The following is a 114,714-nucleotide window of genomic DNA, read 5'->3' as shown; positions in this document are numbered from 1 at the left end:
GGCCCGTGCCGGCGATCACGCGCTTTGTGGATCACTATGCCGTCGATCTGCCGCGGGATGATGTGGTGCGCGGGCGCATCCGCCACAAGGATGGCGAAGTGGTGGAAGTGCGCAAGCTTAAGCGCAAGAGCGAGGGGGATGAGGCGCTTTTCGAGATCGTGAACAAGCCGGAAGGCGCCAAGGAAAAGCCGAATTACCAGATCGCCTCGCTGGCGCGCGACATGGCCCAGCTTGATTTCGAGCTGGTGCGCAAGGCCAAAACGCGCAAGGAGCCGCCGCTTGTGCAGGCGGAGGTGGAAACCAAGGATGGCCTTGTTGTCGGCTATGACGTCTGGCGCGAGGGCGAGGCGCTCTGGGTGCAGGTGCATGTGCTGAAGGAGGGCAAGGACAAGAAGCGCGCCGAGGAAATCCGCAAGGAAACCGCCGGCTGGGAATATGGCCTCTCCGAATCTCTGGGCAGCTATTTCCTCAAGCGCCTGTCCGATCTCATCGAGGCGGAGGAGAAGACCGTGAACGACCTGCCCGATGCGCCGGCGAAGGAACAATCTTCCGCTGCCGGCGCTGATGCGGGCACGTCCGGCAAGGGCGCTGCCGAAGCAGGCAAGGACGCAACGGCGAATCAGCCCGGTGATACCGACAGGTGACCTTCCGTCAGCCTGTCAAAAATTCGTGACCGGCCGCAAAACTATGTTCATTCCGCCATGACCCGGGCGCCATGGAATGATAAGCTGTATGGCGACCGGGGTAGGAGAGATCGGTTGTGACTTTCATCAAGGCGGCAATTCTGCTGCCTGCGTAATTTCTCCTGCACCGGTAGTGCAGGGGAGTTCAAGACGAATGCGTAACAGGGTCTGCGTGCGTAAGAGAGACAGGGCCGCTTTCGCTGCCGCCGCGCCCGCACGCATGACCACGCGCTTGCTCATACCGCTTCTGGTGAGGCGCAGCACCCCTTTCGCTTCAGCTCAGGCCCATTATCCCATAAATCCTGCGCCCTTTTTCGTAGGCCACGCACACTTTTCATGCCGCAGCAAGAGCGCGTTCCTTGATCCTGATTTACGCATCCCCTCAGGGAAAACGGGTTTCATGCGGGCTGCACGCAGGCTGAAACAGAGTGTGGCAGCCCGCTTTCGAATGCCAGACGGATGACCAAGGCCATATGGCCTGGGTTTTCCGGTCTGGTCGCGCGCCCGGTCACTGCCCCCGCCGGGCGCGCACTTTTTTCGGCTCAACGCTTCTGAAAAATCATTCAGTATTCCACGCCGGGCTGGGCCTTTACGCCGGTGCGGAAGGGGTGTTTCACGAGGGACATTTCGGTGACGAGATCGGCCGCCTCGATCAAGGCCGGCGGTGCGTTGCGCCCTGTGGCCACCACGTGTTGAAGGGCCGGGCGGCGGGCGAGGGTGGCCAGCACGTCCTCGAGATCCAGATAGCCGTATTTGAGCACGACGTTGATTTCATCCAGCACCACAAGCCGGATATCGGGATCGGCAAGGGCCTTGCAGGCCTCTTCCCAGGTGCGCCGGGCCAGCGCCCGGTCCTTTTCCAGATTCTGCGTCTCCCAGGTAAAGCCCTCGCCGCAGGCGAAGAAGGAGACCTGATCGCCAAAGGCGGCAAGCGCCTTGCGCTCGCCGATGTCGCGGGAGCCCTTGATGAACTGGATCACCGCCACCTTGAAACCATGCCCCAGCGCCCGCAGCACCATGCCGAAGGCGGCGGTGGACTTGCCCTTCCCCTTGCCGGTGTTGACAATGAGCAGGCCCTTTTCGATCTGTTTCGTTGCCATGATTTTGGCGCGCGCCGCCGCTTTCTTGCGCATTTTTTCGGCATGGCGCGCGGGATCCTTTCCGGCCTTGGCACGCATGGGGCACCTTTTTGCGGTTCAAAATCAGAAATCGATGAGCAGAACGGACACCGGCGATCCCGCCGGCAGGGCAGGGGCAAAGGGCGGGCGGATGAGCAGCCCGTCGGCCTGTGCCAGCGCCTTCAGCATGGCGCTGTCCTGCCGCGAGAAGGGCAGGGCGAGCGTCTCACCCGTTTTCTCATCCGTTTGCAGGCGCACGCGCAGGTAATCCTGCCGCTCGTCATTTTCCGGCAGATCCGTGGCAAGCTGCGCGCGGATGGTGCGCGGGGTCATCGCCGTGCCCAGGAGTTTCGCCATGAGCGGACGCAAGTAAATGAAGGCACAGACCAGCGCCGAGACCGGATTGCCGGGCAGCCCGAGGATGCGCTGATGATCGCGGCGGGCGAACATGAGCGGCTTGCCGGGGCGCTGCGCCACCTTCCAGAAATCGCGGGCTATGCCCAGGCGCTCGAAGGCATCGCCGATGAAGTCGTAATCGCCGACGGAGGCGCCGCCGATGGTGATGAGCACATCGGCCTCACGGCCCTTCTCAATGGCGGCGGCGATGGCATCCACATCATCCGGCTGCAGGCCGAGGTCCACGGGTATGCCGCCGTGCTGCTCAACAAAGGCGGCCAGCCCGAAGCTGTTGGAGGCGATGATCTGATCATCGCGCGGCTCCTCTCCGGGCAGCACCAGCTCGTCGCCGCAGGCGAGGATGGCCACCTTCGGCTTGCGACGCACCCTCAAGACGGGAGCATTGAGCGAGGCGGCGAGGTTGATCTGGCGCGCACCCAGCTTCTGCCCCGGAGCGAGCAGGATCTCGCCGGCGCGATAGTCCATGCCGCGTTCGCGGATGAAACGGCCCTTCACGGCGGGCTTGAGCACGCGCACGATATCGCCGATGCGTTCGGTATGCTCCTGAATGACGATGGCATCCGCCCCTTCCGGCACGGGCGAGCCGGTATAGATGCGCACCGCCTCACCGGGGCCGACGCTTACCCGCGCTGCATGGCCGGCCGGCGCCTCGGCGATGACGCGCAATTCCACCGGCACCTGCTGCACATCCTCGGCGCGCACGGCATAGCCGTCCATGGAGGAGGCATCAAAGGGGGGCTGATCGCGCATGGCCTTGACCGGTTCGGCCAATATGCGCCCGGTGGCTTCGCGCAAGGACACATCCTCGGCCGGCAAGGGCTCAACCCCCTCCAGCACCCGGCGCAGGGCTTCCTCAACAGGCAGCAGGCTCACGATAACCTCCTCCGCATTTCCCTCACTGCTCCCCCCGGCGGACGCCGGGGGCTTGGGCCACACCCGCATGCGTTCGTTGCACGTGATCCCGGCTTTCGCCGAGATGACAAAACAAAGGATGCGATCTGTCTCATCCTCCCCCTGATAGGGGGAGGTCGGCCCCGCCAGGGGCCGGGAGGGGGTCGGGCCGCAGGCTCATGAGTCCGTTGCCCGACCCCCTCCCTGTCCCTCCCCCTGCCAGGGGGAGGGAATGAAGGCGGCCCGTCATGGGCCATATGATCCTCGCATCATGCAATTCGGTGATGCAGCACGTTGCCGCCTCCTCATTCATCCCTCCGCCACGTAATGGCCGGACTTGCCGCCCGCCTTCTCCAGCAGGCGCACGTTGGTGATCTGCACATCGCGCTGCATGGCTTTCACCATGTCGTAGATGGTCAGGCACGCCACCGAGACAGCCGTGAGCGCCTCCATTTCCACACCGGTCTTGCCGTCCACCTGCACGGTGGCTTCCACGTGAATGCAGGTGTTTTCCTCATCCGGAGTAAAGTCCACCGCCGCCTTGGTGATCATCAAGGGGTGGCACAAGGGAATGAGCTCGGCCGTCTTCTTTGCCGCCATGATGCCGGCGATGCGGGCGGCAGCCAGTACATCGCCCTTTTTCACCGTATTGTCGAGAATGGCGCGCAGGGTTTCGGCATTCATGCGCACGGTGGCGCCGGCGCGCGCGATGCGGCGGGTTATGGCCTTGTCCGACACATCCACCATTCGCGCCGCGCCGGTATCATCGACATGGGTGAGCCTGCTCATGGCCAATCGCTCCCGGTTTTAAGCGTTTGAGGGGATAGTGCGGCCTTCTTCAAGCGTGTCAATGCCATTCAAGCCCGCCTGTCGCAAAAATGACGCGATGGCCTTTGGCCTCAGGGGGGTTGCGGATCAGCGTCCATTGACAGGAAGGCCGGCGCCCCTTCCCGCATGGATCAGATCGCCAAAAGGGCGCGGGTGGCGGCCGCGACGTCCGGCTGGCGCATGAGGGATTCGCCAACGAGAAAGGCCTTTGCGCCGGCATTGGCCAGATAGCGGATATCATCCGGCGTGAAGATGCCGCTTTCGGCCACAAGCAGGCGATCCCCGGGCACCTGTTTTGCGAGCGCAACCGTCGTCTCAAGAGAGACCTCGAAGGTCTTGAGATTTCGGTTGTTTACGCCCATGAGCGGAGTCTTCAGTTTCAGCGCGCGCTCCATCTCCGCCGCATCGTGGCTTTCCACCAGAACACTCATGCCCAGCTCAAGGGCCGCCGCTTCCAGCTCTGCGGCCAGCGCATCATCGATCATGGCCATGATCAGCAGGATGGCATCCGCCCCATGCGCCCGCGCCTCATAGACCTGCCAGACATCCAGCATGAAGTCCTTGCGCAAGACGGGGAGCGCCGTGGCCTTGCGCGCCGCGGCCATGTAGTCCAGCGCGCCCTGGAAATAGGGGGTGTCGGTGAGCACGGAAAGGCAGGTGGCGCCGCCTTCCTCATAGGCGCGGGCCAGCGCGGGCGGATCGAAATCGGCGCGGATGAGGCCCTTGGACGGCGAGGCCTTCTTGATCTCGGCAATCAGCGCCGGGCGGCCGGATTGCGCGGTGCGGGCCAGGGCCTCGGCAAAACCGCGCGGCGGCTCCTGCGCGGCGATCATCTCCTCGAAATCGGCGATGGTATGCCGCTTCTTGCCCTCGGCCACTTCCTCGCGCTTGGTGGCGGCGATTTTTTCAAGAATGTCGGGCATGGGCACCTGTTTTTCGTCTGTTCAGTGAGTGCAATTCTATGTTTGGCAGATGTCGCGCCGTATGAGCCCCCTCCCCCTGGCAGGGGGAGGGACGGGGAGGGGGTCGGGCAACTTAGCTCTGCGCTTGCGGCCCGACCCCCTCCCGGCCCCTTATAAGGGGCCGACCTCCCCCTACCAGGGGGAGGATCTTGAAGAATGCAATCTTATCTTTGCTCCTACAGCTGTCCCAGAGGATAACGCAGGCACAATCCGCCACCTTATGTTTATGGCTCATGTGTTGATGCCCAGGCTCACGGCTTGTACCGCAATGACGGGATCAAGACGCAGCGCCGGACACCTCCACCAGCGTCTCCAGCGCAGCCAAAGCGCGGCCGGAATCGATGGACTCGGCGGCCAGTCTTGCGCCTTCGGCGATGTCGGCGGCCTTGCCCGCAACGACCAGCGCCGCACCGGCGTTGAGCAGCACGGCATCGCGATAGGCGTTCTTCTCGCCCTGAAGCACGGCGCGCAAGGCAGCGGCATTATGTTCAGCATCGCCGCCCCTGATCTCCTCGAAGGCATGGGCGGAAAGCCCCGCATCCTCCGGTGTGATCTCGAAGGTGCGCACCTCGCCATTGCGCAGCTCCGCCACCGCCGTGGGGCCGGACGGCGCAATCTCGTCCAGCCCGCCGTCGCCATGCACCACCCAGGCGGCCTCACAGCCCAGTTCGCCCAGCACATGCGCCAGCGGCTCCACCCATTCACGGGCGAAGACACCGACGAGCTGACGCTTCACACCCGCGGGGTTGGAAAGCGGCCCGAGCAGGTTGAAGATGGTGCGCGTGCCCAGCTGCACCCGCGTGGGGCCCACGTGTTTCATCGCCGCATGGTGCATGGGCGCGAACATGAAGCCCACGCCGGCTTCCTCAATGCAGCGGGTGATCTGTTCGGGCTTGAGATTAAGGTTCACGCCCAGCGCGGCCAGAACGTCCGCCGCGCCGGATTTGGAGGAAAGCGCCCGGTTGCCGTGCTTGGCCACGGGCACGCCGGCGCCGGCGGCGACAAAGGCGGAAGCGGTGGAGATATTATAGGAGCCGGAGGCATCGCCGCCGGTGCCCACGATGTCGATGGCCTCTTCCGGCGCGTTCACGGGCAGCATCTTCTCGCGCATCACCTCCACCGCGCCGGTGATCTCCTCCACCGTCTCGCCGCGCACGCGCATGGCCATCAAAAGGCCGCCGATCTGTGCCTCCGTGGCCTCGCCGGACATCATGACGGTAAAGGCCTGCCGCGCTTCCTCGCGGGAAAGCGGCGCACCTGTGGCAACCTTGGCGATGAAGGGTTTGAGAGCGGTGAACTCGGACATGGGCGGCTCCCTCCTGCCGATCACGTTCTGCCATGTGCGCTCTTGGTGCGGCAGGGCAGGGGCCTTGTCAAGTCGTGGATTTCCTACGGTTTTTACCGTCATAAAGAAGGGACAATTCTCCGTCCTCATCAATGAAATAGAATTTTATCCCATCAACGAGATGACCGTACTTTTCTAGCCAAGTTTCTGGCACGCGCCGGTCGTTACCAAAAACAAGAAATTTTTCTTTTGCAGGTAGTTTCTCAAGCAACCAAACATGTTCAGCAATAACGGAATACTTGGCTGGTGGAGTATTCTTTCCTCTAACCATAGTGAAATATTTTGCATCTCCAATAATTTCTTCATCTTCAGAAACGAAATCAAAAATCTTTGCAGAAAATTTTGGTTTTCCCGGCAGCAAATAAACTCCATATTTGTTTTCAAGAACTCTTCGAGCAAATGCTTCGAATTTACCTGCGCGTTCAAAAATGCCTCCCGAAATGGATGGTTTTGGATGATGTTTTTTATTGATTTTTCTGGGTAAAATTCTTTCATCGTTTAATAACGCCAAGGCATACGAAGCCCCGGGAACACCTCGCTCCCTTGCATGCTTGACGCTTTTGGGCAAGGAAGGGAAAAGAAGCTTTTCAAAATGTGTTTTGTTTATGTAAAAATGTTCTTTAACCATTATTGCATCTTTTTTATGCATTCTATATTTAAATGGTCTTTTTTCTTTAATTGTATAAAATATTTCTCCTTCATGTTTTCTTAAATTTTTAAATATGTGTTCTATTTCTTGCATGGCTAGCTCTTGCTGATATTAATTTTATCCTTTCAATATAACAAAAAAATGAAATGGGTTAAGCCCTTATTTTTGATTATTATCTTACTACTACGTGCGCTATATGGATAACTTCAACGTAACAGCGAGAATTTCTTCGTTAAGTCGTTCAGGGTGCCGTTTTTCTCGAAAAGGGCGACGCAGACGAAGCGGGCATCCTCCACCGTGACCGCCGCGGTATTGGCCAGCTGCTTTTCGGTGTTTTCATCCACCATTTCCATGATAACCGGATTGGCCGGCACGCCGCGCTCCTTCGCCGTCAGATACAGGCGCCTCAACAGGTTCTGCCGGTCGGTCTTGATCACCACCACCGGCCAGCGGGCAATGCGCGCATGCAGGGCCTCATCCTTCGTGCGATAATCCAGAAAGTCTTCCGCGGCCCTGATCAGGTCCGCCGGCACGGCCGCCTCGTCTTCCGCCCCTTTCACGGCGGCGCCGGCACGCAATGCACACAGCCTGTCCATCAACCCGGCCATGGCATGCCCGGCCACATTGAATAGCCGTCCGATATCCACCTTGGACAGGCAGGCAACGATAAAGCGATAGTCATTGTCCTCATAAAGCGCCATGGCCAGCTTCCCCCTCCGTTAGGTTGCCGGAACGGATTGTGCCATTCTGCGTTGCAGAATCAAGCATGGCGGATAAAGGGCTCATGTGGCATGGCACAGCCCCTCGGTCTCTGGCATGGCTTATCAGCCATCCTTTTTCTCACCGGTAACAGCGAGCGAACGCATGGCCTCTTCCTCGGCCTGTGCGCCCCACTCCGGTGCCGCGGGTTTGGTCACATCCACGCCCTTGCGGATGCACAGGCTGCCGCGCAAGAAGCCGTAGAGCGGACGATTTTCTGTGGGGGAGGACGTCAGCTCATGCATTTGTAGCCTTATGTTTCCGTGAGCACGCCGGCCTGGATAAGGAAGTTTTTCAGCAAGGCGTGGCCGTATTCTGTGGCGATGCTTTCGGGGTGGAACTGCACGCCGAAGATGGGCAGCTCGCGGTGTTGCAGGCCCATGATGAGGGCGCCCTTTTCCTTGGCCGTGCGGGCGGTAATCTCCAGCGCGGCGGGCAGGGTATCTTCTTCCACGATGAGGGAGTGATAGCGCGTGGCCGTAAACGGCTGCGGCAGACCGCGGAAAATGCCCTCGGCCATGTGATGAATGTTGTCCGTCTTGCCATGCATCAGCTCCGGCGCGCGGATGATGCGGCCGCCGAAGGCCTGGCCGATGCTCTGATGCCCCAGGCACACGCCCAGAAGCGGGATTTCGTGCTCGGCGGCGGCGCGCACGATATCGACGGAGATGCCCGCCTCGGCGGGCGTGCAGGGGCCGGGGGAGATGACGATGGCCTCTGGTTTCATCGCCAGCGCATCCGTCACCGTGATGGCGTCATTGCGGTGCACGGCGATGTCGAGTTCGCGGCCCATTTGCAGCCCCACCTCGCCAAGGTAGTGCAGCAGGTTGAAGGTGAAGCTGTCGTAATTGTCCAGCAGCAGGATCATGAGCCCTTCCTCCCGCCGGCGAAGCGCGCGGCCTCCTCGGCGGCACGGAACAGCGCGCGCGCCTTGTTCTCGCATTCCTTCTGCTCCAGCCGGGGCACGGAATCGGCGACGATCCCTGCGCCCGCCTGCACATACATGCGCCCGTCCTTGACGATGGCGGTGCGCAGCACGATGGCCGTGTCCATCTCCCCTGCGGCGGAGAAATAGCCCACGCAGCCGGCATAGATGCCGCGGCGGGAAAGCTCCAGCTCGTCGATGATCTCCATGGCCCGCACCTTGGGCGCACCGGAGACGGTGCCGGCGGGGAAACCGGCGATGAGCGCATCCAGCGCATCAGCATCCTTGCGCAGGCGGCCCTGAACATTGGAGACGATGTGCATCACCTGGCTGTAGCGCTCGATGACAAATTTTTCCGTCACCTCCACCGAGCCGATCTCGGCCACGCGGCCGACATCGTTGCGGCCCAGGTCCAGCAGCATCAGGTGCTCGGCCAGTTCCTTCGGGTCGGAGAGCAGCTCCTCCTCCAGCGCCTTGTCCTCTTGCGGTGTGCGGCCGCGGCGGCGGGTGCCGGCGATGGGGCGGATGGTCACCTTGCCGTCGCGCACGCGCACAAGGATCTCCGGGCTGGAGCCGGCGATGGCGAAGTCGCCATAGTCGAGATAATAGAGGTAGGGCGAGGGGTTGGTGCGCCTGAGCGCCCGGTAAAGGGCCAGCGGCGAGAGCGGAAAGTCGGCGGAGAAGCGCTGCGAGAGCACCACCTGGAAAATGTCGCCGGCGCGGATGTATTCCTTGGCCCGCTCCACCATCTGCATGTAGCGCTCCGGCGGGGTGTTGGAGACCGGCTCGGGCAGGGTGATGTCCTCCGTTGTTTCCTGCAGCAGGGCCGGGTCGATGGGGCCGGAGAGCTTGGCGATAATCTCCTTCAGCCGCTCTTGCGCCCGCGTGTAGGCCTCATCGGCGGAGAGGCCGGGCTGCGGCCACACAGGCGTGACAAGAAGCATTTCATCCGCCACCGAATCGAAAATGACCATGACCGTGGGGCGGATCATCAGCGCTTCGGGCAGGCCCAGCTCGTCCGGGTTCTCATCCGGCAGGCGCTCCATGAAACGCACCATGTCATAGCCCATGTAGCCGAAGATGCCGGCGGCCATGGGCGGCAGGCCGGCGGGCAGGTCAATGCGGCTTTCCTCGAGCAACGCCCTTAAGGATTCAAGCGGCGGGCGCGCATCCTCCTCGAAGGGGCCGGTGACATCTTCAAGCGCGCGGCGGTTCAGATACGCCCTGCCGCCTTCCACCTTCCACACCACGTCCGGGTTCAGCCCGATGAGCGAGTAGCGCCCGCGCACCGCCCCGCCTTCCACCGATTCCAGCAGGAAGATGTGCTGCGCGCCGGGCTTGAGCTTCAACAGGGCGGAGACAGGCGTTTCCAGATCGGCCACCAGGCGCGTGGCCAGCACCTGGGGCTTGCCGGCCTCCCAGGTCTGGCGAAAGGCTGCAAAATCCGTATCCAACGCCGTCACCGCCGCACTCCCGTCATCAAGCGCATGCTTTCGGATCCCGCGAGGCCTCACTGCGCCTGCGTGCCCATGATGCGCGCCCATTGCTCATTGTTGAGGTGCATGCCGAAGAGCTTCTGCAACGCGGCGATGAACTCGCCCTGCGTATCCTCGATGAGCGAGCTGCTCAGCACGCTGGTGATGGCCTTTGCCTCGTTGGACTTGGAATCCAGCGGCGGCACCGCCAGCGGAATGGCCCGGATGACAAGCGCGGATGCGCCATCGGCGCCGGGCGCGGTGAAAATGCCCTTTTCCGGGCCGGAGAAGACCGCGCGTGTGGCCGCCACGGGGAAATCCGCGCGGGCATCGTTGCGCTTCAGACCGGTGATGGTGCGCACTTCAGCGCCCACCTCCCTGGCCAGATTGGCAAGATCCTCGCCCTTGCGCGCCCGTTCCGCCAGGGCTTTCGCCTTTTTCATCACCGCCTTGCGCAGCTGTTCCTTCTTCCACAGGGCGGCGACCTTATCCTTCACCTTCTCGAAGGGTTTCACGCTGGCCGGGCGAATGTCACGCACATCGAACCAGACAAAGCCGTCATCGTCAGTGGCGATCACGTCATTGTCCACGCCGATGTCGCTGGCGAAGGCCTCCTTCAGCAGCCGCGCCGCCGCCGGCAGATTGACCGGCTTGTCCTGCTCATTCGTGCCGGCAGCGGAGACGAAGGGCGTGATCACGATCTTTAGCCCCAGCTCCTTGGCGATATCATCCAGCGACTGGCCGGAAGCGCGCCTGTCCTCGATCTGGTCATGAATCTCATAGGCTTTGTCCTTGGCCTTCTCCAGTTTCAGGCGCTTCTCGATCTCATTGCGCGCTTCCTCAAAGGTCTTGATGTGCCCGGGAACGATATCGGTCACCCGCACCAGCGAGATGGAAAGCGTGCCTTTCAGCGGCTGGCTGACCGCGCCTTTCTTGAGGGAGAAAACGGCATCGGCGATTTTCGGATCGGGGAAGGTCTTTTTCGTGAAGGTGCCAAGCTTCACATCCTTCAGCTTGAAACCCTTTTCCTTGACCAGATCCTCCCAGGTTGCCTTGCCGTCCTCCAGCTTCTTGCGCGCCGCCCTGGCCTCATCCTCGCTGGCGTAGGCGATCTGCTCCACCGTGCGCGTTTCGGGCGCGCCGAATTCTTCCTTGTGCCGGTTGTAAAAGTCGCGGATGTCCTCTTCCGGCACGCTCACCTTCTCAAGAAGGTCCTTCGGCAAAACGGCAAGGACCGCCAGCTTGCGCCGCTCGGGCACGGCGAACTGATCCTTGTGGGATTCATAATAGGCCTTCAGCTGCTTCTCCGTGGGTTCGGGCACGGTGATCCCTTCCGGCCGCACGATGAAATACTGCACGTCACGCGCCGCATTGCGGTGTTCGTGCATGACCTTCACCATGCTCTGCGGCGCGGCAAGACCGTCGATGACCGGATCCATCAGGGCCGCGCGCAGGATGCCGCGCTTTTCTTCTGCCACGAATTGCTGCTCGCTCAAGCCTGCCCGCGCCAGCATGGTGCGGAACAGGGCGGGATCAAAGCGTCCATTCGGGCCCTTGAAGATGTCCAGTTTCTTGATGCGCTCGGCCACGAAGGTGTCCGACACATCCAGCTTCAGGCGCTGCATCTCCTGATCGAGCGCGGCGTTCTGCAGCAATTGGCGCAGCACCTGGCGGTCAAGCCCCAGCGTGCGCGCCTCATCGGGTGTTAACGGCTTGTTCAGCTGCTGGGAGAGGCGGTTGAGCGCGTTGCGGAAAGCCTCCTGATACTGAGGCACGGTGATTTCCGTATCGCCGACCGTGGCCAGCACGTCGTTGCGTGTTCCTCTGAACACGTCGGAAATGCCCCAGACGGCGAAGCTGAGGGCCAGCACGCCGATGAAGATCTTGGCAATGATGCCGCCGGTCTTGCTGCGCAGCGCTTCAAGCATGCCCTTAAAAACCTTGTCTGAATGGTTGCATCCTTTGCGCGGGCTTGGGGAGAAAAGCGGATTTCTCATGCGGTAAAGAGCGAAACCGCATGCCGCCCCTTTCGCGCTTTGCGGCGCATCATATGGGCGGGGCCAAATCGGCGCAAGAGATCAGCATCATGCCGCTTAAAAGCCCGGGGCAGGGGGCAAAGGCGAAGGAAAGGTGTCCGGCAATGCTTGCCGGATGCAGGCGCGTCATGTGGGCGCAAGATTTTCACAGCCCCTTCAAACATGCGCAAGGGCCGTGATAAGAACCCGCAGGGATCGTGCTTTCGTCGAGGGCGCGCTGCATGGCTTTTTGGCAAAGGGCGGCCTGGCGGCGAAAGCTAAGGAGTTTTCAGACATCATCCATGACGAGGAGGGGATTTGTATGACCACAACCAATTTTCCGCCGCTGGTGGCCGGCAACTGGAAGATGAATGGCACGCTCGCTTCCCTGGCCGAGGTGGATGCGCTGAAGGAGAAGCTTGCAGGCGTGAATCCTGCCTGTGACGTGATGATCTGTCCGCCCTTCACCCTGCTGTTTCCCATGGGCGAGCGGCTGAATGATTCGTCCATCGCCATGGGCGCGCAGGACTGTCACTGGGAGGAAAAGGGCGCGCACACCGGCGATATCGCCGCGGAGATGATCGCCGAGACCGGGGCCACGGCCGTGATCGTCGGGCATTCCGAACGCCGCACCGATCATCACGAGACCGACGAGATCGTGCAGAAGAAGGCGGCAGCCGCGCATCGCGCCGGGCTGATCGCCATCATCTGCATCGGTGAGACCATTGATGAGCGCAAGGCCGGCAGGACGCTGGATGTGCTCTCCACCCAGATCGCCGGCTCCCTGCCCGAAGGCTGCAATGCCGCGAACACCATCATTGCCTATGAGCCGGTCTGGGCCATTGGCACGGGGCTTACGCCCACGCCGGAAGAAGTGGCCGAGGCCCATGCCCACATCCGCAAGGAACTGGCGGCCAAGGTGAGCGGCGAAGAGGAGGCCGCGCGCGTGCGCATTCTTTATGGCGGCTCGGTAAAGCCCAACAACGCCAAGGAGCTGATGGCGGTGGAGAATGTCAACGGCGCGCTCGTCGGCGGCGCCTCGCTGAAGGCGGATGACTTCTTCGGCATCATCAGCGCCTATCTGTGAACGGCCTGTCAAGCCGTCTGTTTATCGGCTGTAATGCGCCAGACCAGCCGCACGCACCTGTTTTGAAAATCACTGCTGAAAGCGCTGAAAGCGCCGGGGCTTTTCAGCACTGAAAAAATGTGCCGGAGCGGGAGGAAATCCCGTTCCGGCATTTTGTTGTGCCGTTCCGTGTGGCCTTGCTTGAAGGGATATTCCTGAATTCCCATGTTTGTTTGTGAAAGAGGCGCGTAAGTGCAATTCTGATCATGGAGAGCGCGCCATGATCCTTCCGCGTTCCTATATGCGTCCGTTCCTTTTGACAGGAAGAGGAACGACCATCCTCCTCCTCCTCCTCTTCGTCATGATCATGGGTAGTGTGGCGCAGGCCGCAGAGGTCCGCTTGCAATGGACGAGCCTTGCCGGCAATGGCGCGCGCGTTTCTGCCTATACGGAGAATTCCGCAACGTTTCTCTTGCCCGGGCAGGAGCGCAATCCATCCCAAAAGTCTGAGGAGGAGGCTTTTGCCTATCTGCTGTCACAGTCCGTTGCGCTCCCCGCGGACTGGTCGGTGATCCGCTTGAGCGGGCGGTGGTGGCTCGATCCCGGGGAGGATCCGGATGCCGCCGATCTGCACATGGCCATCGGCGTTTTCGGCCGCTATCCGGCCCTGCCACATGGCCTTGAAGGTCATGGCACGCATCTGCGGCGGTTTCTGCAGATTGCGCATTCCGCGGTGGCGATGGGGCCGGTCATCGCTGAGGCAGGAGACGGGCGCATAAGGAGACAGAAGGCGCAAGTTCTCTTAACGGCGCCCATGGCTCCGCGGCCTTTCATCCTCGAGGTGCGACGCAGCGGCCGGCATACGGTCTCGTGGATTTTACATGAAAGAGTGGATGGCCAGTGGAAAGCCGTCGCGCGCGGCAAGGGCCTGCGGCTGTTCTCTCGTGCGGGCAAGAAGACCATCATCATCCGCATCGGTGCCTGGGGCGCTTCAGCCGGTGCGACGGCGCGCAAGGCATTTTTCGACCGGCTCAAGCTGCGTGTTCTCACCGCTTCTGTCACACACGAGCGGCCGCGCACAAGAAAGCAACGCCTCGCAAGGCCGCAACACGTCATCGAAGGCGGGGCCGGGGTCGTGCGCATGTCAGAAAACTTGCGCGTCTGCCTGAAATACATCGCCTTGCCGCCGAGGGCGACCAATGCCGCCGTAGTGCCTGTGGGACCGGGCATGTCCATTCGCAATACGGGACCGTATGGTGTTCAGAACTTCATCGTGCGCATGCGAGAAGATGCCCTGAAGAACTGGTTTCTTCGTCATCCCCCTGAAGGCCATGGCTGGATTGTGGAGATCAAGGACGGACGCATCATCTGGTGGCGGGGTAATACATATATCAACATCCAGTACAGCAGGACGGGGGTAACCAATTATTCCTCCTTCCTCCTCTATTGCGAGGAAGGGGAATGGCGGCCCTGTCGGCCGCGTTTTCTCCGCGCTCTGCCGGTTGAGGTCAATGAGCTTTTGCCTGCGCAGGTGATGGAGCTGGGGCTGAATGTCAATCTCGATTGGCTGCGCAGGCTCACAGGCCTCGGGAAAGAAAAAATTCCGATCGTCGGATATTTCCGGGTGAAGATGAACGTGAAAGGGCTGACCGCCTATTTGACCGGCCACACAACCGCAGGCATCGTGCCGCTTCGTAAGGGAGAGGGCGAGGGCCTGTCCTTCCGGTGGAAGACGGAGGATGACAAAAAACTGGACACGTTGCACCTGATGAGACTGCCGAATGGAGAAACCCTGGCCATCGCGGCCTGCTGGGTTCCGTTGCAGTGAACGCCTGCGCCAAATGGCGTTTTTGTGCAATGTGTTTTTACCCGTTTGTGTCAGGGGGGCTTAGGGCGGCGGATTTTTCAGCGTTCTCCTGGGCACTGAAAAGAGGCATAGGCTGGACGAAAGCCTATGATGTCGCCTCTTTTTCGGAGGGCTCGTCGTTTTCCTTCTCGTCAGAGAGAGCATGTGCATCGGCCGCGCAATCGGCGGGCTGATCACCATAGCGTTCGGCCTTCTTTCCGGATGGCAGCAGTCCGATGACAATGGCCAGCAGCAGGGCAATGGATGGCATGAACGACCACAGGCCTTGTGCTCCGCCATTCATGGAAAAGCTGAAATGGGGCCAGATGCCAAAACCCGCGGTCAAGCGCCCATCAGCGCTTGCATATTCGAAGGAGAGTGCCAGAAGGATCAGAACCCAGATCCCCGAAAGGCCGATGTCGTGAAGGCGCCGGACGATGAGAGCAATGGTGGCGATATTCAGGAGAACGACCACAACAATGCTCAGAGCGAAATAATCCGGAAAGAGCAACATGGAGAAGGCGAGATCGAATATCATGGCCGCGATGAAGGCGAGCAAACTGCCCAGCACATAAGACCAGAATTCCTTGCGGCTGGCGCGGCCGGAATAGTCATCCCAGGCATTCAAGGCATGCAAGAAGCAGTTGAAGATGGATTTCAGCATGATTGGCTATTCTTGGTTTGAAAAAGACGTGAGGCAACCGCAGGTTATATGCATTGCGACAACCAATCAATAGCATATGCGCTTAAAAGTAGAAAATTGCACATGATATCCACACGTGCACAATCTGGCCTTTGTCGATTTTTCCAGGCGTGATTATCATCACGCACGCCGAGAGCGAAACCAGACATCGCTTTCGTGCATGGCGCCAGGGGTGCCGGCGCGCGTGAAGCCTCGCAAGGCGGAGCCTTTGCGCGCAATGGCTGAGAGGGGCAACCCAACCCTTGGAACCTGATCCGGGTAATGCCGGCGAAGGAAGCGCGCCAGATGCACTGTCTGATCACGCCGCGGTGAGCAGGACATGCAACTTTCACCGCGGCAGGGCAGGGGGTACAGGCGGCAGGTCATGGGCCTGATGCCAATCCATGACCAAAGCCGCTGAGCGTATCAGTTATCAAGGTCATTCCCCCGCTCCCCGTTTTCATGTCCCGCGTGCATCCCGCCTTCTTCAGGTTCCCCGAGGCGCCATTTGAGCACCCCGTCCGCCGTCTGACTGCGGCGGGCGGGCAAATGGCAACGTGCAGCGAGGAGGAACCAGAACCATGAACGTCATGGGCCCCATTTTCCCGAACATGCCGGAAAACCGCATCAGCCGGGCCATCATCCGCCGTTTTGCCGCCGACATGGAGCAGGCATTGTGCGCCGATGTCTTCATCATTGGCGCCGGCCCTGCCGGCCTCACGGCCGGACGCAAGCTGACGGAAGCGGGCAAGCGCGTGTTCATCATCGAGCGCAACAACTACCTCGGCGGCGGCTACTGGCTGGGCGGTTATTTCATGAACACCATTACCGTGCGCGTTCCGGCCCAGCGTATTTTCGACGAGATCGGCGTGGAATACGAGCAGGTGGATGATGGCCTCTATGCCACGCCGGGGCCCCTGGCCTGCGCTTCCACCATCGCCGCAGCCGCCCGCGCCGGGGTGAAGTTCCTCCAGCTCACCCATCTCGACGACCTCATCGTGGACGCGGAGGAAGGCCGGGTGAAGGGCGTGGTCATCAACTGGTCGCCGGTTAAGGGCCTGCCCAAGGCCATCACTTGCGTCGATCCCATCGCCATTGAGTGTGACGCGGTCATTGACGCCACCGGGCACGATGCCGTGGCTGTCTCGAAGCTGGCGAAACGCAGGCTTATGGAGGTGAAGGGCATGGGCGCCATGCATGTCTCGGCATCCGAGGATGCGGTGGTAAAGCACACCGGCGAGGTGTATCCGGGCCTGTTCGCCGCCGGCATGGCGGTAGCGGAGGTGCATGGCCTGCCACGCATGGGCCCCACCTTCGGCGGCATGCTGCTGTCCGGCGAGCGCGTTGCCGAACTGGTGCTGGAAAAGCAGGCAGCATTGGCGCCGGCGGAGTGAGCCCGCTACCAGCACACATGATTTGAAACGGGCTGCGCCCCGCCAAGGGAAGCGCGGCCCGTTTTTCGTTGGTTGCGAAAAATGGAAGTAAAGTGCGCCGAAAGAGAATGGCCGTGCGGTGCTTGGGCGCTTAGAGCGCAAAGGGTTCGGACGGGGTGCGCACCAGTTCCAGGAAGCGCACCTGCAGCGACGGATCCTCGCGAAAAGCCCCGAGGAATTCCGTGGTCACGGTGGCCACGTTGCGCTTCTCCACCCCGCGCAGGGACATGCACATGTGCACCGCCTCGATATAGACGGCGACGCCGCGCGGCTTGAGCTGTTCGTTGATGGCATGCGCAATCTGCGCCGTCATCGTCTCCTGTGTCTGCAGGCGCTTGGCGAAGATGTCCAGAACCCGCGCCAGCTTGGAAATGCCCACAACCCGGTCATCGGGCAGATAGGCGATATGACAGCGCCCGATGAAGGGCACCATGTGATGCTCGCAATGGGAGGCGAACTCGATGTCGCGCAGCATGACGATGTCGTCATAGCCGCCGACGTCCTCAAAGGTGCGGGAAAGCGCCTGGCGCGGATCCTCGTCATAACCGGCGAAAAATTCCCGAAAGGCCTTGATCACCCGCTTGGGCGTGTCCTTCAGGCCCTCACGGTCGGGATCGTCGCCGGCCCAGGCGATCAGCGTCCGCACCGCCGCCATGGCCTCCTCTTCGCTCGGGCGCTGAATATCCGGGCCCTTGCCGATGTTCGGAATCGTGGTTTTGGCCTTCTTGTTCATCAGTCCTTCTCGTCATGAAAGAAAGGCCGCGCAGTCCCGCCCCGGGGCCCGCAAGGAACAGCGGCGAAAAGGCAAGCGAGCCATTTTCGCGATCCTTGTAGCACGTATCAGGACGGGCAACGCCAAGACCGTTCTGGTTTCCCCTGCTCGCAATGTGTGCGCCTTCTGTAGAAGGCGGAGGGCCGCCCGGTCAAGAGCCCGCTCTGCCGCATTGTGGCCGGATGGCGAAAATGCCCGTCTGCCGCTATGATCATGCCCATGACCATGAAGCTTGAGGATCTTTACACACCGGACATCCTGGCCCTGACCACGGATATTCGCCATCTCGGGCGTCTGCCACAGGCTGACGCCACCGCCCGCATGCGCGCGCGCCTGTGCGGTTCGCGCATTCATGTCATGCTCGCAGTGAAAGATGGCCGGATCATAAATTTCGCCCAGGAGCTTGCCGCCTGTGCCCTGGCCCAGGCTTCCGCCGCCATTCTCTCCCATCATGTCATTGGCACGGAAGCCAGAACGATGTTCGCCGTGCATGATGCCTTCGAGAACATGATCAGAAATAACGGCCCCGCGCCTGAGGGTATATGGTCGGCGCTTGAGATCCTGCGCCCGGTGCATCACGTGCCGGAGCGGCACGAATCCGTGCTCTTGCCCTTTCGCGCCGTCTGCCGCGCACTGAAGGAGGCAGGTTATGCCCCGGAATGAGATGAGGCGGCCATGAGCGAGCTGAACCAGGGCGGGAAAAAGGCGCCCGGGCAAAAGACCGTTTCCATCCGCACGGGCCCTGTGGCCATCATCCTTCTTGCCCTCATTCGGTTCTATCAGCTGACGCTGTCCGCCTTCATCGGGCGGCACTGCCGGCATTTGCCCACCTGTTCGGATTACGCTATGCAGGCCATCCGCATGCATGGCGCCTGGGCCGGGTTCTGGCTGGGGTTTTTCCGCGTCATGCGCTGTCATCCCCTCGGGACCCACGGCTTCGATCCGGTGCCGGAAGAAGGTGTTGCCCGCTTTGATCCGGCCTTCTGGCGCTATGCCCGCCATGGCCGATGTGTCCGGAGGGCAGGGGCGTCATCCTGTTCGAGAGAAGAGACGAAAGCCGAAAAAGAATGACCGGCCCGCAGGGAGGAACGGGCCGGTCCTTGACAGGGAGAGGGAGGGAGGAAGGAGCTCTCTGTCAAATCTCCTTGGGGAAGCGAACTCACCACTGGGAAATCGGGAAGTTCCAGGTCAGCCCCACGCGGAAGGTGTGGAACTGCTCCATCTTCTTGTGCACGTCCACCGCGATATCGCAGTCCGTGCAGTAACGGCCGTAGGTTTTCTTCTTGAACGAAGAGAACAGATACTCGGCACGCACGTGGAAATTCTCCAGGAAGGCATGCTCGACACCGCCGCCGATGACATAGCCCGGATGGGTCTTGGCGAACTTCGAGCCGGTGTTCACATCCTTCAGCTCACCGCGCAGCCAGGCTGGACCACCGGTGACGTAAAACAGCGTCTTCTCCGTGGAAAGCAGGCCGGCACGCAGGCGCAGCGAGGTCATCCACTTGATGGTGTAACGGTCGCGCTGATGCAGCAGATTGTTGTTGTTGTCGTACATCGGTACGACGTGATCGCCGGTGCGACCGCCCCAGACCCAGTCGCCTTCCAGGCCGATGAGGAAGTTGTCGGCGATCTGATAGTTGAAACCGCCAACGAAACCGCCGGCAAAGCCACAGCCATTCATGTCATGATGCTGAACGGCATTGGGACTGGAATTGCGCTCGCCGGGATCGTACTGACCGTTGCCGTTCCCGTCGGTATAGCCGTAAGGATAGTAGTCGCTCTTCGTCTCCATGCAGACGCCGCCGAGCACACCGCCGACGTAGGGACCGGTCCAGTCGGTCATCGACGGGCGAATCTCCGGCGCCGGGGGAGGCGGCGGAGCCAGATCCGCGGCCCGGGCGGAATTCAGGCCCGCGACGATGGCAATGGCCGCCAGGCTGATCGAGGAAATACGCTTGTACATCGCTTTCATCCTGACCTGTTTTGTTGAACCCTGGCGGCATTTATAGGCTTGTTAAGGTTAATGATTGGTTGCTGAACGCAAAAATTGCAGAAAATATCATAATAATACATAAATTAACCTTATGATAACTTTGTGTTTACTTGCGGTTAATATTTTCGGAAAGTCCGGCTGAAAAATCGAGACCTGGCAATGCACGTCCATCCCGGCAATGCATTCAAACCAATTCAGGGAAACCGAATGTGAAGCGGAGGGTGGAGCGGAGAATGAAAATGAACATGTGCCATGCAGTGATTTCTTGTTTGGAAGTCCGAAAAGAGAAGGGCCATTGCAGCCTCTTCCCCCAAGGCCCTCATCTTCTTCCCTTGACCTGAGCCGGTAACGGGGGCAAAACGCCAGCGCCGGGCATGCCTTTTTCGCCTTGGCAATTTGTATGCCCCGTTTGCATCCCTCATCCGAGAGGGCCGATAACGACGCTTACCTGCGCTCGTGTGCAGAGACTGAGCTGGAGTTCTTGCATCATGATCACCCTGACGTTCCCCGATGGCGCCACCCGGACCTATGAAGAGGGCATTACCGGGCAGGCCGTTGCCGAAAGCATCTCCAAGTCCCTGGCCAAGAAGGCGCTGGCCATAGAGATTGACGGTGAGCTGAAGGACCTGTCCGACCCCATCACCCGGGACGCCAGGGTGCGTATCATCACCCGCGATGATCCGGAAGGGCTGGAGCTGATCCGGCATGACGCCGCGCACGTGATGGCCCAGGCGGTGCAGGAGCTCTATCCCGGCACGCAGGTTACCATCGGCCCCACCATCGAAAACGGCTTTTATTACGACTTCCACCGCAACGAGCCCTTTACGCCGGAAGACCTACCCAAGATCGAGAAGAAGATGCGCGAGATCGTTGCGCGCAATCTGCCCTTCCGCAAGGAGGTGTGGCCGCGCGAAAAGGCGATCGAGGTTTTTCGCGACAAGGGTGAGCATTTCAAGGTGGAGCTCATCGAATCCCTGCCCGAGAATGAGGAAATCCGTATCTACTGGCAGGGGGATGAATGGTTCGACCTCTGCCGCGGCCCGCACATGCCCTCCACCGGCAAGATCGGCGATGCCTTCAAGCTGATGAAGGTGGCCGGCGCCTACTGGCGCGGTGATCCCAACCGGCCCATGCTCACGCGCATCTATGGCACCGCCTGGGCCGACAAGAAGCAGCTCAACGCCTATCTCAAGCGGCTGGAGGAGGCCGAAAGGCGCGATCATCGCCGTCTGGGCCGGGAGATGGACCTGTTTCACTTCCAGGAGGAGGCGCCCGGCTCCGTTTTCTGGCATCCCAAGGGCTGGACCATCTTTCAGGAGCTGGTGAACTACCTGCGCCGGGTGCAGCGTCGTGCCGGCTATGTGGAGGTGAACTCCCCGGACATGATGGACCGGGCGCTGTGGGAGCAGTCCGGTCACTGGGAGAAGTTCCGGGAGAACATGTTCATCACCGAAACCGAGGACGGCCGCATTTTCGCCTGCAAGCCCATGAACTGCCCGGGGCATGTGCAGATCTTCAAGCACGGCCTGAAAAGCTATCGTGATCTGCCCATTCGCATGGCGGAATTCGGCAAGGTGCACCGCTATGAGCCCTCCGGCGCCCTGCATGGTCTGATGCGCGTGCGCTCCTTTACGCAGGATGATGCACACATCTTCTGCACCCATGAGCAAATCAAGCAGGAGTGCGTGCGCCTGCATGAGCTGATCCTGAACATTTACAAGGACTTTGGCTTTGAGGATGTGCGCATCAAGTTCTCCGACCGCCCGGAGAAACGCGTGGGCTCCGATGAGGTGTGGGATGCGGCGGAGAAGGCGCTGAAAGAAGCGGTGGAAGAAGCCGGCGGTGAATACACGCTCAACCCGGGCGAGGGCGCCTTCTATGGTCCGAAACTGGAATATGTCCTGCGTGATGCCATCGGGCGCGACTGGCAGTGCGGCACCGTGCAGCTGGACTTCAACCTGCCCGGCCGCTTCGGCGCTTTTTACATCGGCGCCGATGGCGAGAAGCACACGCCGGTGATGATTCACCGCGCCATGTTCGGTTCGCTGGAGCGCTTCATCGGTATTCTGCTGGAGCATTACGCCGGGCATCTGCCGCTGTGGCTGGCGCCGGTGCAGGTGGTGGTGGCCACCATCATATCTGACGCCGATGATTATGCCAGAGAGGTGGTTGCGCGCCTGAAGGCGGCAGGCTTGCGGGTTGAGGCCGATTTGCGCAACGAGAAGATCAATTACAAGGTGCGTGAGCATTCCCTGGCCAAAGTGCCGGTGATCCTCGTCGTCGGCAAGCGCGAGGTGGAGGAGGGCACGGTCAACGAGCGCCGCCTCGGCTCCAAGGCCCAGCGCACGCTGAAACTGGAGGAAGCTGTTGCCGCGCTGGCGGAGGAGGCCACCCCGCCGGATATCCGCCGCGAGCGCGAGAGCGCGGCCACCTGAGAGCCTGCGGCGCCATGCCTGAGGATGAAACGGACAGGCTGCTGCAACGGATCGATGCGCGGCTGGCCGAAGTGCGCGCCTTGGAGGAGGTCGGCCGTCATGAGAAGGCGCGCGATAGCCTGTTCGCATTCGTGCTTTATGGCTTTTTCAAGGGTGTTGTGAGCGCAATCGCCTTCACCATCGGCCTCATCCTGCTGACGCTGATCATATTGCTGTGCTGCCCGTTCGTCCTCACCCGCTGGCTCCCGGGGTGATTTGCGGCCTGCGTCATTTAGACCGCAAAATACCAAGTTGCACAAAGGCTGACCGGCGAAATCGCCCACACTGCACAACACCCCGTTGCCGTTTTCTCGTCACCCCGTAGATCAGCCCATTGGTGCCCAAGAAAATTCAGGAAGTGTGCTGTTGCCGTCTAATCGACCGAGGAAAAAACTTTCCATACGTTGGGCGCTAGTTGTTTAACTCATTGATAGACAAAAAGAAAACGTCATTGCCGGACTTGTTCCGGCAATCCAGGGTCAGGCATGAGGCGTTTTTGGTGGGCGATGGCGCCCGCCAGCATGTTTGATTTGTGTCGTATGGACATAAAATGCCAGAACGGGATTTTATCCCGTTCCGGAACGTTTTGGCGGGGTATGTTACCCCGCCTGCCATGCCTTAGGCGGGGTTGGAACCCCCGCCGAAAGGTTCCGGAAGGATGTACAACATCCTTCCGGCGATAAGCCTCTAACCTGGAAAAACCGTTCCTGACTGCCATCACCGCATGTGTAAACCGCCCCTAGATACCCGGGACAAGCCCGGGTATGACATTTTCCTATGGTTTTTCAATGAATTAAACAAACACCTGTTGTCAGAAGCTCAATTGGTCCCGGTGCAGCGGGCTGCAGGCAGAAAGAGCGCATGATCCTAACCTCCCCCTGATAGGGGGAGGTCGGCGCGAAGCGCCGGGAGGGGGTCGGGCCGCAAGCGCAGCGCTACGTCGCCCGATCCCCTCCCCGCCCTCCCCCTACCAGGGGGAGGGGGAAAGTGGTGCTTCGTGTATGGAAAGAAATATCAAGGGCAACTGAGTTGATGACGTAAGTAGTTGATATTCAATACAAAAATAATAACCTCCCAACTTTGGGCAAGGGGGAAAGAATGCTTTGATAAAGGCATCTGCGTAGCATGTGATGAATCACGCTTTTCATGGCGAAAACCATTCGCAAAGCACAGAGTAATCTAATTGAACAATGGTGGGCTGATCTACGGGGTGACGGGGAAGATAGGGGCCTTAAATTGTGTGATGTGGTGTGGCATGATTGCATGTCATAATTAAGAACCATTTGAAATTGTTGGGTTTTTAAACATAAATCATTTGTGTGAATGCCGTGGGTTGTTCAGTGCCGCTCGTGTTCGTCGCGGGGTTGGGGCAGGCGGGTATCGTCCGGAGTGTCGATGCGGCCATGCTGGGGCATGGCCAGGGAGGCGCCCGCCAGCTCCAGCGCGAGAAGCAGGCTTGCGCGCGCCTTTTTGGCGTGGCCGGCAAGCTCTTTCAAGGCCTTGATCTGACGCGGCTGGCGCCAGAGGGCCTTCAGGAGCCTGAAGGGGCGCAGACGCCCGTCCTTGTCCACGGCCATGAGAGCGGCGGTGGGCAGGGGAAATTCCGCCGGATCGACCACGGCACGCAATGCAATGAAGGGAAGCCGCGCCCGCCGCGCCACCGCGGCGATGGCCGCACTTTCCATATCCGCCGCGATGGCCTGCATGCGGGCCCAGGCGGCGGCCTTGTCCAGATAGCTCAGCAGGGGCTGTTTCACCGCCGCCAGCGGCGCATCGGAACAGGCGACATGACCGGCCAGCCGCCCCAGCAACCGCTCGCGCCAGAGCAGGTCAGTGGCGATCTCACCGCCGCCATCGGCCACGATGCGCGCCGGCACCACGAGAAGACCGGGCCGCGCCTCCGCCGCCAGACCGGCCGCATAGCCGAAACTGACCAGGCCGGACACCCCGGCGCGCACCAGCTCCTCCGCCGCTTCCCGCGCCCGCTTCGGGCCCATGCCGCGGCAGAGCACGCGCGCGCGCTTGGCAACGCGGGCGATGCGCGCCTCCGTCTGCAATCCGGTTACGATGCCGGCCTGCGCTTCCATCACAGATTGTGTCCGTTGTTTCAGGCCATGCGGCTCACATGCAGGCATCTCTCATGCCGCCCCGCAAGGGGAGCGCCATTGGATGCTATCAGTTTATCCCATGCCAGCGCGGGCGGATCAAGCGGGGCCGGTGCAACGAAACGGCGCGTTTCCTCAGCGCGGCAGAAAGATCCAGACAACCAGGCCGATGATGAGCGTGACTGTCAGCATGCGGCCATAGAGGGACAAGGCGCGTTCGATGTCTTCCGTGATCAGGGTGCTGCGGCCGTCACCGAGATGGGGAAAGGAAACGACCCGCCCCTGATAGCTTCGCGGGCCGCCCAGCGCGATATCGAGCGCGCCGGCCATGGCCGCTTCCGGCCAGCCGGCATTGGGCGAGACGTGCTTGCGCGCATCCCGCCAGGCCACATGCAGGGCGCGCGCGCCTGCCCGCGGCGAAAACAGGGCTGCCGCCGCCACATAGAGCAGGGCGGTCAGCCGCGCCGGCAGGAAATTGGCAAGATCATCGAGCCGCGCCGCCGCCCAGCCGAAATCGCGATAGCGGTCGCTCAAATGACCGATCATGCTGTCGGCGGTGTTGATCACCTTGTAGATGACAATCCCCGGCAGCCCGAACAAGGCAAGCCAGAAGGCCGGCGCAATCACGCCATCGGAGGTATTTTCCGCCAGGCTCTCCACCGCGGCGCGGACGATGCCGCTTTCATCCATTTCGGCCGTATCACGCCCGACGATGCGCGAGACCTGTCGCCTGGCCTCATCCAGTGAATCGGTCATGCGGGCCGCCTGCAGGGCAGTGAGAACATCGTGCACATGCTCCCGCAATGACTTCTGGGCAAGAAAGGGCGCGGCCAGAAGCGCTTCCGCAATTCCGGCATAATCCGCAAGGGCCTTGCGCAGGCTGAGCGAAAGAATGAGCGCCAGCCCGCCCCAGAAGAGGATGACGAAGGCCATGGTGAAAACCCCGGCCAGACGGCGAAAAAGGCGCCCGCGCTGGGGCGTGTTCAGGCGTGCATCCCAGTCCGCGATCATGCGGCCGAACCAGACGACCGGATGGGTTAGACGTGCCTGGATCCACGCCGGCCAGCCCACGATCCGCTCCACCGCCAGCGCCAGCAGGGCAAGCCCAAGCGTCTTTTCCACCGGCAGGGCCATGAGCGCCTGCACCAGATCAGCCAGCAGGTCCTTGAGCGCCTGCCAGAGATGAAGGACTATGGCGAAGAGATCATCCGTCATCTTCAACCGGATCGCCCCTTATCTTGAGCCTTTTGTGGCGGATGATGCAGCCAGACCGCATCAAGCGGCAGGCGCCGCTCCCAGCCGGCCCGTTCAAGCTCCGGCGTGCTGTTTGGCGCAACCGCCGGCCAGCCGATGCACAGCCAGGCGATGAAACGCCAGCTTTCCGGCGCGCTCAATGCCGCTTTCACATCTTCCGGGTAGAGAATGGAGACCCAGCCCAGCCCAATGCCATGGGCGCGCAGGGCCAGCCACAGGGTGTGAATGGCGCAGACCACGGAATAACGCCGGGTTTCCGGCATGGTCCGTGCGCCAAGGCCGTGGCCGATGTCCGTTTCCTCATCACAGAACACGGCCATCTGCACCGGCGCCTCGCGCAGGCCCTCCAGCTTCAGACGGGCATAAAGGCCGCGGCGGCTTTCTTCCGTGGCCGCCAGCGCCTCGGCATTGGCGCGGGAAAAGGAGTCAATGACGCGCGCCATGACCTGAGCGTCCTGCACCTGCACGAAGCGCCAGGGCTGGGAATAGCCCACCGAGGGCGCACGATGGGCAAGGCGCATGCAGCTTTCAAGCACCTCTTGAGGCACCGGATCGGGCCGGAAGGCGCGAATGTCGCGGCGATAGCGCACAAGCCGGGCGAAAGCCTCTCGGAAGGCATCGTCGAAAAGCGCTGCTCCATCCGCTTCCCCGGATGAAAGGGCCGTTGGGCTTTTGTGATCATGCATGCTCATGCCGCAGGCTTTCGGGCGAGGGAGATGAGGGTTTCGATATCAAGATGCTCTTTCAGGGCAGCGGCAAGGGTATTGAGCGCTTCATCCACCCGTTCCTCAAAACCGGAGGCAAAGGATCTGGCGCCAAGCCGGGAGAGGAAGGCGCGCCTGAAGGCATCGGACGTGAAGGCGCCGTGCAGATAGGTGCCCATGATGCGGCCATCTGCGGAAACGGCCCCGTCCGGCTCGCCGGTGTTCAGATGGGCGAAGGGCCGGGCGCAGTCCGCCCCCGTGCTCCGTCCCAAGTGGATTTCATAGGCTAGGATCGGTGTGCCCGTTGCCGCATGAGTGGCTTCAACCCGGCGTGTGGTCTTCTCCTGCGAAAGCACGGTGTGCACCGCCAGAAGCCCAAGCCCTGCGCTTTCTCCGGGCGGCCCTTCCAGACCATGGGGATCGTGGATTGTCTCACCGAGCATCTGATAGCCTCCGCAGACGCCAAGCACATATCCGCCGCGGCGCACATGGGCGAGGATGTCGATATCCCAGCCCTGTTCGCGCAAGAAGGCGAGATCGGCACGCACGGCCTTGCTGCCGGGAATGAATACGAGATCGGTATCCCCGGGCAATGCGTCTCCTGGCTGAAGGATGCGCACATCAACATCCGGCTCGCTCAAGAGCGGATCAAGATCGTCGAAATTGGCGATGCGCTGAAGCCGCGGCACGGCGATGCGCACCGTTTTGCCCGGGCCCGCTTGGCCTGTTTCGTCGGACGCTTCTGATTTTGCAGATCCGGCAGGGTCGAGCGCCAGCGCATCCTCCGCCGGCAGAAGGCGTGCGGCCTTCACATGCGGCAGAATGCCGAGGCAGGGGCGCTGCATGTGCCGCTCCAGAAAGCTGCGCCCTTCGGAAAACAGATCAGGATCGCCATGGAAATTATTGATGATGAAGGCCTTTATGAGATCGGCATCCGCAGGAGGCAAAACGGCAAGCGTGCCGATGAGAGTGGCGATGACACCGCCGCGATGAATATCGGCGACGAGCACGACGGGAATGTCAAATGAGCGGGCAAAGCCCATGTTGGCGATATCGCCTTTGCGCAGGTTGATTTCCGCAGGCGAGCCGGCACCTTCCACAATGACGAGATCGTGCGCGTCAACCAGGCGCAGGAAGCTTTCGCACACCTTTGGCAGGAAATCCTGCCGTCTCCTGAAATAGGCGCGGGCGGAGAGCGTTTCCCTTTTTCGCCCCTGCACGATCACCTGTGCGCCGCGCTCACTTTCGGGCTTGAGCAGGATGGGGTTCATGTCGGCCACGGGTTCGATGCGTGCCGCCCGTGCCTGCAGGGCCTGGGCGCGGCCGATTTCGCCGCCGTCTGCGGTCACGGCTGCGTTGTTGGACATGTTCTGCGGCTTGAACGGCGCAACCTTCAGCCCGGCATCGGCAAAGAGACGGCACAATCCGGCGCAGATGAGGCTCTTGCCCACATTGGAGCCCGTGCCTTGGATCATGATGACGCGCGCGGTCATGGCCGCTTCCCTTCAGGCTCGGCTTTGCCTGACGTTTCAGGTGTTTCTTCAGCGCCTTCTATATCAGCATGGCGGGTGATCACATGCAGGAAAGAGCCGCACACCCGCCCGTTGACCAGCCCCATGGGCTGAAGGTCCGCCCCGCGGCTGTCGCGCACATTGGCAAACAAGGGCGGTGCGGCTTTGGCATCCGTGATCGTGGCATAATGGAATTCATGACCACGCAAGGGCCCATGCCAGGGCAGGGGGGCACTTTCGGCAAGCGTGAAGGCGCGATAGCCCAGATGCAGCTGCCGCCTGGCAAAACTGCTGGTAAAGGGCAGAAGGCCGCACATGGCATGGCCTTTACCGTCGGCATCGATTATGGCCTCACCCAGCACCATGAACCCGCCACACTCGCCATAAATCAGGGCCCCGCGCGCGGCTGCCGTCTTCAGCCCGGCCTTGAAGCGATCCGCCGATGCTAGGGCTTTTGCATGCAGCTCAGGATAGCCGCCGGGCAGAAACACGGCGTCACAATCGGCATCCGGCGCCTCATCGGCCAGCGGCGAGAAGGGGCGGATTTCCGCCCCCTGTTCGTGCCAGTCCTGCAACAGATGCGCGTAAGCAAAGCCAAAGGCGGCATCATCAGCCACGGCAATGCGCTGGCCCAAGGGCGCAAGCCGCCAGAATTCGCCGTCATCGCACGAGTGGATGCGCTTTGCCGCCGGCCCGAGCGGCCGGGTGAGATTGGCCAGCCGGCACAGGGAAACCTGGGCCCCGATATCTTCCGCCGCCTGATTGAGAAACTTCTGCAAGTGCTCATGCTCGCGCGCCTGCACAAGCCCCAGATGCCGCGCCGGCAGGGCAAGATCCGCATGCACGCCAATCGCGCCGACCACAGGCCGCCCTGTTGCCGTTTCGATGGCCTCAGCCAGCATCTCGGCATGCGCGGGCGATGCCGTGCGGTTCAGGATGAAACCGGCCACGGGCACATCCTTGCGAAACGCGGTCAAGCCCCTGGCCACGGCGGCAAGCGTGGGGCCCTGACGCCTGGCATCGAGCACGATCACCACCGGCAGGTCGAACGCGGCGGCAAGATCGGCCGTGGCGCCCCCGCCGCCGGCAGCCCCGTCAAAGAGGCCCATGACCCCTTCGATCAGCACAAGCTCCGCGCTTTCATCCAGCGCACGCAGGCGCTGAACCAGCTCCGCCTTCGACATGGCCCAGGGATCGAGCGTGATGCAGGGCTTTCCGGTGGCCGCGGCATGAAAGGCCGGATCGATATAGTCCGGTCCCACCTTGGCCGCAGCCACCTCAACGCCGCGGGCGCGCATGCGGGCAAGCAGGGCAAGGGTGATCAGCGTCTTGCCCGAGCCGGTGCCTGCCGCCGCGATGATCAGCCCTTCAGCCAAGGGGAAGCTCCTTTGCCTGTTGCGTGAACCAGTCCAGAAGCGCGCGGTGCCGGCCGGCCTCGCCAATGACGACAAGTGCGGGGCGGGCAATGTCGGTCATGGCAAGGCGGGCATGCGCGATCTCTGCAAGCGTCATTTCCCGCACCTGCTGATCGGGCAGGGTCAGGCGCGAAAGGATGAGCACGGGCGTCTCTCCCTTACGTCCGGCCGCGATGAGGGCTTTTGCAATGCGGGCAAGCGGACGCAAGCCCATATAAAGCACGATCACCTCGCCGGCGCGCGCGATGGCCTGCCAGTCCGCCGGGGGCAGTTCGCCGCGCTTATCATGTCCGGTCAGGAACAGCACCGAGCTGTTGATGTCTTTTGCCGTGACCGGCACGCCGGCATAGGCAAGGCCGCCTATGCCGGCGGCAATGCCGGGCACGATGCGAAAGGGAATGCCCGCCTTGGCCAAAGCCAGCGCCTCTTCCACCCCGCGGCCGAACAGATAGGGATCGCCGCCTTTCAGCCGCAGAACGCGCCGTTTTTTCCGCGCAAGATCAATGAGCAGGGCGGTGATTTCCTCTTGTGGCACCGATGCGGCATCGCCCCCGCGCTTGCCCGCGGCGATGCGCTCTGTCTCCTGAGGCGCCAGATCAAGCACGGCAGCGGAGACCAGCGCATCATGCACGATCACATCCGCCTGCTGCAGGGCATGATAGGCCAGAAGCGTCAGCAGCCCCGGCGCGCCGGGTCCGGCACCGGTCAGCCAGACCTCACCTTCGCGAAACGGCGGAAAGGGCAGGGTATCAAGCCTGGCAAAGCCGCGCGCCATGCCCGCGCCGCCTTCTGCCGGGAGTAAGTCGCTGGGCGTGTCTGTGGGATGGGTTTTCGGCATGTGAAGGATTGTCCGCTCTCGCCATTTGCCCGTGGCCGGCCTTGTAATATGCTCACGGGCATGGAGCAAGCCGTGCGAAAACGCTTACGGACGGGATACACCACCGGCGCCTGCGCCACCGCGGCGGCGCGCGCGGCCTTTTTCGCGCTGCGGCACGGGCGTTTTCCCGATCCGGTGACCATCACGCTGCCCGGGGGCGAACAGCCTGCCTTTCCGCTCGTCCTCAAGGCGCATGAGCCCGGCATGGCCCGCGCCGGTGTGATCAAGGATGCCGGCGATGATCCCGACATCACCCATGGCGCCCTGATCATCGCCGAAGTGCGCCCCGCCAGAGCCGGGCAGGGCATCCGTTTTCATGCGGGCGAGGGCGTGGGCATCGTCACCTTGCCCGGCCTGCCGGTGCCGGTGGGGGAGCCGGCCATCAACCCCGGGCCGCGGCTGATGATCCGCGAGGCGCTCACACAGGACAACGACGGCTGCGAACCCGATCTTGACGTGATCCTCTCCATTCCCGGCGGCGAAAAACTGGCACAGCGCACCATGAACCCGCGGCTGGGCATTGTCGGGGGCCTGTCCATTCTCGGCACCACCGGCATCGTGCGGCCCTATTCCTGCGCCGCCTGGATCGCCAGCATCCGCGAAAGCGTTGATGTCGCCCGCGCACTCAAGCTGGCGCATATCGCCGGCTGCACGGGGCGCACCTCGGAAAGGGCGGTGCAGGCCCATTATGGCTTGAGCGATCAGGCGCTCATCGACATGGGCGATTTCGTTGGCGGCCTGCTGAAATATCTGCGCCATCATCCCGTGCCGCGTCTGACCATCGCCGGCGGGCCCGGCAAGCTGGCCAAGCTGGGGCAGGGCGCGCTCAATCTCCATTCCAGGCGCACGCGGCTGAACCGTGCCGCGCTTGCTGAGGCCGCGGCCAAAGCGGGGGCCGATGCGCAAGTGTGCACCATCATTCATGAGGCGCCAACGGTTGCCGCCATGGTGAAGGCGCTTGAAGGATCGGCCTTTGATCTTTCCGCCCTGATTGCCAAATCTGCCTTGAAAACTGTGCGCGCCGTTCTCGGCGATGCGCCGGTACGGGCCGATGTGCTCGTCATTTCGGCCAGGGGTGAGGTGCTGGCCCATGCCGAATGACGCCATTTCTGAACAGCCCCGGTATTCGGAACCGGAGGAGGGCAGAAGCGCGCATATTGCTGAAAGAAAAGGGCTGAAGGGCGAGGTTTTTAGGCCCGTGCTCGTTCTGGGCGGCAGCGAAGGCGCGCGAGATATTTGCGCCATGCTGGCGCAGCACAACATTCCGGTGATCTATTCCCTCGCCGGCGTGACCGAACGGCCGCGCCTGCCCGCTGGCGATATTGCCGTGCGCATCGGCGGCTTTGGGGGAACAAGCGGCCTTAAGCGCTATCTGTCCGAACATGCCGTTGCCGCGGTGATCGATGCCACCCATCCCTTTGCCACAGGCATGCAGGCCAGGGTCGCTAAAGCCTGTGCTGATCTTTCCCTGCCCATCGCCCGGCTGCATCGCCTCCCCTGGCGGCCCAAACGGGGCGATCGCTGGATTGAGGTTGCGCACATTGGTGCGGCGGCGAAAGCCTTGCCGAAATCCGCGCGTGTGTTCGCCGCCCTTGGCGCGAGGGGCTTGCGCGATCTTGTGGCGCGGGGCGATCTTCATCTTACCGCCCGCATGCTCACCCGGCCGGACTGGCCGTTGCCGCCGCGCTGGCGCATCCTGCTCTCAGGGCCAAGAAAAACCGTGGCGGAAGAGGCGGCTCTCCTTTCATCCCTGCGCGCGGAATGGCTCATCTGTCGCAATGCCGGGGGGCAGGCCGGGCGATATCGCCTGAAAGCTGCGCGCCTGCTCAACCTGCCGGTGGTCATGATCAGGCAGCCGCCGCCCGTGGTAGATGTGCCCCGCTTTTTTCACGTACCGGCGCTGCTTGCCTGGGTCCTGCGACGGATCGGGCAGGGCTGATGCGTCACGGGAAAGAACAGCCAGATGAGTGGCACATGGATCATGGATGAATCCTCTAAATCATCACCGACCGGCAAGGAAAGGAGAGGGCTATGGGAGAAATGGCAGGCGGCATGGGCGGTATGGGTGGCATGCATGCCAGCCTTGGCTTTCAGGGCGTGGGGTTTTTCATGGCCATCATCATCGGCGCCCTGGCCGGGTTCATCGCTGAAAAGATCACGCAATCGGATCACGGCCTTGTCACCAACATCCTGCTGGGCATTGCCGGCGCGGTATTCATGAAATTCGCTCTTGGCCTGCTCGGGATCAGGCTGATGTTCGCCGGCTGGTTCATCGGCAACCTGCTCACGGCCACCGCCGGTGCTGTCATCCTCATCCTTTTATGGCGCGCCGTGAAAGGCGAGGGATGATGACCCCGCACGCATCTGTTGTCTGATGATGTTGCAGGCGCACCTGTATCAGGCGGTCTCATCTTCCGCCGACACCGCATTCATGTGCGGAATGTCCAGCTCCTTGGACGAGCTTTTGCGGGAGATCACGATGCGCGGGGTTGTGCGTTTGCTTCGTTTGTTCCGGCTGTCTTCCGTAACAGCCTCTTCGGCCGAGGCGGGGGTGATGAAAATGGTCAGGCGTCCTTCGCCCTTTTCGGAGGCGGTGCGGGTTTCGGCGCCTTTCTCCTCTGTCTGCGCCTCATGTGCGGGTGCGGGCTGAATTGTCGCCTCTAAGGCCGGGTGAGGGGGCTCGACCATGTCCGTTTCCGCATCCGGCGCCATTGAGGAGGCGGCGTTTTCGGACGCGATCATCGCTTTCGCCATGAGCGTGAGCGGCTCTTTCTCATCTGCCGCATCCGGCTCAGAGGTGGAAGTATCGGCAACGGCTGCGGGAGCGGAAGGCTGTTTACCATCACTATCTGAATCCGCCTTGCCCTCATCCTCGCCGTCTTCGGCAAAGAGGCTTTCATGCGCGGCGAACCATTGCAGGGCATCCTCCGGCATGGGCGGTTCCGCCATAGCGACGGGATGCGGCGCGCCGCAGAGCACGGCCACGTCATCCAGCCCGCGGGCGAGGATCTCCGTCTTGCGCGCCAGATCATCAAGCTGCGCGGCGATCTCCTTCAGCGCCGCACCATTTTCCGAGACATCATCTCCTTCCTGCACAAGCGTGGACAGCCGCGCCGCAAGTGCGCGCTGTTCCGCCGCCATGGCCCGCACCGCTTCCGGCAGGGCAGGGGGCAGGCTGCCCGGGCGCGCATGCATGGTGGCAGAGGCGGCGGCGAAGGCGGCCATGATCCTGGGCGCCAGCTGCTGGTTCAGCTCCATGGCGCGTTCCAGCCGCTTAAGCGCGGAAAGCAGGCGCCGCGTTTCCTCGGCCTGATGCCGGCGCAGAAACTCGGCCAGAAACCATCGCCCACGCGGCGTTTCCATCACCGCCTGCTCGATGGCCTCATAATCCTCGTGGATGTCGAGCGAGCCTTCCTTCCGCTTCATGATCCGTGCATCTCCACCCTTGGCAGGCAGGCGCCTGTTTCTTTGTTGCGAAAAGTCCTTATGCGGCTCCGAACAGGATCCGAAGCGCTGGACTTTTGTGGCTGATCGCTGTTCAACGTCCGCCGACAAGTATCGGCGGCAATGGTTAGCGAATCGTTGTCGCAAGCAGACTGGCGCGGGGATATAACGGGGCAGAGGCGAAAAAGGGCATGAATGCACAGTCCCTGAAATGGCGCATGGCGGCCGTTTATGGCGCGCTGTTCCTCGGCATCGGCGTGGCCTTGCCCTATCTGCCGGTGTGGCTGAAGGCAAAGGGGCTATCTGCACAGGACATCGGCCTTGCCCTTGCCCTGCAAAGCGTGATGCGCGTGCTCGTTGCCCCGGCGGTTTCGCACCTGGCCGATCGGCTGGGGCGGCTGCGCCCGGTCATGGCCGCATCGTCGCTGGGGGTGCTCGCCGGTCTTCTCTATCTGGCCACAGTTGCCGAGGGCAGGGGTGCAATCCTGCTCGGCGTGGCTCTGGCCTTTGGCGCGCTTGCGCCCTTGATGCCGCTGTCGGACGCCTACGCCATCACCATGGTGCGCCGTCATGGCCTCGATTATGGCCGCATGCGCCTGTGGGGCTCGCTGTCCTTCATTTTCGCCGCCGTCGGGGCCGGTGCCTTGCAGGATGTGCTGCCCGCCCGCCTGCTCATCTGGCTCATCGTCCTGGCGCAGGTGCTGCTCTTTGCCGCCATTGCCGCCTTGCCGCCACGGGAGCGCGATGCCGGCACGGAGCAGGCGCGTGACACAGCGGGCGAGAAAAAGGGGGAGGGCATCATCGCCATTCTTTCCGTGCCCTTCATCGTTTTCGTCATCATGGCCGGGCTGGTGCAGAGTTCGCACGCCTTCGTCTATGGCTTTTCCGCCATTCACTGGAAAAGCCTCGGCCATTCCGGCACAGTGGTCGGCCTTTTGTGGATGACCGGCGTGATTGCGGAGATCGTGCTGTTCTGGTTTTCCGAAAAGGTCATGGCGCATTTGGGCGCGGTGCGCCTGATGCTTCTGGGCGCGGCGGCCGGACTGCTGCGCTGGCTGGGGTTGTCGCTTAATCCGCCGCTTGTGCTGCTGTTTCTGCTGCAGGCGTTGCATGGCCTAAGCTTCGGGGCCACGCACCTGGGCGCCATTGAATTCGTTCGCACCCGCCTGCCGGCGGCACGCACGGCCACGGCCCAGGCCGCTTATGGCGCGGTTTCCCATGGCGTGTTCATGACCGCGGCCATGTGGCTTTCCGGCCGGCTTTATGCGGATTATGGCGCAAAGGGCTGGTGGGCGATGGCTGTGATGTGCCTCATGGCCCTTCTGCTTGGCCTGTGGCTGCGGCGTCTGGCGCGTCTGCCCTGCCCCACAACGCCGCGGAGGGCGGCGAGATGATGCCGGATTCAATACGCATGCGGGGCTCTTCATCCTCGGCAATCCACAAGGGCCCGTCCAGGTCCACCCACTGCGCAAAGGGCGCAAGCAGGAAGGCCGGCGCCATGGCCAGCGAAGAGGCGAGCATGCAGCCGATCATGACCGAGAGCCCTTCATCCCGGGCCGCCCGCGCCAGGGCAAGAGCGGGGGTGAGACCACCGGCCTTGTCCAGTTTCACGTTCACGCCGTCATAGAGCCCGGCAATATGCGGCAGGTCGTGCACATCGTGCACCGCTTCATCGGCAATCACGGGCACGGGCCTTTTCATCTCGGCTAGCGCGGCATCCTCACCTGCGGGCAGGGGCTGTTCCACCATCTCCACGCCATGATCGGCACAGGCCTCAAGCAGCGGCTTTAAGTCACGGACAGCCCAGCCTTCGTTGGCATCGACAATGAGACGGGCCCTGGGCGCTGCCCTGCGCACCGCAGCCAGCCGCGCCAGGTCCCCCTCGGCACCATCCGGCCCGCCCAGCTTGATTTTCAGAAGCGGCTGGCCTGCCTGTTCCGCCGCCTGTGCCGCCATGGCCTCAGGGGTATCAAGGGAGATGGTGCTCGCGGTCATTGTCGCCTTTGGCCTTGGCAGGCTAAGCCTTTGCCAGACCGCCCGCCCTTCCTGCCGCGCGCGCAGATCATGCAGGGCGCAATCCAGCGCCGTGCGCAACGATTTCAACCGGCTTAAGGCCGCAATGTCGGCAAAATCCAGATCATCGGGCAGCGTCTCGGGAAGCGCGGCAAGCGCAGAGAGGGGATCATCCATGCTCTCGCTGAGGCGGGCATAGGGCACGGCCTCGCCACGGCCGCACCGGCCTGCCGCATCCACAAGCGTCACCACCAGGGTATCGGCATGGGTGCGCACCCCGCGTGAGATGGCAAACGGGCGCGTCAATGCCCGCCGCATGTGCCGAAATTTCAGCCGCAGGCTCAAGGGCGAAAGGCCTCCATACCATTTTTAGAGATGCACACCTCTAAAATCTATCGCGCGCAAGACACCTGGCCAGGCCCAAGCATTGCGTGCCTGATGCATCCATCCGGAACAGGGCAGGGCCAGGCCCCTCGCTTACTGCACGCTCCGCCCCGTGGCCTGCGCAAAGAGGGCATAGAGCTGGCCGGTTTCGGACGCCTTGCAGGAGGCGATGAGTTCATCCGCCTTTGGCGACTGCGAGACGGTATCGAGCAGCGCCTCGAAATGCCGCATGAAGGCATCCACCTGTTCGCGCAGGTCGCTGTCGCGGGCATAGGCGGCGCTGATGTCCTCCTTCAGGCTTTCGCCGCGGGTGAAGAGATGATGGGTGTAAACCGCAGCGTCGCCCTTGTGCCAGCGTTTTTCCAGCGCCTCCGGCAGGGCGCCTTCCATCAGCCGCACAATGGCGCGGCTGGTGGCATTGAGCGCCTGCACGAGCTCCTCCGCCCGCTGTGGCCGCGCCCTTGATGGGGCCTTCGGCGCCAATGCCGCCTGACCGGGGGCAGGGGTGTTTCGTCCGGTTGAAACAGGACGCACGCTTGCGCTTGCGGGCGCACCGGTCGTGGCAGCGCTGCTGTTGGGCGTTGAGCCACGTGTCTGGCTCTTAAGCCCTGCCGGACGTTCAGAGGCCCCTTCCAGAACGGCCCGCACGCTCCGCACATGGGTTTCCCGGGCACCGCGCTCCTGCGGAGCAACGGAGGCGATGCCCTCAGATTTTCCCGGCGAATCCTCCAGAAGATCCGATGCCGGATCCGCCCCGGATTGTCCGGTTCCCGTGCGTGCCGTGCGTCCGGCGGGCAGGGAGAGATCAAGCGAGGCCGCCTGCCGCCGCACAACGTCGGCCAGGGCGTTGAGCGCGGCAATCTGATCGGCCATCACCCGCCGCATGCGTTCGGCATTGCTGCGGGTCTCTTCCGGCAACTCCAGGATTTCGCGCTTCAGCTCGCTGCGCAGGGCATCGAGCTCGCGCATCACCTGCCGTGCCGTGTGTTGCAGGCGCTCGGCGGTGGCAGTGAAGTCCTCCGTGGAGGCGGAGAGCATCTCGCGAATGGCGGCAACGAGCCGTTCATGCTGCTCGCGGATGGTGCGCGCCGCATGGGTGACCTGCTCGTCGGCCACCGCCTCCAGCCGCGAGATGGCCTGCTGCAGGGCCTCGGTGGCCGCCGTGGTCTGGGTGGTCACCAGGCGTGCGATTTCTTCCGCCTTGCGCTCCGCCTGCTCCAGCGAGCCGTCGAGCGTGGCGGCATAGGCCTTGAGCAGGGCGTCCACCTCCGCCACCCGCGCCGAAATCTGCTCCACAAGGCCGGCGAAGAGGTTTTCTCGGGCGGAGAGCAGCTCGCCGATGCGGGTGTCGAAATGCTCGGTGGCCTTCTCCACCACGACGGAGACCTCCTGCAGGCGCCGCGCCATGCGCTTGGATGCGTCTTCGAGGTGTCCGACAAGGCGGGCGGAGGTGCCCTCGAGCTTGCGGTCCATGCCCTCGGCGGCCTCCTCGATGCGCTCGCTGATCAGGCCGCTGACATCCTGCAGGCGCGCCGTGATCTGCTGCGCCGCCTCGTTGAGGTGCCCGGCGGCCAGCTGCGTGGTCTGGGCGAAGTCGCGGTTGACGGAATCGAGCCGCCCGGCCAGCTGTTCCGCCAGCCCCTCGAAGCGGCTGGCAATATCGCCGGTGGCCTCTTCCAGCTCATGCGCCAGGGCCTGCGAGGTGTCCTTGATGCGGCCGATGATGCCGCGGGCAGAGGTCTTGAGCCCCTCGTCGAAGGCCATGGTCGCCTTGCCCAGATCCTCCAGCACGCGGCTGGTGGTGGTATCCAGCGTCTCCACGAAGGTGCGGCCGGTCTCGTCAAGCTGCCGCGAAAGATCGCTGGAAATCTCCGTGAGCAGGTTGCTGGCGGCATCGAAGCGCACGCCAAGCTCCTTGGCCGAGGTCTCGATGCGCTCGAACATGGCGCGCGTCGTCTCGTCGAGATGACGGCGCATGTCGGTGGCGGTGACATCCAGCTTGTTGAGCAGCTCGCCGGAGGTCTCCTCCAGACGGGCGAACATCTGGCCGGAGATGGTCTCCAGGCTGCCATGCAGCTCGCTGGTGGTGCGCTCCAGCCGTTCGGAGACCTCGCGGGTGGCGCTTTCAAGCCGCCGCGAGACCGCATCGGAGGTTTCCACCAGCCGCGTGGTCAGCTGGGTGGAGGTGGCATCCAGTTGCCCGGCGATCTCGCCGGAGGCCTCCTCCAGCCGCCGGGTGAGCTCGGCGGAGGTGGTCTCCAGCCGCTGACTCAAGGATTCGCTTGCCGTGCTCAGCCGCCCGGTCAGCTCCACCGTGGCGTTCTCCAGCCGCCCGGCCAGGCTCTCGGAGGTTTCCGACAGGCGCGAGGCCACATCCAGGGCGGTGGTATCAAGCCGCGTGGCCACGGTCTCTGCCGTTTCGGCCAGGCGGGTGGTGATATCGCCGGAGATGGTCTCCAGCCGGCCGAGCAGGGTGCGGGACGTTTCATCAAGCCGCTCGGTGACCGTGGTGGTGACCGTATCCAGCCGCCCGGTCAGCTCCGCCGAGGCGCTCTCCAGCCGCCCGGCGAGATTACCGGTGGTCTCCTCCAGCCGGTGGGTGAGATCGGCGGAGGCCACCTCGAGCAGTTCGGACATCTTGCCGGTGGCGTTCTCCAGCCGCGTGGCCATGCCGCCCGCCACCGCCTCGATGCGTTCGGCCATGCCGTCGGTGGCCTTTTCCAGATGATCGGTCATCTCCGTGGTGGCGGTGCTGACGCGGCGGAAATAGGTCTCGGCGGACTGCGCCAGCTTTTCGCTCAAGGCATCGCCGCTCTCGTCCAGAATCTCGTTGAGGCGCTGGGCCGTGGTCTGCAGCTGCTGGACGATGCGGGTGGAGGTGCCCTGCAAGGTGTCGGTCACGGTCTGTGCCGAGGCATTCAGCGATTCGGCCATCTCGGCAAGGGTGGCCTTCAGCTCGGCATGCACCTGTGTACCGGCGGAGGTGATCTTCTCGCCGGCTTCCGCCGAGGCGGCACGAATGTGGGTGTCGATGGCGGCGGTGGCCTCCTCCACATGCGTGCCCAGCGCCTGTGTGACCTCGCCAACGCGGCGGGCGAGGGAGGCGGCGCCTTCCTCCACCTGCGCAGCAATGGCGCCGGTGGCGTTCTCCAGCCGCCCGGCCAGCTCCTGCGCGGCACCGCGCAGGCGTTTTTCCGCCGCCTCGGAGGTTTCGCGAATGCGGGTGTCGATAAGGCGGGTGGATTCGTCCAGATATTCGCCGATCTGGCCCGTTGCTTCCGCCATGCGCGAGAACAGCAGCGTGGCCGATTTCTCAAGCCGGCCGGTCAGGTCCTGCGTGGCGCCGTCATAGCGGGCAAGCAGGGTATTGCCGCTCTCTTCCAGCCGCGTGGCCATGGAAGCGGACAGGGTCTCGAAGCGCTCGCCAATGCTTGCCGCAGCCTGCTCCATCTGCGAACGGGCTTCCTCGGCCCGCGCCACGACATGCGCCATGGTCTGTTCAAGCTGGCCGGTAAGATCCTGGGCCGCCTCGCCATATCGGGCGAGCAGGGCATGGCCGCTTTCCTCAAGCCGCGTGGCCATGGAGGCAGAGAGGGTCTCGAAGCGCTCGCCCACGGCCGCCGCCGCCTGTTCCATATGCGCGCGCGTCTCTTCCGCCGCCTTGCTCAGGCGGGAATCGATGAGCGCGGTGGAGCGCGCCACGTGCTCCTCCAGCTGGCCGGTGATGGCCGAGACCTGTTCGGCAAGGCCGGCGCTGGAGGCCTGCAGCTTCTCGGTCATGGCGCCGGTGGCGTTCTCCAGCCGCCCGGCCAGCTCCAAAGCGGCACCGCGCAGGCGCTTCTCCGCCGCTTCGGAGGTCTCGCGAATGCGCGTGTCCAGAAGGCCGGTGGATTCGTCCAGATATTGGCCGATCTGGTTGGTCGCTTCCGCCACGCGCGAGAATAGGGTGCCCGCCGCCTCTTCCACCTTCATGGTCATGGCGCCGGTCACCTCGTCCAGCTGGCCGAACAGCTTGGTTGAGGTTTCGGTGAGGCGCTCGCCCATGGTGCGGGTGGCTTCCTCGGCGCGGGAGAAGAGGGTGGCGGAGGTTTCCTCCAGCCGCTGCGCCAGATCTTCCGTGGCCCCCTGCAGATAGGCATGCAGCTCGTCGCGCGCGGCGCTGACGTTGTGCACGAACTCGCCGGAGACCGACAAAAGCTTGTCGCTCATCAGCGCAGCCGCATCCTCGATGCGGGCGGACACCGCCTGGCCGGCCTCCTCGATGCGTTGGGTAAGGGCCTGGGCGGCTTCCTTCATGTCGATTGTGATGGTTTCGCCAGAAGTCCTTATGACTTCTGTGGTTTCCTGGCGCGTCCGCTCCAGCTCCCCGGCGAGCGTGCGCGTCATGTCCTGCAGGCTTCCCGAGACCTGCTGATGGGTTTCGGCCAGCATGCTGGCGGACTGCTGCAGGCCTTCCAGCAGGGCGTTTTCCATGCCGCGCACATCCTCGCCGAAGCGCGCGGCCTCGTTGCCGAGCGTGGTGGAAATGCTGCCCAGCGTCTGCACCTGTTCCTCAAGATGATCGGTGACGGCCTGCGCCTGATGCAGCACCGTGTCCGAAACCTGCTTAAGCCGCCCGATGCGCTCTTCCAGCGCCTCGGTGGTCTCGCCCGTGGTCTGCGAGACATGGGTGAGGGTGTGTGAAAGGCCCTCGGCGGTCTTCTTCAGCTCGCCGTTGATGCTGCCCAGGGTCTGCGCCGCCTGCTTGACGAGATCCTGCACGCTGCGCGCGGTCTGTTCCAGACCGGTCACCACAGGCGCGGTCTCCTCCTGCAGGGTCTGGCCGATGCGGGATAGCGCCTCGCGCTGGCTTTCCATACCGGCGAGCAGGGCGCGGATGCGCTCCTCGTTGGCGCCAAAGGCGCGCTCCAGCGCCGCCATTTCCTTGTGAACGATCTTTTCAAGCTCCGTGGCGCGCTTTAAGGCATCATGCATGCCGCCGACGAGATGATCCACCTCCGCGCGCACGCGACGGCTGATCTGGGCAAGGCCGTCGGTGGCCACGTCCTGCGGCCGCATCAGCCGCACCGCCACCTGCACCAGTGCCTCGGAGACCTGGCGCATGTGCTGCGCCCGCCACAAAAGATAGGCGGCGGACCACATCAGGAAGATGGGCACGAAGAGGGCGATGACCACCATGGCCAGGGTGGGCAGGTTCTGGTGGCTGAAGGGATCTTTCATGGCCACCAGTGTTGGGGCATAGAGCGCGGCGATGGAAAACACCCACAGAAGGGATGCGACAAAGGCCGCCCAGAAGGGGGCCGTGGACGGCCGCCGCCGCAGCCGCTGGATGATGGCCGCAGCCATGGCATCATTGGCATTCGCTGCGCGCGCCCGTGGCAGACGGCGCGCCGCCGCCCGCTGCTGGGCCGCGGCCTCCTGCGGTGCGGATTCCGGTCGCTTGGCCTGGGAAGCTTCCCGTTCCACTCTGTTGTGAGAAGCCTGCCGGTTACTACGTGCCATGCTCAATGCCCCGTTTCCTGATCGACGCCTTCCTGCCGCCGGTTGAGCAGAAACAGCGCCGTTTACTCACAAACCTTTCTCGCCCCTTTTGTGTCTTCGTGCGATCACAGACCGGCTTTGTGGCGCCACGATGACCGCCCCCATGCACGGGCGCACCACGCAAGACGATCGGATCTTCACCGAATGTTAACGTTTTGCGCGCGCTGGTGGGCGGCTATTTTCATTTTTGGTTAATTTTTTGGCGAAAGCGAGTCGCTTTTGCCTATCTCCGCACGGGCACATCCGGTCTGAGCGCCACAAAGGGCCTAGAGGAAAGATCCTTCTGCCTGCTTGCGGGAATGGCCCGATCACTGCTTTAGATGTTAACCCAGTGTAAGCCATGCCAGGCGATAATGAAAGGCAAGAGCACGTTCCTGAAATGGGCAAGCAGCCTTTTTGAGGGGTGGCTTTCAGGAACGTCTTTCATGTTCTGACATTCGCGCAGTCGCAGCATGTGAGGAGCCGGGGCCATGGCAAGGCCGGCACAAAAGGAAACAGGCAGGCCCGCAAGCGGGCAGGGCCATCATGAGATCAGCCGCGAACCGGTTCTGGCCGATATCGTCGATCTGGGGCATCTTTCCCGCTACACCATGGGCGATGTTGCGCTGGAACGCGAACTTCTGCGCATGTTTGCCGCCCAGCTTGAGGATATAAGCGCAAATTTGCGTTCCGCGCAGGGGCCGCGGCATTTCCGCCTGCTGGCCCATACGCTGAAAGGGGCGGCCCGGGCTGTGGGCGCCTTCGGGCTGGCGCGGCTGGCCGCTGCCCTGGAGGAGACAGGCCCCGGCAAGGATGCGCTTGCCTTGCTTGATGCGCTGGATGGCGAAAGGAAACGCTTCCGCGCGGCCCTGACCGCCTGGGAAGAGGCCCATCGCGACAAGGAATAAACGGGCAGGGCGCAACGCGGCTTGCGATGATCGGACCGGCTTTTCTTGTTCGCTCGGTGTCGAGGGGATGTAGAAGGCGCTTTCCTCTTGCCTTTGTCTGCGGCTTGGCCCACTTTCCCTGATGGAAGGGTGGCCCAGGGGCATGATGGGCCGATCCTTATGCAATTTCTTCTGCGATCAGGTGCGTTCCTGGCCGAAAGAGTTCAGAACCGCGATGAATGAAGCCGCCAGTGTTGAAGCGCCCACCCGGCAGTCTCCCCGCCGTCTCATGCGTCAGTATGAGCTGGTGGAGCGGGTGCTCAGCTACGATCCGGATGCCGATGAGGACCTGCTCAACCGCGCCTATGTCTATGCCATGAAGGCCCATGGCGATCAGAAGCGGGCCTCGGGCGATCCCTATTTCTCCCATCCGCTGGAGGTGGCGGCCATTCTCACCGAGCTGAAGCTGGATGACGCCACCATCGCCACCGCGCTGCTTCATGACGTGGTGGAGGATACCGACGCCACGCTGGAGGAAATCCACCGGCTTTTCGGGGAAGAGATCGCCGCGCTCGTTGAGGGGCTGACCAAGATCCGCCGGCTGGACCTCATCTCGCGCGAGGCGGCGCAGGCGGAGAACCTGCGGCGTTTTCTCGTGGCGGTGTCGAAGGATGTGCGGGTTTTGCTGGTCAAGCTCGCCGATCGCCTGCACAACATGCGCACGCTGGGTTTCATGCCCGAACACAAGCGCCAGCGCATCGCGGAGGAGACCATGGACATCTATGCGCCGCTGGCCGGGCGCATGGGGTTGCAGTCCATCCGCGAGGAGCTGGAGGACCTGGCCTTTCAGGTGCTCAATCCCCACGCCTACACCATGATCCGCGAGCGCTTGAAGGAGCTGGCGGCGGAAAGCGGCGAGGTGCTGGAGGAGATCCGCGGCGAGATCTGCAAGGTGCTTGCCGCCAAGGGCCTCAAGGAGGCCGAGGTCACCGGCCGGCAGAAGAAGCCCTATTCCATCTGGCGCAAGATGCAGCTGAAGCGCCTGTCATTGTCGCAGGTGACCGACATCTTCGGCTTTCGCATCATCGTCGATGAGGTGGATCAGTGCTATCTGGCGCTGGGGGCGGTGCATCAGGCCTGGCGCATCGTGCCCGGCCGCTTCAAGGATTACATCTCGCTGCCCAAGCTCAACGGCTATCAGTCCATTCACACCACGGTGCGCGGCCCCGGCGGGCGGCCGGTGGAGCTTCAGATCCGCACCCATGCCATGCATGAGGTGGCCGAGCGCGGCGTGGCCGCCCATGGATTGTACAAGGATGCCCGCTCCCAGGAGGAGAGTGAGGCGGGCGTGACCGTGCCCAAGCCGGTGGCGGAGGCCTACAAATGGCTGCGCGGGCTGGTGGAGCAGCTGGAGGAAGGCCAGACACCGCGTGATTTCCTTGAACACACGCGCCTTGAGCTGTTTACCGATCAGGTCTTCTGCTTCACGCCCAAGGGCGATCTCATCGTGCTGCCGCGCGGTGCTACTGCCATTGATTTCGCCTATGCCGTGCACACCGATGTCGGCCATGCCGCCGTCGGCTGCCGCATCAATGGCCATCACGCGCCGCTGATCACCCAGCTCAACAACGGTGATGAGGTGGAGATCATCACCTCCTCGGTGCAGAAGGTGCCGCCTGCTGCCTGGGAAAACATCGCCGTCACCGGCAAGGCCAAGGCCGCCATTCGCCGGGCCAATCGCCTGGCCACCCGCGCCGAATACATCGAGCTTGGCGAGGAAATTCTGGAACGGCGCCTGAAAGGTCTGGGCTTGAGCGCGGAGCGGCCGGCGCTGGCCAAGGCCTTTCCCAAGCTTGGCATCATGGATGTGGAAGACGGGCTGGAGGCCTTAGGCCGCGGCGATCTTTCCGTTCGCGAGGTGCTGGAGGCTTTAGGCGTGGATGAGGCGCGCGCGGAAGAGAACGAACAGCCCCCCGCCCGCCGCGCCACCGATGCCAAAGGGCGGCTCCTGCGGCGCGAGGCCATTTTGTTGCCCAAGGGCTTAAGGCGCCTGCCGCTGCGCATTTCCGATCATACCGGCGCGGTGCCGGGCGAGCGCATCGTCGGCATCCGCGAGGAGGATGCCATCATCGTCCATCCCATCTTCTCCCGCGCCCTGGAGGCGCATGAGGATGCCGAGAACTGGATTGATCTGCGCTGGAACATGGCGGAAGTGGAAGGCATGCTGTTTCCGGCGCGCATCCGCGTGACCGTGCATAACGAGGTGGGGGCGCTGGCGGAAGTGGCCAGCATCATCTCGGGCCAGGGCGCCAACATCGAAAACCTCGACATGAGCTACCGCAGCAGCGATTTCTATGATTTCGACATCATGGTCGAGGTGCGCGATGTCACCCATCTCAACGAAATCCTCTTCGGCCTGCGCCATTCCCGCTTCGTCTCCGAGGCCGAGCGCTTCAGCGGCTGAAAGGGCAGGGGAAAGGGATCAGGACGCATCATCCGGCTGATAGGGATTTCCGGGCGTGCGCAGGGTGACCAGTTCCTCCGCCGCGGTGGGATGCACGGCGATGGTGGCATCAAGATCGGCCTTGCGTGCCTTCATGGAGACCAGCGTGCCAAGAAGCTGAATGAGCTCCGGCGCTTCCTCGCCGATGAGATGCGCGCCCAGAATGCGCCCGTTTTCACCGGCGGTGACGAGCTTGAAGAAGGTGCGTGCATCCCGCCCTGAAAGCGTGTGTTTCATCGGGCGGAAATGCGCGCGATAGACCGCAACGTTTTCCGAACCGAAGCGGGCGCGCGCCTCTTCTTCCGAAAGGCCGACGCTGGCCGCCTCCGGCAGGGAGAAAATGGCGGTGGGGATCGTCTCGTAATCGAGAGGCGGCACATCGCGCCCGCCAAAGACGCGATCGGCAAAGGCATGGCCCTCGCGGATGGCCACCGGCGTGAGCTGCGCGCGGTTGGTGACATCGCCCACCGCATAGATGTGCGGCACCGAGGTCTGTCCATAATCGTTCACCTTCACCGCATCATTGGCCAGCACCTCAACGCCAGCCTTTTCCAGATGCAGATCGAAGGTGTTGGGCTGGCGGCCGGTGGCATACATCACTTCCGCCACCTCCAGAGTGAGGCCTTTGCGCGTGTGAACGCGATAGCCGTCGCGGCCGCCATTGAGGCGCTCGATCCGGTCCACCTCCGCATGCACATGAATGTTCACCCCGCGCGCGGTCATGGCCGCGGCCAGACGGTCGCGCAGTTCGCGGTCGAACCCGCGCAGGATCTGCGGTCCGCGATAGAGCAGGTGGGTTTCGCTGCCCAGCGCGTTGAAGATGCTGGCAAATTCCAGCGCAATGTAGCCCCCGCCGATGATGGCGATGGAGGATGGCTGTCGCTTCAGGTCCAGGGCCTCGTTGGAGGTGATGGCAAAGGCCGCGCCCGGAATGTTGTGCGGCACAAAAGGCACCGAGCCGGTGGCGATGAGAATGATGCGGGCGGTGACGATGCGCTCCTCGCTGACGAGGAAAATCTCGTGGGGCCCTGCGAATTCCGCCCGCGTTTCAAGGATCTCCACGCCCGCATTGCGCAAGGTCTTGAGATACAGGCCATTAAGGCGGGCGATTTCCGCATCCTTCGCCGCAATCAGCGCTTCCCAGGAGAATTTCGCGGCCTCCTGCCCGGAAAAGCCAAAACCCCTGGCATCTTCGAAAGCCTCGCGAAAGGCCGCGGCATAATGCAACAGCTTCTTGGGCACGCAGCCGCGGATCACGCAGGTGCCGCCCACGCGGTATTCCTCCGCAATCGCCACCTTTGCGCCATGGCCGGCTGCAATGCGCGCTGCGCGCACACCGCCGGAGCCGGCGCCGATGACGAAGAGGTCATAATCGAAGGTCTCGCTCATGTGTGTCGTTCCATCCATGCCGGATGCGGGGCTGATCGCCACGGGGTTTCAGGCGCCTCCATCAAAGGCGCCTTCATGAGAGATCGGGCGGGATCTCGATCACCTTCTCGCGCCGCTCATAGGGCACGAAGCCCATTTTCTGATAGAGCGGCAGCGCACGGGGATCATCGAGCGTGCAGGTCTCCACCCGCAGAACCTTAGGCTCCCTGGCGAAGGCGGCATCGATGGCCTCCGCCAGCAGCCACTTGCCCAGTCCGCGGCCGTGAAAGTCCGGGATCAGGCCGAAATAGGCAAGCCAAAGCTCGCCTTCCCCCCGGTCATCGAGCTCAAAGAACCCGGCCGGCACACCATCGGCATAGGCAACGAAGATGGAGGTGGTCTCCGCGGTGATGATGCGGGCAAGGTCCGCATCCGAAAGCAGGCGGCGGTCGATCCAGTGATAGGGGCCGCCCACGGTGTCATAGAGATAGCGATAGAAATGCACCGTGGGCTTGTGCGCCTGCATCAGCAGCATGCGCAAGCCAGACGGTGGCGGCACAAAGGCATGGCTTGGCCGCGTCATCTCCAGATAGGTCACGACGGTCTCAAGCCGCTTAGGCGCAGCCTTGCCCGCCTCCTTTTCTGCGCCGGTTTCTGTGTTCATGCATCCTCTCCGGCGCAGATGACCGGATCCTCCGTTGTCTTTTCCGTATCCGGCGCCTGCGACCATTCAAGCCACGAGCCGTCATAGACGGCGTGATCGGGATGGCCGAGCAGCGCTGCGCCAAGCGCAAGGGTGCAGGCGGTCACGCCCGAGCCACAGGTGAAAATGGCGGGCTGGGCGGGATCCACATTGGCCTCGCGGAAGGCCTGCGCGATTTCCTCCGGCGTCTTGTAGGTGCCGTCGGTGTTGATGAGGGCGGCATAGTGCAGATGCTTCGCCCCCGGCATGTGTCCGCCGGGAATGCCCTCATAAGGCTCAGGCTCCGTGCCGCAGAAACGCCCCCTTGAGCGGGCGTCCACCACCTGCGGCCGTCCTGCCTTCAGGGCCGCTTTCACCTGCTCCTTGTCGGCAAGGAGCGAGCGGCGCGGCCGCGCCGTGAAATGCCGGGCCTGCCGGGGGCGGGGCTCGCCGCTTTCCACCGGGTGGCCCTCTTCATTCCACTTGTCCAGCCCGCCGTTGAGCACCGCCACATCGTCATGACCGAAATAGCGGAACATCCACCAGGCCCGGGGCGCGGCAAAGGGCGCAAAAGTGTCATAGACGATGACGCGATGACCATCGCCGATGCCCATCTTGCGCATGAAGGAGGAGAAACGCTCTGGCGAGGGCAGCATGTGCGGCAGCGGCGAATCCGGATCGGCAATTTCGTCAATGTCGAAGAACAGCGCGCCGGGGATATGCTCTTCCAGATACTCCTCCCGTGGCGTTTCCATGCCCGGCGCCAGCTCTTCCGGCAGAATCCAGCTCGCATCCAGAACCACAACATCCGGCGCATCCAGATGCGCCGCCAGCCACTCGGTGGAGACAAGCCAGCTTTTTTCCTCGCTCAAGGTCGCATCCCCCTCTTTTTCATGAATTCGGCATGTCCTGATATCCGTTCAGGCCTTGCCGCATCAGCGTCATGCACTCATCGTCCCTTGCAGGATCACCGCCGGCGGCAAGCTGTGCACTTGAGGGCCTCAAGGCTCAAGCAGCGAAAAGCGGATCCGCCGGTTCAAGCGGCCCTTCTTCTCCATTTTCGTCACCTGCACGCGGCCGATTTCGCTCGTGTGCATGACATGGGTGCCGCCACAGGGCTGCCTGTCGATGCAGCCGTTCTCGCCGATCTCGATCACCCGCACCCGGCCGCTGCCGCGCGGCGGCTTCACCGACATGGTGCGCACAAGATCCGGGTTGGCATCAAGTTCCTCTTCCGTGATCCAGACAGCGCGCACCGGATGATTCTCGGCGATGATGCGGTTCATCTCCTCGGTCAGCCGCTCCTTGTCCACGGCAGAGGCATCCTCGATGGCGAAATCGAGCCGCCCGCCGTCTTCCCCTACCTGACCGCCGGTGACGGGAAAAGGAACAAGCGCACACATGATGTGCATGGCCGTATGCACCCGCATGAGCCGCCGTCGCCGTTCAACATCGATGCGTGCGGTCACCTCCGTGCCCGGCGCGGGCAGGGAGGCGCCTTCCGCAGGCACATGCACGATCTCGCCCGTTTCGCGATCCTTCACCGTGGTGGCAATGGCAATCTCGCTGCCATCCGGCAGGATGAGCACGCCTGAATCTCCCGGCTGTCCGCCACCGGTGGGATAGAAGACCGTGCGGTCAAGGATGATGCCGCCGCGATCATTCACGGCCAGCACCGTGGCGGGGCATTGAAAGAGATAGGCGTCTTGCCGGAACAGCTCTTCGGTATGATGGCCTACACTCATGATTTCTCCTCCGGCACCGGTTCGAAAACCTCCGGAATCTCCGGCCCCGGATTCGTCACCCAGGGCGGCAGGGGCAATCCCTTTTCCTTCAGCACGGCGGGATTGTAAAGCCGCGAGAGGTAGCGCGAGCCGGGATCGCACAGCATGGTGACGATGGTCTTGCCCGGCCCCATCTTGCGCGCAAGCCGGATGGCGGCGGCCACATTGATGCCCGAGGAGCCGCCGAGGCACAGGCCTTCGTGCAGATTGAGGTCATAGAGCACCTCAAGCGCCTCGGCATCGGAAATGCGAAAGGCCTCATCCACGATGGCGCCTTCAAGGTTTTTCGTGATACGGCCCTGGCCGATCCCCTCGGTAATGGAACTGCCTTCCGCCTTCAGCTCGCCGCGGGTGTACCAGGAATAAAGGGCCGAACCATGGGGATCGGCCAGGGCGATTACGATGTTGCGGTTTTTCGCCTTCAGCCCGTCGGAAACACCGCCCAGGGTGCCACCGGAGCCCACCGCGGCGACAAAGGCGTCCACCCGCCCTTCGGTCTGATCCCAGATTTCCTGCGCCGTGGTCTCCTCGTGTGATTTGCGGTTGACCACATTGTCGAACTGATTGGCCCAGAAGGCGCCGCCGGGAAAGACATCGCGCAGCCGCTCGGCCAGCCGGGCGGAATATTTCACGTAGTTGTTGGGATTGCGGTAGGGCACCGCCGGCACCTCCACCAGTTGCGCGCCAAGCAGGCGCAAGGCCTCCTTCTTTTCGCGCGACTGGGTTTCGGGAATCACGATGACCGATTTCAGGCCAAGAGCGTTGGCAACGAGGGTTAAGCCGATGCCGGTGTTCCCGGCGGTTCCTTCCACAACGGCGCCGCCTGGTTCCACAAGGCCGCGATCAAGCGCATCGCGGATCATGAACAGGGCAGGGCGGTCCTTCACCGAATAGCCGGGATTGAGAAACTCGCACTTTCCCAGAATGGTGCAGCCGGTGATCTCGGAGGCCTTTTTCAGCCTGATCAGCGGGGTATTGCCGATCAGCCGGGTGATGTCGGAAGCAGCGTGCATGATGCCCTTTCGTCCATTTTTGTGTGATCGTTAGCATCCGGCATTTTTGCAGAGCCGGACGTTTCCTCCTGACAGTTCAAACGAAAATTCGCCAGTCGGCGAATTTTCATACCGCCCACCGCCCCGCGCCCCCGCCCAACCACCCGATATTTTGCATAGACAAGGTGCTTGGGCAGGGACGCGGGGCGGTTTGAAAATTTTTCCGTTGGGCTTGCAGCAACAAGAGCTTGCCAGCAAAGACGGGGCTGGACAAGCGCGATGCGGCCGTGTTTCATCGCCCCTGTCCGCATTGCGAAAGCGGCTGCGGCGGTTTTTTCCGCCGGCCCCGGCACAAGCGGCTTGGCTTTACGGGTCATAACGGGTCAGGCTTTGATGCCTATATGCGCAACGCCTGGGCTCATGGCCCGGCAAGGATCAGGGAGGGTGCTCCATGAGCGATTTCGCCAAGGCACGGCGCAACATGATCGAATCGCAAATCCGCCCGGGCGGGGTCATCGATCTGAAGGTGATCGCCGCCATGGCCGAGGTGCCGCGCGAGGCCTTCGTGCCGGAAGATCAGCGCGATCATGCCTATATCGACGAGGATCTCTTCATCGGCAACGACGGGCAGGGCGCGCCGCGCTATCTCATGGAGCCGATGACCTTTGCCCGCATGCTGCAGCTGGCCGAGATTCATCATGATGATTGCGCGCTGGATGTCGGCTGCGCCACCGGCTACTCCACTGCGGTGCTTTCGCGCATCGCCCAGTCTGTCATCGGTCTGGAGCGGGATGATGCCCTGGCCGCCCGCGCAGGCGAGACGCTGGAGGCGCTGGGCTATACCAATGCCGCGGTGGTGCAGGGCGCGCATGATGAGGGCCTGGCCAAGGAGGCGCCTTTCGATGTCATCATCATCAACGGCCGCATTGAGACCACGCCTGAGACCCTGCTTTCGCAACTGAAGGATCTTGGCCGCCTCGTTGCCGTCTTCGGGCCGGAGCATGCCGCGCGCATCCGAGTCTGGACCCGCCGCGGTGATGCTGTCTCATTCGTGGACGAGCATGACGCCGCCGTGCCGGCCCTGCCCGGGTTCGCCAGAGCCGAGCCCGCCTTTGCCTTCTGACCGTTGCCGTTCAAGATCCCGGCGGCAGGCGATCCATGCTTCGCATCTTCAGGGCATTCATCGTTCTTCTCTCGCTCGTTGCCGCTGAAGGCATAAGCGAACATCCGGGCCTTCTCGTGCCCGGTGCTCTGCCGTCGCCTTTCGGGTCGCCGGCCCTGGCGCAGCCACAGCCGCCGGATTTTGCGCGCATGCCGCTGATGATCGAAACCGATAACGGGTTCGTCACGCTTCAGGTGGAGGTGGCCGACACGCCGGCATTGCGCCAGCGCGGGCTGATGTTTCGCCAGCGCCTGCCCAAGGGGCACGGCATGCTGCTTTTATGGGACAGGCCGGGCATGGCCGCCCTGTGGATGAAGAACACGCTCATTCCGCTGGACATGATCTTCATCGATGCCGCCGGGCGCATCGTGCACATTCATGAAAACGCAAGGCCCGGCGATCTCACGCCCATCGCCGCCGGACGTCCCGTGCTTGCCGTTCTGGAGCTGCCGGCCGGCGAGGCGCGCAGGCTGGGGCTGCGCTACGGGCTTCATGTTTCCCTGCCGCAGCCGCGCAGACCGAAGACAGGGGCCGAAGCAGGGCAGGCGCATCAGGCGCGATAGGGATGACCTCAAAATAGCCTGACGGACTGGCAAAGAGGTGCTGGATCAGTCGCGGCGCCCGCCGGGAATGACCGTGAAAGGCGCAAATCCGTGCGCGCCTTTGGGACGGGGGGCAGTGAGGCTGCCCTCAACGCCAGGGATTGGCGTGGTCCAGATGGTGCGCAGGCCCAAAAGCCGCGCATCTTCCGCCGGGCCGAAGAGCACCGCTTCGTTTGTCAGCGGCAGCATGAGCAAAAGGGCAAGCCGCGTGCGCATCAGCGGATCACGCAGCGGAAAGGCCGAGAGCTCCACCGCCAGCTCCCCGGTTTCATCCCGCAGGGCAAGCTGGGCCACGAAAGGCTGGGCATGGGTTGTAACATTGCCGAGCATGCGCTGCAAGGTCTCGCGCTCGAAGCGCTCCCAGCGACGGAAGACTTCCTGCCCCTCCAGCCCGGCACCGATGAGCATGGCCAGGCCAGATCCCGCCAGGCGCCAGACCTGCCGGCCGCGCTCATCAGCCTCCGTCAGCCCCAGCCATGGCAGCAGCGGGCCCATGTCCGTCAGCGGCAGCTCGTCCTTGTCCGGAGCGCTGCGTTCGCCCCGCAGCGATTCCCACAGGCGGAACAGCCGCCGCGTGCCCTCGTGACGAATGGGCAGACGCTGCGGCATGTAGTGACTGAGAGAAGTCACGTTCGCCCTTTGCCTTGCCGATGCCGTATCCTTGTGTTCGTGTTTCATTGTGATGCGTCCCTTGACTGCCCTGTTGCGGGCATTGCAGGGAGCGTGCCAGTCCGGCGTCAGCCGTGGCCGCTAGAAAAACGATCGGCAAGGCCTGCCGGTTGTGATTGGCCTTTTTTAAGCTGATGAAAGCTTGCCGGGGGCGTATCAAGGGCGGAAGATCGCTTGTCAACAACAATTGCCGGGCATTGCGCCCGGAATGTGTTCGGGAGAGGCGGCATGAACGACAGAGAATGGCGAAGCGGCGATGATGACGAAGATCCCAGAGGCAGGGCCTGGCCCCAGGACATGCTTCAGGATGATCCTGCCGCCTTCATGAACGAATCATCACACGTGCCCGCGCGCGAACCCGCCATCAACATTCCGGCCGTGGTGCTGGCATTGATCTTGAGCTTCGTTGCCGTGCATGTGGTGCGGGAATATCTCCTATCCTTCATCTCCAATCGGCTTCTCATCACCTACGCCGCCTTCTATCCCGCCCGCTATGCCATGCCGCCCGATATCATGCCGGGCGGCTGGCTTGCCTGGCTGGCCAGCCCGTTTCTGCATGCCTTCCTGCATGCGGGCTGGACGCATCTCTTGATCAATGCCGTATGGCTTGCCGCTTTCGGCACGCCGGTGGCCCGGCGCATCGGAGCGGTGCGCTTTCTCGCTCTGTTCTTCATCTCCGCCGCTGCGGGCGCCTTTACCTTTCTCATGCTGAGCCCGAATGAAAATGCCATGCTGATTGGCGCCTCCGGTGGCATTTCCGGGCTCATGGGCGCTGCCATCCGACTGCTCTATGCCCGGGGCGAGAGCCTCGATTTCAGCCTCTCGCGCGATCTCAATACGGTGCGTCCGCTCACCCTTGCCGAAACCTTCCGCAACCATGGGGCGCTGATTTTCATCGCCGTATGGCTGGGGGGCAATCTTGTCTTCGGCCTGGCCGCCTCCCATGCGCTTGATGCCAGTGGCGAAATCGCCTGGCAGGCGCACATGGGCGGGTTTCTCACCGGCCTGTTTCTCTTCGGCCTCTTCGACCGGCCGCGTTCTTGACGCAACCCCGATTTGTCAACTGCCCGGGAATGATGTTATTCTTCTTTATTAATACAAAAGGCGAAAGCCTTAAAAACACAAGAAGCATCCCGGACGGGAGAGAGGAGGAAACGCCATGACGGTGGAGACCATTCTGAAGCGGAAAGGGCGCGATGTTGCCACGTCTCATTGTGACATCACCCTGCAGGAGGCCGCGCGCGAGCTGAAGCGGCGGCGCATCGGCGCGCTGGTGCTGCTGGATGAGGCCGGCAACATAAGCGGCATCATTTCCGAGCGCGATATCGTCAACGCCCTGGCCGAGCATGGTCCGGAAGCGGCGGAGAAACCCGCCTGCCTGTTCATGAGCCGCGAGGTCATCACCTGCCGGCCGCAAGACAGCACCGAGCAGCTGATGCGGGTGATGACGGAAAGGCGGGTGCGCCATCTGCCGGTGGTGAACGACGGACATCTCGTCGGCATCGTCTCCATTGGCGACGTGGTGAAGGAGCGCATGGAGGAGATCGCCTTCGAGGCGGAGCAGATGAAGCAATATATTGTTTCCTGATCTGGGGCCTGTGAACGGTTTCCGGCTTCAGCCGGCCAGAAGCAGGCGGATCGCCTCGTCGCGCTCGAAGAGATAGAGCAGCCGCTTCAGGGCCGCGCCACGCGGGCTTTCAAGTTTCGGATCACGGGCGAGGATGAGGGCGGCATCATCGCGCGCCATTTCCAGCAGGCGGGCATGGCGCACCATGTCCGCCATTCTGAACTGCGGCATGCCGGACTGGCGCGTGCCCAGAAGCTCGCCGGCGCCGCGCAGGCGCAAATCCGCCTCGGCAATGGCAAAGCCATCATCGGTTTCCCGCATCACCTTCAGACGCTGGCGCGCGGTTTCGGTCAGCGGCGGGCGATAAAGCAGCAGGCAGGAGGAGGGCTTGCTTCCCCGGCCCACGCGCCCGCGTAATTGGTGCAGCTGGGCAAGGCCGAAGCGCTCGGCGTTCTCGATGATCATGATGGTGGCGGAGGGCACATCCACCCCCACTTCAATGACAGTGGTGGCCACAAGCACCCGGATGTCGCCGGCGCGGAAGGCGTCCATCACCGCATCGCGCGCCTCGCCGCTCATGCGCCCGTGCACCAGCCCCACCTGCGTGCCGAAATGCTCCTTAAGCATGGCAAAACGCTCTTCGGCGGCAGTGGTGGGCAGAACGCCCGATTCTTCCACCAGCGGGCACACCCAATAGGCCTGCGCCCCGGCCGCGACTGCCGTTTTCAGGCGCACGATCACCTCCGGAATGCGCGCAATGGGCATCACCGAAGTTTTCACAGGCTGCCGTCCCGCCGGTTTTTCCAGAAGGCGCGAGACCTCAAGATCGCCGTAGACCGTAAGCGCCAGCGTGCGCGGAATGGGCGTTGCCGTCATCACCAGAAGATCGGTGCGCGCGCCCTTGGCCTGCAGCGCCAGACGCTGATGCACACCAAAGCGATGCTGCTCATCCACCACGACAAGGCCGAGATCGGCGAATGTGACGTCCTCCTGAAACAGGGCGTGGGTGCCGATAACGATGCCGGCGCGCCCGGAGGCGATATCGGCAAGCGCCTGTTTGCGCGCCTTGCCCTTCTCGCGGGCGGTGAGCAGCACGGTTTCAATTCCGGCCTGCTTTGCCAGGGGCGCAATGCTGGCCAGATGCTGACGCGCGAGAATGTCAGAGGGGGCCATCAGGGCGGCCTGCGCGCCGGCTTCCACCGCCGCCACCATGGCCAGCAGCGCCACCACCGTCTTGCCGGAGCCCACATCGCCCTGCAGCAGGCGCAGCATCCGCTCCGGCCCGGCCATGTCGGCCAGAATTTCGGCCAGCGCCTTCCTTTGCCCTTCAGTGAGGGTATAGGGCAGGGTCGCCTGCACCTTCGCCACCAGCGTGCCATCGCCGGTGAGACGGCGGCCGCGGGCGCTGCGGATGTGCCGTCGCACCAGGGCCAGCGCCAGCTGATTGGCCAGAAGTTCATCATAGGCAAGCCGCAAGCGCGCCGGAGAATCGGGTGCCAGGCTTTCGGCATTCTCGGGCGCATGCACCTGACGCAAGGCCTCGGCAAAGGCGGGCCAGCCCTCGCGCGCGCGTAAATGTTCATCCAGCCACTCCGGCAGATCGGGCAGACGCTTGAGCGCTGCGCGCATGATGCGCCCCAGAACCTTGTTGGAGATGCCGGCCGTGAGCGGATAGACCGGCTCCAGCCGGGGCAGGGCGGCGAACGCCTCTTCGGTCACGACATGGTCCGGATGCGGCATCTGGGGTTTGTCGTCGAACCATTCCAGCCGCCCGGACACGATGCGCTCTTCGCCCACGGGCAGGATACGCCGCAGATAGTCCGGCCGCGGATGGAAATAGACGAGCTCGAGAACGCCGCTGTCGTCGCTCAACAGTACCCGCCAGGGCGTGCGCGCGCCGCGCGGCACCTCGCGATGTTCCAGCACGTGCCCGCGCACGGTGACCACCGCGCCGGGGCTGCGCGGCAGGCGGGCGATGGGCAGGATGGTGCTGCGGTCGATAACGGCATGCGGCAGATGCAGCAGCAGATGAATGATGCGCACATCCTCGGCCTTTTCGCGGCTGAGGAGGCGCGCCAGCGTCTGCGCCATGCGCGGGCCGACGCCGGGCAACGATCGCGCCGATGCGAAAAGAGGATCGAGATCGGAAGGACGCATGGGGCTCAGCCGGCTAGAAAAGGGTCTTCATGAGCGAAACGGGACCTCATCCCATTCCAGAATGCTTGACCGGAGTTTTAAACCCCGTCGGGATGTTCCGGAAGGAGATCGTGAGTTTTCTGGAACAAGACGCGCCCGTGTCCCCTCGTGAGCCATTCGAAAATGTTCATGAGCAGGATTTGGGGGATGTGGCGTACTATGGATGAATTCTCACCCGGGCTTTTCATCATGAGGAGCAAGATGGTCATCGCGCCGGCTGGAAAAAGAATCAGAAATGGGGTGCAAGCCTTTGAACCTGCACCCCTTCTTGCGGGAGGGTCGGGAGGTAGACCTTCCATTTGTGCCGGCGGTTGCCACCGGCGTCTCGAATGCCCGTGTGGGGCACGAAGGGCGTTCACCCGTGCGTTGTGTGCCCTTCAGTGGGTAATGCTCACCGGTAATGCCGGCGCAGGGCGGCCACCTTGCGCGCATAAATGCGGGCGGCGCGCGTCGGGCGCTTGGCGAAAAGGCCCTGATTGTGCTTCCACACGCCGCCGCGGCGGATGGCCATGGCCAGATGCTTCATGCCCCAGTAGGCACCGGTGCTGCAGGAGAGCAGCCCGCGGCGGGAGCCGCGATAGCCAATGGCGCGCGCGGTGGAGAGCTTGATCTGCAAAAGCCCCAGTTCGCCGGCGCGGCCGACCGCGGAGCACCTGAAGCCGCTTTCCAGACGGCAGACGGCGAGCGCGGTGCTGATCGGCACGCCGAAACGACGGGCGGCGTTGCGACAGGCACGCATGCCGGCGACGCGGGAGCGGGCAAGCCGCGCCTTGCGATGCCGGCGCGTGCTCTTGCGCACCCGCACGGTGCGTTTCTTGCCCAGAATTGCGCGCGGCATGCCTGCGGTGATGGGTGCAGCGCTGAAATTGGTGCGTGCGCGCGCGCTCTTGCGGCTGATGTCCGCCATGGCCTCCGTGGCCAGAAGACCGGAAAGGCCAAGGGCAGCAGCCGCGATCAGCACGGACTTCAGGTTTAAGCGTTTCATGCTGTTTGACGTCCCCTGTTCAAACTGTCGTTCTCACTCAATCCACTGTGTTCTTGGCCGCTCATGCCCCAATCGGGATCGGTTCCCGCTGCGCGGGGATCGCGCAATGGGAAGAGCGTATTGGCAGCGAATCACAATTTTTGGGCGATTTCGTGCCAGACGCGAAAACCCCGGTTCTTTTCGCGCGGGGGCATGACGGGTCGGAGGGGCTCAAACAGGGAGAATATGACCAAATTGTGGACTCTTGCGCCTGTCAGGCGCATTTTTCGCTTGGCTCACCCAAAAATGGACAGACTTTCCACAATCCGGGACCATGGAAAGACGATCAGCACACTACACGACACGACACTCCGTTTCCATCTTTCTCGTCACCCCGGCGAAAGCCGGGCTCTCGGGCTACAAACGCATGAGCCAATGGCCTGAGATACCGGCTGATCTACGGTATGACGACGGGGGTGTCGTGTAGTATGGACGATCAGACTATCGGCACCTGAAAGGGGTGATCCGAAACCGTGAAATTGCGCCTTTTTCTCTATTCCGGTGTGCGTTGAGAGCTGGGGCGGACCTTCTTCGGGAAGGGTTCAGGCTCTGCGATCCATAAGCTGGCGGGCGCGGGCGAGAATGGCGTGAAACATCTCGGGCGTCAGCCGGCCCGTCTGGGTGTTGTAGCGGGAGCAGTGATAGCTGTCGATCAGCACGCGGCCATGGGGCAGGGCATGCTCGCGGCCATGAGCGAAGGGATGGCGGGCGCGCACCAGCCCATGGGCCATGAGCACGGCATCATGCGCAATCCGCCCCAGGGCGACGATGACGCGCACCCGTTTGCGCTTCTCAAGTTCGCATTTCAGGAAACGGTTGCAGGTGGCGATTTCCGCCGGCAGTGGCTTGTTGGCGGGCGGCACGCAGCGCACGGCATTGAGTATGACCGTGTCAATGAGCTCCAACCCGTCATCGGCCCGTGCGGCATAGGCGCCTCTGGCCAGGTGCAGGGCCTTGAGCGTGCCATAGAGAAGCTCGCCGGCGTAATCGCCGGTAAAAGGGCGGCCGGTGCGGTTTGCGCCGCGCAAGCCCGGCGCGAGACCGATGATGGCAAGGCGGGCGTCATCAGGGCCAAAGGGCGGAACCGGGGCGTTGAACCAGTCCGGATGCGCAGCGCGCTGTTCCTCGAGAAAGGCATGCAGCCTCGGACAGAGGGAACACACCGGCGAGGGCTGACAGTCCGGAAAGCTCATGGCCCATTGGCCCTCTTATCAAGCACGCAAGCAAAACCCGCCTTGAGGACAGCCGACTAGCCCGTTGTTTCTACTTGGCGGCCAGAACCAGAGAAAAAAGCCCGGATCGCATTCGGCAACACCGCCCATTTGCCGCCCTTGAAGCCGGGTGGCCGCCTCAGTCCTCGAACTCGTCGTCGTCCTCCTCGTCCTCGGGCAGGCCCTCGGGCAGATCGGAGCGCGGCGGCCGGTCGCGACCGAATTCCTTCTCGTAATCCACAAGGTCATAGAAATCATCGGCCTGCCGGCGCAGGTCATCGGCGATCATGGGCGGGCGCACGGCAAGGGTGGAGACCACGGAGACGCGGCAGCCCATGTCCTGCACCGCCTTGATCAGCGAGCGGAAATCTCCATCGCCGGAGAAGAGCACGATATGATCGAGCTTCGGCGCCAGTTTCATCATGTCAACGGCCAGCTCGATGTCCATGTTGCCCTTCAGCTTGCGGCGGCCGGCGTTGTCGGTGAATTCCTTCACCGGCTTGGTCACGACGCGATAGCCGTTGTAATCCAGCCAATCGATGAGCGGGCGCAAAGGCGAATATTCGGCTTCGTCCATGAGCGCCGTGTAGTAGATGGCGCGGATCAGGCGTGTGCGTTCGCGGAAATAGGCGAGCAGACGCTTGTAATCGATATCAAAGCCGAGAGCCTTGGCCGTGGCGTAGAGATTGGACCCGTCGAGGAAGATGGCAGTGCGCTCGTGTTCATGAAGACGCATGGAGCAACTCCTTCAAATGTGAAATGCCTTGTATGTCAAAAACAAGGACGATCCTTGCAATGTGCAGTTCCATGCTCTAGGCGCGAGTCGGGGGCGCTGTCAAATGAACCTTGGGGAAGGTTTATGGCAATTGTGGACAACCTGCAATGGAATATTCTGGCTGCATAAACGTATGCAGGGCGGTGATTCTGGGGCTTGGTGCGAATGTCCGTGGGCGCTTCGGCAAGCCGCTCGACACTCTGCGCCAAGCCTTGACGCTTCTGGAACAGGACGGTGTCGTCATCAAACGCATTTCGCCTCTTTATCGTTGTGAGCCTTTCGGGCTGCGCGGGCAGCCGCCTTTCTACAATCTTATTGTATTGGGTGAGGCGCGCCATGAGGCGCATGCGCTGTTGCACATCATCCGCCGGGTGGAACATGTGGCCGGGCGCCGGCGCGGCCGCGACTGGGGGCCGCGAGCGCTAGATATCGACATCATCGCCATGGACGGCGTGACCCGCCGGCCCGTGGGCCTGGGGCGAAAGGGCAGGGGGCGCAGCTTGCACATCTGGCAGAAGCGCGGACTGGTTTTGCCGCATCCGGGGGTGCCGGAGCGGGCCTTTGTGCTGCTGCCGCTGTGTGACATTGCGCCTGCCTGGCTTTTTCCGTTCTTACAGGCGCGGGCGCGGCATCTCTGCGCGCGCCTCAGCAGCCGTCAACGCCGGCAATGCAGGCGTATTGACGGGAAATCTCTCTCGATGCGCGATGGATCTGGCGGCTCTTGACTTGCAGGTTGTGCTGCTTCATCCCTCGTGAAGGATTTTCTGGGAGAATCGCGTGCACATCGGGGCATGCTTTCCATTGACAGGAGCATGTCGGCGGTGATGAGCGGACATGATGCACCGCGATGAAATTGCACGTATCGCTATGATGAGGGGGACGTTCCATGAAGATCGACAAGGGATTGCGTCTTGCCGTCATGGCTGCCCTCGCCTGTAGCGTGCTGAGCACGCCTGGCCTGGCGCGGCAGGAGGGCAAGCCGGCCAAGAAGGTCAACTACGTATCCGTTATCAAGCACAAGCCGGCTGAACGGATACAGCGCCCGCATGCGGTCACCTCCGCGCGGACGGTCAAGCGCAATGATGGCTTCCGGCTCTCCAGCCTGTTCGATTTCTCCACGCGCACATCCACGCCGCGGCAGGACGGGCGGCTGTATGCCCATGGCCGCTATCTGGGCAAGACGATCGTGACTTTCCGCGACAAGCGCTTCAAGCCCGGCACCATTTACGTGAACACGGCGGAAAAGGCGCTCTACTACATCCTGCCCGGCGGCAAGGCCATCAAGTATGGCGTCGGCGTAGGAAGGCAGGGCTTTACCTGGAAAGGGCGGCATCGCATCACCATGAAGAAGGAATGGCCGGAATGGCGCCCGCCGGAGGAGATGAAGATCCGCGAATGGAAGAAATATGGCCGGCGCCTGCCCGATGTCATGGAAGGCGGCCCGCGCAATCCCTTAGGCGCGCGTGCGCTCTATATCGGCAACACGCTCTATCGCATCCACGGCACCAACAATCCGAGCACCATCGGCAAGAACGTCTCCTCGGGCTGTATTCGCATGGTCAATGAGGAGGTCATCGATCTTTACAACCGGGTGAAGATCGGCGCACCGGTGATCGTGGAATGAACGGGATACTCATCAAGCCCGCCTCTTGCAATGGGGCGGTGATCGGGCTATCAGCTTAAGAGACAGGACAGTGGTTTTTGATCAGGCTGCCGGTTTTTGCCGGTGGCCTGATCACGTGTTCATGAAGCCTTCGATAAGGCGGTGAATGGAGAAAACGCATGGCGCGCGTTACCGTTGAAGATTGTATAGAAAAGGTCCCCAACCGGTTCGAGCTGGTGCTGCTTGCTTCCTACCGGGCCCGTCTCATCGCGCAGGGGGCGCCGCTGACGGTGGACCGGGACAATGACAAGAACTCGGTGGTGGCCTTGCGCGAAATCGCCGAGGGCACGGTCAGCCCCGAAGATCTGGAGGAGCAGCTCATTCACTCCATGCAGAAGCATGTGGAAGTGGACGAGCCGGAGGAATCGGAAGCGCCGCTGCTGGCCGGTCCCGGCATGGGGGAGACGCCCGACGAGCCGGAGATGGAGCGCATGAGCGAGGAGGAACTCCTGCGCGGCCTCGAAGGGCTGCCGCCGGCGGAAAGCCCGGGCTCGCAGCGTTCCGGTTTCTGATCCGGTTTGCTGACTGCTCCGAAAGGGGGCAGAACCGGGCACTTGGGCCTGTGCATAAAAGGAATCGATCAAGGGCGCGGTGCCGGATATTGAAGGTGCCGCGCCTTTTTCCTGTTTGAGCCCCCTATGAACGCAATCATCGCGCTTGTCTGACACCTGTTCCACCAAGCGCGTTCGGAACCCATCAGTTCATGAACTGCATGATTTTCCGATGACTGAAACGCCCTGCTTTGCACAGGGGCAGGATGGGCGCGTGCCGATTGACAAAGAGGGCTGCTTCCCTCATAGCCCGGGGGCGATGGCGACGGGCGCATGTCCGTTGAAAAGAAGCGAAATGCGAGAAACGGGATCTGACGCATGGTGAAAATCACGTTCATTGATCCGGACGGCAAGAAACATGAGGTGGAGGCCGAGGAGGGCACGACCCTGATGGAGGCGGCCATCCGCAACATGGTGCCGGGCATTGATGCCGATTGCGGCGGCGCCTGTGCCTGCGCCACCTGTCATGTCTATGTGGATCCGGCCTGGGCCGAGCGCCTGCCGCATCTTTTGCAGCGCTCGGAGACGGAAGAGGACATGCTGGATTTCGCTTTCGACGTGCGGGAGAATTCACGCCTGTCCTGCCAGATCAAGATCACCGCGGACATGGACGGTCTTGTCGTGCACGTGCCACAGCAGCAGGGCTAAGGCCAGCAGCGGATCAGACGAACGGAAAGAGCGCATGCCGAAACAGGGCGCAACAGAGGGGCCGGAAAATGCCCCGGCGACGGGTGCAGCCAAAGTCATCGAGACCGATGCGCTCATCATCGGCGCCGGCCCGGCCGGACTGTTCGCCGTCTTTGAACTTGGCATGCACGGCCTTTCCGCCCATGTGCTGGATGCCCTGCCGCAGATCGGCGGGCAGTGCACGGAGCTTTATCCTGACAAGCCTATCTACGATATTCCGGGTTTTCCCCGCATCACCGGTGCGGCGCTCATCGCGCGGCTGAAGGAACAGGCGGGCCTGTTCGATCCCGTCTATCATCTCCGCACACGCGCGCTTGGCCATGAAACCCTCGAGGATGGCCGCCATGCGGTAACGACCGATACGGGGCTGCGTTTCATCGCGCCGGTGGTGGTCATCGCCGCGGGCGGCGGCGTTCTGGAGCCGAAGCGCCCGCCCATCCCCGGGCTTGCGGCCTATGAGGGGCGCTCGGTGTTCTATGCGGTGCGTGACCGCGAGCAGTTCCGGGGCAGGAATCTGGTGATCGCCGGCGGTGGCGATTCCGCGCTGGACTGGGCCATTGAGCTTGCGCCTCTCGCCCGGCGGCTTGTGCTTCTGCACCGGCGCGAAACCTTTCGTGCAGCGCCGGAAAGTGTGCGGCGCATGCGCGAAATGGTCAAGGCCGGCGAAATGGATTTCGTGCTCGGCCAGATCCGCGGGCTGAAGGGCGGTGCGCAAGCCGGGCTTGAAGAGGGCGCGCTTGCCGCAGTCATCGCCGCCCACGGTGGGGAGACCTTCGAAATTCCGGCGGAGCGGCTTTTGCTCTTCTTTGGTCTTGCCGGCAAGATGGGCCCGCTTGCCGACTGGGGGCTGAAGATGGAAGGGCACCGCTTCGTGGTGGATCCGGCAACCTTTCAGACGTCCTGCGCAGGGCTTTATGCCATCGGTGATGCCTGTGCCTATCCCGGCAAGCTCAATCTCATCCTGTCCGGTTTTCACGAGGCGGCACTCATGGCACATCATGCTGTCTCCCGAGCGCGGCCCGAGGAAGCACATACCTTCATGCACAGCACATCCATGGCCCTGTTGCGGGATCGCCTGGGGTGAAGGTAAGAAAAACCCTACACGCATTCCGGCATGACCGGATATCGGGGAGGAAACGACATCGCCATTGACGGATTCACAGTTTCAGCGCCTGCCTGGAATGTGATACCGTTCGAGCACGGGGCGAGGGGGAAGGAAATGGCAAAATCGCTCAGTGAGGCCCTGAAACAGTGCCCGGAGGCGGAAAGCGCCCTGGCCGCGCTTGAGCCGGAGGCGCGCGCGCTGCTGGAAAAGCATGCGCGCATTATGGAGCTTCCTCAAGGTACCGTGCTCTTTCGCCCTGGCGATCTGTGCGAAAATTACATGGTGGTGCTTAAAGGGGCCGCACGCGTCACCCTCACATCGGAAAGCGGACGGGAAATCCTGCTCTATCGCGTGGAGCCGGGGCAGTCCTGCATCATGACCACCGCCGCGCTCATGGCGGCGGAGAATTACACCGCGGAGGGCACCACGGAGACCGATGTGGAAGCGCTGGTGGTGCCGCAGGGGATATTTCGCGACCTGCTGGCGCGTTCGGAAGGGTTTCGGCGTTTTGTTTTCCTCTCCTATGCCCAGCGCCTGCGGGATCTGATGGGGCTGGTGGGGGAGGTGGCCTTCGCCCGGCTTGATCGGCGCCTTGCCGCCTTTCTTTTGCGCCGCAAGGGCGAAGATGGGGCCGTGCACATGACACATCAGGAGATTGCAGCGGAAGTGGGCTCCACGCGCGAGGCGGTCTCGCGCCTTCTGAAATCCTTCGAGCGGGCCGGGCATGTGCGCCTGCGCCGCGGCGCGGTGGAAATCCTCGATGCGAATGCGCTGGAGCGTCTGGCCGACAACGAGTGAGAGGTCCGACCCACCAGAAAGGAGCGCGCCGATCAGAAGTTTATTTCTTATCCCTAAAGAACGGTGTCCAGGGCCGCGATCAGGCGGTCGATTTCCGTTTCCGTGGTGTAATGCAGGAAGGAGAGGCGCAGGACGCCTCTTTGCGGATTCACACCTAAACGGCTGAGCGTGCGCACGGCATAGAAATCTCCGGCACCGGCTTCGATGCCCAGTTCGGCAAGGTCGGCGGCAATCTCCGCAGGCGGCCTGTTCGTATCGAGCGCGATGGTGGGGGCGCGGCGGCTGTCGGCCCGATCGGGGCCGAGAATGCGCACTCGGCCTTCCCGCGCGGCGACTTTCAGGAAATCCATGAGGCCTTCCAGCAGATGATGCTCTTGCCTGCGCATCAAGTCTCTCACACGCGCGTTGGCTGCGGCAGGATCCGCGTGAAAATCAATGCCGTGATGCGCCGCAAGGGCCTCGATGTAATCAACAATGCCGGCCAGCGCGGCTACCTGCGCATGATCGGGCCCGGCCGGCACCAGCCGTTTTTGCGGAACATGTTCGTTGAACCATTGGCCCTCGTTGGGCAGCCGCTCAATAAGATGGCGCCGAATGGCCATCACTCCCTGATGCGGCCCATAGGTCTTGTAGGTGGAGAAGAAATAGACATCGGCATCAATGGCGGAAAGATCCGGCAGCCCGTGCGGGGCGGCAGAAACGCCATCAACGATGGCCAGAGCCCCGGCTGCGTGAATGCGGCGAATGATGTCGGTCACGTCATTGAAATGGCCGATGATGTTGGAGCAGTGCGGAAAGGCAACAAAACGGGTCTTGCCGGAGAGCAGTTCTTCCAGATCGGCAGGATTGAGCAGTCCGCTTTGCGGGTCCATGCGCCATTCACGCACCACCACCCCATTGCTGGCCAGACGGCGCCAGAAACCGGAATTGGCCTCGTGATCCTGATCGGTGACGATGATCTCGCTTCCCGGCTCCAGCACGCGGGCGAAGGCGCAGGCCAGAACATAGGCATTCTGCGTGGTGGACGGGCCGATGACGAGTACATGCGTTTCCGGATTTACCCTAAGGAGCGCGCTCAGGCGGCGCGGGGCCTCGTCCATGCGGGCTTGCGCATCCCGGGCGCGGGGGTAGGTCATGCCGGGCTGAACCTTGCATTCATGATAGAACGCAGACAGCCTTTCGATCACCTGCCGGCAGGGCAGGGAACCGCCGGCATTCTCAAAGAAGGCGGGCGTGATTTCATTCGCATCCTTCAACGCCGGAAACTGGGAGCGGACGAAATCGACATCCAGTGAAGAATGCGCCGGTCCTTGCGCGTTTCCCTCCGAACGCCCCAAGTCGTTCAAGGCATGGTCTTTTGTCTCATCGCTCATGGGCGCCCGCGTCCCTTCCCCTCTTCTTGCTCCCCCGGCGCGCAATCATCAGCATACAGACAAATTCTCCATACCGTCTGTTTCTCTTCAGGAAAAGCACAAAAGAAAAACAGCGCCTGATGAACTTTACGACTTTCGTCTCATGATGAGCTCGGGCACGGGCCGGATTCTGCGTGAAAATGGGCAAGGCGTTGAGAGAACGCTGCGCCTCTCTGTGATCGGGTTACTGAAAAGCTCACAGGCGCTTCCTATATGAAGACGGCAGGGACGTTCCCTGGCCGCCCGCTGAAGAATCGGGGGTTTGGGCGGCAGAGAAGGACAAGATTCGGGAGGACGTCATGAAAAAGAACATGGGACCCGTTCAGCGCATCATCTGGGTGGTCTTGGGTATCGCCCTTCTGGCCTGGGCGCTTTTCGGGTCGGGCGATTACAAGTGGATCGGCTGGATCGGTGTTGTGCCGCTGGTAACAGGCATCATCGGCTGGTGCGGCATCAATGCCGTGTTTGGCATCAATACGTGCAAGAATTGCTGAGAGCTTCCCCTCCTTGGTGCCGGATCATCTGTTGTCAGCGTTCCGGTGCCAACGTCTTTTGCAGACCCTTCCTCCTTCCCCTCACATGAGCTTGCAAAAGACGCTTACGAAGACGGCTGTCGGACTTTGATCCGGCAGCCGTCTGTTTTGTTTGCGATGCTGCATGATCCTCATGCCTCATGCCTCATGCCTCACGTTTGGCAGATGGTTCTGGCGATGTGCCCAACGGCCTTTCCCGTCCGTGATCATAGGGGCTGAGGCCAAATCTACCAGCTGCCGGTGTTGGGCATGCTGACCCAGGGCTCCCTGGGGGGCAGGGGATCGCCTTTCTGTAGCAGTTCGATGGAGATGCCGTCCGGCGATTTCACGAAGGCCATGCGCCCGTCCCGCGGCGGGCGGTTGATGGTGACACCGGCGTCTATGAGCTTCTGACAGAGGGCATAGATGTCATCGACGGCGAAGGCGAGATGGCCGAAATTGCGGCAGCCTTGCGTATATTTGTGTTCATCCCAGTTGTAGGTGAGCTCGATCTCCACATCCGGATTTTCCGGAGCGGCGAGAAAGATCAGGGTATAGCGCCCCTGCGGCACCTCCTTGCGCCGCGTCTCCCGCAGGCCCAGAAGGTCGCAGTAGAAGCGCAAGGATTCCTCGATATCGGAAATGCGCACCATGGCGTGCAAAAAACGCATCACGGCCCCTCCTTGATACATAGCGGGACAAGGGCGTGTTCTCATAAAATCCGACGCGCCAGCCCCTTAAGGTCGCCATTTTCGCTTCATCTCGCTGGCCTTTCGCCCTTGAAAATAGCTTTGGCTATTCCCTGCGGGCGAAAAGACCAGCGATATTTTGCGAAAATGCCGCTGGCATCGCCGTCTTTTATGAGACCACGCCCAAGGCCTATGGCCCGGAATATCGTTTCCGGAGAGAAATTTTTCTTATCCAGTCTGGCGCCTGTCAATGTTTCCCGGCAGCCTGCCGGGTTGAGGCGGAGAGTGTGGCGATGATCTCTTCGGTTTCGGCGTCGTTCCAGTCCTTGGAGCCGATCATGACGAAATACACCTTGCCGTCCCGCCCCAGGATGAGGGTGGTGGGATAGCGGGTCACGCCCCAGAGGTGGGCAATGGCATTCCTGCGGTCGAGCAGCACGGGAAAGGTCACTTGCGCGCGCCGCACCAGCGTCTTGGCCTTGTGCACGGAGCCGCCCACATGCACGGCGATGACGGCGAAGTCCTTACCGCCCTTGCGCCGCCACAGTCTTTCGAGATCGGGCAGCTCCTTCTTGCAGGAGGGACACCACCAGGCCCAGAAATTGACGATGACCACCTTGCCTTTCAGGTTCTGAAGATCAACCGTGTCGCCCTCGATGGTCTGCAGCTTCAGGAAAGGAACGCTCCAGGGCTTTTTCAGCTCAATGATGCCGGAATCCCAGGCGCGAACGGGGGCAGAGGGAGAAAGGAGCGCGCTTAAGGCCACAATGAGGCCGAGAACCGCAACCAATAATCGCGTCAGCCTCCTGGTCTTAAGAGCGTGCGTCTGCACAAAACCGAACGTGCGGCGCATTAGCGCCGATATGGCAGGAGTTGCCATTTTTGTCTCATCCCCCTTGCTGAGCGTTTCCCCCTGATCATTTTTGATCATTTTTGGCGGCGGCTTTGATGTGTGTCAACCATGGCGCGCATGGCCTTTCGCCGCCCGTCATGGGGTTTCATTCTTGAGCATGCGGGCCACGCACAGGGCGAAATAGGTCAGAATGCCGTCTGCGCCTGCGCGCTTGAAGCCCAGCAGGCTTTCCATGATCACCTTGTCCGCATCCAGCCAGCCGCGCTCGATGGCGGCCATGAGCATGGCATATTCGCCGGAGACCTGATAGGCGAAGACGGGCACGGCAAAGGTCTCCTTCAGCCGCCGCACGATGTCGAGATAGGGCATGCCGGGCTTGACCATGATGGAATCGGCTCCTTCGGCAATATCAAGGGCGGCCTCGCGCAGGGCCTCATCGCCGTTGGCCGGATCCATCTGATAGGTGCGCTTGTCTCCCTTCAATCGCGCGCCGGAGCCCACCGCCTCGCGAAAGGGTCCATAGAAGGCGGAGGCATATTTCGCCGTATAGGCCATGATCTGGGTGTGGATCAGCCCTTCCTTTTCCAGAGCGGAGCGGATGGCGCCGATGCGGCCGTCCATCATGTCGGAAGGACCGAGCACATCGCTTCCCGCCCGGGCCTGATTGAGCGCCTGACGGATCAAGGCCTCAATGGTCTCGTCATTGAGGATCTCGCCGGTGTCTTCATCAATCAGGCCGTCCTGACCGTGAGAGGTGTAGGGATCCAGCGCCACATCGGTGAGAATGCCGATTTCGGGCACCGCCGCCTTCACGGCGCGCACGGCCCGGCAGACGAGATTGTCCGGATTGAAGGCCTCGGCGGCATCGGCCGTGCGCTTCTCCTGCGGCGTGTAGGGAAAGAGGGCGATGAGGGGAATGCCCAGCCGGGCGGCCTCCTCTGCGGCGGGCACGAGGCGGTCGATGGTCATGCGCTCCACCCCCGGCATGGAGGACACCGGTTCGGTGCGGTTTTCGCCTTCGATGATGAAGACCGGCCAGATGAGGTCATCGACCGTAACATGATGCTCCCGCACGAGACGACGGGACCAGTCTGTGCGGCGCAGCCGGCGCGGGCGGCCGGCGGGATAGGGCGCATAGGGCGCAATGGGGCCGGACATGGGCGGTTTCCCTCCTCCTTCCTTTGCGGCGCACGAAAAGATGAAGCGCCGGATACGTGTTTCGGCGTGATCGGTCTGAATGATGTGATGGGCGAGCGGCCGCTCACCGGCAGTATTTGTATCGCCCGTCCCGGCCCAGATCAAAGTGAAAGTGGTTCTTGTGCGCCCTGTTGGCCTCCGGGCCGAGAACGGTGGCGAAAATGCCGCAGGCCTTCTTGTGCACCTCCTTTAAAAAGGCCGCCTTCTTGTTGAAGAGAGCGGAGAAGGTGCCCCAGTCCTTCAGCACGGAAATGGTGCGCCCGTCAGCAAGGGTGAAGGCGCCGATATCAATGGCATTGCCAAAGGCATGTTCGGAAATGCGCACCGGCCCCCTGGTGATGCCGCCGCGGCGGCGGCAGGCATAGGAAGAGAGCTGGCGGACGGCGATGACGGGCTGGCCGAAGCGCTTGCGGGCGGCGGGCTGCACCACATCGGTGATCCAGCGATAGAGTGCTGCGGCAAAGGTGCAGTTGAGCTTGGCGGGCGGGCGCACCTGAACCGCGCCCAATGACCGCACGAGAATGGGCGCGGCAATGCCGCAGCCTTGCCTGCCGCCGATGGGGGAAAGGGGTTCGGCATCAAGATTGGTGGTGGCCAGCACCACGGTGCAGCGCTTCCGCGCCAGGGCGATGTCCTGTTTTTCCCAGCGCCCCTTTTCCTTAGGCGCCAGCTTGACCGCCTCGAAGGGATTGCGCTCGCGGCCCAGGGCTATGACCTTCACCGCCACGCGGCCGTCGCCGGTTACAGCCAGCGCCTGTGCGGGCTCTGTCTTGGCAGGGTGTGCGCCCTTTGCCGCTATGCGGGCGATGGCGGGCGGCCGCGGCCGGGGCAGGGGAATGGCGGATGTGCGCATCTTGCCCCGATTGCCGGATGGAGCCTCTTTCTTGGGCTTTCGGGGCATTAGCCGCCGCGGGGCGGCTTCCTTCTTTTGCAGGCCCAGGCTCTTGAGGATGAAATCGCCGAGATTTTCAGCCCGCGCCGGACTGCCACCGATAAAAGCAAGGAAGAAGGCACAAGCGAGCAGGACGATCCCGGCCATGCGCAGGGCCGGCGCAGAGCGCCAAAACCCCCTCTTGCCAAGAGATGAACCCATTATAGAACGCGCCATGATCGTCATCACATGATCACATGACACAACACAATGTTGCCATCCATCTCGTCACCCCGGCGAAAGCCTTAGGTCTCGAGCCACAGACGCATGAATAAGTGGCCTCAGATACCGGCTGATCTACGGTATGACGGTATGTGTGTCGTGTAGTAGGAATTGTCATACGCCCAGCCCTGCCGACTTCCCGGTCATTGCTAAGATCACGCATTGCAGGCAGAAATATGGCCTGTTGCGCTGCCGTGCGTAAACCGGCACGGGTGTGCTACCGGGAAAGGGATGGGGCCTTCATGAAAGGTGAACGGAAACGAGAGATTGCTGCGGCCGAGCAGTGCATGCCCCGCTATGACTGGCGGGGGCTTGTGCGCGGCATGCGCATGGCCTTCACCATTCCCGGCCTGGTCATGGCCATGTCCTTTCTCGGCTTTGGGGCGCTTGTGCGGGCCATGATCTTTCCGCTGAAGGGCGCGGTGGCAATGGACGTTTTCATGTGGGCGCTGCCGGGACAGGTGGTCTATGTGGATACGCTGGCCCGGGGGCTCACCCTCTTGCTGGCCCTGCTGGCGGTGACGCTGACGGCGGTGCGGCTGATGCCCATGGTCGTGCTGGTTCTGGCGCAGGCGCGCCTGCCGGGAGCGCGGCGCTGGCCGGAATATCTGGCAGCGCATTTCATCGCGGCCACGCTGTGGGTGATGTCGGAGATGTACATGGACGCGGTGCCGCGCCCGCAGCGCGTGCCCTGGGTGATTGGGCTGGGCCTTGCCCTCATGGGCGGCATGGTGCTGTCCACCGTCGCCGGCTATTACCTGACGGCGCAGATGCCCGTGCCCCTGGCGGCCATGCTGGTGTTCTTCACGCCGGCCTTCTTCATCCTCGCCCTGTTCGACGGCGCCCGGAGCGGGGCTGACTGGGCGGCCATTGCCCTTGGCGCGCTCATCGGGCCGCCCGTGCATCTTCTCTGGCCGGAGGTGGATCTTCTGCTCGCCGGTGTCATCGGCGGCACTCTGGCGATGCTGATCTCGCGAAAGGCTGCCCGCACCGGCAGGAGGCGCCCATGACCGCGGGGATGCAGGCGCCTGAGGGGCCGTTTCAGTTTCTGCAGGCCGGCATGTTCACGATCGATTCGCCTGTGTGGAACGAGCCCGCCTTCTGGGGCGCGGTGATTCTGGCCGGGGCGGTGGTCACCTATGTCTGGCGCTTGCTGGGGGTGCTGCTGGCCGCCCGCATCGATCCGGACGGCATCGTCCTGCGCTGGGTGCGGGCTGTGGCCACGGCACTGGTGGCGGCGCTGGTGGCGCGCATGGTGCTGTTTCCATCCGGCCTGCTGGCCGAGGCGCCGCTTGCGGCGCGCATCGGCGGGCTGCTGGCCGGCATGCTCTTCTGGCGCTTCGCCGGGCGGCGTCTGGCGCTCTCCATCGCCGTGGCCGCCGGGGTGTTCCTGCTGCTGGAATATCTGTTTGCCTGAAAACGCGCGGGAAATTGCCGGAAAGCGGTTTTTTAGCCTGCCGCTCAAATGGAAAAGCTCACGCCACAGCCGCAGGAACTGGTGGCGTTGGGATTGTCGACCACGAAGCGCGAGCCGGCGAGCGTATCCTCGAAATCGAGGGTGGCGCCGAGCAGAAAGGGCAGGGACTCAGGGTCCACGACCACCCTGGCGCCATCACGCTCAAAGACCGCATCATTTTCCTCCGGCCCGTCCACGATCTGGAAATCGTACTGAAAACCGGAGCAGCCGCCCCCTTGCACGGCAAGGCGCAGGGCCGTCTTGCCCGGCTCATCGGCGAGGATTTCGCGAATGCGGTTCGCGGCGGCCTCGGTGATGGTTATAGTGGCGCTCATGAGCGTGATTCCCGTATCTTGCCCTGTTGCGGATCGCAAACTTTCTCTGCCGCAGGATATGTCGGCGGCGGCAGGGGCGCTGTCAAGTCATCCGCCGGCCGCTTTCTCGCCATGGGAGAAGGGAGGATGCCGATGAGGTCACGGGCGGCATCCATGCAGGCACCGCCGGCGCCCTTTGCCACGCGGCCCGAGGAGAGCCGCGGGCGCTTTCATGCCGACGATCCGGAAGATGGCCTGCGCAGCCCCTTTCAGCGCGACCGCGACCGCGTGATTCATTCCACCGCCTTTCGCCGGCTGAAACACAAGACGCAGGTGTTCGTTTCTCACGAGGGCGATCATTTCCGCACGCGCCTGACACATTCGCTGGAGGTGGCCCAGATTGCGCGCTCCATCGCCCGCGCGCTTGGGCTCGATGAGGATCTCACCGAAGCGCTGGCGCTGGCTCATGACCTGGGGCACACGCCCTTCGGCCATGCGGGGGAGCGCGCGCTCAATGCCTGCATGACCGATTACGGCGGCTTTGAGCACAACGCCCAGACCCTGCGCATCGTCACCCGGCTGGAACGGCGCTATGCCGCCTTCGACGGGCTCAACCTCACCTGGGAAACACTGGAAGGGCTTTTGAAGCACAACGGGCCGCTGATCGATGCCTATGGCGCGCCGCAGGGCAAGTATGCGCGCAGCGGCCTGCCGCGGGCGATTGCCGATTTCGTGCATTTCAGGGCGCTCAGGCCCGAGACCTGGCCTTCGGCGGAAGCGCAGGTGGCGGCTTTGGCCGATGATATTGCCTATAATGCCCATGACATTGATGACGGCCTGCGTGCCGGGCTGTTCGATCTCATCGATCTTGCCGATTTGCCGCTGGCGGGCGCGGCCCTGGCCGAGGCGCAGGATTTGAAACCGGATCTGGAGCGGCCGCGGCTCATTCACGAAACCGTGCGGCGCATCATCGCCCGCCTTGTTTCTGACGTCATCGCCCGCACGCAGCGCAATGCCGAGAAATGGCGGGTGAACAGCGCTGAGGACGTGCGCCGGCTGGGGCGGGCGCTGGTGACCTTCTCGCCGCAGACGGCGGAGGATCTGCGCGTGATCCAGCGTTTCCTGCGCCGCAATGTCTATCGGCATCCCAAGGTGATGGATGCCATGCGCCGGGCGGAACGCATCGTCTCCGACCTGTTCGCGGCTTATGTCTCCGATCCCGGCCTGCTGCCGGAGAACTGGCGGGAGCGGGTCCTGTCCGACGACAGCGAAGGCTTTCCCCGCCAGATCTGTGATTTCATCGCCGGCATGACCGACACCTATGCCATCGAACAGCACAGGCGGCTGTTTGACCTCGATCCGCTTTTCCGCTAATCGCCGAGACCACACAAAGTCGCCCGCGTGCCTTGAAGATCGGGCGGCGCTGTCATTGCCTTTCCGCTGAAAAGTAACGGACATGACCGGCATGAATCTCTTTCATCACGTGCGCCAGAAGGTCGAGGCGGCCTTGCGCACGCTGCAGCAGGAGGGCCTGCTGCCGGCGGATGCGCCGCTTGATCGCATCACGGTGGAGCCACCGCGCGATCCTGCCCACGGAGATGTGACCACCAACGCCGCCATGGTGCTGGCCAGGGCGGCGGGTATGAAGCCGCGCGATCTGGCCGGGAAGCTCGCCGCACTCTTGCGCGCGGAGCCGGACTTCAAGGAGGTGGAGATCGCCGGGCCCGGCTTCATCAACATGCGGCTGTCGGATGCCTTCTGGCCGCAGCTTCTGGATGCGGTCCTGGCCGAGGGCGAGGCCTATGGCCGCTCCGACATCGGCCGGAGCGAGAAGGTCAATGTGGAATATGTTTCGGCCAATCCCACCGGGCCGCTGCATGTGGGCCACACACGCGGCGCCGTCTTCGGCGATGCCCTGGCCAATCTTCTGGAAGAGACCGGGCATGATGTGACCCGCGAATATTACATCAATGACGCGGGCGCGCAGGTGGATGTGCTGGCCCGTTCCGTTTTCCTGCGCTACCGGGAGGCGCTGGGCGAGGACATCGGCGAGATCCCCGCAGGGCTTTATCCCGGCGACTATTTAAAGCCCGTGGGTGCGGCCCTGGCCGAAAAATACGGCCGATCCCTGCTTGAAAAGCCGGAGGAAGAATGGCTGCCGCTAGTGCGGGATTTCGCCGTTGAGCGCATGATGGCCCTCATCCGCGAGGATCTTGCCGCGCTCGGCATTGAGCATGAGGTCTTCTTCTCCGAAAGAACGCTGCACGAATCCGGCCTGATTGACGAGACGATCCGCGAGCTTGAGAAACGCGGGCTTGTCTATGTCGGCCGCCTGCCGCCGCCCAAAGGCAAGCCGCCGGAGGACTGGGAGGATCGGGAGCAGCTTCTGTTCCGCTCCAGCGATTTCGGCGACGATATCGACAGGCCGCTGAAGAAATCGGATGGCTCCTATACCTATTTCGCCGCCGATGTCGCCTATATCCGCAACAAGCTGGAGCGCGGCTTCACCCAGCTTGTCTACGTGCTGGGCGCCGATCACGGCGGCTATGTCAAGCGGCTGGAGGCCGTGAACAAGGCACTTTCCGGTGGTTCGGCGCGGCTGATTGCGCGGCTGTGTCAGCTGGTGAAGCTCTATCGCGGCGGTGAGCCGGTGAAGATGTCCAAGCGTGCGGGCGATTTCGTCACCTTGCGTCAGGTGGTGGACGAGGTGGGCCCTGATGTGGTGCGCTTCATGATGCTCACCCGCCGCAATGACGCGCCGCTGGATTTCGATTTCGAGAAGGTGACGGAGCAAAGCCGCGACAATCCCGTCTTCTATGTGCAGTATGCCCATGCCCGCATCTGCTCGGTTTTGCGCAACGCAAGCGAAGAGCTGGGGGCGGAAGCGCAGGGCGATGTTGACTTCTCGCTACTGAGCGATGAGGCGGAGCGGCAGCTGATTCGCCGAATCGGCGAATATCCGCGCATGCTGGAACAGGCAGCACGGGCACACGAGCCGCACAGGGTGGCCTTTTACCTGCAGGATCTGGCGGCGGAATTCCATGCCCTGTGGAACAAGGGCAAGGAAAAGCCAGAATTGCGCTTCATCATGCCGGAAAATCCGCTTCTGAGCCGGACGCGTCTCGCATTTTTGCGCGCCATCCGCTATTGTCTGGCCAACGGGCTGCGCATTCTCGGCGTGCGGCCCGTGGAAAAGATGTAGGGCGCGGCCAAAAGGCAAAGAGAGGGCTTTTCCCGCGTAAGCTGCGAATTGCGGCTTGATCGCATGGCGCGGGTGGTGTGATACTTCCTCTCAGGGAACAAGCCGCGGGCGCATGGGGGCAGGAACGGGCGCAGGATGAACGACAAGACCAACAATCAGGACAAGACCAGTCAGTCGGCACAGTCGGTCAGTTGGCGCGAGAAACTGGGGCTGAAGCCGAAAGCGGCGGACGCACGCGATGTGCTCACCGGCAGGGGCGAGGGGCCGCGTGTGCCTTCTGCCACAGCCGGTGGTGAGCCGCCAAAGGCGCCGCCAGCGGGCCCGGGCGGCTCAGGCAGCGCTGCTTCCGAGGCCGCAACACCAAAGACCCGGCCCGTTGTGCGGCCGGCGCCTTTAGCGCCGCGGCGACCGGTGGCGCCTTCTGCACCTGCACCGGGGCGGCCCGCTGCGCCTGCAGCCGCCAGGCCGGCATCACCACGTCCGCCCTTAAGCGGAGCCGCAGAGCGGCCTTCTTCTGCGCCATCCGGATCCGGAGCCGCCCGCCCGACACCTCCGCCGCCGCCGCCCTTGCGCAGGCCGCCTTTCCTCAAATCCGGACAGGAGGGGGCAGAACGCAGAACACCCCCGCCGCCTCCGCCGCCCCCCTTGCGGCCGGGCACCGGTATCGGCTCGTCTGCGGGCGCAGGGGGCGGTTCCGCAGGCGCGGCGGATGATGATTTCGCCCGCCGTCTGCGCGCACAGCGGGAGGCGGCGGAACGCCTGGCCGCGCAAAGAATGGGGCGCAGGAGCCCATCCGGCCATCCCGGTCAGGATGAGACATCAGGCGCGCATGAGAGCAAAGCCGGTGCCTTTGCGCCGCGGCCCGCGGCCACCGGGGCAGGGGCAGAACGGCCGGCAACTGGCCCATCAGCGCGTTCAGTGATCGGCGCGGGGGCTGCCGGGGCGCACGAGGAGCCAGGGCCTGGCGTTTCGGCGCCGCCGCCTGAGAAGGGGGCTGTCGCGCCTGGTCTGCGCACTTCCGCGGAAGGAGGGGGTGCCGCCAAGGCACGGCCCCTGCCGTTTTCCTTCGCTGATGTCGAGCCCGCGCCAAAGGCGGAAGCGCCCGCCGAACCGCAGGCGCCAGCACGGCCTAAGGCACCTGCCACGCCGGATACGCCGCCGGCGGCGGAGCCGGAGCCTGCGCCGGCCCCTGCATCCCCGCCACCGGCACAGGAGGCGCCTGCGGCACCGACGGCTTCTGCCGCTGCGGCGGAAGCGCCGGTGGATGAACAACAGGCCTTTGGCGATGCCCAGAAGCCTTATGACGTGCCGGGCGGTGGCGAGTTCTTCGAGGATTATGGCACCGAGCCCGGCCTGCCGGCTGAGGCCGGGCGGGCAACGCCGGAGGACTATTCGGCGGCGCTGGAGGAACTTAGCGCCGAACAGCCGCGCCGCCGCGGCATGGTGATCATGGTGGCGCTCATTGTCATTCTCCTCATCATCGCCGTGGCCGGGGGCGTGATCTACATGTACAAGCAGTTCGGCACGCCGCAGCAGGGCGGGGAAGTGCCGGTGATCACGCCGCCTGAGAAGCCGATCAAGACAGCACCGCCCAAGAAGGACACCGGCACCATGCCGGTGCGGCGCAAGCAGATCTATGATCGCATCCTCACCGATGGCGAGGAGGAGCAGCCGGCGCGCATCAAGCCCAGCGAGGAAAAGCCGATGACGCCGCCGGCGCCGGAAGCGCCGCCCGCCACTGGCGAAGGGGCCGAGCCCCTGCCGCTGCCCTTGCCGCCGCCGCCGGCGCTTGACGGAGGAACAGGCGGCATGCAGCTGCCGCCCCCGCCGAAAGATGGCGAGACCATGCGCACGGCGACGGCAAGCCAGGCCAGGGGCACGGGTTCAGTCGCTTCCGGCCCTGCCAGGTCGGATGTGGATAATGCCTCTCCTATTTCGCCCGCTGGAACCACGGCGGAGGAAAAGGGCGGTCAGGTTGCGGCCGTCACGGCAGGCGGCAAGACAGGCTCAGCGCCAGAAGAGGCGGCATCCCTGCCGCTTCCGCCGGTGCCGCCGCCTGTGCCTCCCGCTCCCGGTGTGACTGGTGCGGAAAAGACCGAAACGGCATCAACGTCCGCAACGGGCCTTGATGAAAAAGGGCTGGCGGCCCTGGCGGCCAGGGCCGGTGCGGATGCGCAACCGGCCGAAACACCGCCCCCCAAGGCCCAGGCAGGACCATCAGGGGGCAAAGCAATGACGAACGGGGGGACGACGGCAGCGCAAAAGCGGGCCGTCGCCGCCGTTTCTGGCCCTGGCAAAACAACCGCAGACACGGCTTCGGCGAAAGCTGCAACCGATCGCAAACGGAAAGAGGCGGCTGCGCGCGCCCGGCGCAAGGCACTGGAGGAGGCGCGCCGGAAAAAGAAGATGGCGGCGCGCCGTACGAGACCGGAGCCTCGCCTTGCCGTGCGGGAACGCACCGCGCGCGAGAGGGGAGGGCCGCGTTCCATCCTGCCGCCGGCGGTGAGCAGGCGCACGTCTGCCGTGGCCTTTGCCGAAAGGCAGCCTGCGCCGCGTCCGATCGTGCCGGCACCGCAGGCGCCGGGCGGGCCCCGCCCCATTGTGCCAACGCCTGAACGCAAGGTGAAGATCACCAATTTCAACGCGGGCCGGGCAAAGGCAACGGCGCCCGCAGGCCGCGGGCCCAAGCCCGTGGCGCCAGTCACGCGGCGGGTGGCCGCCATCACACCTGCTCCCAGGACCACGGCGCCTGCGCCGCGCCCGGGCACGGCGCGCGGCGTGCGCACGGGGCGCAGCACACCAACACCGCCGCAGAGGGGCCAAGCCCCGGGCAGGGGAGCGGGTGGTTATGTGGTGCAGCTTGCCGCCTATCGTTCCCAGGAGGATGCCCTGCGTGCCTATCAGCGTATTCGTGCGCGCCATGGCGGTTTGCTGGGCGGGCTGTCTCCGGTGATCCAGAAGAAGGACCTGGGCGCGGCCGGTGTGTTCTACCGGCTGGCGGTGGGGCCGCTTCCTTCGCGTGATCAGGCGCGGCGGCTGTGCAATGCCCTCATCGCCCGCGGCGAAAAGGACTGTCTGGTCCGCAAGCGCTGACGGCACGGATGCTTTAAGGGTATTCTCTTTTGTTTCAATAAGTTATGGCGTGCTTCTAAAAAAGTATTGGAAGTTTGTCCGTTTGCGGCAAGCGTCTAATTTGGATGGCACGGGCGCGCGGGGGGTAAAGAGCGGCCGCGCGTGTGTTTTTTATGATAAACGGGATGATATCGAACGGGGGCAGAGCCATGACGATGCACACCGCGCGCGCCTTCATCTGCGGCTGTTCCGGCCCGACGCTCACGGAGGCGGAACGGGCCTTCTTCGTCGAAGCCAGACCATGGGGGCTCATTCTTTTTGCGCGCAATATCGAAACGCCTGAACAGGTGCGGGCGCTGATTGCGGATTTTCGCCGTCTTGTCGGCAATGCGCAGGCGCCGGTGTTCGTGGATCAGGAAGGCGGGCGGGTGCAGCGGCTCAAACCCCCGCACTGGCAGGCCTGGCCGCCGGCGTTTTCTCTTGCAAAAGTTTATGAACAGGATCCCTTGAAGGCCTTAAAGGCGGCACGGTTGCTGACCCGTGCCCTGGGCCGGGAAATCCGCGCGGTGGGCTTCAATGCCGACTGCCTGCCGGTGCTGGACGTGCCCGCGCCCGGCAGTCACGAAATCATTGGCGACAGGGCCTACGGGCGGGATCCGCTCGTGGTTGCGCTTCTGGCGCGCGCGGCCATGCAGGGGCTGATGGAGGCGGGTGTTGCCCCGGTGATCAAGCACATCCCCGGCCATGGCCGGGCAAAAGCGGACAGTCACGAGACATTGCCGCGTGTGGATGCGCCGCTTGCCGACCTTGAGGCGGTGGATTTTCTGCCCTTCACAGCACTGGCCGATGCGCCGATGGCCATGACGGCGCATGTGGTCTACACGGCGGTGGATCCGGACCTTCCGGCCACGCACTCCGCGCAGGTGATCGGCGAGATCATCCGCGGGCGCATCGGCTTTTCCGGCCTTTTGATGAGCGATGACATCACCATGAAGGCGCTTTCCGGTTCCATCGCGGAGCGAGCGGAAAAGGCGCTCAGGGCAGGCTGTGATGTGATTCTGCACTGTTCCGGCAATCTGGCCGAAATGCAGGCCGTCGCAGATGTCACGCCACCGCTTGCCGGCGCTGGCCTGAAGCGGGCGCAGGCGGTTGAATGCTGGCTTCATGCTGTGGCGGATGCACCGTTTTCGCCGTTGCCGGAGGAGGAGGCGGCGGAAAGGGAAGCGCAAGAGATCGCCGCGCTGAAAGAGCAGCTCTTTGCGCTGATGACCGAGGCTTGAGTTTGAAAAGGTCATTCAGGGCTTTCATGACGTCGTTCTCCACAGGGCGGACGGCGTGCGGCGTGCCTTTTCAAACATTTGCGCGCATACTGCCCAATACAACGATATGATTCGGTTTCATCGTGCATGGTGGCGAGGCCTGCATGAGCGAGCAGGAGCAGCAATCCATTCGGCAAGATCTCGCTGTGGGCGAGGCGCCCGAGGCGTTGCCCGCGGGCGAGGGTGCGCCATGGCCGGACGGCGGCGGGCCTTTGCGGCGCGAAACCGCGGAAGCAGCCGCGGCACGGGAGGAGGATGCCCGGCTGATCGTGGCGCTGGGCAGCTTTGAGGGGCCGCTTGATCTGCTGCTTGATCTCGCCCGCCGCCAGAAAGTGGACCTCACCGAAATTTCCATCCTCGCCCTGGCTGAGCAATATCTGGCCTATATCCATGCGGCGCGGCGCATGCGCCTGGAGCTGGCGGCGGACTGGCTGGTGATGGCGGCGTGGCTGGCCTGGCTGAAGTCCCGCCTGCTTCTGCCTGCTCCGCCGGATGACGAGGAGGAGCCACCGCCGGAAGAGCTGGCGGCGCGGCTGGCCTTTCGCCTCAAGCGCCTGCAGGCCATGCGCGATGCGGCCAAGGCGCTGTTCGAGCGTCCGCTGCTGGGGCGCGATGTCTTCCCCCGCGGCTGTCCGGAGCCGGTGAAGGTGGAGCGCGTGCGCCAGTATGAAGACACCATGGTGGACCTTTTGAAGGCCTACGCCGGCATTGTGCGCCGTCATGCCGACAATCGCGGCTATGAAATCCGTCCGCAGCCGGTCTGGACGATCAAGGAGGCGCGCGAAACCCTGGAGCGGCTGGTGGGCACGCTGGGGGAGTGGAGCCGGCTGGATGCCCTTTTGCTGGAGTATCTGGCGGAGCCGGGCCGGCGGCGCTCGGCCATTGCCTCCGGCTTTGCCGCCGCGCTGGAGCTGGCGCGCGAAGGCGAGGTGGAGATCCGGCAGGATGAGCATTTCGCCCCCATCCTCTTACGCACGCCGGCGAACAGGCGCAAACCGGCCGCTTAAGGATTTGGCGCACGTAAGCTGATGAGCGATCATGCGGGAAGAGAGCACACCGGGCATGAATGACACCACACGCGCAAGTTCTTCACCTGATAAGGACCGGGGCGCTTCCTCTGGCGCTTGCGCGGGTGAGCAGGCGCGGGAAGATACCGGCGATGCACAAGCGGCGGATGCGGGTATAATGGAAAATGCCGCCCCTGATGCCCAGCATGTGCGCATGGCCGAGGCGCTTCTGTTCGCGGCCAGTCAGCCGCTTTCGGATGAGGAGATCGCCGAGGCGCTGCCCGCGGGGGTCGATGTCGCCGCCGTCATGGCCGCGCTTGTTGAAAAATATGCCGATGCCGGGGTCAATGTGGTCCGGGTGGCCGGGCGATGGCAGATGCGCACGGCGGAGGATCTGCGCCATCTTCTGCGCAAGGAAGAGGTGCAGACGCGCAGGCTTTCCCGCGCCGCGCTGGAGACGCTGGCGATCATCGCCTATCATCAGCCGGTCACACGGGCGGAGATCGAGGACATTCGCGGTGTCTCCACCTCCAAGGGTGTGCTCGATGCGCTCATGGAAACCGGCTGGGTGCGCATCCGCGGGCGGCGGCGCGTGCCGGGACGGCCGGTCACCTATGGCACAACCGATGCCTTTCTCGAACATTTCGGGCTTGAGAGCATCGCCGATCTGCCGGGGCTGGGCGAGCTGAAGGCCGCCGGTCTGCTCGATGCCTCCCTGCCGCCGGATTTCGCCATGCCGGCGCCATCGCCGCAGGATGAGGCCCTGGACCCGAATGCGGATGACACCCTCGAACAGGATGATCTTGAGGACGACACGCCGCTGGAGATGCATCTGCCGGAAAAGTGATACCAGGTTGCGTAAAGGCTGACCGGTGAAATCGCCCCGCACCCCCGCCCAGGCCCTTGTTTTTCATGATTGGGGGGGGGGGGAGTTATTATGCAGGGTGGTATGATCCGGCGGTTTGCTGATCGTCACGTATCCCGGGTGAGCATGCGCGGCTCCGGCAACAGGCCGCGCGGGGCATATCGCAGCACCAGGGTGATGACAAGGCCGATGGCAAAGACGCGGGCCTGCAAGGCGCGGGCGTCCAGATCCGCCGGCAGGGTCAAGCCGAAAAGCGTCTGGCCCGCCTCGCCGAGGAGATGGAACAGGGCGAGCGCGGCCGGCTCGGACATGACCCAGACGGCATAGACAATGAGCGCGCCGATGATGGCGCCGAGGTTGTTGCCGGGCCCGCCGAGAATGACCATCACCCAGACAAGGAAGGTGTGATTGAGCGGCAGGAAGCCGGCGGGGTCGAAAATGCGGGTAAAACCGATGAGGGCTGCGCCGCCCACGCCCATGAGGCCTGAGCCAAGGATGAAAATCTGCAGCCGGCGGGCGTTGACATCCTTGCCCATGGCGGCAGCGGCGATTTCATTGTCGCGTATGGCGCGCATCATCCGGCCCCAGGGCGCACGCCAGGCCTTTTCCAGAAGCCACCAGACGACAACGATGAGAACGGCCATGAGCACGAGATAGGCGGCGCGTGCGGCGATGAAGCCGATCGTGTCCGGCGTTGGCACCGGCCAGGGTAGGGGAGAGACGGTCAGGGTGCCACGGGTGAGCCAGTCGGCATTCTTGAGAACGGCCTTGACGATTTCGGCAATGCCAAGGGTGGCAATGGCGAGATAGTCCGACCGCAGGCCTAGGCAGATGCGCCCCACGAACCACGCCAGCCCTCCCGCCGCGGCGCCGGCGGCGATCCAGCCCAGCCACACGGGCAGACCAAGCCCGCCGATGAAGCCGGCCTGTCGCTCAATGTCGCGCGCCACCGGATCGAGCGTGGCCATGACCACGAGATAGCCCACGGCCCCCACGATCACGGCAAGGGCCGTGCTCAGCCTTCGCGGCAGGCCAAACAAGCGGTTGCCGCGGGCAATCAGCCAGGTGAGCGCAATGACGCCTGCGCCCATGAGAAGGACGCGGCCGAGGCGCAAGGGAAAATCGCCCTGCCAGAAGGCCTCATTGACCGGAAAGGAGACGAACAGCGAAAGATAGGCGCCCAGGGCCACAAAGCCCATGACACCGGCATTGAACAGGCCGGCATAGCCCCATTGCACGTTCAGCCCCAGGGCGATGAGGGCGTAACAGAGCGCTTCCACCGTCATGCGCAGGGCATAGGCCGGGCCGAAGAGCGTGAGAATGAGGCCATAAAGCGCGGCGGTCAGCACAAGAATGATGAGCGCACGCTGCTTAAGGCCCAAGGACACCGCGCCGTCTGTGCCTTTCCCTGGGGGTGTTTGCCGGGGCGTGGTCATGGCAGCCTTCTCCTTGAAAAACCGTGAAGCCTCTTGCCTGCTACAGGACCTTGCCGCGGAAAATGCCGGTGGGCCGCCAGATGAGCACCACCACGAGGATGACGAAGGGCACCGTCAGCTTGTATTCCGTGGGCACGAAGGCCAGCCGGCCCGGAATCTCGATGAGGCTTTCCAGATAGGGCTTTAGGGGGCGCAGCAGGATTGACCAGTTGAAAATGGAGAGCACCTCGGCAAAGCCGACAAGAAAGCCGCCGGCAATGGCGCCGTAGGGCTGGCCGACACCGCCGACGATGGCGGCGGCGAAGATGGGCAGGAGCAGGTTGAAGCTCATGTCCGGTTTCCAGGTCACGTCCAGCGAAAGGAGCGTGCCGGCGGCAGCGGCCAGGGCGCCGGCAATGATCCAGGTGATGCGCACCACATGCGAAACGGGAATGCCGGACAGCCGCGCCAGGTCCGGATTGTCACTCATCGCGCGCATGGCCTTGCCGGTTTTCGTGCGGGTGAGGAACCAGTGCAGAAAGACGACGGCGGCGATGGTGAATAGCATGATCAGGATCTGCGGCTCGGTGATGACGATCTTGCGCCGCGCAAGCTCGAAGGGCAGGGCGAGGCGGAAAATGTCCTTGCGCTCCGCCACATAGAGGGAATGGGCATCCGCCCCGGCAATCAGGCGGATGAGGCCCTGCAGCATCAGGGCGACGCCGAGCGAGGCCATGACCAGCACCACCGGGCGGATGCCGGATGCGCGCAATGGAGCATAGAACCAGCGGTCGGCCAGCAGGGCGACGATAACGGTCAGCGCCATGGCGAAAGGCATCAGCACGAAGGCGGAGGGCAGGCCGAAGAGGGCGCCGGCATGCGGAAAGGCCAGGGTGAGCGCCAGGGCGATGCCGCCGCCCAGCGCCATGAGATCGCCATGGGCAAAATGGGCGAAACGGAGAATGGCAAAAACAAGGGTGACGCCCACAGCGCCGAGGGCATAGATGGAGCCGGTCACAAGCCCGGCGATGACCACCTTGTTGAAAAAGAAGACCAGCGCGTCCATGAGCCTGCCCTGCACAATCCTGCCCGTTTGCCGCCCCGTGCCGCTTATACATGCCCATGCAGCACCCGGCTTTATCCAGGGCACGGGAGCGATCGAGCGCACTTATGCCCGCAAAGGCCAGGGGATGTCCAAACACCTTTTGCGCGAGTCTGTTCGCATGCGCATATTCATTGCGTGCATGCCTATGCAAAGCGGCTTCTGACATTGACTTCGGTCATTTTTGTTCCGACAAGGGCCTCGCATAAAGGGCGGTTGAATGGTCGGATCATCTGACCGGACAATTCCAGCAGGATCGAAAGCATCATGAAACGTTTCAGGGTCTTCACCGCATCCAATCCGGCCTGGCTGCCGTCGGTCGCCGTCATTTTAACGGTTCTTGCGGGGCCGGCTGCCCTTGCCAGGGATCCGGCTGCGGTCTGCCTGGAAGAACACAAGCCGGACGTGGCCGTGAAGGCCTGCAACACCGCGCTGGCCGAGGAGAACCTGCCGAAGGAGACGCGGGCGCGTCTTTTGGCGGCGCGGGCGGCCAATCTGGCCAAGAAGGAGAAGTTCCGCGAGGCCATTGCCGATCTCAATGCGGCGGTGAAGCTGATGCCGGAGGATATCAAGATCCGGCTGGCGCGCGGCGATCTCTATCTCCTGCTTGGTTTCGCCAACAAGGCCTTTGATGATTATTCCAAGGTCATCGAGAAGGATCCCTATAACGCCCGCGCGCACCTGGGCCGCGCCATCATCTGGCAATTCCGCAACAAGCCTGCCTTTGCCCTGAAGGATCTCGATGCGGCGCTCAAGCAGAATCCGAAGGATGCGGAGCTGCATGCGCAGAAGGGCAACATCCTGATGCGGCTGAAACGCTGGCGCGAGGCGATTTCGGCCTTCAATGATGCCATCTTCCTCAACCCCAATGATGTGGATTCGCGCGAGAACCGCGCCGTGGCCTGGATGCGGCTCAAGGATTATGCCAATGCCGCCAGCTCGCTGGACGTGGCCATCCGCCTTGCCCCCGGCCGCTCCACCCTTTACGAGAAGCGGGCGCGCGCGCGCTGGCAGATGGGCCAGCGGGAAAAGGCGCTTGCTGACCTGAACAGGGTGGTGGCGCTGCGTCCGCGGGATGCGCGCGTGCTCATCGACCGCGGCATTGTGCTTTTTCGCCTGGGCAAGGTGAAAGAGGCCCTGGCCGATTTTGCCAGGGCGGAAAAGCTGGGCGCGGATTCGCCACAGTTGCATTATTTCCGCGGGCAGGCACTGGAAAAGCTGGGGCGCAGGGCGGCAGCGCGCCAGGCCTATCGGCGGGCCCTTTCCGCACCGGCAGCCAGCATGGCCGATGCCCGCGCCCGCATGGAAGCCGACAAGCGCCTAAAGGCCCTGCAGGCGGCAAAGGACTAGGGCGTGTCCTCATAAAATCCGGCGCGCCAGCCCCTTAAGGTCGGCATTTTCGCTTCATCTCGCTGGCCTTTCGCCCTTGAAAATAGCTTTGGCTATTCCCTGCGGGCGAAAAACCAGCGATATTTTGCGAAAATGCCGCTGGCATCGCCGTCTTTTATGAGTCCACGCCCTGAGAAAGCCTCGGACTTGCAGGGGGCTCTTCCTGCACGGCTGGATTTCTCTGACGCAGCAGCCTGTCGAAAGCGGTGGCGTGCGCGGCATTTTGCCCTTGCGGGCGGTGGGGCGATGGGCTAGGGCCAAGCCATGGAGAAGGGTATCGCCTTGAAAGGGCGGTGAAACATCCCATAGTGCCGCTGCGGCAAGGGTTCAATACGCTTTGAAAGAGGGCCTCATGGCGGAAGCGCACGAGTGGATCCTCATCATCGATTTCGGTTCGCAGGTGACCCAGCTCATCGCCCGGCGCATCCGTGAGGCCGGGGTCTATTCCGAGATCGTGCCGTTTCAGAAGGCGGCGGAAGCGTTACAACGCGAGAACATCAAGGGCATCATCCTCTCCGGCGGGCCGGCCTCGGTCACCTGGGAGGAAGCGCCCCGGGCCCCGGATGCGGTGTTCGAGACGGGCCTGCCGGTGCTCGGCATCTGTTATGGTCAGCAGACCATGGTGGCGCAGCTCGGCGGGGAGGTGGAAACCTCCGAGCATCAGGAATTCGGCCGCGCCTTTCTGGAAGTGGTGAAGGACTGCCGCCTGTTCGAGGGCGTCTGGAAGGTGGGTGAGAAGCATCAGGTGTGGATGAGCCACGGCGATCGCGTGGTGCGCTTGCCTGCGGGCTTTGAGGTGGTGGGCGTCTCCGAGGGCGCGCCCTATGCCGCCATTGCCGATGAGGCGCGGCGCTTCTATGGCGTGCAGTTCCATCCGGAAGTGGTGCACACGCCGGACGGTCACAAGCTTCTGTCCAATTTCGCCCTGAACATCTGCGGCTGTTCCGGTGACTGGACCATGCGCTCCTTCCGCGAGGAGGCCATCGAGAAAATCCGCGCCCAGGTGGGCGATGCGAAGGTCATCTGCGGGCTGTCCGGCGGGGTGGATTCCTCCGTCACCGCGGTGCTTTTGCATGAGGCCATTGGCGATCAGCTGCAGTGCGTCTTCGTCGATACGGGACTGTTGCGGCTTGGGGAACCGGAAGAGGTGGTTTCTCTCTTCAGAGATCACTATAACATTCCGCTCATAGCCGTTGATGCGTCGGAAGAATTTCTCTCCAAGCTTGAAGGGGTGACGGATCCGGAGCAAAAGCGCAAGATCATCGGCGCCACCTTCATCGATGTCTTTGAGCGCGAGGCGAAAAAGATCGGGGGCGCGGAATTTCTGGCGCAGGGCACGCTCTATCCGGACGTGATCGAGAGCGTCTCCTTCACCGGCGGGCCCAGTGTGACCATCAAGAGCCATCACAACGTTGGCGGCCTGCCGGAGCGGATGAATCTGAAGCTTGTCGAGCCCCTGCGCGAGCTGTTCAAGGACGAGGTGCGGGCGCTGGGGCGTGAACTGGGGCTGCCGGAAAGCTTCGTCGGGCGCCATCCGTTCCCGGGCCCGGGTCTGGCCATTCGCCTGCCGGGCGGTGTGACGCGGGAGAAGCTGGAGATCCTGCGCAAGGCCGATGCCATCTATCTCGAGGAGATCCGCAAGGCGGGGCTGTATGACGCCATCTGGCAGGCCTTTGCCGTGTTGCTGCCCGTTCAGAGCGTGGGCGTGATGGGCGATGCGCGCACCTATGAATATGTCTGCGCCCTGCGCGCGGTGACCTCCGTGGACGGCATGACGGCGGACTGGTTTCACTTCGACCCGGATTTTCTGGCGAACGTCTCCACCCGCATCATCAACGAGGTGCGCGGCATCAACCGCGTGGTCTACGACATCACCTCCAAGCCTCCCGGCACCATCGAGTGGGAGTAGGGCACCTTTTCAGAGCCAGTTTTCCAGTTTCAGATCCGGCACGCGGGAAAAGTCCCGTCTGTTTGCCGTCACCAATGTAAGACCAAGCGCCAGCGCCTGCGCGGCGATGCGCGTGGCCCATTCTGGCCGCTTAACCGACAGGCTTGATTTGAGCCGTATAGGAGACAATTGCCGGAACGGGATTTTATCCCGTTCCTTCAACGTCTTGGCGGGGTATAAATAATTCGTGTTTATAAACAATAACTTCATATACTTATAAATTATGTCATGCAATCATGGCGAACCACACAACGCAATATAAGGCTACCATCTTCCTCGTCACCCCGGCGCAAGCCGGGGTCTCGGGCCACACATTCATGAATCAATGGCCTGAGATACCGGCTTTCGCCGGTATGACGAGAACCGTAATGAAGTGCCCATCGGCCTGATGTTCATCGGCCGCGGAAGACGGGGGTGCGGCGTTCGAGAAAGGCGCGGCGGCCTTCTTCGTAATCGGCGCTTTCATAACAGGCCCGGGCCAGTGCCTGCAGCGTGCCGCGCTCTTCGTTGAGGCGGCCGGACCAGAGCGCGGCGATGGCCGCCTTGGCATACTTTAGGGAAAGCGGCGCATTGGCGGCGATGCGCAAGGCGCGCTTGCGCACATGCGCTTCCAGCTCTTTTGCCGGATAGGCGGCGTTGATCAGGCCGGTGCGCAGCGCCCAGGATGCATCGAACCGTTCGCCGGTGAACAGAAGCTCGGCGGCATGGGCGGCAGAAAGAATGGTGCGCAGCCGCGCAAGGGCATCGAGCGGGAAGGCAAGCCCCAGCCGCGCCGGCGGCAGGGCGAACAGGGCGTCATCCGCGCTGATGCGCAGATCACAGGCCAGCGCAATGGCAAGCCCGCCGCCCAGGCAATAGCCTTCCACCATGGCGATGGTGGGAACATGAGCCTGCTCAAGCGCCTTGAGGCTTCGTTCATGAATGCGGTCATAATCTTCGGCCGCCCGGCCAGCGCGGACGGTCTCGAATTCCGCGATGTCAGCGCCGGCGCCGAAATGTCCGCCCAAGCCCCGCAAGACAATGACGCGCACATTATTCGCCTGTTGCGTGAGCGTTTCCACCGCCTCGGGCAGCGCCCGCCACATGGCGAGGTTAAAGGCGTTGCGCTTGTGTGCACGATCGAACAGCAGCCAGCCAATGCCGCTGTCCGGTTCGATGTGCAGCCGGAAATTTTCCGGCGCCGGAAGCGCGTGCATGTCGGAATGTTCGCTCATGCCATGAAAATGAACGAGGTGCATGGGCCTTGACAATGGCCGGGGGCTTCTTTTCGGTGCATACTTTGGCATGACACCTCGGCCTGAGAGGACGCAAACAGAAACAGGGAACGACGGAACGGAGCCATGAACGCTAAGGCGGCAGAAAACGGCTGGCTGGAGCGGGAAACGGAAGCGGAGCAGCACCTTGATCCCGTCTGGCGTCAGATCAGGCGCGAGGCGCGGGAGATTATCACCAACGATCCATCCCTGGGCGGGTTCATCTATGCGGCGGTGCTCAATCACCGGCGCTTCGGGCAGGCCATCGGGCACAGGCTGGCCATGACCCTGGCCAATCATGACATCAACGCCGAGCTCATCATTCAGGCCTATTCCGATGCGCTGGAAATGGATCCGGAAATCGGGCAGGCGGCGCGGGCGGATATCCTCGCCGTTTATGAGCGCGATCCGGCCTGCGAGCGCTATATCGAGCCGTTTCTCTATTTCAAGGGCTTTCAGGCCTTGCAGGCGCACCGGCTGGCCCATGCCCTGTGGACGATGGGCCGGAAGGATTTCGCCCTTTTCCTGCAAAGCCGTGCCTCACAGGTTTTTTCCGTGGACATTCATCCCGCCGCCCGCATCGGCAAGGGCATCATGATCGATCACGCGCATGCCATCGTCATCGGCGAAACGGCGGTGGTGGAGGACAATGTCTCCATCCTGCAGGACGTGACCCTGGGCGGCACCGGCAAGGAGGAGGGCGACCGGCATCCAAAGATCCGGGAGGGCGTGCTGCTTGGCGCCGGCTGCAAGGTGCTCGGCAATATCGAGGTGGGCCGCTGCGCCAAGGTGGCGGCGGGCTCGGTGGTGCTGAAGGATGTACCGCCCAAGGTGACGGTGGCGGGCGTGCCGGCAAGGATTGTCGGTCCCACGGGATGTGATGATGTGCCGCCGGCCACGGTCATGGATCACAAGATCGAGGGCGTGGATGACTGACCCTTCTAAAGCTTTTTTATGCGCCACCGCGCAAAGGCGGCCTTGTCACAACCCTTCGCAGGGGCTACTTCCCTAGTCACGACACGGTGCCGGCCGCAGGGCCGATTGCCGTTTCGCTGCGCAGGAACAATGACACAATGATCAGGAAAGGGGTGGCTCAGCCGTGACACCGGATGAAATCGCCAAACTCAACCGCTATCTGAAGAAGAAATTCAAGCTGCCGGAACTGGAAGTGCGTCCGCGTCCTAAGAAGGACGATTCGGCGGAAATCTACATCGGTGACGAGTTCATCGGCGTGATCTTCAAGGACGACGAAGACCCCAACGACATCTGCTACAACTTCCAGATGGCCATTCTCGACTATGATCTCGAGGAAGAGGCCTGATCTGACGGCCACTGGGATGAAAACGGACATTGGTCCGATGGCTTCTGTTGGCTGTCGGCCCTTCGAGATCAAAATGACAGAGACAGCAGGCCCCCGTTTTCGGGGGCCTTTCTTCATGCAGGTGCGGAAAATTTTATCGACACGCGCGTAACGGGTTTTTCAGTTTTTCCTTCTAGGATCAGCCCATCACTTTAGGGGACGGATTCGAAAGAGCGTTGAGTTCATGCAGAAAAACAATGTGCAGATGAAACGCTTGCCACAATCGGTGGATGGCCTGTTCATCAGCGAGCGGCTGCGGCCGCTGATGCGTTTTCTGATGGTCGGTTTGGCCGGGCTGGCCACGGACATGGCCGTTTTTCATCTCATGGCCACGGCCGGCCTGCACCCTTATGTGGCACGGTTCATCTCGTTGGCAGTGGCCACGGTGCTCACCTGGCAGCTGAACCGGCGTTTCACCTTTGGCGCCAGTGGCCGCCGGCAGGCCGAAGAGGGGCTGCGCTATGTTCTGGTCACCCTTGTGGCGCAGGGCGTGAACTATGTCACTTTTGCCTTGCTGATTGCCGGGCCGCTTTCCGATCACAAGAGCCTGGCCATCCTGTTCGGGGCAGGGGTTGCCACCATCTTTTCCTACACCGGCCACAGCCTGTTTTCCTTTGCGCCGAAGACGGTGCGCAGCGAAGCCTGATGAAGGCAAGGCGAAGCCAGCAACGGAAAAGAAGACACAGCGGATTCTCAAGGACGAAAAAACGGGTTTCACACCATTACCGGAGAGAGCGATGAAAAAGGTGGATGCGGAACTGTTCATCATCGGTGCCGGCCCGGCGGGTCTGACGGCGGCCTATGAATTCACCAAGCACAATCCGTCGGTGATCGTGGCGGAGAAGGATCCGCAGTACGTGGGCGGCATCTCCCGCACGGTCAACTACAACGGCTATCTTTTCGACATCGGCGGGCACCGCTTCTTTTCCAAGTCGCAGGAGGTGGTGGATCTGTGGAAGGAGATCCTGCCGCAGGATTTCATCACCCGTCCGCGTCTGTCTCGCATCTATTACAAGGGCAAGTTCTATTCCTATCCGCTGAAGGCCTTTGAGGCGCTCAAGAACCTCGGCCTGATCGAATCCGCCTTGTGCGTGATGTCCTATGCCTGGGCGCGCGCCTTTCCCATCCGCGAGCCCAAGACCTTCCATGAATGGGTGCGCAACCAGTTTGGCGAGCGGCTGTTCCGCATCTTCTTCAAGACCTACACCGAGAAGGTCTGGGGCATGTCCTGTGACGAGATTTCCGCCGACTGGGCAGCCCAGCGCATCAAGGGCCTGTCTCTCACCTCGGCGGTGAAGAACGCCATTGCCAATTCCTTCGGCGTAAAGGCGCGCGACAAGAACGGCGAGGTGATCAAGACCCTGATCGATTCCTTCCAGTATCCGCGCAAGGGCCCCGGCATGATGTGGGAGGCCGCGGCCGAGAAGGTGAAGGCGCGCGGCGGCCGCATTCTCATGGGGCAGGAATTCGTGCGCATGAGCTGGGATGCCGATGCCGGGATCTGGACGGTGACGGTGCGTGATGTGAAAACGGGCGAGGAGCGGCAGTTCACCGCGCGACATGTGATCTCCACCGCGCCGGTGCGGGAGCTGATGGATTCCATCCGTCCCTCGCCGATCTCGCGCCTGCATGCGCGCGAGCTGAAGTATCGCGACTTCCTCACCGTCGCGCTCATCGTGAAGGACACCAAGGACTTTCCGGACAACTGGATCTACATTCACGATCCCAACGTAAAGGTGGGCCGGGTGCAGAACTTCCGCTCCTGGTCGCCGGAGCTGGTGCCGGAAGAGGGCATGAACTGTCTGGGCCTCGAATACTTCTGCTTTGAAGGCGACGGCTTATGGTCGATGAAGGATGAAGAGCTCATCGAGCTGGCCAAGAAGGAGATCGAGCAGGTGGGCCTGGCCCGGGCGCAGGATGTGGTGGATGCGGCCGTGGTGCGTCAGCCCAAGGCCTATCCCGTCTATGACGACGACTACAAGAAGCACATGGAGATGATCCGGCGCGATCTGGAGATGCATTATCCGACGCTGCATCTCATCGGCCGCAACGGCATGCACAAGTACAACAATCAGGATCACGCCATGATGACGGCCATGCTCACCGTGCGCAACATCCTGGCCGGCGAGAAGCTCTATGATGTGTGGAACGTGAATGAGGACGCCCAGTATCACGAGGAGCTGACCGAGGGCGAGGTGGCGGCGCTGAAGTCCGAGCGCGAGGTGCCGCGCAAGGTCAAGGCCGCTTAAAAGTTTGCGGCGCTTCGCCGCAAAAGGCTGAAATCCCGCAAAGAGCGGTTCGCGCCGGCGGACCGCTCTTTCCTTTTGCTGTCCGGCAGCAACCCGGATACAACAGATGAAATACAGAAAGGGAAAGCTGCTCAGCCTTTCTTGGCCTTGAGCTCCTGATGGCGTTTCAGGGCGATTTCGGCAGAGGCATAGGCTTCCTGCCGCTCCACCGACCAGTAGCGCAGCGTTTTTAAGGGAATGGGCCGGCCGGTGACGGCGCAGCGCACGAAGTCTCCCTGTTCGAGGATGTCAAAATCCGCATCCAGGAACCGTACCTTCGCTTCCTTGCCCAAAACAGTGGCGGTCATGTCGTTTCTTTTGTCCATGGCCTCTTGATAGAGCGGGGCGTCGTGTTTGCCAAGCGCTTCCTTATACCCACCTGCATCATGAACCACCCACCGCCCCGCGCCCCACCCAACCCCCAAATTATGAGACAAGGGCCTGGGCGGGGGCGCGGGGCGATTTCACCGTAAAAGGCCGCGGACGATCAGAAGAGCGAGCCCTGGGCATCGTCATCCCCCCTGCCGCGGCGGCGGGAAGGGCGCTTTGGTCTTGAAGCCTCCGCCCCGGACGAAGAGGGTGAAGAGGCGCGCTGTTTTCCGCCGCTGCCGGCAATGGCCGGGATCGTGCCATCAGAGAACTGAAGATGAAGCGGCATGCCTTCCGTAATGTCGCGGGCATGCCGGAGCACATGCCCGTCCTTGCCATGGCGCACCAGCGCAAAACCGCGCGCAAGAACGGACTGATGCGATAGCGAAACAAGCAGCCGTGCAACATGGGCAAGCTGGTGCTTTTCGGCATCGAGGCGGGCCCTGGCGGCCTGATGCAGGCGCTGGTGCACGGCCTGCAGGCGCTCGCGGCGATGGGAAAGGGCGGTGGTGAGCAGATGGGGCTTGATGGCGCCGGCGGCATGCATCAGGCGCAGGCGCTCTTTCTCCGTTCTGCGCCGCAGGGCGAGGATCAGCATATGCTCCCGCTTCTGCAGGATCTGGCGGGCTTCGGCGATGCGCCTTTGCACAAGGCGCGGATGCAGTCGCGATAAGGTGCGGGCAAGCCGCACATGCAGCCCCTGCAAACGGGCATGCAAGGCTGCGTGCAGGCGCATGCCGGCATGATCCAGGTGCTGGCGGGCCATGGCGAGAATGTCCTCCGGCCGCGGCAGCGCGCGGGCGGCGGCCAGAAGCCTCTGCCGGCGATGATCAATGCCATGGCGCACGCTTCTGAGCAGGCGGGCACCGGCCTCCTGCACCCAGGCGAGAAGCTCCGCCCGCACCGGCACGGCCTTTTCCGCCGCCGCCGTTGGCGTGGGGGCGCGCCAGTCCGCGGCGAGATCGATCAGGGTCCAGTCGGTCTCATGCCCCACGGCGGAAATCAGCGGGATTTCGGACGCCGCTGCCGCGCGCACCACGATTTCCTCGTTGAACCCCCACAGGTCTTCCAAAGAGCCGCCGCCGCGGGCGACGATGATGAGATCGGGGCGCGGCACGGGGCCGTTCCTGCTCAGCGCGTTGAATCCGGCAATCGCCTGTGCCACTTCCTCAGCACAGGTCTCGCCCTGAACGCGCACGGGCCAGACGAGGACACGGCGCGGAAAACGATCGGCCAGCCGGTGCAAGATGTCGCGGATCACCGCCCCGGTGGGCGAGGTGACCACGCCGATGATCCGCGGCAGGAAGGGCAGGGGCTTCTTGCGCGAGGCATCAAACAGCCCTTCCGCGGCCAGCTTCTTCTTGCGCTCCTCCAAGAGGGCCATGAGGGCGCCGATGCCGGCGGGTTCGATGGTCTCGATAATGAGCTGATACTTGGACTGGCCCGGATAGGTGGTGATGCGGCCGGTGACGACCACTTCCAGCCCCTGTTCCGGCTGAAAGCTCTGGCGCCGCGCCGTGGAGCGCCACATGACACAGGCAAGAACCGCCTTGTCGTCCTTCAGATCGAGATAGACATGGCCCGAGGACGGCCGTGAAACCCGCCCCACCTCGCCGCGCACGCGCACATGGCCGAAGGTGTCCTCCATGGTGCGGCGAATGGCGTTGGAAATGTCGGAAACGGTGTATTCCACCACATTGCCCACCCGCGGCAGGGGCTCCGCGGCGGCCTGCATCATTGCCGGCGCCGGCATCATGGATTCAGCAGGCGGCTCGGCGAGAAGGCTCTGCCGTTCGTTGCGTGTGTTCGCTGAGCTGGCGTCTGGTGTCTCATCCTCGAGTATCTCGCCGGTGATCGGATCGATGCGGGGCGTATCGGCCATGGAGCGTTCTTTCCGGTCGTTTTTTTAAGAGGCGTTAGGGAGTCGGGTCCTTTCGGCCCTTGCCTGGTTTGCTGCGAATGTATCATAGTGCCGGCCGGAAGGGACAGGCCTGCCCGTGCCTCTTTCCATGAACGGAAAAAAAGCGCCTCGGTCGGAAACGGTGCTGCAGGGGCGCGGTGCAGGGCCAATTGGTATCCGGGGAGGCTTGGTGTCAGCCATGAATATTCTGCTCATCGGTTCCGGTGGCCGGGAACATGCCCTGGCCTGGAAACTTGCCGCCTCGCCGCGGATCGGCACGCTCTTTGCCGCGCCGGGCAATGCCGGTATCTGCGAAGAGGCCGAATGCGTCTCGCTCAATGCGGATGACTTCGCTGCCGTGGCCGATTTCTGCAAGCGCAACGCGGTGTCCCTCGTCGTGGTGGGGCCGGAGGCGCCGCTGGTGGCCGGTATTGCCGATGCCCTGGCCGAGGAGGGCATTGCCGTTTTCGGGCCGAAAAAACAGGCGGCGATGCTTGAGGGCTCAAAGAGCTTCACCAAGGAGATCTGCCGCACATATGGCATTCCCACCGCCGATTATGCCGTCTTCGATTCGGCCGAGGCGGCCCTGGAGCATCTTCAGCGCACCGGCGCGCCCATTGTGGTCAAGGCCGACGGGCTGGCGGCGGGCAAGGGCGTGGTCGTTGCAGACGACATGGAAACGGCTGAACGCGCCATTCGCGATGCCTTTTCCGGTGCCTTTGGCGCGGCGGGCGCGCGCGTGGTTTTAGAGGAAAAGCTTGTGGGCGAGGAGGCCTCCTTCTTTGCCCTCTGTGATGGGACAACGGCATTGCCGCTTGCCACCGCGCAGGATCACAAGCGCGCCTATGATGGCGATACCGGGCCCAATACCGGCGGCATGGGCGCCTATTCGCCGGCGCCGGTGATGACAGAGGCGATGTGCGCCCGCACCATGGACGAGATTGTCCTGCCCGCTTTGAAGGCCATGCAGGATGCGAAGACGCCTTATGTGGGCGTTCTCTATGCCGGTTTGATGATCACCGAGGACGGTCCAAAGCTGATCGAGTTCAACGTGCGCTTCGGCGATCCGGAGTGTCAGCCGCTGATGATGCGGCTCAATGACGATCTTGTCGATCTCATCGAGGCGTCCGTGAATCATGATCTCGCCGGGGGCACGGTGCGCTGGTTGCCGGATGCGGCGCTGACGGTGGTGATGGCCACCAGGGGCTATCCCGGCGCCTATGAGAAGGGCTCGGTCATCGAGGGTGTTGAAGAGGCCGATGCCATGGAGGGCGTGAAGGTCTTTCACGCCGGCACGCAGCGGGATGCGGACGGAAACCTCATCGCCGTGGGCGGGCGGGTGCTGAATGTCACCGCCCTTGGCGCCACCATCGCGGAGGCACAGAAAAAGGCCTATGCGGCGGTGGAGAAGATCCGCTGGCCGGAAGGCTTCTATCGGCGTGACATCGGCTGGCGTGCCATAAAGCGCGGGCTGTGAAGCGAATGACAAGCGCCTCAGCCACCGTCTGACGGCTCACAGACAAAAGGCCCTGCCGGAAAATGCCGTGCAGGGCCTTTTGCAATCATGTGTTCTTTCGCAGCCGGTATGGGTGCTTAAAAATGCCCGTGGATCACACGGCATCAAGGAACTTCACGCCGATCTGCCCCGGATCGCGCCAGACCACCTCGCAGGGCCGCTCCCGCCCGTCCATGGGGAAATAGAGCTGAAACTGATGCGGCACCAGGGCCACCTCGGCAAGCTTCAGACGGGCGCCGCGGGAGGAGATGTCGCGCACCCGACAGGTCAGCGTGGAGCGGCGGTCATTGAAGATGATGTAGGCTTGCTGCAAGACGCGATAACGCGGGGTCTTGCGCCGTTCCTGGCCTTGTGGCGGCACATGGGCCCGTGGTGCATAGACGTTCATCGTCCTGGTCTCCGGTTGTTCCCTGTCGAACGCGTCTGCCCCCTTTTTGCAGGCATGGCAGGTGGTTGGTCTCGTCCCGTTTCCATGATGCCAAAGACCTCTTAACCCGCGGTGAAACGCAAGGCGGGCATTTGACTCAAATTGCACGAAATAGGAGATGCGGCGGCAGAGCTCCATGCCTTGCATGGCAGGAAAAGCCCTTATGCATGCGTTTCATGAAAAGGCGTGATAGCTGTCTGTGAAAGGCTGTGCCATTCAATTCCGATCATCAGGAGGGGCAGGGGCGCAAGCCATGCTGAGCATTCTCGCTTCCATCGTGCCGGTGCTGCTGCTCATCGCGCTGGGCTTTGCCCTGCGCAAGAGCGGGCTTGTGCCGCGCGAGCAGTGGCGGGGCATGGAGAGCGTCTGTTACTGGATCCTGTTTCCTGCGCTCCTGATCGTTTCCCTGGCGCGCGCGAAGCTGGACTTTGCCGCCCTGGCCAGCTTCTCTTATGCGCTGCTGGCGCAGGTCATCAGCGCCACGGTGCTGTTGTGGCTTGTGCGGCGGCCTGTCAGCCGGGCCTTGTCCATGTCCGGACCCACCTTTTCCTCCCTGTTTCAGACAGTGACGCGCTGGAACGGCTTTCTGGCCATGGCCGTGATCGACAAGCTCATCGGCGCGTCCGGCATTGCACTTCTGGCGGTGGCCTTTGCCGTGATCATTCCCTATCTGAACGTGGCCAACGTCATGGCCATTGCTATCTCGGTGGGGCGCACGCCGCCAACGCCGGCTTCCATCGTGCGCGAGCTTGCGCGCAATCCCTTCATCCTTGCCATTCTCTTTGGCCTGCTTGTGCATTTCACCGGCATCAGTCTGCCCGATCCGGTGATGACGGCGCTTGATCTGCTCGGGCGCGCGGCGCTTGGCATCTCGCTTCTGATCGTTGGCGCGGGCTTGAGCTGGCAGGCGGTGGCTAAAGCGCACAAAGGAGTTTCGGCCTCGGTCATCCTGCGGCTTGTAGGCATGCCGAGCCTTGCGCTGTTCTGGGGCTTCGTTTTCGGCATTTCCGGCGTGGCGCTTGTGGTGCTGGTGATGACGGCGGCGGTGCCCACGGCGGTCAACGGTTACATGCTGGCGCGGGCCATGGGCGGCGATACCGATTATTACGCCGCGGCGGTGACGGCGCAGGTGATGGCCTCGGCGCTTACCATGCCCCTGTTCATCTGGCTGGCTATGAAACTGGGCGGTGTTGGGTGATCGGTTGAAAAGCGCCCATCCCCTTCTTGCCGGGTGGGGGGCGGAGCGTTTAGGTTTCCTGAAGATCAGGTCAATCCGCCATGAAGCCGGTGCGGATCCTGGTTGGGCGGTGAATGAAGCCAGGGGCTTGAGCGACAATGCAGGATGCGCTCACCGATGAACGCGCGCCGATCCTTAAGGGGCGGCATCTGCTGGGCGTGGCAGATCTCACCATTGAGGAGATCACGGCCCTGCTTGATCTGGCCGAGCATTATGTCGCCGTCAACCGCCGGCGCAAAAAGCGGCTGTCCATCCTGGAAGGGCGCACGCAGATCAACCTGTTCTTCGAGCCTTCCACGCGCACGCAGAGCTCCTTCGAACTGGCCGGCAAGCGCCTCGGGGCCGATGTGCTCAACATGGCGGTGAAGGTCTCCTCCATCACCAAGGGCGAAACCCTGATCGACACCGCCGTTACCCTCAATGCCATGGGGCCGGACCTTCTCGTGGTGCGGCATCAGCATTCCGGCGCGGTGGCGCTTCTGGCGCAGAAGGTCTCCTGCGCGGTGATCAACGCCGGTGACGGCCGGCACGAACATCCCACACAGGCGCTCTTGGATGCACTTACCATCCGCCGCCACAAGGGCCGCTTTGAAAACCTGATCGTTGCCATATGCGGGGATATCCTGCATTCACGCGTGGCCCGCTCCAACATCCTGCTTCTGCAAAAGCTGGGGGCGCATGTGCGTCTGGTTGCGCCTTCCACGCTGCTGCCGCCAGATGCGGAGCGGCTGTGCCCTGACGTGCATACCGACATGCGACAGGGGCTCAAAGGTGCGGACGTGGTGATGATGCTGCGCTTGCAGAAAGAGCGGATGAACGGCGCCTTCATTCCCTCCACCCGGGAATACTACCGCTTTTTCGGCCTGGATGCGGACAAGCTGGCGGTGGCAAAGGAGGATGCCATCGTCATGCATCCCGGGCCGATGAACCGGGGGGTGGAGATCGCCTCGCGCATCGCCGATGGGCCGCGTTCGGTGATCCGCGAGCAGGTGGAGATGGGTGTGGCCGTGCGCATGGCGGTTCTTGATGCACTGGCGCGCAATGAAAACGTCGGGCAAGGAGAGGGAGGCGAGGCACGATGAGCGCATCCATGCATCTGCCGGTGGATCCCGCGCGGCGCGCCTTCATCAACGCCCGCCTCGTTGATCCGGCAAGCGGCTATGAAGGCCCGGGCGGTGTGCTCATCGAAAACGGGCTGATCCGCGCCGCCGGGCCGGAGGTGACGGCGGATGCGGTGGGCGATGCCGCCCTTGTCGATTGCCGGGGGCTCATCCTGCTGCCCGGGCTCATTGACATGCGGGTGTTCACCGGCGAGCCGGGATACGAACACCGCGAGACTTTGCGCACCGCCTCGCTGGCGGCGGCCGCGGGCGGGGTGACGAGCATGATCGTCATGCCCGATACCGATCCGGTCATCGATGATGCCGCCCTTGTCGATTTCATCCTCCGGCGCGCGCGCGATACCGCCATCGTGCGGGTGGCGCCCATGGCGGCCATCACCCGCGGGCTCAAGGGCGAGACGATGAGCGAGATCGGCCTGTTGCGCGAGGCCGGTGCCGTGGCGCTCACCGACGGGCGGCGCGGTGTGGCTTCCGCGCGGGTGCTGCGGCGGGCCATGGCCTATGCCCGCGATTTCGACATGCTCATCTGCCAGCATGTGGAGGATGCCGATCTCGCCGCCGGTGGCGTGATGCATGAGGGCGAGCTGGCCGCCCGTTTGGGCCTGCCCGGCATTCCGCCGCAGGCGGAGGTGATCATGCTGGAGCGGGACATCCGCCTGGTTGAGCTTACCGGCGCGCGCTATCACGCCATGCAAATCTCCTGTGCCGAATCGGTGGAGGTCATCCGCCGGGCCAAGGCGCGCGGGCTGCCGGTGAGCTGCGGGGTGTCCATAAACCATCTCTTGCTCAACGAGCATGACATCGGCGCCTGGCGCACCTTCTTCAAGCTCTCGCCGCCCTTGCGCAGCGAGGCGGACCGGCAGGCGCTGGTCGCCGGTCTGGCCGATGGCACCATCGACGTCATCGTTTCCAGTCACGATCCGCAAGGGGCGGATTCCAAGCGGCTGCCCTTTGCCGAAGCCGCCTTCGGCGCCATTGGCCTGCAAACACTGCTGTCTGCCGCCTTGAGCCTTTATCATGCCGGCGCCATATCGCTGTTGCGCTTAAGCGAGGTTACAAGCCGCGCCCCGGCGCGCCTGCTTGGCATCGAGGGCGGTACGCTTGCGGCGGGGGCTCTTGCGGATTTCGTGCTGGTGGATCCCGAGGCAAGCTGGCGGGTGACACCGGAGAGCCTGCTGTCTTCCGCCAAGAACACGCCGTTCGAGGATCGGGTTTTTGAAGGCCGGGTTGTGCGCACGGTCGTGGCCGGACGAACGGTGTTCTCCCTTGATTCCGTGGAAAATGGGCAGACGGCTTTCAGCTAAAAGAGATCGGTCAAGTGCGGGAGCGTGACGGTGGGCATTGGTCTGTTTGATATCGCATGGTTTCTGCTGGGCTATCTTGCGGGGTCCATTCCCTTTGGCCTGCTGCTGACCAGACTGGCCGGCAAGGGGGATGTGCGCCGCATCGGCTCGGGCAACATCGGCGCCACCAACGTCCTGCGCACAGGCTCGAAAAAGCTGGCGGCGGCAACGCTGCTTCTGGATATGCTGAAAGGGCTGGTGCCGGTGCTGCTGGCGCACATGCTCATGGGCCTGCCGGCGGCGATCATGGCCGGCGCCGGCGCCTTTGCCGGGCATGTGTTTCCGCTGTGGCTGAAGTTCAAGGGCGGCAAGGGGGTTGCCACCTATATCGGCATTCTCTTTGGTCTTTACTGGCCCTTGGGGCTTGCTTTCATCATCATCTGGATTGTCATGGCGGTGCTCTATCGCATCTCCTCACTCTCCGCGCTGACGGCGGCTTCGCTCATGCCGCTGATCACCACGCTTCTGGGCCATGCCGAGCTTGTCTATTTTCTCTTTGTCATTGGTGTGGCCATCTTTCTTACCCATCGCGAGAACCTCAATCGCCTCATTCGCGGGCAGGAGCCGCGCATCAATCTCGGCGGCAAAAGGGATGAAGAAGGCTGATCACCGCCGCCTGAACCCCCGGCTTTGCAAGCCGGCTTCCGTTCTTGCAATCTCCCCTGAAAGTCGTATCGTACCCGGCAAGGCAACGTGCGAGGGAGAAATATGGCGGAAACGCCGGGTGTTCTGCTCGATGATGAACAGCGGCTGGCCTGGCTGCGCCTGTCACGCAGCGAGAACGTGGGGCCGGTGCTGTTCTATCAGCTCATCAATCGCTATGGCAGCGCAACAGAAGCGCTTGAAGCCTTGCCGGAGCTTGCCCTGCGCGGCGGACGCAAGCGGCCGCCCCGCATCTATCCGCGCGAGCGGGCGGAAAAGGACATGCAGGCGGCAGCACGCCTGGGCGCGCGCTTCGTGGCCCGGGGCGAGGCGGGCTATCCCGTCTGGCTGCGACATATCGACGGGCCGCCGCCGCTTTTGTGCGTGAAGGGGCGGCTTGAACTTGCCGAAAGCCCGATGCTGGCCATGGTCGGCTCGCGCAATGCCTCCGCCGCGGGGCTGACCCTGGCGCGGCGGCTGGCGGCGGAAGTGGGGCAGGCGGGATATGTGATCGTCTCCGGCCTTGCCCGCGGCATCGATACCGCCGCCCATGAAGCGGCGCTTGAGCGCGGCACGGTGGCGGTGCTGGCCGGCGGCATCGATCATGTCTATCCGAAAGAAAATGCCGCGCTCATGGCGCAGATCGGCGAGAAGGGCCTGCTGATCACCGAGATGACACCGGGCACGGTGCCGCGGGCGGAGTTCTTTCCGCGGCGCAACCGGCTGGTCTCCGGCATGGCCCTGGGCGTGGTGGTGGTGGAAGCGGCCATGCGCTCCGGCTCCCTGATCACGGCCCGTTTCGCGGCGGAGCAGGGGCGGGAGGTCATGGCCGTGCCCGGCTCGCCGCTGGATCCGCGCGCGGCCGGCACGCTGAAGCTTCTGCGCGAGGGCGCAACCCTGGTCACATCCGGGCGCGATATTCTGGAGGCCATCGCCCCGCTGGCATCCCGGCCGCTTCCCGATGCGCGGCCCTTGCGCGACACGCCGGTGCCGGAGGGCGGTCATGCCGCCGCGCCGCCGGAGGAGGAGCCCAGCGGCGATCTGCGTCAGAGGGTGCTGTCCCTGCTGGGGCCGGGCGAGACGGAGCTTGATGATCTCATCCGCGAGGCAGGGGCGCCGCCGGGGCTGGTGATCGCCACCATCATGGAACTGGAGCTGGCCGGCCTTGTCCATCAGCCGCTGCCCGGCCGCATCGCCCGCCTTTCCGCCTGAGCTGCCGAAGGGGCAAAAGCGCCTGTGTCTTTCCGCCCAATCCGTCTCACATGCCCCAGGGCACGCGTTTTTCGTTGGCGGTTTTCAGCCTGGCATAGCGGGCGAGCGCCCAGATGGGGAAATAGGCGGCATAGCCGTGATAACGCAGATAGAACACGCGCGGAAATCCCACGGCCGTGAACAGCTCCTCCTGCCAGCGCTCGTTTTCGCGCGGCACCGCTTCCAGATAGGCCACCGCGCGCTCAAGCGCCGGGTCGTCCACTTCGCCCGCCGCCATCAGGGCCAGCATGGCCCAGGCCGTCTGTGACGGCGTGGAGGCGCGTGGCGGATCATCGCGATGCTCCGGCCAGTAGCTGCGGCCATCCTCGCCCCAGCCGCCGTCCGGCTGCTGCCTGGCCTTCAGCCAGTCCACCGCCTTGCGAATCCAGGGCTGGCTCATATCCTCGCCACAGGCGTTGAGCGCGCAAAGCACCGACCAGGTGCCATAGATGTAATTCGTGCCCCAGCGGCCGAACCAGGATCCGTCCTCCATCTGCATGGCCCTGAGAAAGGCAATGCCGTTGCGGATCACCTCGTGATCGCGCGGCATGCCGGTCTGGGCCAGGAAGGACAGGCAGCGGGCGGTGACGTCCTCCGTCGGCGGATCGAGCAGGGCACCGTGATCGGCAAAGGGAATGGAATTGAGGAACTCGGCATTGTTGTCGATGTCAAAGGCGCCCCAGCCGCCGTTACTGCTCTGCATGCCGATGATCCAGCGGCGGGCGCGGTCGATGTGATCGGCGTAGCGCTGTGCATCGACGCGGTGCAGCAGCATGCCGACAACAGCAGTGTCGTCCACATCGGGATAGTAATCATTGCGATACTGAAAGGCCCAGCCGCCGGGGGCGAGATCGGGCGCGTTAATGGCCCAGTCGCCCTTCACCTCGGTGATCTGGCGTTCGGCCAGCCAGTCACAGGCGGCGCGGATGCGGGGATCATCGGCAGGTACGCCGGCCTCCAAAAGGGCATGGGTGGCCAGCGCCGTATCCCATACCGGCGAGACGCAGGGCTGACAATAGCGCGGGCGGCCGCCGCGCTCTTCCTTCGGCGGTGTGAGCAGGCGGCGCACGGATTCGCGGGCGGTGCTGTAGTCCGGATGCTCAGGCGGCACGCCAAGGACATGCATGGCCATGACGTAATTGGCCATGGCGGGGAAGATGGCGCCCAGCCCGTCCAGCCCGTTGGCGCGTTCACGGCAGAAGGTCATGGCCCGCTCCAGCGCCCGCCGCCGGAAGGGCAAATGCGGCAGCACGTGTTTCTCAAGCGGATGCAGAAGCTTGTCGAGCCAGAGGAAGAATTCGCCCCAGGCGCTGCCGGTGGGATTGGTCTGCCATTGGGTGCGCACTGATGGCGGCGTGCAGAACAATTCCTGACAGTGCGCGCCGGTGGGATTGGCCGCCAGCGGCCGGTGGGCGGCGATGACCAGAAGCGGCGCAATCACCGTGCGCGACCAGTAGGACATTTTCCAGATGTTCACCGGAAACCACTTTGGCATCAGCATGAGCTCCGCCGGCATGGCCGGCGTGCCATGCCAGGGGATCTGCCCGAACAGGGCGAGCAGATAGCGGGTGAAGACGTTGGACTTCTCCGCGCCGCCATGAGCGAGAATGGCCTTGCGCGCGCGCACCATGTGCGGGGCGTTGACATCATCACCCAGGATCTTGAGGGCGTAATAGGCCTTCACCGAGGCGGACACATCAAAGGGCCCTTCGTGAAACAGCGGCCAGCCGCCGGTCTCCTCGGACTGGATGGCGCGCAGGTATTCTCCCAGTTCCGCCTCGATCTCCGGTTCGGGATCGCCGATGAAGTGATTGAGGAAGATGTATTCGGCCGGAATGGTGGCATCGGCTTCCAGCTCATAGACGAAATGCCCGTCCTCATGCTGGCGTGCCAGCAAATGACGGGCTGCGTCCTCGGCCATGCTGTGGGCCCGACGAAAGGCCGGTTCGCTGGTCATGAACCTCTCCCTGTTCCGGGATGACTTAAATTCGCTTGCGTTCTCTTGCGCCAGGCGGCCGGCGCGTCAGGCAAGTGGCATGAAGGCGCAATCCGGCAGCCCGTTCTGTCGTTGCCCGCGCTTCTAGCACGCCGTGCGCGCAATCGCCAGACGCGCCGCTGTCTCGCCGGAGCGGGCGGCGGATTCAAGCGTGGCGGGCAGGCCGGTGTTCACCCAGTCACCGGCAAGGAAGAGATTGGAAAAGCCGACATCGGCCGGTGGACGCCTGGCCGATTGGGCCGGCGTGCACAAGAACGTGGCGCGCTTTTCCGCAATCACGCGCACCGGCGGCATGGGATCCTCGGCCAGGTTGAACACGGCCGCCACATCGCGCCAGCAGGCGCGGGCGATGTCTTCCCGCCTTTGCGCCTGCAAGGCTTCGGCTGCGGAAACGGTTACGGAAATCAGCGGGCCACGGCGGAAAATCCACTGGGCCGTGCCGTCAATCACGCCGAAAAAGCGTTGTGCAACATGTTCCGCCCTCTCTTCGGACACACGACACGACGTATGCATCGTCATACCGGCGAAAGCCGGTATCTCAGGCCATTTATTCATGCGTTTGTGGTGAGAGACCCCGGCTTTCGCCGGGGTGACGTGGATGATGGCAGCATTGTGTCGTGTCGTGTGCTCTTCGGATAAGCGGAAATGCACATTGACGATGGGCGAGAAACGGTCAGGCGCAGGAATGGCGGGCAGAAGCCGCCTTGCCGTCCACGGCGGCACGGCGAGAATGACGCAATCGCGGGAATTCAGCCGTATGGTTTCGTCATCAAAGATCAGGGCGTTGATGCGGTGACCATCGGTCTCGATTGCCCGCACGGGGTGAGAGAGGCGCAACGTGAAATGTTCATCCCGTTGTGCCCGCTCGCAGAAGGGATCGGCAAGGAGGCCGGACAAACCGACATCGGATAAAAGGGGCAGGAGGGCATCGGCGCCACGGCCGAACGTCTCCAGCAGCACCCGGCGCAAGGGCGCGGGATCGGCTTGATTGGGCGGGGTGTTGAGCACGGCGATGATGAACGGCTCCCAGAAGAGGCGCCACAAGGGGCCGGTTTTCTCAAGGCGGGCGGCGAGCTTTTGTGGATCGGTGGTGAAAAGGGCGGCTGTCGATTTCAGATAGTCGGCCAGATTTACGCGCGGGGTGCAGGAAGAAGGCGAACCCTGCCAGCGCAGGCGCAGGAAAGGGCCAAGGACCTTCTCGATGCGCAAGGTGATGTGACATCCGTTTCTCCGGTCAAACAGAAAAAAGGCCGGATCCGGCGGCGGTTTAAGGTGCGTGCGCGTGCCCAGCCGGTCCAGTAGACTGAGGACCGCATGATTGGCGGCAAGGATGAGGTGCGTGCCATTGTCGATGGTGCAGTTCAGGTGCGGATCGTGAAAGGAGCGGGCGCGCCCGCCGGCAAACCGCGCCGCCTCGTGCACGACGACGCGCCGGCCTGCTTCTCGCAATGCAAGCGCAGCCGCCATGCCGGCCACGCCGGCGCCAATGATGTGCACACAGCCTTCGCGCGCGTGATGCGGGGTAGGGGGCATGATGATCTTCCAGCGCTTTCCGTTTGTCTGCGAGGCCATGACAAGCCCCGCTCCTTGTGATCCGCAAGCCGATCATACCGGCTTTGGCACAATGGCACAGAGGAATAAGGGATGCGTGTCGTTTTATTAAAAGCCAGGTTGAATACTTTTCAGCAACACATTGAAATAAACAAATCTTTCATTTTCAGGCGATGCCGGCCCAGACCGAAAGGGCAATGAGCATCTTTTCCCAGCGGGGCACAAGGCGATTCGGGCGGCAGGGATTGGCCAGCTCCTCATCGGACAGGGCGCAGAGGCGGCGAAATTCCTTTTCATAGACCTTCAGCATGATGCGCGCAGCGCGCATGTCCGCCTCACAGCGCTCGATCAAGGCATGGGTGCGCACAAAATGGGCCGCCGCCTTGTCAGCCAGCTCCCGCCACAGGGGCGCAAAGCCGGGCTGATTCATCACCGCCTGCGGATCGCGCCAGTCTATGCCGTGCTTGTCCAGAAGCTCCCGCGGCAGATAGAGACGGCCCAGGGCGGCATCCTCGGGCACATCGCGCAGGATATTGGCAAGCTGCAGGGCCCGCCCCTGATGATGGGCCACCTCGCGGCCAAGATCGCCGCGCTCGCCAAAAATGCGCACGGAAAGGCGGCCCACCGCCGAGGCAACACGGTCGCAATAAAGGTCGAGGGTTGCCATGTCCGGCGCGACGATGGGGCCATCGGCATCCATCTCCATGCCGTCGATGATGGCGAGAAAGTCTTCCCTTCGCAGGTCGAAAACGGGAATGGCCGCGGCAAGGGCGCGGGTGATGCTCTCCTCGCCCTGACCCTTGTCATAAAGGATGTCAATCCGCCGCCGCCAGCGCTGCAGGCGCTCGCGTTTCTCCCCAGGCAGGGAGAGGGGATCATCCGCGATGTCGTCCACCCTGCGGCAGAAGGCATAGAGCGCAAACATGGCCTGCCGTTTTGGCCGCGGCATCAGGCGCATGGCCCAGTAAAACGAGCTGGAGGCCGCCCGGGTGATGCGTGCCACGTCCCTGAAGGCCGAAACGGCACCGGTGGCGGCCATGGCGTCACCTCTTGCCGGTGAGGGGCACGACGTTGGTTTCGGCGAGCCCCAGGGCGGAAAGGGCCTCATGCACGATGTGCGGCGCGGTCAGGCCGGCTTCCTCATATTGCTCGGCCATGGAGGCATGGGGCAGGAACCGGTCCGGCAGGGTCATCGGCCGCACCTTGACATGCGCCAGCATGTCGCGCCGGGCAAGATGCTCCAGAACATGGGCGCCAAAACCGCCCATGGCCCCTTCCTCAATGGTGATGAGCACCTCATGCTCCTTGGCCAGCCGCTCGATCAGGGCCACGTCCATGGGCTTGGCGAAGCGGGCATCGGCCACGGTGACGGAAATGCCATGCGCCTCGCGCAGGATGCGGGCGGCGCGCAAGGCCTCCTGCAGGCGCGTTCCCAGCGAGAGGATGGCCACCCGTTCGCCTTCCTGCAGGATGCGGCCGCGGCCGATGGGCAGGATCTCGCCGCGCTCGGGCAGATCCACGCCCACGCCCGGTCCGCGCGGATAGCGAAAGGCAATGGGCCCGTCCTCATAGGCCGCGGCGGTGGCGACCATGTGCATCAGCTCCGCCTCGTCAGCGGCGGCCATGACCACCATGTTGGGCAGGCAGGTGAGATAGGTGATGTCGAAACTGCCGGCATGGGTGGCGCCGTCATTGCCCACCAGGCCCGCCCGGTCGATGGCGAAACGCACCGGCAGGTTCTGCAGGGCCACGTCATGCACCACCTGGTCATAGCCGCGCTGCAGGAAGGTGGAGTAGATGGCAGGGAAGGGCTTGTAGCCCTCCGCGGCGAGGCCGGCTGCAAAGGTGACCGCATGCTGCTCGGCAATGCCAACGTCGAACATCCGCTCCGGAAAACGCTCGGCGAACTTGTCCAGCCCCGTGCCGGAGGGCATGGCCGCGGTGATGGCGACGATGCGCTCGTCCCGCTCCGCCTCCGCAATGAGCGCGCGGGCGAAGACTTCGGTATAGGTGGGCGCATTGGGCCGGGAGACCTTCATCTCGCCGGTCTTGGGATCAAAGGGCGCCACCGCGTGATATTTCTCGGGATGATCCTTGCGGAAGGGATGGCCCTTGCCCTTCTCGGTCACCACATGCACAAGCACCGGGCCCAGCTCCTTGGCATCGCGCACGTTCTCGAGAATGGGCACCAGCGTGTTCAGGTCATGCCCGTCGATGGGGCCCACATAATAAAACCCCAGTTCTTCAAACAGCGTGCCGCCCAGCACGATGCCGCGGGCATATTCATCGGCGCGGGCGGCGGCCTCCCTGAGCTGACGGGGAAAGCGGCTGGCGATCTGCTTGGCCAGGTCGCGCAAGGTGAGAAACGGCCGCGAAGAGACCAGCCAGGAGAGATAGTTGGTCAGCGCCCCCACGGCGGGCGCGATGGACATGCCGTTGTCATTGAGCACAACGATGAGGCGGGTGTCCGTGGCCCCGGCGTGGTTCATGGCCTCATAGGCAAGGCCGGCGCTCATGGAGCCGTCACCGATCACGGCAATGACGTTGTTGTCGCCGCCTGCGAGATCGCGCGCGGTGGCCATGCCGAGCGCGGCGGAAATGGAGGTGGAGGAATGGCCGGCGCCGAAGGGGTCATAGGGGCTTTCCTGCCTGTTGGTGAAGCCGTGCAGGCCGCCCTTCTGGCGGATGGTGCGGATGCGGTCACGCCGGCCGGTGAGAATCTTGTGGGGGTAGGCCTGATGGGACACATCCCAGATCAGGCGGTCCTTCGGCGTCTGAAAGACGTAATGCAGGGCAACCGTGAGCTCCACCACGCCAAGGCCGGCGCCGAAATGCCCGCCGGTGATGGAGGCGGCATCAATGAGCTCGGCCCGCAGCTCCTCGGCCAGTTGCGGCAGCTTCTCCCGGGGCAGGGCGCGCAGGTCCTCCGGCGTGCGGATGGTGTCAAGGAGTGGCGTTTCGTGTGTCATGTCGCTCATCAAGCCTTCAGCATGTCGATCCGCTCACGGAACATGACGCGTATTCATCTCCGGGCGGACATCGCTCTTGCCTGATTGCGAGGCTGCCCGGCTGCAGGAAGACGCCGTTCCTCCTTCGCCCTGTCTCCTTTCATGGGAATATGGCGGCAAAGGGATTTTTGCAATGCCGGAAAAGCGCATTTCATGAGAATTGCGGAATTTGTGCGCAATTTTTGCGCGTGAAGGGAAGCTTCGCTGTCCAGTGGGCCAAAATTCCCTGCCGGAAAGAGGAAGGCTGCCTGGCCCTTTTAGGCCTGTTCAGGACGGCGAATCCCGCCAGCTGATTCCCTTGCCGCGGTGATGATCGAGGGCCGAAGAGAGCGTGATCACGCCATAGAGCACTGCCGCCACCGGCAGTGTGAGGCTCCAGAAACGGGCCAGATCATAAAAGCGGATCACGGGCAGCATGCTCGCCGTCATCAGGCCGAAGGCGACAAGCCCGGTGAAATGCGCCGCCGCATCGCCGAAGATGAAGCCCAGCGCATAAAGCGCCGGCAAGACGAAGGCAAAAAGGAGTCCCGCAAGCGACAGAAGCAGCAGCAGAGGCGAATAGGCAAGCTGCGCATAGGCCGAGCGGGCGATCATGCGCCAAAGATCGGCAAGATCGGGATAGGCGCGCAGGGAGCGGGACACTTCCGTCAGCCCCAGCCACAGCCTGTAGCCCCTGTCCTTCACCTTCCGCGCAATGGCACAGTCATCAATCACCGCATCATGCACCGCGGCAAAGGCGCCGATATCCTCAAGCACCTCCTTGCGCAGAAGCAGGCATCCGCCGGCGGCCCCCGCGGCATAGCGATCCGGCCGCATCACGGCCCGGGGCGGATAGAGCAGGAAGAAGAAATAGACAAAGGGCGGGATGAGCAGTTTTTCCCACACGCTTTCGCAATGCAGCCGCACCAGCGCCGAGACGAGATCACGCCGCTCTCCTTCCGCCAGATGCACCAGCCGGCGCAAGGCATCGGCATCATGCCGGATGTCGGCATCGGTCAGCCACACATAACGCGCCTGTGACAGGCGGGGATCGGCCTGCACATGCTCATATCCCGCCTGCAGGGCGGCCATCTTGCCCATCCATCCGGCAGGGCGCGGCGGCGCATCGATGGCGGTGAGGCGTTCGTGGGAAGTTGCCGCCATCTCGCGGGCGATCTCAGCGGTAGCATCCGTGGAATTGTCATTGATGACGATCACGTGAAAATCGCCCGGATAATCCTGCGCCAGCAGCGAGGTGAGGGCGACTTTCAGCGTCTCCTCCTCATTGCGGGCCGGCACGAGCACCACCACCGAAGGCCAGCGCCCGCCGCGCAAGGGGATCATGCCGGCGGCAGGCAGGCGCACATCCATGCGCCAGAAGCCATGCCAGAAGAACACGAGCACGATCCACACAATCAGCAGCACCGTTCCGAGCAGGGCAACAGCACTCATGCCTTCATCCCCCGCAAAAGGCCCTTCAAGGCGCATTTCACATAATCGAGGCGGGAAAGCCGCACCCGCTCCGTCAGCGGATCGCGCCGCGCCAGCGCCTCAATGAGGGCATCGGCGATTTCAACAATCACCGCCGATTCAAGCGCCAGGCGTCTGGAATGCAGACGCGCCGGCAGCAGCCGCGCCGTTTCCATCAGGGCCCGCGTGCCTTCAAGGCAGCGGTTGACAACCGCGCGCAGCGGCGGCGAAAGGGCCTGTGCCTTCAGCATCTCTTCCGCCGCACCTTCTTCCGTCATCCACGCGCGGGGCAGGTAGATGCGATCTAGCGCGCGATAGTCCTCGCCGCAGTCCTGCAGATGATTGATCACCTGCAGCGCGGTGCACAAGGCATCGGACGCGGCAAAGGCGGCCTCATCCGTTTCACCATGCAGATGCAGCAAAAACCGCCCCACCGGCGCGGCCGAATAGCGGCAATAGTCCATCAGGTCATCCCAGGTGTCATACCGGTTCTGGGTGACATCGCGGCGAAAGGCAATGAGCAGGTCGGTGGCGGTGGAAAAGGGCACGCCGGTGGACAACAGGCTGTCGCGCAGGCGCCAGGCCACGGAAAGCTCCGGATTGTCCCGCCCCATGGCCCCGGCCAGCGCAAGCTCGAGCAGATCAAGGCGCTTGAGCTTCTCGTTGGCATTGAGGCGGGGATCGTCGGCAATGTCGTCAATGGCGCGGGCCCAGGCATAATAGGCCGCCACATGCGGGCGCAGATCGGCCGCGATCAGCCATGAACCGACGGGAAAATTCTCCGTCTTCTCCGACTTGCCCGAGGGCGCAAGCACAGGGCTGTGCGCAGGGGCCTGCCTTTGGGGTGCGGGCCTGTTCCCGGGAGTGGTCATTGGCTTCTCGCCCGGCCTGATCGGTTGACACGGTTTTCAACAGTGCGGGCGGGTTTATGGGAAAACACAAGGCCCAAGGAAAGGCGCCGCGCTTTCTCAGTGTGCCGCCCGGTCCGTTTCAGTGCATAGCCGTTCGGCCGCGCGGGTCAAGATGCCGGCGGGTTCGGCAAGGCCGTCGAGAATGCTCAAGTGATCGGCATCATCAATGACGGCATGCGCAATATTCACCCCACAGGCCTGCCAGGCCTCGGCCAGTGACAGGCTCTGCCGGCGCCAGGCCTCCGCTTCGCGCCCCCCGACACAGACAAGAAAGCGCCGGGATTCGACAACCGGCCACAGAAGCGGCGAAGCGGCATGGCAGGTGAGGGTATCGAGCTTCAGCCTCTCCTTCAGGGAGGTGCCAAGCAGGGGCCGCAGATCATAGATGCCGGAAATGCCCATGCCGGCGCTGACCACCTCCGTGCCGAAGCCGCGCGCCTTCCAGTCGGTGGCGACAAGGCAGGCGGCGAGATGGGCACCGGAGCCATGGCCGATGGCCACCAAAGGCCGCGCCAGACGCCGGAAGAGATGCGCGGCCATCTGCCGCACATCGCCGATCAGGGCGTTAAGATCCGCTTCCGGGCAGCTGCGCATGCCGATCACGGCCACGGGCACGCCGTGAGCAAGCAGGCCGGCGGCCATGTGGCTGAAGGTCTCGCGGGCTTGGCGCTGCCAGAAGCCGCCGTGAATGAACAGGGCCACCGCCCGGCCCGCATCCTTCTGCGGCCAGAAAAGGTCATAGGCGTGGTGGGGATGATGACCATAGATGGCATCCAGCTCTGCCCGTCCCTCGGCCATCAGGCCGGAGCGAAAGGCCAGGGCCTCGCGCCGCAGGCGGTTCCAGGCCGCCTCGGCCTCCGCGCCGGCGGCTTCCGGCCCCTCAGCGGCGCCATATGCCTGTTCCAGGTCCATGAGCGAAAACTCACGCAGGCTCGCATCCTGCGGCTGCGCCTCCTTGCACGCCTCGTTCACCACACGCACTCCGTCTGATTTTAAGTCCGTCTCGCCGCTGACCGTTTTTCGGCAGCGTGCCGTTTTTTGCCGTCATGGTGCCAGAGAAGGGTTGAAATTTGGTTCCGGGCGAGCCGGTGAATTTATCCATCGCCCAATTCGCCAACAGCCGCCTGCCTCTGCCAGCACTGGCGAGGAAGACTTGCGAAGGGGCGGGCTTTGGCGCATAAGGGCGGCGCCATCTCGTGTTCCGGGGCAAATAGGGGAGATCGAGCCGATGCGTGCACGCCGCAGTCGTCCGTTTCATGCCGCCGTTTCCCGCCGCCGCTTTCTTGCGCTGACGGGCGGGCTGGCCGCCGCCTTGCGCTTTTTGCCACAAGGGGCGCAGGCGGAAGAGGAAAAGAAGCTCAACTTCTTCAACTGGGACACCTACATCGGCGAGACGACGTTGGACGATTTCCGCAGGAAAACCGGGATCGTCGTCAAGATGGACCTGTTCGCCGACAACGATGAGCTCATGGCCAAGCTCAAGGGCGGCAATCCCGGTTATGACGTGATCGTGCCTTCCAACGACTATGTTGAGCGCATGATCAAGGCCGGCATGCTCATGCCGCTTGATCACGGCAAGATCCCCAACTTCCGCCATTTCGAGGAGCGCTTCAAGGACGCCGCCTTCGATCCGGGCCGGAAGTATTCCGTCACCTACATGTGGGGCACGGTGGGCATCGGCTATCGCAAATCGAAGGTGAAGGGCGTGCCGGACAGCTGGAAATATCTTTATGATTCCGATACTTATGCCGGGCGCATCGCCCTGCTTTCCGAGCCGGGCACGGTGATCGGTCTGGCGCTCAAATATCTGGGCTATTCCTTCAACGACACCGATCACGCCCATATCGAGGAAGCGGCCAGGCTCATCATCCGCAACAAGAAGAACATCAAGACCTTCGCCCCCGACAATGGTCAGGACCTTCTGGCGTCCGGCGAAGTGGACCTGGTGCAGGAGTGGAATGGCGATGTCCTTCAGGTCATGGAGGAGGATGACGACATCGCCTATGTGGTGCCGAAGGAAGGCGCCATCATCTGGCAGGATTGCCTGTGCATACCCAAAGGCGCGCCGCATCCCGAGAATGCCCACGCCTTCATCAATTTCCTCTGCGATCCGAAAATCGCCGCGCAGAACGCCCTGTTCATCCAGTATGCCACGCCGGTCGCCACGGCGAAGGAGGTGATCCGCACCATGGAGGGCGGCAAGGACTATCTCTCCAACCCCGCCATCTTCCCGCCGCCAGAGGTGATGCAGCGGCTGGAGGAGAGCAAGTATCTCGGCGAAGAACACGCCCGCCGCATCCAGGAGGCCTGGACGCGCATTCAGGCGGCCTAAACACACCCCGTCACGTTCGGTGAGGGCAGGGGAGATCCCCTGCCTGCTCTTCCCGGCGAGGGAAGCATCGGCGGGTGTGGCAAGAAAGCCTGCGGATACAATCTGCGCCCGGTGAAGGCGAGGGGGCCTTTCCAGAGCGTGTCCTTTCCTGTAATGCATGCGCCAAGGGCTCTTTCAAGCAGAGGGCAACGACAGGGAGACGCATTCTCATGAGACGTCTGTTCACTGCCGCGCTGGCCGGTCTGGCCATGAGCACGCTTGCTGGCCTGGCCCATGCCGAGGTGAAGACCATCAATGGTGCGGGCGCCACCTTTCCCTATCCCGTCTATGCCAAATGGGCCGAGGCCTATTACAAGGCCACCGGGATTAAGCTCAACTATCAGTCCATCGGCTCCGGCGGCGGCGTGAAGCAGATCAAGGCAAAGACGGTGGATTTCGGGGCGTCGGATGCGCCGCTGAAGCCTGAAGAACTGAAGAAACACGGGCTCTTTCAGTGGCCGCAGATCATGGGAGGCGTGGTGCCGGTGGTGAACATCCGCGGGCTGAAATCCGGCCAGCTCAAGCTTTCACGCGAGGTGCTCGCTGGTATCTATCTCGGCACCATCCGCACATGGAACGATCCGAAGATCGCCGCGCTCAACCCGGGGCTGAAGCTGCCTTCGCGCAAGATCACGGTCGTGCACCGCTCGGACGGCTCCGGCACCACCTTCATCTTCACCAATTATCTCGCCAAGATCAGCCCCGTGTGGAAGGAGAAGGTGGGCTTCGGCAAGGCCGTCTCCTGGCCCACGGGCATTGGCGGCAAGGGTAACGAGGGCGTGGCCTCTTACGTGAAACGCATTCCCGGCGGCATCGGCTATGTGGAATTCGCCTATGCCCTGCAGAACAAGCTGACCACGGTGCTGCTGGAAAACCATGACGGCAAGTACGTGGCGCCCACTGCCGAGACCTTTCAGGCCGCAGCCGCCAATGCCGACTGGGCCAGGGCGGAAGGCTATTATCTGATCCTCACCGATCAGCCGGGCGAGAAAAGCTGGCCGATTACGGGCGCTTCCTTCATCCTCGTGCACAAGGTGGCGGAGAAGCCGGAGCGCACGAAGGCGGTGCTGAAATTCTTCGACTGGGCCTTCAAGAACGGCAGCGAGATGGCGCTGAAGCTGCATTACGTGCCCATGCCGGAGAATGTGGTGAAGATGGTGGAAGAGAAATGGGCCAGCGAGATCAAGGACACATCCGGTAACCCGGTGTGGCCTGCGCAATGAGCGCCTGAACATTGTCCCGCCATTCCGGCCCATTTCGTCATACCGTAGAGCAGCCGGTATCTCGTGCAACGGACTCATGCGTCTGTGGCACGAGATCCTGGCGAAAGCCTAATGATGTCCAATTAAATTGCTTTGTGTGTTGCGAATGATTTTCGCTACGAAGAGCGTGATTGTTAACATGCTACGCAGATGCCTTTATCTAGGCATTTTTTCCCCCTTGCCCAAACTTGGGCGGTTGTTATTTTTGTATTGAGTGTCAATTACTTACGTCATACCCGGGCTTGTCCCGGGTATCCAGGGGCGGTTTACACATGCGGTGATGGCAGTCAAGAACGGTTCTACCGGGCTCTATCCTCAGAGAGGAACTTCCTTTCAAAAAGCATACGGTTCAGATCAAGCCTGCTGGCGGGCGCCATCGCCCACCAAAAACACCTTATCCTTGGCCCTGGATTGCCGGGACAAGGTGTTCAGCCCGGGGACATGGTTTACGCCTGTTCGGAGACATGGTTGACACATTATAGGGCGCAAAGGCGGGGTGGGTTCAAGGTCGGGGTGGACCGGTGATGGAGAGCGAGAGGGGGGTGTTTCACAGGGCCTTGCCTGTCAAGGATGAAACCGCTTGCGCGGCGGCCCTTTAGGGCCGTCCTTGACAGGCAAGGGCCTGTGAAAGAATGCTTTGAGAGACGCCAATGGCGAAGACTTCGCCATTGGCGTGTCCTTGCAAACTCGAAGGGAGGCGCAAAAAGTCACCACAGGAGCGGCGTCCGTCGCCCTCAAGAGCGCGTTTTGCCCGTTCGCAGGTCG

101 protein-coding genes and 1 riboswitch (1 of these 102 only partly in view) are annotated in these 114,714 nt (G+C 63.0%); of the genes, 47 read left to right on the top strand and 54 right to left on the bottom strand.

Annotated features, from left to right (window positions below):
- On the top strand, positions 1 to 644 hold the 3' portion of the coding sequence (locus EK16_RS03415) for a DUF4340 domain-containing protein (RefSeq protein ID WP_051928868.1). 532 nt of this gene lie to the left of the window's left edge; only the last 644 of its 1,176 coding nucleotides appear in the window; its start codon lies off the left edge, out of view; its stop codon occupies positions 642 to 644.
- A 602-nt stretch (positions 645 to 1,246) separates the two neighbouring features.
- Here the strand turns inward: EK16_RS03415 and cobO are convergent.
- The 11 genes from cobO to EK16_RS03355 form a co-directional block, all read right to left on the bottom strand.
- The gene (gene cobO, locus EK16_RS03410; protein ID WP_038034713.1) at positions 1,247 to 1,861 is read right to left on the bottom strand and encodes a cob(I)yrinic acid a,c-diamide adenosyltransferase; all 615 of its coding nucleotides are present in this window, start codon (positions 1,859 to 1,861) and stop codon (positions 1,247 to 1,249) included.
- A 24-nt stretch (positions 1,862 to 1,885) separates the two neighbouring features.
- On the bottom strand, positions 1,886 to 3,091 hold the full coding sequence (gene glp / locus EK16_RS03405) for a molybdopterin molybdotransferase MoeA (RefSeq protein ID WP_081910218.1): 1,206 nt from the start codon (positions 3,089 to 3,091) through the stop codon (positions 1,886 to 1,888).
- Between the two features lie 327 nt (positions 3,092 to 3,418).
- Positions 3,419 to 3,898, bottom strand: coding sequence for a cyclic pyranopterin monophosphate synthase MoaC (moaC, locus tag EK16_RS03400; protein WP_038034712.1), 480 nt, complete (start codon positions 3,896 to 3,898; stop codon positions 3,419 to 3,421).
- Between the two features lie 170 nt (positions 3,899 to 4,068).
- The gene (trpC, locus tag EK16_RS03395; RefSeq protein ID WP_038034711.1) at positions 4,069 to 4,860 is read right to left on the bottom strand and encodes an indole-3-glycerol phosphate synthase TrpC; all 792 of its coding nucleotides are present in this window, start codon (positions 4,858 to 4,860) and stop codon (positions 4,069 to 4,071) included.
- Between the two features lie 316 nt (positions 4,861 to 5,176).
- On the bottom strand, positions 5,177 to 6,205 hold the full coding sequence (gene trpD, locus EK16_RS03390; RefSeq protein WP_038034710.1) for an anthranilate phosphoribosyltransferase: 1,029 nt from the start codon (positions 6,203 to 6,205) through the stop codon (positions 5,177 to 5,179).
- Positions 6,206 to 6,272: 67 nt separating this feature from the next.
- Complete coding sequence (locus EK16_RS12150) at positions 6,273 to 6,986, bottom strand: hypothetical protein (protein WP_156098460.1); 714 nt, start codon at positions 6,984 to 6,986, stop codon at positions 6,273 to 6,275.
- A 113-nt stretch (positions 6,987 to 7,099) separates the two neighbouring features.
- A complete protein-coding gene (locus EK16_RS11370; RefSeq protein ID WP_051928867.1) occupies positions 7,100 to 7,594 on the bottom strand; it encodes a DUF2000 family protein in 495 nt (164 codons plus the stop codon).
- 123 nt (positions 7,595 to 7,717) lie between these two features.
- Positions 7,718 to 7,897 (bottom strand): hypothetical protein, encoded by a 180-nt coding sequence (locus EK16_RS03370; RefSeq protein WP_038034707.1) that lies wholly within the window; start codon positions 7,895 to 7,897, stop codon positions 7,718 to 7,720.
- An 8-nt stretch (positions 7,898 to 7,905) separates the two neighbouring features.
- A complete protein-coding gene (locus EK16_RS03365; protein WP_038034706.1) occupies positions 7,906 to 8,520 on the bottom strand; it encodes an anthranilate synthase component II in 615 nt (204 codons plus the stop codon).
- Positions 8,517 to 10,121: an anthranilate synthase component I gene (gene trpE, locus EK16_RS03360; RefSeq protein WP_081910213.1), complete on the bottom strand. Its 1,605-nt coding sequence runs from the start codon at positions 10,119 to 10,121 to the stop codon at positions 8,517 to 8,519. The genes EK16_RS03365 and trpE overlap by 4 nt, the downstream gene beginning before the upstream one ends.
- Positions 10,088 to 11,980 carry a SurA N-terminal domain-containing protein gene (locus tag EK16_RS03355; RefSeq protein WP_038034703.1) on the bottom strand — a complete coding sequence of 631 codons (1,893 nt, stop codon included), beginning with the start codon at positions 11,978 to 11,980 and terminating at the stop codon, positions 10,088 to 10,090. The genes trpE and EK16_RS03355 overlap by 34 nt, the downstream gene beginning before the upstream one ends.
- A gap of 409 nt (positions 11,981 to 12,389) precedes the next feature.
- Between EK16_RS03355 and tpiA the strand changes: the two genes are divergently transcribed.
- Together tpiA and EK16_RS03335 are read left to right on the top strand one after the other, a co-directional pair.
- Positions 12,390 to 13,154 (top strand): triose-phosphate isomerase, encoded by a 765-nt coding sequence (gene tpiA / locus EK16_RS03345; RefSeq protein ID WP_038034782.1) that lies wholly within the window; start codon positions 12,390 to 12,392, stop codon positions 13,152 to 13,154.
- A 346-nt stretch (positions 13,155 to 13,500) separates the two neighbouring features.
- A complete protein-coding gene (locus tag EK16_RS03335) occupies positions 13,501 to 14,961 on the top strand; it encodes a hypothetical protein (protein WP_197059590.1) in 1,461 nt (486 codons plus the stop codon).
- Positions 14,962 to 15,085: 124 nt separating this feature from the next.
- On the opposite strand, the gene EK16_RS11365 is transcribed toward EK16_RS03335, so the two are convergent.
- Positions 15,086 to 15,643, bottom strand: coding sequence for a DUF805 domain-containing protein (locus tag EK16_RS11365; RefSeq protein WP_051928866.1), 558 nt, complete (start codon positions 15,641 to 15,643; stop codon positions 15,086 to 15,088).
- Positions 15,644 to 15,840: 197 nt separating this feature from the next.
- A riboswitch (TPP riboswitch) is annotated at positions 15,841 to 15,976 on the top strand.
- 275 nt (positions 15,977 to 16,251) lie between these two features.
- Between EK16_RS11365 and EK16_RS03325 the strand changes: the two genes are divergently transcribed.
- The gene (locus EK16_RS03325) at positions 16,252 to 17,055 is read left to right on the top strand and encodes a sulfide-dependent adenosine diphosphate thiazole synthase (protein ID WP_038034699.1); all 804 of its coding nucleotides are present in this window, start codon (positions 16,252 to 16,254) and stop codon (positions 17,053 to 17,055) included.
- Positions 17,056 to 17,185: 130 nt separating this feature from the next.
- Here EK16_RS03325 and folE read toward each other — a convergent pair whose 3' ends face one another.
- Positions 17,186 to 17,827, bottom strand: a complete 642-nt coding sequence (folE, locus tag EK16_RS03320) for a GTP cyclohydrolase I FolE (RefSeq protein ID WP_038034698.1) — start codon at positions 17,825 to 17,827, stop codon at positions 17,186 to 17,188.
- Positions 17,828 to 18,085: 258 nt separating this feature from the next.
- Between folE and EK16_RS03315 the strand changes: the two genes are divergently transcribed.
- A complete protein-coding gene (locus EK16_RS03315) occupies positions 18,086 to 18,529 on the top strand; it encodes an iron-sulfur cluster assembly scaffold protein (protein ID WP_197059589.1) in 444 nt (147 codons plus the stop codon).
- 12 nt (positions 18,530 to 18,541) lie between these two features.
- The gene (yidD, locus tag EK16_RS12640) at positions 18,542 to 18,937 is read left to right on the top strand and encodes a membrane protein insertion efficiency factor YidD (protein WP_051928864.1); all 396 of its coding nucleotides are present in this window, start codon (positions 18,542 to 18,544) and stop codon (positions 18,935 to 18,937) included.
- A gap of 88 nt (positions 18,938 to 19,025) precedes the next feature.
- Here yidD and EK16_RS03305 read toward each other — a convergent pair whose 3' ends face one another.
- A complete protein-coding gene (locus tag EK16_RS03305) occupies positions 19,026 to 19,832 on the bottom strand; it encodes an outer membrane protein (protein ID WP_038034697.1) in 807 nt (268 codons plus the stop codon).
- A gap of 518 nt (positions 19,833 to 20,350) precedes the next feature.
- Between EK16_RS03305 and thrS the strand changes: the two genes are divergently transcribed.
- Entirely contained in the window at positions 20,351 to 22,297 is a 1,947-nt protein-coding gene (thrS, locus tag EK16_RS03300; protein WP_038034696.1) for a threonine--tRNA ligase, read from the top strand.
- 14 nt (positions 22,298 to 22,311) lie between these two features.
- Positions 22,312 to 22,551: a hypothetical protein gene (locus tag EK16_RS03295; protein WP_038034694.1), complete on the top strand. Its 240-nt coding sequence runs from the start codon at positions 22,312 to 22,314 to the stop codon at positions 22,549 to 22,551.
- Between the two features lie 1,122 nt (positions 22,552 to 23,673).
- Here the strand turns inward: EK16_RS03295 and EK16_RS03290 are convergent.
- From EK16_RS03290 to cobA, 6 genes are all read right to left on the bottom strand, one after another.
- Positions 23,674 to 24,423: a phosphorylase family protein gene (locus tag EK16_RS03290; RefSeq protein ID WP_051928863.1), complete on the bottom strand. Its 750-nt coding sequence runs from the start codon at positions 24,421 to 24,423 to the stop codon at positions 23,674 to 23,676.
- Positions 24,424 to 24,576: 153 nt separating this feature from the next.
- The gene (gene cbiB / locus EK16_RS03285) at positions 24,577 to 25,656 is read right to left on the bottom strand and encodes an adenosylcobinamide-phosphate synthase CbiB (RefSeq protein ID WP_231573586.1); all 1,080 of its coding nucleotides are present in this window, start codon (positions 25,654 to 25,656) and stop codon (positions 24,577 to 24,579) included.
- Positions 25,657 to 25,658: 2 nt separating this feature from the next.
- Positions 25,659 to 26,381 carry a 5,6-dimethylbenzimidazole synthase gene (gene bluB, locus EK16_RS03280; protein WP_051928862.1) on the bottom strand — a complete coding sequence of 241 codons (723 nt, stop codon included), beginning with the start codon at positions 26,379 to 26,381 and terminating at the stop codon, positions 25,659 to 25,661.
- Between the two features lie 2 nt (positions 26,382 to 26,383).
- Complete coding sequence (locus EK16_RS03275) at positions 26,384 to 27,892, bottom strand: cobyric acid synthase (RefSeq protein ID WP_231573585.1); 1,509 nt, start codon at positions 27,890 to 27,892, stop codon at positions 26,384 to 26,386.
- Entirely contained in the window at positions 27,889 to 29,286 is a 1,398-nt protein-coding gene (locus EK16_RS03270) for a cobyrinate a,c-diamide synthase (RefSeq protein WP_231573584.1), read from the bottom strand. The genes EK16_RS03275 and EK16_RS03270 overlap by 4 nt, the downstream gene beginning before the upstream one ends.
- Entirely contained in the window at positions 29,279 to 30,100 is an 822-nt protein-coding gene (gene cobA, locus EK16_RS03265; RefSeq protein ID WP_038034773.1) for a uroporphyrinogen-III C-methyltransferase, read from the bottom strand. The genes EK16_RS03270 and cobA overlap by 8 nt, the downstream gene beginning before the upstream one ends.
- Before the next feature lie 135 nt (positions 30,101 to 30,235).
- Between cobA and EK16_RS03260 the strand changes: the two genes are divergently transcribed.
- From EK16_RS03260 to EK16_RS03250, 3 genes are all read left to right on the top strand, one after another.
- Positions 30,236 to 31,303, top strand: a complete 1,068-nt coding sequence (locus tag EK16_RS03260) for a cobalt-precorrin-5B (C(1))-methyltransferase (protein WP_369793075.1) — start codon at positions 30,236 to 30,238, stop codon at positions 31,301 to 31,303.
- Entirely contained in the window at positions 31,293 to 32,141 is an 849-nt protein-coding gene (locus EK16_RS03255; protein ID WP_051928861.1) for a precorrin-6A/cobalt-precorrin-6A reductase, read from the top strand. Before EK16_RS03260 ends, EK16_RS03255 begins: the two co-directional genes overlap by 11 nt.
- A 92-nt stretch (positions 32,142 to 32,233) precedes the next feature.
- A complete protein-coding gene (locus EK16_RS03250) occupies positions 32,234 to 32,551 on the top strand; it encodes a GlsB/YeaQ/YmgE family stress response membrane protein (RefSeq protein ID WP_369793074.1) in 318 nt (105 codons plus the stop codon).
- Between the two features lie 48 nt (positions 32,552 to 32,599).
- Here EK16_RS03250 and EK16_RS03245 read toward each other — a convergent pair whose 3' ends face one another.
- A complete protein-coding gene (locus EK16_RS03245) occupies positions 32,600 to 33,628 on the bottom strand; it encodes a hypothetical protein (protein ID WP_038034692.1) in 1,029 nt (342 codons plus the stop codon).
- Between the two features lie 209 nt (positions 33,629 to 33,837).
- Between EK16_RS03245 and EK16_RS03240 the strand changes: the two genes are divergently transcribed.
- A complete protein-coding gene (locus EK16_RS03240) occupies positions 33,838 to 35,040 on the top strand; it encodes an MFS transporter (protein WP_051928860.1) in 1,203 nt (400 codons plus the stop codon).
- Here the strand turns inward: EK16_RS03240 and EK16_RS11840 are convergent.
- Together EK16_RS11840 and EK16_RS03230 are read right to left on the bottom strand one after the other, a co-directional pair.
- The gene (locus EK16_RS11840) at positions 34,958 to 35,977 is read right to left on the bottom strand and encodes a dipeptide epimerase (RefSeq protein ID WP_038034690.1); all 1,020 of its coding nucleotides are present in this window, start codon (positions 35,975 to 35,977) and stop codon (positions 34,958 to 34,960) included. The genes EK16_RS03240 and EK16_RS11840 overlap by 83 nt on opposite strands.
- 159 nt (positions 35,978 to 36,136) lie before the next feature.
- Positions 36,137 to 41,509, bottom strand: a complete 5,373-nt coding sequence (locus EK16_RS03230; RefSeq protein WP_038034688.1) for an apolipoprotein A-IV repeat region-like domain-containing protein — start codon at positions 41,507 to 41,509, stop codon at positions 36,137 to 36,139.
- 545 nt (positions 41,510 to 42,054) lie between these two features.
- On the opposite strand from EK16_RS03230, the gene EK16_RS11350 reads away from it, so the two are divergent.
- Together EK16_RS11350 and EK16_RS03220 are read left to right on the top strand one after the other, a co-directional pair.
- A complete protein-coding gene (locus EK16_RS11350) occupies positions 42,055 to 42,471 on the top strand; it encodes an Hpt domain-containing protein (protein WP_051928858.1) in 417 nt (138 codons plus the stop codon).
- 214 nt (positions 42,472 to 42,685) lie between these two features.
- Complete coding sequence (locus tag EK16_RS03220; RefSeq protein WP_051928880.1) at positions 42,686 to 44,914, top strand: RelA/SpoT family protein; 2,229 nt, start codon at positions 42,686 to 42,688, stop codon at positions 44,912 to 44,914.
- A gap of 18 nt (positions 44,915 to 44,932) precedes the next feature.
- Here the strand turns inward: EK16_RS03220 and gorA are convergent, their stop codons facing one another.
- The 6 genes from gorA to EK16_RS12145 all read right to left on the bottom strand — a co-directional run bounded on the left by gorA (position 44,933) and on the right by EK16_RS12145 (position 50,156).
- Positions 44,933 to 46,342, bottom strand: coding sequence for a glutathione-disulfide reductase (gene gorA, locus EK16_RS03215; RefSeq protein ID WP_038034685.1), 1,410 nt, complete (start codon positions 46,340 to 46,342; stop codon positions 44,933 to 44,935).
- Between the two features lie 73 nt (positions 46,343 to 46,415).
- Positions 46,416 to 46,985, bottom strand: a complete 570-nt coding sequence (locus EK16_RS03210; protein ID WP_051928857.1) for a GNAT family N-acetyltransferase — start codon at positions 46,983 to 46,985, stop codon at positions 46,416 to 46,418.
- Complete coding sequence (locus tag EK16_RS03205; RefSeq protein ID WP_051928856.1) at positions 46,982 to 47,875, bottom strand: sulfurtransferase; 894 nt, start codon at positions 47,873 to 47,875, stop codon at positions 46,982 to 46,984. Before EK16_RS03205 ends, EK16_RS03210 begins: the two co-directional genes overlap by 4 nt.
- Positions 47,876 to 48,004: 129 nt before the next feature.
- Complete coding sequence (locus EK16_RS03200) at positions 48,005 to 48,748, bottom strand: alanyl-tRNA editing protein (protein WP_038034682.1); 744 nt, start codon at positions 48,746 to 48,748, stop codon at positions 48,005 to 48,007.
- Entirely contained in the window at positions 48,745 to 49,800 is a 1,056-nt protein-coding gene (locus EK16_RS03195) for a cysteine synthase A (RefSeq protein WP_038034679.1), read from the bottom strand. Before EK16_RS03195 ends, EK16_RS03200 begins: the two co-directional genes overlap by 4 nt.
- Complete coding sequence (locus tag EK16_RS12145; protein ID WP_156098458.1) at positions 49,770 to 50,156, bottom strand: hypothetical protein; 387 nt, start codon at positions 50,154 to 50,156, stop codon at positions 49,770 to 49,772. The genes EK16_RS03195 and EK16_RS12145 overlap by 31 nt, the downstream gene beginning before the upstream one ends.
- A gap of 74 nt (positions 50,157 to 50,230) precedes the next feature.
- Here EK16_RS12145 and EK16_RS03190 point away from each other — a divergent pair, with 74 nt between their 5' ends.
- Positions 50,231 to 50,902: a protein-L-isoaspartate O-methyltransferase family protein gene (locus tag EK16_RS03190; RefSeq protein WP_038034676.1), complete on the top strand. Its 672-nt coding sequence runs from the start codon at positions 50,231 to 50,233 to the stop codon at positions 50,900 to 50,902.
- Positions 50,903 to 50,937: 35 nt separating this feature from the next.
- Positions 50,938 to 51,504 carry a DUF192 domain-containing protein gene (locus EK16_RS03185; protein ID WP_051928855.1) on the top strand — a complete coding sequence of 189 codons (567 nt, stop codon included), beginning with the start codon at positions 50,938 to 50,940 and terminating at the stop codon, positions 51,502 to 51,504.
- A 45-nt stretch (positions 51,505 to 51,549) separates the two neighbouring features.
- Here EK16_RS03185 and EK16_RS11345 read toward each other — a convergent pair whose 3' ends face one another.
- Positions 51,550 to 52,173: a PAS domain-containing protein gene (locus tag EK16_RS11345; protein ID WP_231573583.1), complete on the bottom strand. Its 624-nt coding sequence runs from the start codon at positions 52,171 to 52,173 to the stop codon at positions 51,550 to 51,552.
- A gap of 267 nt (positions 52,174 to 52,440) precedes the next feature.
- On the opposite strand from EK16_RS11345, the gene EK16_RS03175 reads away from it, so the two are divergent.
- On the top strand, positions 52,441 to 53,256 hold the full coding sequence (locus EK16_RS03175) for a rhomboid family intramembrane serine protease (RefSeq protein WP_051928853.1): 816 nt from the start codon (positions 52,441 to 52,443) through the stop codon (positions 53,254 to 53,256).
- 115 nt (positions 53,257 to 53,371) lie between these two features.
- On the top strand, positions 53,372 to 53,800 hold the full coding sequence (locus EK16_RS03170; RefSeq protein ID WP_038034673.1) for a CBS domain-containing protein: 429 nt from the start codon (positions 53,372 to 53,374) through the stop codon (positions 53,798 to 53,800).
- A 27-nt stretch (positions 53,801 to 53,827) separates the two neighbouring features.
- Here the strand turns inward: EK16_RS03170 and recG are convergent, their stop codons facing one another.
- The 4 genes from recG to EK16_RS03150 form a co-directional block, all read right to left on the bottom strand.
- Positions 53,828 to 55,936 (bottom strand): ATP-dependent DNA helicase RecG, encoded by a 2,109-nt coding sequence (gene recG, locus EK16_RS03165; protein WP_038034670.1) that lies wholly within the window; start codon positions 55,934 to 55,936, stop codon positions 53,828 to 53,830.
- A gap of 430 nt (positions 55,937 to 56,366) precedes the next feature.
- A complete protein-coding gene (locus EK16_RS11340; protein WP_051928852.1) occupies positions 56,367 to 56,960 on the bottom strand; it encodes a transglycosylase SLT domain-containing protein in 594 nt (197 codons plus the stop codon).
- Between the two features lie 581 nt (positions 56,961 to 57,541).
- Positions 57,542 to 58,192 carry a uracil-DNA glycosylase gene (locus tag EK16_RS03155; protein ID WP_038034668.1) on the bottom strand — a complete coding sequence of 217 codons (651 nt, stop codon included), beginning with the start codon at positions 58,190 to 58,192 and terminating at the stop codon, positions 57,542 to 57,544.
- A gap of 157 nt (positions 58,193 to 58,349) precedes the next feature.
- Positions 58,350 to 58,946: a LabA-like NYN domain-containing protein gene (locus tag EK16_RS03150; protein WP_038034665.1), complete on the bottom strand. Its 597-nt coding sequence runs from the start codon at positions 58,944 to 58,946 to the stop codon at positions 58,350 to 58,352.
- Between the two features lie 182 nt (positions 58,947 to 59,128).
- On the opposite strand from EK16_RS03150, the gene folK reads away from it, so the two are divergent.
- The 6 genes from folK (at position 59,129) to EK16_RS03120 (ending at position 63,789) form a co-directional block, all read left to right on the top strand.
- On the top strand, positions 59,129 to 59,710 hold the full coding sequence (gene folK, locus EK16_RS11335; RefSeq protein WP_197059588.1) for a 2-amino-4-hydroxy-6-hydroxymethyldihydropteridine diphosphokinase: 582 nt from the start codon (positions 59,129 to 59,131) through the stop codon (positions 59,708 to 59,710).
- Between the two features lie 161 nt (positions 59,711 to 59,871).
- Positions 59,872 to 60,609: a L,D-transpeptidase gene (locus EK16_RS03140; RefSeq protein WP_038034660.1), complete on the top strand. Its 738-nt coding sequence runs from the start codon at positions 59,872 to 59,874 to the stop codon at positions 60,607 to 60,609.
- Positions 60,610 to 60,767: 158 nt separating this feature from the next.
- Positions 60,768 to 61,160 (top strand): DNA-directed RNA polymerase subunit omega, encoded by a 393-nt coding sequence (rpoZ, locus tag EK16_RS03135; protein WP_038034658.1) that lies wholly within the window; start codon positions 60,768 to 60,770, stop codon positions 61,158 to 61,160.
- A gap of 357 nt (positions 61,161 to 61,517) precedes the next feature.
- Entirely contained in the window at positions 61,518 to 61,847 is a 330-nt protein-coding gene (locus EK16_RS03130; protein WP_038034656.1) for a 2Fe-2S iron-sulfur cluster-binding protein, read from the top strand.
- Between the two features lie 34 nt (positions 61,848 to 61,881).
- Positions 61,882 to 62,970, top strand: coding sequence for an NAD(P)/FAD-dependent oxidoreductase (locus EK16_RS03125; protein ID WP_051928850.1), 1,089 nt, complete (start codon positions 61,882 to 61,884; stop codon positions 62,968 to 62,970).
- A gap of 135 nt (positions 62,971 to 63,105) precedes the next feature.
- A complete protein-coding gene (locus EK16_RS03120) occupies positions 63,106 to 63,789 on the top strand; it encodes a Crp/Fnr family transcriptional regulator (protein WP_051928849.1) in 684 nt (227 codons plus the stop codon).
- A 53-nt stretch (positions 63,790 to 63,842) separates the two neighbouring features.
- Here the strand turns inward: EK16_RS03120 and EK16_RS03115 are convergent, their stop codons facing one another.
- Positions 63,843 to 65,162, bottom strand: a complete 1,320-nt coding sequence (locus tag EK16_RS03115) for an aminotransferase class V-fold PLP-dependent enzyme (protein WP_081910205.1) — start codon at positions 65,160 to 65,162, stop codon at positions 63,843 to 63,845.
- Positions 65,163 to 65,500: 338 nt separating this feature from the next.
- Between EK16_RS03115 and EK16_RS03110 the strand changes: the two genes are divergently transcribed.
- On the top strand, positions 65,501 to 65,695 hold the full coding sequence (locus EK16_RS03110; RefSeq protein ID WP_038034654.1) for a YgaP family membrane protein: 195 nt from the start codon (positions 65,501 to 65,503) through the stop codon (positions 65,693 to 65,695).
- 266 nt (positions 65,696 to 65,961) lie between these two features.
- On the opposite strand, the gene EK16_RS03105 is transcribed toward EK16_RS03110, so the two are convergent.
- From EK16_RS03105 to EK16_RS11325, 4 genes are all read right to left on the bottom strand, one after another.
- Positions 65,962 to 66,384, bottom strand: a complete 423-nt coding sequence (locus EK16_RS03105) for a VOC family protein (protein ID WP_038034751.1) — start codon at positions 66,382 to 66,384, stop codon at positions 65,962 to 65,964.
- Between the two features lie 265 nt (positions 66,385 to 66,649).
- A complete protein-coding gene (locus EK16_RS11330) occupies positions 66,650 to 67,192 on the bottom strand; it encodes a TlpA disulfide reductase family protein (RefSeq protein WP_197059587.1) in 543 nt (180 codons plus the stop codon).
- Between the two features lie 198 nt (positions 67,193 to 67,390).
- Entirely contained in the window at positions 67,391 to 68,413 is a 1,023-nt protein-coding gene (gene hemB / locus EK16_RS03095) for a porphobilinogen synthase (RefSeq protein ID WP_038034749.1), read from the bottom strand.
- A 103-nt stretch (positions 68,414 to 68,516) separates the two neighbouring features.
- Positions 68,517 to 69,491, bottom strand: coding sequence for an extensin family protein (locus tag EK16_RS11325; RefSeq protein WP_197059586.1), 975 nt, complete (start codon positions 69,489 to 69,491; stop codon positions 68,517 to 68,519).
- Positions 69,492 to 69,847: 356 nt separating this feature from the next.
- Between EK16_RS11325 and EK16_RS03085 the strand changes: the two genes are divergently transcribed.
- Both EK16_RS03085 and EK16_RS03080 read left to right on the top strand, forming a co-directional pair.
- Positions 69,848 to 70,615 (top strand): AzlC family ABC transporter permease, encoded by a 768-nt coding sequence (locus EK16_RS03085; RefSeq protein WP_197059585.1) that lies wholly within the window; start codon positions 69,848 to 69,850, stop codon positions 70,613 to 70,615.
- Complete coding sequence (locus EK16_RS03080) at positions 70,612 to 71,022, top strand: AzlD domain-containing protein (protein WP_051928845.1); 411 nt, start codon at positions 70,612 to 70,614, stop codon at positions 71,020 to 71,022. Before EK16_RS03085 ends, EK16_RS03080 begins: the two co-directional genes overlap by 4 nt.
- A gap of 44 nt (positions 71,023 to 71,066) precedes the next feature.
- Here EK16_RS03080 and erpA read toward each other — a convergent pair whose 3' ends face one another.
- Positions 71,067 to 71,396, bottom strand: coding sequence for an iron-sulfur cluster insertion protein ErpA (gene erpA, locus EK16_RS03075; protein ID WP_038034652.1), 330 nt, complete (start codon positions 71,394 to 71,396; stop codon positions 71,067 to 71,069).
- A gap of 153 nt (positions 71,397 to 71,549) precedes the next feature.
- Between erpA and EK16_RS03070 the strand changes: the two genes are divergently transcribed.
- The 6 genes from EK16_RS03070 (at position 71,550) to scpB (ending at position 80,822) form a co-directional block, all read left to right on the top strand.
- Positions 71,550 to 72,749, top strand: coding sequence for a deoxyguanosinetriphosphate triphosphohydrolase (locus EK16_RS03070; RefSeq protein WP_051928844.1), 1,200 nt, complete (start codon positions 71,550 to 71,552; stop codon positions 72,747 to 72,749).
- A gap of 91 nt (positions 72,750 to 72,840) precedes the next feature.
- Positions 72,841 to 74,577: an arginine--tRNA ligase gene (gene argS / locus EK16_RS03065; protein ID WP_038034743.1), complete on the top strand. Its 1,737-nt coding sequence runs from the start codon at positions 72,841 to 72,843 to the stop codon at positions 74,575 to 74,577.
- A 135-nt stretch (positions 74,578 to 74,712) separates the two neighbouring features.
- Complete coding sequence (locus EK16_RS03055; protein ID WP_156098457.1) at positions 74,713 to 77,670, top strand: SPOR domain-containing protein; 2,958 nt, start codon at positions 74,713 to 74,715, stop codon at positions 77,668 to 77,670.
- Positions 77,671 to 77,858: 188 nt separating this feature from the next.
- Positions 77,859 to 78,929, top strand: coding sequence for a beta-N-acetylhexosaminidase (nagZ, locus tag EK16_RS03050; RefSeq protein WP_231573582.1), 1,071 nt, complete (start codon positions 77,859 to 77,861; stop codon positions 78,927 to 78,929).
- A gap of 143 nt (positions 78,930 to 79,072) precedes the next feature.
- Positions 79,073 to 79,975, top strand: a complete 903-nt coding sequence (locus EK16_RS03045) for a segregation and condensation protein A (protein WP_081910201.1) — start codon at positions 79,073 to 79,075, stop codon at positions 79,973 to 79,975.
- A 55-nt stretch (positions 79,976 to 80,030) separates the two neighbouring features.
- Positions 80,031 to 80,822 (top strand): SMC-Scp complex subunit ScpB, encoded by a 792-nt coding sequence (scpB, locus tag EK16_RS03040; protein WP_369793073.1) that lies wholly within the window; start codon positions 80,031 to 80,033, stop codon positions 80,820 to 80,822.
- A 125-nt stretch (positions 80,823 to 80,947) separates the two neighbouring features.
- On the opposite strand, the gene EK16_RS03035 is transcribed toward scpB, so the two are convergent.
- Complete coding sequence (locus tag EK16_RS03035) at positions 80,948 to 82,276, bottom strand: branched-chain amino acid ABC transporter permease (RefSeq protein WP_081910200.1); 1,329 nt, start codon at positions 82,274 to 82,276, stop codon at positions 80,948 to 80,950.
- A gap of 40 nt (positions 82,277 to 82,316) precedes the next feature.
- Positions 82,317 to 83,321: a branched-chain amino acid ABC transporter permease gene (locus tag EK16_RS03030; RefSeq protein ID WP_038034643.1), complete on the bottom strand. Its 1,005-nt coding sequence runs from the start codon at positions 83,319 to 83,321 to the stop codon at positions 82,317 to 82,319.
- Between the two features lie 303 nt (positions 83,322 to 83,624).
- On the opposite strand from EK16_RS03030, the gene EK16_RS03020 reads away from it, so the two are divergent.
- Positions 83,625 to 84,707, top strand: a complete 1,083-nt coding sequence (locus EK16_RS03020; protein ID WP_038034641.1) for a tetratricopeptide repeat protein — start codon at positions 83,625 to 83,627, stop codon at positions 84,705 to 84,707.
- A gap of 391 nt (positions 84,708 to 85,098) precedes the next feature.
- Complete coding sequence (gene guaA / locus EK16_RS03015) at positions 85,099 to 86,655, top strand: glutamine-hydrolyzing GMP synthase (RefSeq protein ID WP_038034639.1); 1,557 nt, start codon at positions 85,099 to 85,101, stop codon at positions 86,653 to 86,655.
- Between the two features lie 9 nt (positions 86,656 to 86,664).
- Here guaA and EK16_RS12635 read toward each other — a convergent pair whose 3' ends face one another.
- Entirely contained in the window at positions 86,665 to 86,856 is a 192-nt protein-coding gene (locus EK16_RS12635) for a PIN domain-containing protein (RefSeq protein WP_369793072.1), read from the bottom strand.
- Between the two features lie 230 nt (positions 86,857 to 87,086).
- Positions 87,087 to 87,890: an enoyl-CoA hydratase-related protein gene (locus tag EK16_RS03005; RefSeq protein WP_038034737.1), complete on the bottom strand. Its 804-nt coding sequence runs from the start codon at positions 87,888 to 87,890 to the stop codon at positions 87,087 to 87,089.
- Positions 87,891 to 88,034: 144 nt separating this feature from the next.
- Between EK16_RS03005 and cysE the strand changes: the two genes are divergently transcribed.
- The 4 genes from cysE (at position 88,035) to EK16_RS02985 (ending at position 91,556) form a co-directional block, all read left to right on the top strand.
- On the top strand, positions 88,035 to 88,883 hold the full coding sequence (cysE, locus tag EK16_RS03000) for a serine O-acetyltransferase (RefSeq protein ID WP_051928843.1): 849 nt from the start codon (positions 88,035 to 88,037) through the stop codon (positions 88,881 to 88,883).
- Between the two features lie 163 nt (positions 88,884 to 89,046).
- Positions 89,047 to 89,268 carry a DUF3126 family protein gene (locus EK16_RS02995; protein WP_038034635.1) on the top strand — a complete coding sequence of 74 codons (222 nt, stop codon included), beginning with the start codon at positions 89,047 to 89,049 and terminating at the stop codon, positions 89,266 to 89,268.
- A gap of 223 nt (positions 89,269 to 89,491) precedes the next feature.
- Positions 89,492 to 89,953, top strand: a complete 462-nt coding sequence (locus tag EK16_RS02990) for a GtrA family protein (protein WP_051928842.1) — start codon at positions 89,492 to 89,494, stop codon at positions 89,951 to 89,953.
- Between the two features lie 91 nt (positions 89,954 to 90,044).
- On the top strand, positions 90,045 to 91,556 hold the full coding sequence (locus tag EK16_RS02985; protein ID WP_038034633.1) for an NAD(P)/FAD-dependent oxidoreductase: 1,512 nt from the start codon (positions 90,045 to 90,047) through the stop codon (positions 91,554 to 91,556).
- Positions 91,557 to 91,687: 131 nt separating this feature from the next.
- On the opposite strand, the gene EK16_RS02980 is transcribed toward EK16_RS02985, so the two are convergent.
- Positions 91,688 to 91,903 carry a DUF2093 domain-containing protein gene (locus EK16_RS02980; protein ID WP_038034734.1) on the bottom strand — a complete coding sequence of 72 codons (216 nt, stop codon included), beginning with the start codon at positions 91,901 to 91,903 and terminating at the stop codon, positions 91,688 to 91,690.
- Between the two features lie 179 nt (positions 91,904 to 92,082).
- On the bottom strand, positions 92,083 to 93,846 hold the full coding sequence (gene xseA, locus EK16_RS02975; protein ID WP_231573581.1) for an exodeoxyribonuclease VII large subunit: 1,764 nt from the start codon (positions 93,844 to 93,846) through the stop codon (positions 92,083 to 92,085).
- Positions 93,847 to 94,063: 217 nt separating this feature from the next.
- On the opposite strand from xseA, the gene purD reads away from it, so the two are divergent.
- On the top strand, positions 94,064 to 95,341 hold the full coding sequence (gene purD / locus EK16_RS02970; protein WP_038034631.1) for a phosphoribosylamine--glycine ligase: 1,278 nt from the start codon (positions 94,064 to 94,066) through the stop codon (positions 95,339 to 95,341).
- Positions 95,342 to 95,474: 133 nt separating this feature from the next.
- Here the strand turns inward: purD and EK16_RS12375 are convergent, their stop codons facing one another.
- Positions 95,475 to 95,768: a PilZ domain-containing protein gene (locus EK16_RS12375; RefSeq protein ID WP_051928841.1), complete on the bottom strand. Its 294-nt coding sequence runs from the start codon at positions 95,766 to 95,768 to the stop codon at positions 95,475 to 95,477.
- A 292-nt stretch (positions 95,769 to 96,060) separates the two neighbouring features.
- On the opposite strand from EK16_RS12375, the gene EK16_RS02960 reads away from it, so the two are divergent.
- From EK16_RS02960 to dprA, 5 genes are all read left to right on the top strand, one after another.
- Positions 96,061 to 97,005 (top strand): AEC family transporter, encoded by a 945-nt coding sequence (locus EK16_RS02960; RefSeq protein ID WP_038034628.1) that lies wholly within the window; start codon positions 96,061 to 96,063, stop codon positions 97,003 to 97,005.
- 137 nt (positions 97,006 to 97,142) lie between these two features.
- Positions 97,143 to 98,126: an aspartate carbamoyltransferase catalytic subunit gene (locus EK16_RS02955; protein WP_051928840.1), complete on the top strand. Its 984-nt coding sequence runs from the start codon at positions 97,143 to 97,145 to the stop codon at positions 98,124 to 98,126.
- A complete protein-coding gene (locus EK16_RS02950; protein ID WP_081910198.1) occupies positions 98,123 to 99,469 on the top strand; it encodes a dihydroorotase in 1,347 nt (448 codons plus the stop codon). The genes EK16_RS02955 and EK16_RS02950 overlap by 4 nt, the downstream gene beginning before the upstream one ends.
- 24 nt (positions 99,470 to 99,493) lie before the next feature.
- On the top strand, positions 99,494 to 100,114 hold the full coding sequence (plsY, locus tag EK16_RS02945) for a glycerol-3-phosphate 1-O-acyltransferase PlsY (RefSeq protein WP_038034625.1): 621 nt from the start codon (positions 99,494 to 99,496) through the stop codon (positions 100,112 to 100,114).
- A 102-nt stretch (positions 100,115 to 100,216) separates the two neighbouring features.
- On the top strand, positions 100,217 to 101,362 hold the full coding sequence (dprA, locus tag EK16_RS02940) for a DNA-processing protein DprA (RefSeq protein WP_038034623.1): 1,146 nt from the start codon (positions 100,217 to 100,219) through the stop codon (positions 101,360 to 101,362).
- A 46-nt stretch (positions 101,363 to 101,408) separates the two neighbouring features.
- Here the strand turns inward: dprA and shc are convergent, their stop codons facing one another.
- From shc to EK16_RS11320, 7 genes are all read right to left on the bottom strand, one after another.
- A complete protein-coding gene (gene shc, locus EK16_RS02935; RefSeq protein ID WP_038034620.1) occupies positions 101,409 to 103,358 on the bottom strand; it encodes a squalene--hopene cyclase in 1,950 nt (649 codons plus the stop codon).
- A 123-nt stretch (positions 103,359 to 103,481) separates the two neighbouring features.
- Positions 103,482 to 104,969 carry a hydroxysqualene dehydroxylase gene (locus EK16_RS02930; RefSeq protein ID WP_038034616.1) on the bottom strand — a complete coding sequence of 496 codons (1,488 nt, stop codon included), beginning with the start codon at positions 104,967 to 104,969 and terminating at the stop codon, positions 103,482 to 103,484.
- A gap of 145 nt (positions 104,970 to 105,114) precedes the next feature.
- The gene (hpnD, locus tag EK16_RS02925) at positions 105,115 to 105,987 is read right to left on the bottom strand and encodes a presqualene diphosphate synthase HpnD (protein WP_051928839.1); all 873 of its coding nucleotides are present in this window, start codon (positions 105,985 to 105,987) and stop codon (positions 105,115 to 105,117) included.
- A gap of 4 nt (positions 105,988 to 105,991) precedes the next feature.
- Positions 105,992 to 107,917 carry a 1-deoxy-D-xylulose-5-phosphate synthase gene (dxs, locus tag EK16_RS02920; RefSeq protein WP_038034612.1) on the bottom strand — a complete coding sequence of 642 codons (1,926 nt, stop codon included), beginning with the start codon at positions 107,915 to 107,917 and terminating at the stop codon, positions 105,992 to 105,994.
- 306 nt (positions 107,918 to 108,223) lie between these two features.
- The gene (locus EK16_RS02915; protein ID WP_038034728.1) at positions 108,224 to 109,387 is read right to left on the bottom strand and encodes a glycosyltransferase; all 1,164 of its coding nucleotides are present in this window, start codon (positions 109,385 to 109,387) and stop codon (positions 108,224 to 108,226) included.
- Positions 109,384 to 110,277, bottom strand: coding sequence for a squalene synthase HpnC (hpnC, locus tag EK16_RS02910; protein WP_081910197.1), 894 nt, complete (start codon positions 110,275 to 110,277; stop codon positions 109,384 to 109,386). Before hpnC ends, EK16_RS02915 begins: the two co-directional genes overlap by 4 nt.
- 96 nt (positions 110,278 to 110,373) lie before the next feature.
- Positions 110,374 to 111,288, bottom strand: coding sequence for an alpha/beta hydrolase (locus EK16_RS11320; RefSeq protein ID WP_156098455.1), 915 nt, complete (start codon positions 111,286 to 111,288; stop codon positions 110,374 to 110,376).
- 256 nt (positions 111,289 to 111,544) lie between these two features.
- Here EK16_RS11320 and EK16_RS02900 point away from each other — a divergent pair, with 256 nt between their 5' ends.
- Entirely contained in the window at positions 111,545 to 112,648 is a 1,104-nt protein-coding gene (locus tag EK16_RS02900; protein WP_038034607.1) for an ABC transporter substrate-binding protein, read from the top strand.
- A 209-nt stretch (positions 112,649 to 112,857) separates the two neighbouring features.
- Positions 112,858 to 113,910 carry a phosphate ABC transporter substrate-binding protein PstS gene (pstS, locus tag EK16_RS02895; RefSeq protein ID WP_038034604.1) on the top strand — a complete coding sequence of 351 codons (1,053 nt, stop codon included), beginning with the start codon at positions 112,858 to 112,860 and terminating at the stop codon, positions 113,908 to 113,910.
- Positions 113,911 to 114,714 lie beyond the last annotated feature (804 nt).

This window comes from Thermopetrobacter sp. TC1, from assembly GCF_000746275.1.
Classification (GTDB): domain Bacteria; phylum Pseudomonadota; class Alphaproteobacteria; order Rhizobiales; family Aestuariivirgaceae; genus Thermopetrobacter.
The sequence above is the reverse complement of the archived record's forward strand: the minus strand, read 5'-3'. Positions and strand labels throughout refer to the sequence as shown.

Coding starts and splice junctions, on each gene's coding strand:
- cobO (WP_038034713.1), bottom strand. CDS start 1,861: ATGCGTGCCAAGGCCGGAAAGGATCCCGCGCGCCATGCCGAAAAAATG.
- moaC (WP_038034712.1), bottom strand. CDS start 3,898: ATGAGCAGGCTCACCCATGTCGATGATACCGGCGCGGCGCGAATGGTG.
- trpC (WP_038034711.1), bottom strand. CDS start 4,860: ATGCCCGACATTCTTGAAAAAATCGCCGCCACCAAGCGCGAGGAAGTG.
- trpD (WP_038034710.1), bottom strand. CDS start 6,205: ATGTCCGAGTTCACCGCTCTCAAACCCTTCATCGCCAAGGTTGCCACA.
- EK16_RS12150 (WP_156098460.1), bottom strand. CDS start 6,986: ATGCAAGAAATAGAACACATATTTAAAAATTTAAGAAAACATGAAGGA.
- EK16_RS11370 (WP_051928867.1), bottom strand. CDS start 7,594: ATGGCGCTTTATGAGGACAATGACTATCGCTTTATCGTTGCCTGCCTG.
- EK16_RS03370 (WP_038034707.1), bottom strand. CDS start 7,897: ATGCATGAGCTGACGTCCTCCCCCACAGAAAATCGTCCGCTCTACGGC.
- EK16_RS03365 (WP_038034706.1), bottom strand. CDS start 8,520: ATGATCCTGCTGCTGGACAATTACGACAGCTTCACCTTCAACCTGCTG.
- trpE (WP_081910213.1), bottom strand. CDS start 10,121: ATGGGCGCGCATCATGGGCACGCAGGCGCAGTGAGGCCTCGCGGGATC.
- EK16_RS03355 (WP_038034703.1), bottom strand. CDS start 11,980: ATGCTTGAAGCGCTGCGCAGCAAGACCGGCGGCATCATTGCCAAGATC.
- tpiA (WP_038034782.1), top strand. CDS start 12,390: ATGACCACAACCAATTTTCCGCCGCTGGTGGCCGGCAACTGGAAGATG.
- EK16_RS03335 (WP_197059590.1), top strand. CDS start 13,501: ATGGGTAGTGTGGCGCAGGCCGCAGAGGTCCGCTTGCAATGGACGAGC.
- EK16_RS11365 (WP_051928866.1), bottom strand. CDS start 15,643: ATGCTGAAATCCATCTTCAACTGCTTCTTGCATGCCTTGAATGCCTGG.
- EK16_RS03325 (WP_038034699.1), top strand. CDS start 16,252: ATGGGCCCCATTTTCCCGAACATGCCGGAAAACCGCATCAGCCGGGCC.
- folE (WP_038034698.1), bottom strand. CDS start 17,827: ATGAACAAGAAGGCCAAAACCACGATTCCGAACATCGGCAAGGGCCCG.
- EK16_RS03315 (WP_197059589.1), top strand. CDS start 18,086: ATGACCATGAAGCTTGAGGATCTTTACACACCGGACATCCTGGCCCTG.
- yidD (WP_051928864.1), top strand. CDS start 18,542: ATGAGCGAGCTGAACCAGGGCGGGAAAAAGGCGCCCGGGCAAAAGACC.
- EK16_RS03305 (WP_038034697.1), bottom strand. CDS start 19,832: ATGTACAAGCGTATTTCCTCGATCAGCCTGGCGGCCATTGCCATCGTC.
- thrS (WP_038034696.1), top strand. CDS start 20,351: ATGATCACCCTGACGTTCCCCGATGGCGCCACCCGGACCTATGAAGAG.
- EK16_RS03295 (WP_038034694.1), top strand. CDS start 22,312: ATGCCTGAGGATGAAACGGACAGGCTGCTGCAACGGATCGATGCGCGG.
- EK16_RS03290 (WP_051928863.1), bottom strand. CDS start 24,423: ATGGAAGCGCAGGCCGGCATCGTAACCGGATTGCAGACGGAGGCGCGC.
- cbiB (WP_231573586.1), bottom strand. CDS start 25,656: ATGACGGATGATCTCTTCGCCATAGTCCTTCATCTCTGGCAGGCGCTC.
- bluB (WP_051928862.1), bottom strand. CDS start 26,381: ATGCATGATCACAAAAGCCCAACGGCCCTTTCATCCGGGGAAGCGGAT.
- EK16_RS03275 (WP_231573585.1), bottom strand. CDS start 27,892: ATGACCGCGCGCGTCATCATGATCCAAGGCACGGGCTCCAATGTGGGC.
- cobA (WP_038034773.1), bottom strand. CDS start 30,100: ATGGCGCGCGGCTTTGCCAGGCTTGATACCCTGCCCTTTCCGCCGTTT.
- EK16_RS03255 (WP_051928861.1), top strand. CDS start 31,293: ATGCCGAATGACGCCATTTCTGAACAGCCCCGGTATTCGGAACCGGAG.
- EK16_RS03250 (WP_369793074.1), top strand. CDS start 32,234: ATGGGAGAAATGGCAGGCGGCATGGGCGGTATGGGTGGCATGCATGCC.
- EK16_RS03245 (WP_038034692.1), bottom strand. CDS start 33,628: ATGAAGCGGAAGGAAGGCTCGCTCGACATCCACGAGGATTATGAGGCC.
- EK16_RS03240 (WP_051928860.1), top strand. CDS start 33,838: ATGAATGCACAGTCCCTGAAATGGCGCATGGCGGCCGTTTATGGCGCG.
- EK16_RS11840 (WP_038034690.1), bottom strand. CDS start 35,977: ATGCGGCGGGCATTGACGCGCCCGTTTGCCATCTCACGCGGGGTGCGC.
- EK16_RS11350 (WP_051928858.1), top strand. CDS start 42,055: ATGGCAAGGCCGGCACAAAAGGAAACAGGCAGGCCCGCAAGCGGGCAG.
- EK16_RS03220 (WP_051928880.1), top strand. CDS start 42,686: ATGAATGAAGCCGCCAGTGTTGAAGCGCCCACCCGGCAGTCTCCCCGC.
- gorA (WP_038034685.1), bottom strand. CDS start 46,342: ATGAGCGAGACCTTCGATTATGACCTCTTCGTCATCGGCGCCGGCTCC.
- EK16_RS03210 (WP_051928857.1), bottom strand. CDS start 46,985: ATGAACACAGAAACCGGCGCAGAAAAGGAGGCGGGCAAGGCTGCGCCT.
- EK16_RS03200 (WP_038034682.1), bottom strand. CDS start 48,748: ATGAGTGTAGGCCATCATACCGAAGAGCTGTTCCGGCAAGACGCCTAT.
- EK16_RS03195 (WP_038034679.1), bottom strand. CDS start 49,800: ATGCACGCTGCTTCCGACATCACCCGGCTGATCGGCAATACCCCGCTG.
- EK16_RS12145 (WP_156098458.1), bottom strand. CDS start 50,156: ATGACCCGTAAAGCCAAGCCGCTTGTGCCGGGGCCGGCGGAAAAAACC.
- EK16_RS03190 (WP_038034676.1), top strand. CDS start 50,231: ATGAGCGATTTCGCCAAGGCACGGCGCAACATGATCGAATCGCAAATC.
- EK16_RS03185 (WP_051928855.1), top strand. CDS start 50,938: ATGCTTCGCATCTTCAGGGCATTCATCGTTCTTCTCTCGCTCGTTGCC.
- EK16_RS03175 (WP_051928853.1), top strand. CDS start 52,441: ATGAACGACAGAGAATGGCGAAGCGGCGATGATGACGAAGATCCCAGA.
- EK16_RS03170 (WP_038034673.1), top strand. CDS start 53,372: ATGACGGTGGAGACCATTCTGAAGCGGAAAGGGCGCGATGTTGCCACG.
- recG (WP_038034670.1), bottom strand. CDS start 55,936: ATGCGTCCTTCCGATCTCGATCCTCTTTTCGCATCGGCGCGATCGTTG.
- EK16_RS11340 (WP_051928852.1), bottom strand. CDS start 56,960: ATGAAACGCTTAAACCTGAAGTCCGTGCTGATCGCGGCTGCTGCCCTT.
- EK16_RS03155 (WP_038034668.1), bottom strand. CDS start 58,192: ATGAGCTTTCCGGACTGTCAGCCCTCGCCGGTGTGTTCCCTCTGTCCG.
- EK16_RS03150 (WP_038034665.1), bottom strand. CDS start 58,946: ATGCGTCTTCATGAACACGAGCGCACTGCCATCTTCCTCGACGGGTCC.
- EK16_RS03140 (WP_038034660.1), top strand. CDS start 59,872: ATGAAGATCGACAAGGGATTGCGTCTTGCCGTCATGGCTGCCCTCGCC.
- rpoZ (WP_038034658.1), top strand. CDS start 60,768: ATGGCGCGCGTTACCGTTGAAGATTGTATAGAAAAGGTCCCCAACCGG.
- EK16_RS03130 (WP_038034656.1), top strand. CDS start 61,518: ATGGTGAAAATCACGTTCATTGATCCGGACGGCAAGAAACATGAGGTG.
- EK16_RS03125 (WP_051928850.1), top strand. CDS start 61,882: ATGCCGAAACAGGGCGCAACAGAGGGGCCGGAAAATGCCCCGGCGACG.
- EK16_RS03120 (WP_051928849.1), top strand. CDS start 63,106: ATGGCAAAATCGCTCAGTGAGGCCCTGAAACAGTGCCCGGAGGCGGAA.
- EK16_RS03115 (WP_081910205.1), bottom strand. CDS start 65,162: ATGAGCGATGAGACAAAAGACCATGCCTTGAACGACTTGGGGCGTTCG.
- EK16_RS03110 (WP_038034654.1), top strand. CDS start 65,501: ATGAAAAAGAACATGGGACCCGTTCAGCGCATCATCTGGGTGGTCTTG.
- EK16_RS03105 (WP_038034751.1), bottom strand. CDS start 66,384: ATGCGTTTTTTGCACGCCATGGTGCGCATTTCCGATATCGAGGAATCC.
- hemB (WP_038034749.1), bottom strand. CDS start 68,413: ATGTCCGGCCCCATTGCGCCCTATGCGCCCTATCCCGCCGGCCGCCCG.
- EK16_RS11325 (WP_197059586.1), bottom strand. CDS start 69,491: ATGGCCGGGATCGTCCTGCTCGCTTGTGCCTTCTTCCTTGCTTTTATC.
- EK16_RS03085 (WP_197059585.1), top strand. CDS start 69,848: ATGAAAGGTGAACGGAAACGAGAGATTGCTGCGGCCGAGCAGTGCATG.
- EK16_RS03080 (WP_051928845.1), top strand. CDS start 70,612: ATGACCGCGGGGATGCAGGCGCCTGAGGGGCCGTTTCAGTTTCTGCAG.
- erpA (WP_038034652.1), bottom strand. CDS start 71,396: ATGAGCGCCACTATAACCATCACCGAGGCCGCCGCGAACCGCATTCGC.
- EK16_RS03070 (WP_051928844.1), top strand. CDS start 71,550: ATGCAGGCACCGCCGGCGCCCTTTGCCACGCGGCCCGAGGAGAGCCGC.
- argS (WP_038034743.1), top strand. CDS start 72,841: ATGAATCTCTTTCATCACGTGCGCCAGAAGGTCGAGGCGGCCTTGCGC.
- EK16_RS03055 (WP_156098457.1), top strand. CDS start 74,713: ATGAACGACAAGACCAACAATCAGGACAAGACCAGTCAGTCGGCACAG.
- nagZ (WP_231573582.1), top strand. CDS start 77,859: ATGACGATGCACACCGCGCGCGCCTTCATCTGCGGCTGTTCCGGCCCG.
- EK16_RS03045 (WP_081910201.1), top strand. CDS start 79,073: ATGAGCGAGCAGGAGCAGCAATCCATTCGGCAAGATCTCGCTGTGGGC.
- scpB (WP_369793073.1), top strand. CDS start 80,031: ATGAATGACACCACACGCGCAAGTTCTTCACCTGATAAGGACCGGGGC.
- EK16_RS03035 (WP_081910200.1), bottom strand. CDS start 82,276: ATGACCACGCCCCGGCAAACACCCCCAGGGAAAGGCACAGACGGCGCG.
- EK16_RS03030 (WP_038034643.1), bottom strand. CDS start 83,321: ATGGACGCGCTGGTCTTCTTTTTCAACAAGGTGGTCATCGCCGGGCTT.
- EK16_RS03020 (WP_038034641.1), top strand. CDS start 83,625: ATGAAACGTTTCAGGGTCTTCACCGCATCCAATCCGGCCTGGCTGCCG.
- guaA (WP_038034639.1), top strand. CDS start 85,099: ATGGCGGAAGCGCACGAGTGGATCCTCATCATCGATTTCGGTTCGCAG.
- EK16_RS03005 (WP_038034737.1), bottom strand. CDS start 87,890: ATGCACGCGCTTCCGGCGCCGGAAAATTTCCGGCTGCACATCGAACCG.
- cysE (WP_051928843.1), top strand. CDS start 88,035: ATGAACGCTAAGGCGGCAGAAAACGGCTGGCTGGAGCGGGAAACGGAA.
- EK16_RS02990 (WP_051928842.1), top strand. CDS start 89,492: ATGCAGAAAAACAATGTGCAGATGAAACGCTTGCCACAATCGGTGGAT.
- EK16_RS02985 (WP_038034633.1), top strand. CDS start 90,045: ATGAAAAAGGTGGATGCGGAACTGTTCATCATCGGTGCCGGCCCGGCG.
- EK16_RS02980 (WP_038034734.1), bottom strand. CDS start 91,903: ATGACCGCCACTGTTTTGGGCAAGGAAGCGAAGGTACGGTTCCTGGAT.
- xseA (WP_231573581.1), bottom strand. CDS start 93,846: ATGGCCGATACGCCCCGCATCGATCCGATCACCGGCGAGATACTCGAG.
- purD (WP_038034631.1), top strand. CDS start 94,064: ATGAATATTCTGCTCATCGGTTCCGGTGGCCGGGAACATGCCCTGGCC.
- EK16_RS12375 (WP_051928841.1), bottom strand. CDS start 95,768: ATGAACGTCTATGCACCACGGGCCCATGTGCCGCCACAAGGCCAGGAA.
- EK16_RS02960 (WP_038034628.1), top strand. CDS start 96,061: ATGCTGAGCATTCTCGCTTCCATCGTGCCGGTGCTGCTGCTCATCGCG.
- EK16_RS02955 (WP_051928840.1), top strand. CDS start 97,143: ATGCAGGATGCGCTCACCGATGAACGCGCGCCGATCCTTAAGGGGCGG.
- EK16_RS02950 (WP_081910198.1), top strand. CDS start 98,123: ATGAGCGCATCCATGCATCTGCCGGTGGATCCCGCGCGGCGCGCCTTC.
- dprA (WP_038034623.1), top strand. CDS start 100,217: ATGGCGGAAACGCCGGGTGTTCTGCTCGATGATGAACAGCGGCTGGCC.
- shc (WP_038034620.1), bottom strand. CDS start 103,358: ATGACCAGCGAACCGGCCTTTCGTCGGGCCCACAGCATGGCCGAGGAC.
- EK16_RS02930 (WP_038034616.1), bottom strand. CDS start 104,969: ATGGCCTCGCAGACAAACGGAAAGCGCTGGAAGATCATCATGCCCCCT.
- hpnD (WP_051928839.1), bottom strand. CDS start 105,987: ATGGCCGCCACCGGTGCCGTTTCGGCCTTCAGGGACGTGGCACGCATC.
- dxs (WP_038034612.1), bottom strand. CDS start 107,917: ATGACACACGAAACGCCACTCCTTGACACCATCCGCACGCCGGAGGAC.
- EK16_RS02915 (WP_038034728.1), bottom strand. CDS start 109,387: ATGAGTGCTGTTGCCCTGCTCGGAACGGTGCTGCTGATTGTGTGGATC.
- hpnC (WP_081910197.1), bottom strand. CDS start 110,277: ATGACCACTCCCGGGAACAGGCCCGCACCCCAAAGGCAGGCCCCTGCG.
- EK16_RS02900 (WP_038034607.1), top strand. CDS start 111,545: ATGCGTGCACGCCGCAGTCGTCCGTTTCATGCCGCCGTTTCCCGCCGC.
- pstS (WP_038034604.1), top strand. CDS start 112,858: ATGAGACGTCTGTTCACTGCCGCGCTGGCCGGTCTGGCCATGAGCACG.